This window comes from Kitasatospora sp. cg17-2, assembly GCF_054031055.1.
Map to the genome: position 1 here is coordinate 5359642 of NZ_CM132923.1, position 115343 is coordinate 5474984.

General features: G+C 73.4%; 67 protein-coding genes and 1 tRNA gene (2 of these 68 only partly in view). 40 read left to right on the top strand and 28 right to left on the bottom strand.

Features of this window, described 5'->3' with window-relative positions; translation table 11 throughout:
• The 4 genes from ACW14Y_RS22750 to ACW14Y_RS22765 all read left to right on the top strand — a co-directional run.
• A protein-coding gene (locus tag ACW14Y_RS22750) for an isocitrate lyase/PEP mutase family protein (RefSeq protein WP_380299623.1) crosses the window boundary here: on the top strand, positions 1-313 show its 3' portion. It extends 527 nt beyond the left edge of the window; the window shows 313 of its 840 coding nt (coding positions 528-840); its start codon lies off the left edge, out of view; its stop codon occupies positions 311-313.
• 116 nt (positions 314-429) lie between these two features.
• The gene (gene nth, locus ACW14Y_RS22755; RefSeq protein WP_456983214.1) at positions 430-1320 is read left to right on the top strand and encodes an endonuclease III; all 891 of its coding nucleotides are present in this window, start codon (positions 430-432) and stop codon (positions 1318-1320) included.
• A gap of 11 nt (positions 1321-1331) precedes the next feature.
• A complete protein-coding gene (locus tag ACW14Y_RS22760; RefSeq protein ID WP_456983216.1) occupies positions 1332-2063 on the top strand; it encodes an NUDIX hydrolase in 732 nt (243 codons plus the stop codon).
• A 67-nt stretch (positions 2064-2130) separates the two neighbouring features.
• Entirely contained in the window at positions 2131-3315 is a 1185-nt protein-coding gene (locus tag ACW14Y_RS22765; protein WP_380299620.1) for a MarP family serine protease, read from the top strand.
• Between the two features lie 150 nt (positions 3316-3465).
• Here the strand turns inward: ACW14Y_RS22765 and ACW14Y_RS22770 are convergent, their stop codons facing one another.
• From ACW14Y_RS22770 to nhaA, 4 genes are all read right to left on the bottom strand, one after another.
• Entirely contained in the window at positions 3466-3723 is a 258-nt protein-coding gene (locus ACW14Y_RS22770) for a hypothetical protein (RefSeq protein WP_380299619.1), read from the bottom strand.
• Between the two features lie 166 nt (positions 3724-3889).
• Positions 3890-4966: an alpha/beta fold hydrolase gene (locus ACW14Y_RS22775; RefSeq protein WP_380299618.1), complete on the bottom strand. Its 1077-nt coding sequence runs from the start codon at positions 4964-4966 to the stop codon at positions 3890-3892.
• A gap of 107 nt (positions 4967-5073) precedes the next feature.
• A complete protein-coding gene (locus ACW14Y_RS22780) occupies positions 5074-5550 on the bottom strand; it encodes a phage holin family protein (protein ID WP_030392654.1) in 477 nt (158 codons plus the stop codon).
• Between the two features lie 266 nt (positions 5551-5816).
• On the bottom strand, positions 5817-7217 hold the full coding sequence (nhaA, locus tag ACW14Y_RS22785; RefSeq protein WP_456983219.1) for a Na+/H+ antiporter NhaA: 1401 nt from the start codon (positions 7215-7217) through the stop codon (positions 5817-5819).
• 513 nt (positions 7218-7730) lie between these two features.
• Between nhaA and ACW14Y_RS22790 the strand changes: the two genes are divergently transcribed.
• Complete coding sequence (locus ACW14Y_RS22790; protein WP_456983221.1) at positions 7731-8945, top strand: serine hydrolase domain-containing protein; 1215 nt, start codon at positions 7731-7733, stop codon at positions 8943-8945.
• 128 nt (positions 8946-9073) lie between these two features.
• On the opposite strand, the gene acs is transcribed toward ACW14Y_RS22790, so the two are convergent.
• From acs to ACW14Y_RS22805, 3 genes are all read right to left on the bottom strand, one after another.
• Positions 9074-11050: an acetate--CoA ligase gene (gene acs, locus ACW14Y_RS22795; protein WP_380299614.1), complete on the bottom strand. Its 1977-nt coding sequence runs from the start codon at positions 11048-11050 to the stop codon at positions 9074-9076.
• Positions 11051-11261: 211 nt separating this feature from the next.
• Positions 11262-13715 (bottom strand): SulP family inorganic anion transporter, encoded by a 2454-nt coding sequence (locus ACW14Y_RS22800; protein WP_380299613.1) that lies wholly within the window; start codon positions 13713-13715, stop codon positions 11262-11264.
• A 522-nt stretch (positions 13716-14237) separates the two neighbouring features.
• A complete protein-coding gene (locus tag ACW14Y_RS22805) occupies positions 14238-15227 on the bottom strand; it encodes an ATP-binding protein (RefSeq protein ID WP_380299612.1) in 990 nt (329 codons plus the stop codon).
• Positions 15228-15442: 215 nt separating this feature from the next.
• Here ACW14Y_RS22805 and ACW14Y_RS22810 point away from each other — a divergent pair, with 215 nt between their 5' ends.
• On the top strand, positions 15443-16357 hold the full coding sequence (locus ACW14Y_RS22810) for an oxidoreductase (RefSeq protein WP_456983224.1): 915 nt from the start codon (positions 15443-15445) through the stop codon (positions 16355-16357).
• Between the two features lie 469 nt (positions 16358-16826).
• Here ACW14Y_RS22810 and ACW14Y_RS22815 read toward each other — a convergent pair whose 3' ends face one another.
• A complete protein-coding gene (locus tag ACW14Y_RS22815) occupies positions 16827-17603 on the bottom strand; it encodes an HAD family hydrolase (RefSeq protein ID WP_380299631.1) in 777 nt (258 codons plus the stop codon).
• A 905-nt stretch (positions 17604-18508) separates the two neighbouring features.
• Between ACW14Y_RS22815 and ssd the strand changes: the two genes are divergently transcribed.
• The 7 genes from ssd to ACW14Y_RS22850 all read left to right on the top strand — a co-directional run bounded on the left by ssd (position 18509) and on the right by ACW14Y_RS22850 (position 24693).
• The gene (gene ssd, locus ACW14Y_RS22820; RefSeq protein WP_456983226.1) at positions 18509-19630 is read left to right on the top strand and encodes a septum site-determining protein Ssd; all 1122 of its coding nucleotides are present in this window, start codon (positions 18509-18511) and stop codon (positions 19628-19630) included.
• Positions 19630-21036, top strand: coding sequence for a TadA family conjugal transfer-associated ATPase (locus ACW14Y_RS22825; RefSeq protein ID WP_456983228.1), 1407 nt, complete (start codon positions 19630-19632; stop codon positions 21034-21036). The genes ssd and ACW14Y_RS22825 overlap by 1 nt, the downstream gene beginning before the upstream one ends.
• 219 nt (positions 21037-21255) lie before the next feature.
• On the top strand, positions 21256-22404 hold the full coding sequence (locus ACW14Y_RS22830) for a type II secretion system F family protein (RefSeq protein WP_456983230.1): 1149 nt from the start codon (positions 21256-21258) through the stop codon (positions 22402-22404).
• Between the two features lie 398 nt (positions 22405-22802).
• Positions 22803-23339 carry a type II secretion system F family protein gene (locus tag ACW14Y_RS22835; RefSeq protein ID WP_456983232.1) on the top strand — a complete coding sequence of 179 codons (537 nt, stop codon included), beginning with the start codon at positions 22803-22805 and terminating at the stop codon, positions 23337-23339.
• 124 nt (positions 23340-23463) lie between these two features.
• Positions 23464-23811, top strand: coding sequence for a DUF4244 domain-containing protein (locus tag ACW14Y_RS22840; RefSeq protein ID WP_456983234.1), 348 nt, complete (start codon positions 23464-23466; stop codon positions 23809-23811).
• Positions 23801-24247 (top strand): TadE family type IV pilus minor pilin, encoded by a 447-nt coding sequence (locus ACW14Y_RS22845; RefSeq protein WP_380385457.1) that lies wholly within the window; start codon positions 23801-23803, stop codon positions 24245-24247. The genes ACW14Y_RS22840 and ACW14Y_RS22845 overlap by 11 nt, the downstream gene beginning before the upstream one ends.
• The gene (locus tag ACW14Y_RS22850; RefSeq protein ID WP_456983236.1) at positions 24235-24693 is read left to right on the top strand and encodes an Rv3654c family TadE-like protein; all 459 of its coding nucleotides are present in this window, start codon (positions 24235-24237) and stop codon (positions 24691-24693) included. The genes ACW14Y_RS22845 and ACW14Y_RS22850 overlap by 13 nt, the downstream gene beginning before the upstream one ends.
• A gap of 24 nt (positions 24694-24717) precedes the next feature.
• On the opposite strand, the gene ACW14Y_RS22855 is transcribed toward ACW14Y_RS22850, so the two are convergent.
• Complete coding sequence (locus ACW14Y_RS22855; RefSeq protein ID WP_456983238.1) at positions 24718-27192, bottom strand: DEAD/DEAH box helicase; 2475 nt, start codon at positions 27190-27192, stop codon at positions 24718-24720.
• 222 nt (positions 27193-27414) lie between these two features.
• On the opposite strand from ACW14Y_RS22855, the gene bldG reads away from it, so the two are divergent.
• The 12 genes from bldG to ACW14Y_RS22915 all read left to right on the top strand — a co-directional run bounded on the left by bldG (position 27415) and on the right by ACW14Y_RS22915 (position 44346).
• Positions 27415-27756: an anti-sigma factor antagonist BldG gene (gene bldG / locus ACW14Y_RS22860; RefSeq protein ID WP_030392670.1), complete on the top strand. Its 342-nt coding sequence runs from the start codon at positions 27415-27417 to the stop codon at positions 27754-27756.
• 184 nt (positions 27757-27940) lie between these two features.
• The gene (locus tag ACW14Y_RS22865; protein ID WP_380299602.1) at positions 27941-28354 is read left to right on the top strand and encodes an ATP-binding protein; all 414 of its coding nucleotides are present in this window, start codon (positions 27941-27943) and stop codon (positions 28352-28354) included.
• A gap of 159 nt (positions 28355-28513) precedes the next feature.
• The gene (locus tag ACW14Y_RS22870) at positions 28514-29212 is read left to right on the top strand and encodes a hypothetical protein (protein ID WP_380299601.1); all 699 of its coding nucleotides are present in this window, start codon (positions 28514-28516) and stop codon (positions 29210-29212) included.
• A 220-nt stretch (positions 29213-29432) separates the two neighbouring features.
• On the top strand, positions 29433-30965 hold the full coding sequence (locus ACW14Y_RS22875; protein ID WP_380299600.1) for a DUF7059 domain-containing protein: 1533 nt from the start codon (positions 29433-29435) through the stop codon (positions 30963-30965).
• Positions 30966-31243: 278 nt separating this feature from the next.
• Positions 31244-31708 (top strand): DUF3592 domain-containing protein, encoded by a 465-nt coding sequence (locus ACW14Y_RS22880; RefSeq protein WP_380299599.1) that lies wholly within the window; start codon positions 31244-31246, stop codon positions 31706-31708.
• Positions 31709-32080: 372 nt separating this feature from the next.
• Entirely contained in the window at positions 32081-34996 is a 2916-nt protein-coding gene (topA, locus tag ACW14Y_RS22885) for a type I DNA topoisomerase (RefSeq protein WP_402722899.1), read from the top strand.
• Positions 34997-35166: 170 nt separating this feature from the next.
• Positions 35167-38661 carry a dTMP kinase gene (gene tmk, locus ACW14Y_RS22890; protein WP_456983242.1) on the top strand — a complete coding sequence of 1165 codons (3495 nt, stop codon included), beginning with the start codon at positions 35167-35169 and terminating at the stop codon, positions 38659-38661.
• A 286-nt stretch (positions 38662-38947) separates the two neighbouring features.
• A complete protein-coding gene (locus tag ACW14Y_RS22895) occupies positions 38948-40159 on the top strand; it encodes a DNA polymerase III subunit delta' (RefSeq protein ID WP_380299630.1) in 1212 nt (403 codons plus the stop codon).
• Positions 40160-40451: 292 nt separating this feature from the next.
• The gene (locus tag ACW14Y_RS22900) at positions 40452-41633 is read left to right on the top strand and encodes a hypothetical protein (RefSeq protein WP_456983244.1); all 1182 of its coding nucleotides are present in this window, start codon (positions 40452-40454) and stop codon (positions 41631-41633) included.
• A 113-nt stretch (positions 41634-41746) separates the two neighbouring features.
• Positions 41747-43462, top strand: a complete 1716-nt coding sequence (locus ACW14Y_RS22905) for an alpha/beta hydrolase (protein WP_456983246.1) — start codon at positions 41747-41749, stop codon at positions 43460-43462.
• A 57-nt stretch (positions 43463-43519) separates the two neighbouring features.
• On the top strand, positions 43520-44179 hold the full coding sequence (gene leuE, locus ACW14Y_RS22910; RefSeq protein WP_340631264.1) for a leucine efflux protein LeuE: 660 nt from the start codon (positions 43520-43522) through the stop codon (positions 44177-44179).
• 93 nt (positions 44180-44272) lie between these two features.
• Positions 44273-44346: transfer RNA gene (locus ACW14Y_RS22915), tRNA-Thr, on the top strand.
• Positions 44347-44528: 182 nt separating this feature from the next.
• On the opposite strand, the gene ACW14Y_RS22920 is transcribed toward ACW14Y_RS22915, so the two are convergent.
• On the bottom strand, positions 44529-46538 hold the full coding sequence (locus ACW14Y_RS22920; RefSeq protein ID WP_456983248.1) for a hypothetical protein: 2010 nt from the start codon (positions 46536-46538) through the stop codon (positions 44529-44531).
• A 908-nt stretch (positions 46539-47446) separates the two neighbouring features.
• On the opposite strand from ACW14Y_RS22920, the gene ACW14Y_RS22925 reads away from it, so the two are divergent.
• From ACW14Y_RS22925 to ACW14Y_RS22955, 7 genes are all read left to right on the top strand, one after another.
• On the top strand, positions 47447-48973 hold the full coding sequence (locus ACW14Y_RS22925) for an acyltransferase domain-containing protein (RefSeq protein WP_456983250.1): 1527 nt from the start codon (positions 47447-47449) through the stop codon (positions 48971-48973).
• Entirely contained in the window at positions 48970-56919 is a 7950-nt protein-coding gene (locus tag ACW14Y_RS22930) for a cytochrome P450 (RefSeq protein ID WP_456983252.1), read from the top strand. The genes ACW14Y_RS22925 and ACW14Y_RS22930 overlap by 4 nt, the downstream gene beginning before the upstream one ends.
• Positions 56920-56926: 7 nt before the next feature.
• Complete coding sequence (locus ACW14Y_RS22935) at positions 56927-59449, top strand: KR domain-containing protein (protein WP_456983254.1); 2523 nt, start codon at positions 56927-56929, stop codon at positions 59447-59449.
• A gap of 113 nt (positions 59450-59562) precedes the next feature.
• Positions 59563-60996 (top strand): flavin-containing monooxygenase, encoded by a 1434-nt coding sequence (locus ACW14Y_RS22940; RefSeq protein WP_380299590.1) that lies wholly within the window; start codon positions 59563-59565, stop codon positions 60994-60996.
• Positions 60993-63155: an MMPL family transporter gene (locus ACW14Y_RS22945; protein ID WP_456983257.1), complete on the top strand. Its 2163-nt coding sequence runs from the start codon at positions 60993-60995 to the stop codon at positions 63153-63155. Before ACW14Y_RS22940 ends, ACW14Y_RS22945 begins: the two co-directional genes overlap by 4 nt.
• A gap of 57 nt (positions 63156-63212) precedes the next feature.
• A complete protein-coding gene (locus ACW14Y_RS22950) occupies positions 63213-63698 on the top strand; it encodes a nuclear transport factor 2 family protein (RefSeq protein ID WP_045941200.1) in 486 nt (161 codons plus the stop codon).
• A 95-nt stretch (positions 63699-63793) separates the two neighbouring features.
• Positions 63794-64510 (top strand): 4'-phosphopantetheinyl transferase family protein, encoded by a 717-nt coding sequence (locus ACW14Y_RS22955; protein WP_456983259.1) that lies wholly within the window; start codon positions 63794-63796, stop codon positions 64508-64510.
• Positions 64511-64531: 21 nt separating this feature from the next.
• On the opposite strand, the gene ACW14Y_RS22960 is transcribed toward ACW14Y_RS22955, so the two are convergent.
• The 6 genes from ACW14Y_RS22960 to ACW14Y_RS22985 form a co-directional block, all read right to left on the bottom strand.
• Positions 64532-64852, bottom strand: coding sequence for a hypothetical protein (locus ACW14Y_RS22960; protein WP_402722929.1), 321 nt, complete (start codon positions 64850-64852; stop codon positions 64532-64534).
• 87 nt (positions 64853-64939) lie between these two features.
• Positions 64940-65923 (bottom strand): TauD/TfdA family dioxygenase, encoded by a 984-nt coding sequence (locus ACW14Y_RS22965; RefSeq protein ID WP_380299586.1) that lies wholly within the window; start codon positions 65921-65923, stop codon positions 64940-64942.
• Positions 65924-65938: 15 nt separating this feature from the next.
• Positions 65939-66823 (bottom strand): thioesterase II family protein, encoded by an 885-nt coding sequence (locus tag ACW14Y_RS22970; protein ID WP_456983262.1) that lies wholly within the window; start codon positions 66821-66823, stop codon positions 65939-65941.
• Positions 66820-74136 carry an amino acid adenylation domain-containing protein gene (locus tag ACW14Y_RS22975; protein WP_456983264.1) on the bottom strand — a complete coding sequence of 2439 codons (7317 nt, stop codon included), beginning with the start codon at positions 74134-74136 and terminating at the stop codon, positions 66820-66822. The genes ACW14Y_RS22970 and ACW14Y_RS22975 overlap by 4 nt, the downstream gene beginning before the upstream one ends.
• Before the next feature lie 47 nt (positions 74137-74183).
• Positions 74184-74417: an MbtH family protein gene (locus ACW14Y_RS22980; protein WP_380299582.1), complete on the bottom strand. Its 234-nt coding sequence runs from the start codon at positions 74415-74417 to the stop codon at positions 74184-74186.
• A 336-nt stretch (positions 74418-74753) separates the two neighbouring features.
• A complete protein-coding gene (locus ACW14Y_RS22985; RefSeq protein WP_456983266.1) occupies positions 74754-75560 on the bottom strand; it encodes a S1 RNA-binding domain-containing protein in 807 nt (268 codons plus the stop codon).
• 120 nt (positions 75561-75680) lie between these two features.
• On the opposite strand from ACW14Y_RS22985, the gene ACW14Y_RS22990 reads away from it, so the two are divergent.
• Complete coding sequence (locus ACW14Y_RS22990; RefSeq protein WP_456983268.1) at positions 75681-76886, top strand: glycosyltransferase; 1206 nt, start codon at positions 75681-75683, stop codon at positions 76884-76886.
• A gap of 127 nt (positions 76887-77013) precedes the next feature.
• Here ACW14Y_RS22990 and ACW14Y_RS22995 read toward each other — a convergent pair whose 3' ends face one another.
• The 10 genes from ACW14Y_RS22995 to ACW14Y_RS23040 all read right to left on the bottom strand — a co-directional run bounded on the left by ACW14Y_RS22995 (position 77014) and on the right by ACW14Y_RS23040 (position 86596).
• Positions 77014-78279: a hypothetical protein gene (locus ACW14Y_RS22995; RefSeq protein ID WP_456983270.1), complete on the bottom strand. Its 1266-nt coding sequence runs from the start codon at positions 78277-78279 to the stop codon at positions 77014-77016.
• Between the two features lie 129 nt (positions 78280-78408).
• Positions 78409-78978, bottom strand: coding sequence for a hypothetical protein (locus ACW14Y_RS23000; protein WP_456983272.1), 570 nt, complete (start codon positions 78976-78978; stop codon positions 78409-78411).
• 82 nt (positions 78979-79060) lie between these two features.
• Positions 79061-80335 carry a chymotrypsin family serine protease gene (locus ACW14Y_RS23005; protein WP_380299575.1) on the bottom strand — a complete coding sequence of 425 codons (1275 nt, stop codon included), beginning with the start codon at positions 80333-80335 and terminating at the stop codon, positions 79061-79063.
• Between the two features lie 505 nt (positions 80336-80840).
• Entirely contained in the window at positions 80841-81560 is a 720-nt protein-coding gene (locus tag ACW14Y_RS23010; protein ID WP_380385539.1) for a hypothetical protein, read from the bottom strand.
• Positions 81561-81708: 148 nt separating this feature from the next.
• Positions 81709-82182 carry a hypothetical protein gene (locus ACW14Y_RS23015; protein WP_380299573.1) on the bottom strand — a complete coding sequence of 158 codons (474 nt, stop codon included), beginning with the start codon at positions 82180-82182 and terminating at the stop codon, positions 81709-81711.
• A gap of 206 nt (positions 82183-82388) precedes the next feature.
• Positions 82389-82868, bottom strand: coding sequence for a hypothetical protein (locus ACW14Y_RS23020; protein ID WP_456983275.1), 480 nt, complete (start codon positions 82866-82868; stop codon positions 82389-82391).
• A gap of 517 nt (positions 82869-83385) precedes the next feature.
• Positions 83386-83985: a hypothetical protein gene (locus tag ACW14Y_RS23025; protein ID WP_402722936.1), complete on the bottom strand. Its 600-nt coding sequence runs from the start codon at positions 83983-83985 to the stop codon at positions 83386-83388.
• 518 nt (positions 83986-84503) lie between these two features.
• Entirely contained in the window at positions 84504-85313 is an 810-nt protein-coding gene (locus ACW14Y_RS23030; protein WP_456983277.1) for a hypothetical protein, read from the bottom strand.
• 232 nt (positions 85314-85545) lie between these two features.
• Positions 85546-85737, bottom strand: a complete 192-nt coding sequence (locus ACW14Y_RS23035) for a DUF397 domain-containing protein (RefSeq protein ID WP_456983279.1) — start codon at positions 85735-85737, stop codon at positions 85546-85548.
• Complete coding sequence (locus tag ACW14Y_RS23040; RefSeq protein WP_380385551.1) at positions 85730-86596, bottom strand: helix-turn-helix domain-containing protein; 867 nt, start codon at positions 86594-86596, stop codon at positions 85730-85732. The genes ACW14Y_RS23035 and ACW14Y_RS23040 overlap by 8 nt, the downstream gene beginning before the upstream one ends.
• Positions 86597-86892: 296 nt before the next feature.
• Between ACW14Y_RS23040 and ACW14Y_RS23045 the strand changes: the two genes are divergently transcribed.
• From ACW14Y_RS23045 to ACW14Y_RS23060, 4 genes are all read left to right on the top strand, one after another.
• Entirely contained in the window at positions 86893-87258 is a 366-nt protein-coding gene (locus ACW14Y_RS23045; RefSeq protein WP_406091609.1) for an ATP-binding protein, read from the top strand.
• Positions 87255-87488, top strand: a complete 234-nt coding sequence (locus ACW14Y_RS23050; protein ID WP_456983282.1) for a hypothetical protein — start codon at positions 87255-87257, stop codon at positions 87486-87488. Before ACW14Y_RS23045 ends, ACW14Y_RS23050 begins: the two co-directional genes overlap by 4 nt.
• Complete coding sequence (locus tag ACW14Y_RS23055) at positions 87485-87694, top strand: hypothetical protein (protein ID WP_380299565.1); 210 nt, start codon at positions 87485-87487, stop codon at positions 87692-87694. The genes ACW14Y_RS23050 and ACW14Y_RS23055 overlap by 4 nt, the downstream gene beginning before the upstream one ends.
• A 1283-nt stretch (positions 87695-88977) precedes the next feature.
• Positions 88978-89457: a nuclear transport factor 2 family protein gene (locus ACW14Y_RS23060; RefSeq protein ID WP_456983284.1), complete on the top strand. Its 480-nt coding sequence runs from the start codon at positions 88978-88980 to the stop codon at positions 89455-89457.
• A gap of 729 nt (positions 89458-90186) precedes the next feature.
• On the opposite strand, the gene ACW14Y_RS23065 is transcribed toward ACW14Y_RS23060, so the two are convergent.
• The gene (locus tag ACW14Y_RS23065) at positions 90187-92736 is read right to left on the bottom strand and encodes an FtsX-like permease family protein (RefSeq protein WP_456983286.1); all 2550 of its coding nucleotides are present in this window, start codon (positions 92734-92736) and stop codon (positions 90187-90189) included.
• The gene (locus ACW14Y_RS23070) at positions 92730-93485 is read right to left on the bottom strand and encodes an ABC transporter ATP-binding protein (RefSeq protein WP_266312402.1); all 756 of its coding nucleotides are present in this window, start codon (positions 93483-93485) and stop codon (positions 92730-92732) included. The genes ACW14Y_RS23065 and ACW14Y_RS23070 overlap by 7 nt, the downstream gene beginning before the upstream one ends.
• A 326-nt stretch (positions 93486-93811) precedes the next feature.
• Here ACW14Y_RS23070 and ACW14Y_RS23075 point away from each other — a divergent pair, with 326 nt between their 5' ends.
• The 3 genes from ACW14Y_RS23075 to ACW14Y_RS23085 form a co-directional block, all read left to right on the top strand.
• On the top strand, positions 93812-94066 hold the full coding sequence (locus ACW14Y_RS23075; protein ID WP_456988228.1) for an MbtH family protein: 255 nt from the start codon (positions 93812-93814) through the stop codon (positions 94064-94066).
• A 92-nt stretch (positions 94067-94158) separates the two neighbouring features.
• Positions 94159-98778, top strand: coding sequence for an amino acid adenylation domain-containing protein (locus ACW14Y_RS23080; protein WP_456983289.1), 4620 nt, complete (start codon positions 94159-94161; stop codon positions 98776-98778).
• A 145-nt stretch (positions 98779-98923) separates the two neighbouring features.
• On the top strand, positions 98924-115343 hold the 5' portion of the coding sequence (locus ACW14Y_RS23085; RefSeq protein ID WP_456983291.1) for a non-ribosomal peptide synthase/polyketide synthase. It continues 11282 nt past the right edge of the window; the window shows 16420 of its 27702 coding nt (coding positions 1-16420); the start codon lies at positions 98924-98926; the stop codon falls past the right edge of the window.

Below are 115343 nucleotides of genomic sequence, written 5' to 3' on the forward strand. Positions count from 1 at the left end.
CGTCCGCGCCGAGGCGTACGCGGCGGCGGGCGCCGACGGCCTCTTCGTCCCCGGTCTGCTGGACCTCGACGCGCTGGCCGCGCTCTGCGCCCGCTCGCCGCTCCCGGTCAACGCGATGGCCGTGGCCGGCGGGCCGGGCGTCGCCGAACTCGCGGCCGCCGGGGTGCGCCGGATCAGCGTGGGCACCGCGCTGACCCAGTTCGCCTACACCGCCGCCCGCCGGGCGGCCGCCGAGCTGCTCGGCCCCGGCACCCTGACGGAGCCGGCCGGCGCGCTCGGCTACGGCGACGTCGACGCGCTGTTCCGGGGCTGACCGGCCCGTCAGCCCCCTGCCCCTCCGCCGTCCATCCCCTGCCCCTCCCCGTCCGTCCCGGTCCGGTCCTGGCCGATCCGCCGCAGGAGCGCGGCCGTCCGGCGTAGCCTTCACGCATGGCAGAGAGCAAGGTCCGGACGACCGCGTCTGCGGGGAAGCCGGTGGGGAAGGCAAGCGGGGCGCCCAAGCCCGAATCGCGGCTGGCGATGGTGCGGCGGGCACGGAGGATCAACCGGGAGCTGGCGGAGCTGTACCCGTACGCGCACCCGGAGCTGGACTTCGACAACCCGTTCCAACTGCTGGTGGCCACCGTGCTGTCGGCGCAGACCACCGACCTGCGGGTGAACCAGACGACCCCGGCGCTGTTCGCCGAGTACCCCTCGCCGGAGGACATGGCGGCGGCGAACCCGGCGGAGCTGGAGGAGATCATCCGGCCGACCGGGTTCTTCCGGAACAAGGCGAAGTCCCTGATCGGCCTCTCGATCGCGCTGCGCGACGAGTTCGACGGCGAGGTGCCCGGCCGGCTGGCGGACCTGGTCACCCTCCCCGGGGTCGGCCGCAAGACCGCCAACGTCGTGCTCGGCAATGCCTTCGGCGTCCCCGGGATCACCGTGGACACCCACTTCGGCCGCCTCGCCCGCCGGTTCGGCTGGACCACCGACGAGGACCCGGTGAAGGTCGAGGCGGCGGTCGCGGAGATCTTCCCGAAGTCCGAGTGGACGATGCTGTCGCACCGCGTGGTCTTCCACGGCCGACGGATCTGCCACTCCCGGAAGCCGGCCTGCGGAGCCTGCCCGATCGCACCGCTCTGCCCCTCCTACGGCGAGGGCGAGACCGATCCCGAGAAGGCGAAGAAGCTGCTCAAGTACGAGATGGGCGGACAGCCGGGCCAGCGGCTGCGCCCGCCCGCGGACTTCCCCGGCGAGGCCGCCGCCCGCGCCGACGCCGCCCGCGCCGACGCCGCCGCCCACCACGGCGAGGTCGCCGACCTGGCGGTGGCCGAGTGAGCGACCGGGGGATGGCGCGGGGGGTCGAACGGGACGGACTGCCGGCCTGGCTGGAGCCGGTCAGGGACGCCGCGGAGCGGGTGCTGCCCGAGCAGCTGAGCCGCTTCCTGCCGCCGGACGACGGCGGCCGCGCGGCCGCCGTGCTGATGCTCTTCGGCGAGGGCACGACCGGCCCGGACCTGCTGCTGATCGAACGGGCCCGTTCGCTGCGCTCGCACGCCGGCCAGCCCTCCTTCCCCGGTGGTGCGCTGGATCCGGAGGACGGCGACCCGGCCGGGCCCGGCCCGGTGGCGGCGGCGCTGCGCGAGGCCTGGGAGGAGACCGGCCTGGACCCGGACGGGGTGCAGGTGTTCGCGACGCTGCCCGCGCTCTACATCCCGGTCAGCCGGTTCGTGGTGACACCGGTGCTCGGCTGGTGGCGCGAGGAGTCGCCGGTCCGGCCGGTGGACCTGGGGGAGACCGGCGCGGTGTTCCGGGTGCCGATCGACGAGCTGACCGATCCGGTGAACCGGGCCCGGCTGCGGCACCCGTCCGGCCACATGGGGCCGGCCTTCGCGGTCGGCGGCCGACTGGTCTGGGGCTTCACCGCCGGGGTGATCGACCGGGTGCTGCACCACAGCGGGCTGGAGCGGCCGTGGGACGCGGGCCGGATCGTCGAGCTCTCGGACGAGGCGCTGGACCTGGTGCAGGGCGACCGCGAGCGTTCCCGGGCGGTGCTCGGCCGCGAGGCCGGGTCGCAGTGAACCGGACGGCGGGCGGATTCGACCATCGCCCGCCCGGCGGGGTGGTCCGTCGTGGGAGGGTGTCCGGGTGAATGTCCTGGATGTGCTGTTGATCGCCGCCGCGATCGGATTCGCCGTGTCGGGCTACCGGCAGGGTTTCGTGGTCGGTGTGCTGTCGGTCCTCGGCTTCCTGGGCGGCGGACTGCTCGCCGTCCAGTTGCTGCCGCTGCTGCTGGACCACCTCAGCCCCGGGACGACCGCCTCGGTGATCGCGGTGGTGGTGGTGATCGTGCTGGCGGCGATCGGCCAGGCGATCACCACCCACTTCGGCTGGAAGCTGCGCGGCCACATCGACCGCCGCCCGGCCCGGGCGCTGGACGCCGCCGGCGGCGCCGTGGTCAATGTGATCTCGATGCTGCTGGTGGCCTGGCTGATCGGCTCCGCGCTGGCCGGGACGTCCCTGCCGACCGTCTCCAAGCAGGTCCGCACCTCGGCGATCCTGGGCGGGGTCCAGGACACCCTGCCCTCCGACGCGCCGAACTGGTTCTCGGACTTCTCCAAGGTGCTCGCCCGCAACGGCTTCCCGCAGGTGTTCAACCCCTTCGAGCACGAGCCGATCACCCAGGTCGACATCCCCGATCCGACGCTGGCCGGCAGCCCCGCGGTGGCGAAGGCCCGGCAGAGCCTGGTCAAGGTCGTCGGCACCGCCACCTCCTGCGGCAAGACCCTGGAGGGCAGCGGCTTCGTCTACGCCCCGCACCGGGTGATGACCAACGCCCACGTGGTCGGCGGGGTCAACGAGCCGACCGTGCAGATCGGCGGGGTCGGCCAGCTGTACGACGCGACGGTGGTCCGCTACGACTGGCAGCGCGACATCGCGATCCTCGACGTGCCGAAGCTGAACGCGCCGGCCCTGACCTTCGCCGGCGAGGCGAAGACCAATGACAACGCGATCGTGGCGGGCTTCCCGGAGAACGGCGCCTTCAACGTCCAGCCGGCCCGTATCCGCGGCCGGATCCAGGCGAACGGACCGGACATCTACCACCGCGGCCAGGTGGTCCGCGACGTCTACTCGGTCCGCTCGCTGGTGCGCCAGGGCAACAGCGGCGGGCCGCTGCTCACCCCGGACGGCCAGGTGTACGGGATGGTGTTCGCCAAGTCGCTGGACAGCGCGGACACCGGGTACGTGCTGACCGCGGCCGAGGTGCGCGAGGACGCCGAGCTGGGCAGTGTGGCCTCGGGCCGGGCGGACACCCAGGGCTGCGCGCTCTGACCCGCCGGCCCGCCGCCGGTGCGACCTGTCGGTGCGACCTGTAGGAGTGACCTGTCGGGGTGACCTGTCGGGTCGGGTCAGGTCGGGGACGGCGGGCGGGGCATGGTGCCGGGACGGGAGCCGGGACGGGTGCCGGGGTGCGCGGGCCGATCAGGTGTCGCGGCGGAGCCGGGCACCCACCCAGCGGGCGCGCCGGCCGAGGATGCGCGGAATACCGAGCCGGTCCTCCCCGCGGGGGTGGCCGTCCGTACCGTCGAAGCCGCCGTCGTACCCACGGTCGTAGCCGTTGTCGTGACCGCGGTCGTAACCGCGGATCTCCGCCCACTCGGAACGGTGGGCGGAACGCTGCGAGCTGTCGCTGTGCTGTCGGCCGCGCGGGGCGCTGCCGCGATCGGGCATCCAGGTCATACCGCAATGGATGCCCCTGGGCCGACAGGGGTAACCGCCCGTCCGGCCACCAACGTGTCCTATGCGCTTGTCATATGTGCGTCACCTGAAGGGAGTTGGGCCCTCGGGCCCGGTTCCCCCGATCGGGTTCCGGGACCTTCGGCCCCGGTCCGGGCCCCGCGCCGCCTCAGTCCTTGTGCCGGCCGATCCAGTCCAGCAGCTCGGCCGTGAACTGCTCCGGCGCCTCCTCGTGCGGGAAGTGCCCGATCCCCGGCATCAGGCGCCAGCGGTACGGCGCGGCCACGTACTCGCCGCCGCCCAGTGCGGTGTGCGACAGCAGCACCGGGTCCGCCGCCCCCTGGATGTGCAGGGTGGGTGCGGTGATCGGCTTCTTCATCCGGCGGGCGAACTGGATGCCGTCCGGCCGGGCCATCGAGCGCAGCAGCCAGCGGTACGGCTCGATCGAGCAGTGCGCGGTGCTGGGGATCCGGATCGCCTCCCGGTACGCGGCCACCGCGGCGCGGTCCAGCTGGTTGCGCCCGGTCCAGGCGTCCAGGTAGCGGCCGATCAGCGCGGCGTCGTCGGCGACCAGGCGGCGCTCCGGTATCCACGGCCGCTGGAAGCCCAGGATGTGCTCGAAGGCGGCCATCTGCCGCCGGTCGGTCAGCAGCGCCCGGCGGAGGTCCCGGGGGTGCGCGGCGGAGACCACGGTGAGGCTCTGGATCACCGAGGGCCGCATCACGGCCGCGACCCAGGACAGCGTGCCGCCGGAGGCGTGGCCGACCAGGTGGGCCCGGTTCTCGCCGAGGGAGCGGATCACCCCGGTGATGTCCAGCGCGAGGTTGCCCGGGTCGTAGCCGCGGGGGGTGCGGTCGCTGCCGCCGATGCCGCGCAGGTCCAGGGCGACGGCCCGGTAGCCGGCCTCGGCGAGTGCGGTCAGCTGGTGGCGCCAGGCCCACCAGTACTGCGGCCAGCCGTGGACCAGCAGGACCAGCGGGCCCTCGCCGAGTTCGGCGATGTGGAAGCGGGCGCCGTTGGCGGCGAGGTCGCGGTGGGTCCACGGTCCGGGCTGCCGGACGTCCCAGGCGGCCGGAGGCGTGCCCTGGGCGTCGTCGCCACCACCGGGGGCGGTGCCGCTGTCGGCGGGGGTGGTGCCGCCCTCGCCGGTGACGGTGCCGTCGTCATCGGTGACAGTGCCGTCGGAGGCGGTGTCGCCGGAACCGGCGGACGGCTGTGCGGGCACGGGCTTCTGGTCGAGCGACATACCGAGAGCGTGTCACATCCGCGCGCCGGACACGCGCCCGGCACTCGTACTCGGGCCGTTCGGGCCCGCCGAGCACCGGTCGCGTCTCCACGACCCCGGGGTCGGGCCTACGGGATGCGGCCCAGGGCGCGGTCGATCTCCTCCTTGGTGGCGGGACGCGGCCGCGCGTTCTTCAGGACGTCGGCGGTCTTCTGAGCACCCTCGATGGTGCGGACCGGCTTCTCGATCTTCTTGAACGAACGCAGCGCCAGCAGGCCCAGCAGCACGGCCAGCAGCAGGTACGCGCCGGCCACGACCAGGAACGACCAGCCGAGCGAGAGGCCCAGCGCGTGGATGCCGAACGCCGCGGCGGCACTGAGCATCGGGACGGCGGCCAGGGCCACCACACCGGCGACAGCCAGCGAGACGCCGCCGGAGACACCGCGCTTGACGTCGGCGCGGATCTCGGCCTTGGCGAGCGCGATCTCGTCGTGGACCAGGGCGGACAGGTCGGCGGTGGCCGCGGCGAACAGCTGCCCCACCGAACGCTCGCCCTCATAGGGCGCCCGGCCGTTGCTGGACGGGTCTGCGGCTCCTGCGGGCATCAGCGGTTCTCCTCTTCGGCCGTGCGGCGAGTGACGCCGCCGCACGGTGCGGCTCCCCGGTGGTTCCGGGTACCGGGACGGGCCCGGTGGCGTCGGTGGACTGTCGACAGTTCAGAATCATGCCCCTACCGGAGGAGCGGACACCACTCCGGGGGGCCCGGCGAGGGACGTGTTCCGGGCTGGTCCGGCTCCGGCCGGGCTCGAACCCGGCTTCGACCCGGCTCTGGGAGGGCACGGGTCGGGCCCGGACCGGGCTCGGACCGGGCTCACTGCGGGTGCTGCGGGCCCTCGTCGGCCGGGTGGGCGTCCTGTTGCGGCCGGTCCGGCCTGCCCGCCTGTCCGGCCGTGCGGGCCTGCCAGGCCGGGTCGTCCAGCTGGTACACGTCGGGGATGCCGTCGCCGTCGACGTCGCGGTCCTCCTCGCACAGCTCGCGGTAGTGCCGGTTGCGCAGCTTCAGCAGCACGGTGGCGATCAGCGCGCAGAGCAGCGAGCCCACCAGCACGGCCGCCTTGGCCCGGTCGGCGAGGGCCGGGTCGTCGGGGAAGGCGAGTTCGCTGATCAGGAGCGAGACCGTGAAGCCGATGCCGGCCAGCACCGAGACGGCGAACATGTCCGCCCACTTGAGCTGCGGATTCAGTTCGGCACGGGTGAAGCGGGCGGCCAGGCGGGTGCCGCCGAAGATGCCCACGGTCTTGCCGACCAGCAGGCCGAGCACGATGCCGAGCGGGGCCGCCTGGGTGAACACCTCGCGCAGGGCGGGCCCGGAGATCGTCACCCCGGCGGCGAACAGCGCGAAGACCGGTACGGCGAACCCGGCCGAGATCGGGCGGACCAGGTGCTCGATGTGCTCGCCGGGGGAGGACTTCTCGTCGCCCTCCCGGTGGCAGCGGAGCAGCAGGCCCATCGCGACGCCCGCCACCGTGGCGTGCACGCCGCTCTCGTGCATCAGCGCCCAGATCACGAAGGCGAGCGGCACGAACAGGTACCAGCCGTGGACGCCGCGCCGGTGCAGGAACCAGAACAGCACCAGCCCGGCGAAGGCCAGCCCGAGCGCCCAGAACTTGATGCCGGAGCTGTAGAAGACCGCGATGATCAGGATCGCGATCAGGTCGTCCACCACCGCGAGGGTGAGCAGGAAGGCACGCAGCGCCGAGGGCAGGTGGCTGCCGACCACGGCGAGCACGCCGAGCGCGAAGGCGATGTCGGTGGCGGTCGGAATGGCCCAGCCGTTCGGATGCCCGCCGGGGCCGGCGTTGGCCACCGCGAACACGATCGCGGGCAGCGCGACGCCGCAGACGGCGGCTATGACGGGGAGGATCGCGGCGCTGGGGCTGCGCAGTTCGCCCGCCACGAACTCGCGCTTGAGCTCGATCCCGGCCACGAAGAAGAAGATCGTCAGCAGTCCGTCCTTCGCCCACGCGTCCAGACTGAGGTCCAGGTGGAGCGGGGTGGACGGGCCGACGGTGTAGTCCAGGACGGACTGGTAGGCGGCCGGCCAGACATTGGCCCAGATCAGTGCGACGACCGAGGCGAGGAGCAGCAGGACGCCGCCGACGGTCTCGGTGCGCAGCGCGTCCGTGATGTAGGTGCGCTCGGGAAGGGACAGCCTGCCGAGGAACTGGCGGCGTCGGGTCGTCGGCTCTTGGACGGGCGGCTGGCTGGCCACGCGCGGCCTCCTGGGGGCGGGGACGGTGTACGGAGATGCACCGGTGGTGCATTGCCGACCAGACTTCCCGGCTCGCCCTGTGACGCGGATCTTGATGCGTCGTTGACAGTATAACGGGAACCGACAAGGCGACGTCCGGATTGTCATACTTCAGGACTTAAGCCTGGGTGGCCTGTTGTGCACCCGTCCGTACGGCCGACCGGCACCCGAACGGAGTCGGCGGCGTGCAGACGGGTGAACGGCTCTCTATCGTCGATCGCAGGGCCCGGCCGAGGTCGGAGCCCCGGACCGGGGGCTTTCCCCGGGTCCCCCACCTTCGCGCTGTGGAGGCGCCGCCGTGCCCAGACCGCCGCTCTTATCCTTCCGTTCGTATACGTCTCGCGAGTGTCGTCCGTCCTGCTCGCACCGTTTGTTCTGTTCGCACTGTCCGTTCTGTTCGCACCGCACGTCCTGTTCGCACCGCACGTCCTGTTCGCACCGCACGTCCCGGTCCGGCCGCCGGAGCGCCGTCCGATGAATGCCCCGCTGTACGGCCCGCCCGACCCCGAACTCGACCGCCTGCTCCGCCCGCTGTTCCGTGCCGCCGCACCGGCCGGTGGCGCCGCCGTCGTGGTGATCCGCGGCGACGAGCGGACCGTCGCCTGCCGCGGCCACGCCGTCCGCTCCACCGAACGCCCGGTGCGCGCCGACACCCGCTTCGAACTCGGCTCCGTCACCAAGACCTTCACCGGCCTGCTGCTGGCCGAGATGGCCGCCCGAGGAGAGGTCGGCTACGACGATCCGATCGACCGTTACCTGCCCGCCGACGCGGCCCCCGGCTACCCGCAGGAGCGTCCGATCACCCTGCTCCACCTGGCCACCCACACCTCCGGGCTGCCCCGGTTGCCGGACGGGGTGCTGCCCGGGCAGGTCCCGCGCTGGTTCACCCGTCCCTACGCCACCTTCGGACCGGCCCATCTGCTGCGGGCGCTGCCCCGGACGGCGGTGCGCGGCACGCCGGGCACCCAGGTCCGGTACTCCAACCTCGGCTGCGGACTGCTCGGCCTGCTGCTGGCCAACGCGGCCGGGCAGCGGTACGACGATCTGCTCGCCGCCAGGGTCTGCGGGCCGCTCGGCCTGATGGACACCTCCTGCGGCCCCGGCCGGGAGGAGGACGCCGGATACCGGCGCGGGCGCAGGGTGCCGTCCTTCCGGTTGCCCGCCCTGCCGGCCGCCGCCGCGCTCCGCTCCACGGCGGACGACATGCTCCGCTACCTCCAGGCGCACCTCGCCCTGGACGCCGTTCCGCTCCCCGAGCGGGCCGACGCGGCGGCGCTGCGGACGGCGCTGAACGAGGTGCGGCGCCCACGCACCGACGGGCGACGCGGCGGGCCGCGGATCTGTCTGGGGTGGAACCAGCGCGCCCTTCGGGCCGGGGCGGCGGAACCGAGGGCGGGAGGGGGGCCGGTGGTGCCGGTGCCCCTGCCTGTTCCCGCACCTGTTCCCGTGCCGGTGCCGGAGGCTGAGGCTGGGCGTGCGGCGGCCGACGGGGTGGGGCCGGTCGACGCGGGCGAGGTGGTCTACCACGTGGGTGCCGCCCGGCGGTCCACCGCCTTCGTCGGGTTCAGTCCCCGGGCCCAGGTGGGCCTGGCGGTGCTGGCCGGCGGGCAGCCGCTGCGCAGTCGTGCCCTGGCGCAGAGCGCGCACGACACCCTGCGGGTCCTGATCGCCGAATTCGGCGAGGGCTGACCCCCGCAGTTGCTCGGACACAGCGGTGCCCCGGGCGGTAGCAACCGCCCGGGGCACCGTCGTGCCCGCTGCTCCGCGCCACGTTCAGGGTGTGGCACGGAGCAGCGGTGCGAGGTCGGACCTCCCGGTCAGCCCTCGGAGCCGGCCGGCGGGAGCTGGGCCTGGATGAGGTTCATCACGGTGGAGTCGGCGAGGGTGGTGGTGTCACCGATCTCGCGGCCCTCGGCGATGTCGCGCAGCAGGCGGCGCATGATCTTGCCGGAGCGGGTCTTCGGCAGCTCGCCGACGACCTTGATCTGCTTCGGCTTGGCGATCGGGCCGAGGGTGCGGCCGACGTGCGCGCGCAGCTCCTCGACCAGCTCCGGGCTGTCGGTGGCGGTGCCGCGCAGGATGACGAAGGCGACGATCGCCTGGCCGGTGGTGGCGTCGGTGGCGCCGACGACCGCCGACTCGGCCACCGAGGGGTGGCCGACCAGGGCGGACTCGACCTCGGTGGTCGAGATGTTGTGGCCGGAGACGAGCATGACGTCGTCGACCCGGCCGAGCAGCCAGATGTCGCCGTCCTCGTCCTTCTTGGCGCCGTCGCCGGCGAAGTAGCGGCCCTCGAAGCGCGACCAGTAGGTGTCGATGTAGCGCTGGTCGTCGCCCCAGATGGTGCGCAGCATGGAGGGCCACGGCTCGGTGAGGACGAGGTAGCCGCCGGAGCCGTTGGCGACCTCGGTGCCGTTGTCGTCGACGACGGTGGCGGCGATGCCGGGCAGGGCGCGCTGGGCGGAGCCGGGCTTGGTCTCGGTGACGCCGGGCAGCGGGCTGATCATGATGGCGCCGGTCTCGGTCTGCCACCAGGTGTCCACGATCGGGGCGGTGGAGGCGCCGATGTGCTCGCGGTACCAGATCCAGGCCTCGGGGTTGATCGGCTCGCCGACGCTGCCCAGCACCCGCAGGGAGGACAGGTCGAACTTGGCGGGGATGTCGTCGCCCCACTTCATGAAGGTGCGGATCGCGGTGGGCGCCGTGTAGAGGATCGAGACGCCGTACTTCTGCACGATCTCCCAGAACCGGCCCTGGTGGGGGGTGTCGGGGGTGCCTTCGTAGATGACCTGGGTGGCGCCGTTGGAGAGCGGGCCGTAGACGATGTACGAGTGCCCGGTGACCCAGCCGATGTCGGCGGTGCACCAGTAGACGTCGGTCTCCGGCTTGAGGTCGAAGACGGCGTGGTGGGTGTAGCTGGCCTGGGTGAGGTAGCCGCCGGTGGTGTGCAGGATGCCCTTGGGCTTCCCGGTGGTGCCGGAGGTGTAGAGGATGAACAGCGGGTGCTCGGCCTCGTGCGCCTCGGGGGTGTGCTCGGTGGACTGGCGGGCGGTGAGCTCGTGCCACCAGACGTCCCGGCCCTCGGTCCAGGCGGTGTCCTGGCCGGTGCGGCGGACGACGAGGACGTGCTCGACGCCCTCGGCCTTGGTGAGGGCCTCGTCGATGGCGGGCTTGAGGGCGGAGGGCTTGCCGCGCCGGTAGCCGCCGTCGGCGGTGATGACGAGCTTGGCCCGGGCGTCCTGGATGCGGGAGGCGACGGCGTCGGCGGAGAAGCCGCCGAAGACGACGGAGTGCGTGGCGCCGATGCGGGCGCAGGCGAGCATCGAGACGACGGCCTCGGGGATCATCGGCAGGTAGATGGCGACGCGGTCGCCCTTGGTGACGCCGAGTTCGAGCAGGGCGTTGGCGGCCTGGGAGACCTCGTCCTTGAGCTGGGCGTAGGTGATGGCGCGGCCGTCGCCGGGCTCGCCCTCGAAGTGGATGGCGACGCGGTCGCCGTGGCCGGCCTCGACGTGGCGGTCCACGCAGTTGTAGGCGATGTTGAGCTTGCCGTCGGCGAACCACTTCGCGAAGGGCGGGTTGGACCAGTCGAGCGTCTGCGTGGGCTCGACGGCCCAGGTGAGGCGGCGGGCCTGCTCGGCCCAGAAGCCGAGGCGGTCCTCGGATGCCTGGGCGTACGCGGCCGCGGTGACGTTGGCGGCTGCGGCGAGCTCTGCCGGCGGGGCGAAACGCCGCTCCTCCTTGAGCAGGTTGGCCAGGCTCTCGTTGCTCAACGCGCACTCCTCATGAGTCATGATCGGGGTCGTTTCCCGTGCGTGGGGATTGTCCCGTGTGTCCCAGCGCACAGCTCACCAGGCGAAGAGGTCAGTTGACAAGAGGCTCTGGCTAATTGGTGTAGACCTTTGATCGCTCGTCGAACGGCCGCCCGAGGTCGGAGGCGTCTCGGGCGGCCCGAGGAGGTGGGCCCGCGTCCTTGGCCCGCCCGGCCGGACGCGGGCCCGGCTCTCAGGCGGCCAGGCCGGGGCCGCCGCCGTCCCTGGCCGGATCCGCGGTGACGGTACCGGTGGTCGGAACCTGTTCGAATTCATTCACTCGTTCGGGCGTGTCGTGCTCCCCGTGCGGGGTGGACGCGGCTGCGACTGCGGCGGCCGCGGGCGTGTCCGCGGCCGCGGAGGTCGGTGCCACCGCCTCGACCGGACCGAACCGGCCGCTCTCCGGGTCGAGCACATAGGCCTGTGCGGTGGCGAAGTCGAAGTACATGCCGACCAGCCGCAGGGTGCCCTCGGCGACCCGCCGCTCGACGGCCGGGTTGGCCAGCAGCTGGTCCAGCTGCTGGACGACATTGGTGACGCAGAGCTGCTCGGTCACATCGACCACCGGGCGGTCGGTGAACTCCGCCGGGATCCGGCGCAGCCGGTCCAGCGAGCCCCGGCCGTTGCGCAGCCAGCGGGCCAGCGGCGTGGGCCGGCCGGGCTGCTCGTGCACCCCGTCCAGCAGGGCCTTCATCGCCCCGCAGCCCGAGTGCCCGCAGACGGTGATCGACCGCACCTCCAGCACCTCGACCGCGTACTGCACCGCCGCCGCCACCGAGTCGTCGGCCGCGCCCGGCTCGTGCGGCGCCGGCACCAGATTGCCGACATTGCGGACGGTGAAGAGATCGCCCGGGCCGCTGTTGGTGATCATGCTGGTGACCATCCGGGAGTCGGCGCAGGTCAGGAACAGCTGGGAGGGCGTCTGTCCCTCCCGGGCGAGCCGGGCCAGCTCGGGCCGGACCAGCGGGGCGGTGTGCAGTTGGAACACCCGCACCCCGTCGAGCAGCCGGACGTGCGGGTCCTCCTGCTGTTCGATGCAGTGGTGGCCGACCCAGGGCGTCCACGCGCGGCAGCGGTGCGGGCCGGGGGAGCTGCCGGTGCGGACGGTGCCGTCCGGATCGAGCACCTCGTCGTCCTGGCGGCGGGTCACCATCGACACCCGCCCGCCGCCCGCCTGATGGCCGGTGCGCCAGCTGTGCAGTGTCTCGTAGGCGGCGTGGTCCAGGAAGGAGCCGTCGTGCACGACGGTGACCTCGGCGCCGGCCGGCACACCGGCGAGCGCCCGGCTCAGCCGGGGCACGGCGGCGAAGGTCAGCGGGCCGTGCGTCTCCACGGTGAGCGTGCCGTCGGGGCCGGCCAGTACGTCCACGTGTGCGCGGGTCAGCCGGTAGAGCGCGAGCAGCACGGCCGTCGCGGCGCCCAGCGCCACGCCCGGCAGCACGCCGAACAGCACCACGGAGACCACGGTGACCAGGTAGACCGGGAACTCCCGGTGCCGGTGGACCTTCCGGATGTGCGCGAAGCTCACCATCTGCAGGCCGACGACCAGCACCAGCGCGGCGAGCGCGGCGAGCGGGATCCGGCGCAGCCCGCCGGTGAGGGCCAGCGCGGCCGCCAGCACCCACACCCCGTGCAGTACCGAGGACCAACGGCTTCGGGCACCGGCCCGGACGTTGGCGGTACTGCGCACCGCGCCGCCGGCGATCGGCAGTCCGCCGACCAGCCCGCTGATCATGTTGGCCAGCCCCTGGCCGCGCAGCTCGCGGTCGAGGTCCCCGGTGCGGTGCGACATCCGGTCGACCGCGACGGCGGAGAGCAGTGATTCGACGCTCGCCACGGCGGTGACGGTCAGCACGGCGGCGAGGACGGCGAGGGGCGGGCCGTGCGGCAGGTCGGGGACGAGGTCGTGCGGCTGCCAGGCGGGCAGGTCGACCCGGGCGAGCCGCAGGTCCAGCGCGACCGCGAGCGTGGTGGCGGCGGCGACGGCGGCCAGCGGTCCGGGGACCTTGGTCAGCCGGGTGCCGAACTCGCCGTAGCGGCCGGGGAGTCGGCCCAGCCGGGGCCAGCCGAGCAGCACCGCGGCGGTGACCGTGCCGACAATCAGGGCGGACGGGTGCGGGGCCGCCAACTGGCTCGGCAGGGCGAGCAGATTGGCCAGGGCCGAGCTCTGCGGGGAGCCGCCGAGGACGACGTGCAACTGCGCGATCGCGATGGCGAGGCCGACGCCGGCCAGCATGCCGTGCACGATGGCGGGCGAGACGGCCAGTGCCGTCCGGGCCACCCGCCTTACCCCCAGCAGGAGTTGGAGCAGGCCGGCGGCGAGGGTGATGGCGCAGGTGGCCTGCCAGCCGTACTGGGTGATGAGCCCGGCCGTGATCACGGTGAGGGCGGCCGAGGGGCCGCTGACCTGCAGCGGGGTGCCGCCGAACAGTCCGACCACGATGCCGCCGACGGCCGCGGCGGCGAGGCCCGCGGTGAGCGGGGCGCCGGTGGCCAGGGCGATGCCGAGGGAGAACGGTACGGCGATGAGGAAGACCACCAGGGAGGCCGAGAGGTCCTGCGCCCAGGAGGCGCGGGGGCGTCGACCCGGCGGGGCGTGGTCGGTGGTGTCGGAGGCGATGGGTGCGCTGGAGATGTCGAGGGTCATGGGTCTTCCCGTCTGTCCGGGGGAACGAACGCAGTCAGGTCCGGCGGTGAGTCCGGTCATGGGCTCGGTGGAGCGGATCGGCTGTCGTGGGTCGCGACGGTGTGGCGGGATGGTGCGGACGGGCCGGGAGTGCGGGTGTCACCGGCCGGGCCTTGGACCATCGGGGGCCCCGGCGGTCACTCGGCGGGGCGCTGGGAGGAGCCAGGCCACGGCGAGGAGCGCCGGAACGGATGCGGAACATCAAGACTCGGTAAACCGAGGGTAATGAGAGCTTTGCACAGCGTCATCCGGAGCGACAGGCAATATCCGCCTGATTCACCCCATTGGGTGGTGGTCGAACAGACGGGAATCTGCTGGTGGCGGCGCTGCGGCGGGGGCTGCGGCGGTTCCGCGGGCCGGAGCAGGGGCGGGGCGGGGCGGATGTGCGAGGGCCGCGGCCCCGTCTCCGGGACCGCGGCCGTGGTCGCTGCGGTGGTGCGGTGCGAGGGTGCTCCGCGTCGGCGCCGGACGGCGCGGCTCCGGTCAGACGGTCGCGCCGGCCGCCGCGGGCTCGTCGCCGAGCACGAAGTCCGGGTCGACCTGGGTGGCGAGATCGATGCCGACCTTGGCGTTCGCCCAGCTCTCGGCGTTGCGCACGTGGAAGAGGACGGCCTGCTCGGTGTAGCGGCGCGGATCCCGCAGGTCGTACGCGGCGTCCGCAGCCGTCCTCAGCTCGTCCAGCACCGCGCGATTGGCGGCTTCGAGGGCGCGCAGCGGCGGCTGCGCGCCCTGCTCCAGCCGGCGCACCCAGTCGGAGTGCCCGAAGGAGGTCAGCAGGTCCTCGCCGACCTCCCGGCGGAGGAAGTCCAGGTCGTCCTGGCTCTGCACCTTGTTGCCGACCACCCGCAGCCGGACGCCGAAGTCCTGCGCGTAGTCCCGGTACTGGCGGTACACCGAGATGCCCTTGCGGGTGGGCTCGGCCACCAGGAAGGTGAGGTCGAAGCGGGTGAACAGGCCGGAGGCGAAGGAGTCGGAGCCGGCGGTCATGTCGGTCACCACGTACTCGTCCCGGCCGTCGACCAGGTGGTTCAGCAGCAGCTCGACCGCGCCGACCTTGGAGTGGTAGCAGGCGACGCCGAGGTCCTCCTCGGTGAACGCGCCGGTCGCCAGCAGCCGGACCGAGCCCTCGTCGAGCGCGATCGGGCGGGCGCAGGCGGCGTAGACCGGGTTCTCCTCGACGATCCGGAGCAGCCGCGAGCCGCGCCCCGGCGGGGTGGTCTTGATCATCTCCTCGGCGGAGCGGATCAGCGGATTGCCGCCGCGCAGGTACTCCTTGATGCCGGGCAGGTGGGCCCCGAGCGAGGGCAGGGCGGCGGACTGGTCGTCCGTCAGCCCCAGGGCCGGGCCGAGGTGCTGGTTGATGTCGGCGTCGACGGCGAGGACCGGGCGGCCCGCGGCGGCCAGGTGGCGGATGAACAGTGCGGACAGCGTGGTCTTGCCGCTGCCGCCCTTGCCGACGAAGGCGATCTTCATCTTGGGACTCCGGCTCTCGCTCCAGGACCCGCCGCGCCCGCGGTCCGCGCCGCGACGAGGTCGACGATCTTCCGAGTTGGAAATCGTTATCGTCTTCGACAGTCATGCTATCCGGGGTTTCGGGCCGTTTACGGGAGGGAAGTGAGGATTGCCTCGAACGGGTGATGCGTGGTTGCTGTTCCGGCAGGGGCGTCCGGGTCATTACTCTCGGGTAGGTGAGCACTGGAACAGATCCCCTCGCCCCGCTGGCCCAGCTCCCCGGGGTGCCCGACGCGGTGGCCGAGGTGCGCAAGGCCGTCGACCGCCTCTACGGCCACCGGGTGATGCGCCGCCGCGCGGCCGAGGTCACCTCCGAGTCGGCCCTGCGCGGCGCCCGCGCCTCCGCCGCGCTGGCGGGCTCGGACTGGCCGCTGGAGGAGGTCCGCCGCCGCAGCGACTTCGGCGCCGACCCCGAGGCCCGGACGGTGGGCGCCGCCCTGCGGATCTCCGCCGAGGCGGGGCAGCTGCTGAGCATCTGGCGGCACTCGCCGCTCCAGGTGCTGGCCCGGCTGCACCTGCTGGCGGTCGGCGACACCGACCCGGTGGCGGGCCGGCCGAGGCAGGCCGGGGAGGGCGTCGAGCACCTCTTCCCGCTGGAACTGAAGCCCGCCGAAGGGGTCGCGGCGGACGCGGCCCCGTCCGCCGGGCCGGCCGCTCCGGAGGGGCCCGTGCCGGCCCTGCCGGCGCCGCCCGGCCCGGAGGAGGTCGCCGCCCGGCTGGACCAGCTGTCCCGGCTGCTGGTGGCCCGCGCCGAGGGCCAGGGGGTCGGGACGCCGGCCCTGGTGGTCTCCTCGATCGTGCAGGGCGAACTGCTGGCGCTGCGGCCGTTCGGCTCCTACAACGGCCTGATCGCCCGCGCCGCCGCGCGGATCGTGCTGATCGCGGAGGGTCTCGACCCGAAGTCGATCTGCCCGGCCGAGGTGGGGCTCGTGGAGCTGGGGACGGACGCCTACCGGCGCGCGCTGGCCGGCTACCTGGCGGGGACGCCGGAGGGGCTGGCGGCCTGGATCGGCCACTGTGGGCGGGCGCTGCGGCTCGGGGTCCGGGAGAGCACGGCGGTCTGCGAGGCGATGCAGCGCGGCATGGTCTGAGCGGGCCGAGCGCGGGCGGGCCCCGGTCCGGTGCGTGAACGGGCCGCGGACCGCTCCTGGGCGGGCCCCGCGAGCCGCGGACGGCTTCGGGCGGGCTCCGGCCGCGCTCCGGACACAAGGATGCGGCGGCACCTGATCCTGCCGGGTGCCGCCGCTGGCACAGATGCCGGGTGACCATGCATGCACCGGAAAGTGCCGATCAGACGGGGATCCTGCCCGTTCGTCTGGTGCGGCGGCCCGACAGCGGGTCGGCTGCATGTGGGTGCTCGGTTATCTGTGCACACGGTCCGTGGGGCCTGAACTGCGTTGTCGGTTTGACCTCTTAGGTCCTGACCGGGTCTCGCGGGCCGTGATTCCTTTGTATCGCGTTTCGGGCGAAAGGGGAACCCGAAATGGGAAGTCTTCGACTTTTGCCCGGTTTGTCCAAGGGGTGTCGGACCGGCGTCGCCCCGGTCGGGGGCTCCGTGGGTCAGGCCGAGGGGTGGCGGCGCCGACGGGTCGCGTACCAGACGGCGCCTGCGGTCAGGAGCGCCGCGCCGACCGCCACCGCCGTCAGCACCGAGCGGCTCGGCGCCGAGAACTCCGGGAGCCGCCGCCGGAGTTCCACCGGCCGGTCGAAGACCAGGACCGGCCACTCCCGCGCCAGTGCCTCCTTGCGCAGCGCCCGGTCGGGGTTGACCGCCGACGGGTGGCCGACGGCCTCCAGCAGGGGCAGGTCCGTCGACGAGTCGCTGTAGGCGTAGCACTCGGCCAGGTCGTAGCCCTCGACCTCGGCCAACTCCCGGATGGCGGCGGCCTTGTTCTCGGCGTAGGCGTAGTACTCGATCTCGCCGGTGTAGCAGCCGTCCTCGATCTGCAGCCGGGTGGCGATCACGTGGTCCGCGCCCAGCAGTGCGCCGATCGGCTCGACCACCTCGGAGCCGGAGCTGCTGACGATGACCACGTCCCGGCCGGCCGCGTGGTGCTGCTCGATGAGCGAGGCGGCCTCGTCGTAGATGATCGGATCGATCAGGTTGTGCAGGGTCTCGGCGACGATCTCGCGGACCTGCTGCACGTTCCAGCCCCGGGTCAGCGCGGAGAGGTACTGCCGCATCTTCTCCATCTGGTCGTGGTCCGCGCCGCCCACCAGAAAGACGAACTGGGCGTACGCACTTCGCAGGACGGCCCGACGGTTGATCAGGCCGCCCTGGTAGAACGGACGGCTGAACGCCAGGGCGCTCGACTTGGCGATGATCGTCTTGTCCAGGTCGAAGAAGGCCGCGGTCCGCGGGCCGGCCGGGCGCGGTCGCGCGGCCGCCGGGCGGGTCGCGGACGGGCCGGAGCCGGCCGCTCCGGGCCGCGGGGCGGTCACGGCCGTCCCCTCGGACCCGTCGGACCCCGGGGCCCCTCCGGTTCCGGCAGCGGCTGCGGCGGTGGAGTCCGGGGACTCGTCGGCGTACTCGTCGGCGTTCTCGGTGGTGTCCACGGGAACCGAGGATAGAGGGCTCCGCAAAACTGCCCGCCATTCGGCGTACTCGCGGGCGTGCGGGTTTGTGTTTCTGGCCGCTCGGGTACACCATGGAAGTCACGGATCGTTCGCGACCGTGCTAACCCGGTCCGGCTCCTCCCCCCCGAGTCGGGCCGTGGATAGACGACCCCCGCTCTCCCCCCCGGCGGGGGTCGTCGCACGTCCGGAGCCGTTTTCGGGGCTCGGACGGCAGGCCCGGCGGATCCGCCGGTTGATCCGGGCGATCTCTACGGGGGGTGTCGGCCCGCCCGGCTGTCCTGACAATTTCGTCACTCTCCGTAGAGCTTTGGTCATGTCCAGCTCCGGAGCCACCTCCCCTGGAATGAGGATCGGACCTGCTCCGGGGAGTACGTGGCGCGTGCGTCCCTATCCCGCTCCGCCAGGTATGGCGGTTTCATCTCCGTGAGCCCGATTAGTCAATTCTTTGTCCAATAGCCCCCCGTCCGGGTGAACGTTTTCCTCCACAGCCCCCGAGTTGTCCACAGGGAATCGGAACCCGGAGGACGGAATCGGGATCACCGTCCAACGTGATGCCCGGCAGCGGCTGCCGGGCCCGGTCCCCTGGGCCCTCGGCCGACTGCCGGACCTTTCACAGGTGTGCCCGGCCGCCGTGCGCGGCCGGGCACCGGGACAGGGGAGCCGCCATGTCGAAGCCCATCACCGACCACGCCGCCACCGGCGGGCCCGAGCCCGCCCGGCCGCTCGTTCTCACCGGGAACGACGCGCTGGCCGAGCACCTGCTGCGGATCTGCGCGGCGGCCGGCACCGATCCCAGGCTGATCCGGGGTGCGCCGCCGCGCGAGCTCTGGGAGGAGGCCTCGCTGGTCCTGGTCGGCGACGACCGGGCCGGGCACTGCGCCGCGATGCCCCGCAGACCGGGGGTGCTCCTGCTCGGGCTGGACCTCGACGACGCCGGCGTCTGGGTCAGGGCCGTCCAACTCGGCGCGGAGCACGTGCTGTTCCTGCCGGACGCGGAGACCTGGCTGCTCGACCGGATCGCCGACGCGGTCGAGGGCGTCGGCCCGCCCGCCCGCACCGTCGCCGTCATGGGCGGCCGGGGCGGCGCGGGTGCCTCGACCCTGGCCTGCGCGCTCGCGGTGACCGCCGCGCGCCGGGGCCTGCGTACCGTCCTCGTCGACGGCGACCCGCTCGGTGGCGGGCTCGACATCCTGCTCGGCGGCGAGACGGCGGCGGGCCTGCGCTGGCCGGACCTCGCAGGCTCCCGGGGCCGGGTCAGCGGCGCCGAGCTGGCCCGGGCGCTGCCCGCGCTCAAGCGGCTCGGCACGCTGGCCTGCCTGTCCTGGGACCGCGGCGACACCCCGGCGGTGCCGTCCGAGGCCATGCGCAGCGTCCTCGCCGCCGCGCGCCGGGGCGGCGGTCTGGTGGTGGTCGACGTGCCCCGGAGGTTGGACGCGGCGGCCGGTCAGGCGCTGGAGCAGTCCGACACGGCGCTGCTGGTGGTGCCCGCCGAGCTGAGGGCGGTGGCGGCCGCCGACCGGGTGGCCGCGTCGGTGCGGATGCGGCTCGACGACGTGCGGGTGGTGGTGCGTCCGCCTGGGCCGTTCGGGCTCCCAGCGCACCGGATCGCCCGGGGGCTGCGGATGCAGCTCGCCGGGGTGCTGGATCCGGAGCCGGGCCTGACCGTCGACCTCGAACAGGGGGTGCCGCCCGGCATCCGCGAGGGCGGGCCGCTCGCCAGGTTCTGCGGGGCCTTCCTCGACGAGGTGCTGCCGACGGTGCCGGCGGTCGAGGGGGGTGTGTACTGATGGTGCGACTGCGGAGGGCGGGCGGTGCCGGGGATCCCGGCGCGGGTCGGCCGGGCGTCGGCGGGGCCGGTGGAGCGGCTCCGGCGGGCGGTTACCGGTCGGGGCACGGGGGTGACGGGCCGGGCGAGCGGCGGGTGCTGCGGGGCCTGCCCGGCCCCGGGAGCGGTCCGGCGGCCCGGCCGGGGCCGGAACCGAACCCCTACGGGCGGACGGCGCGGGAGGAGCGCGCCGCCGCGCTGGTGGACGCCGTCCGCCTGCGGCTGGCCGAGTCCGGGGCCGTGCCGACCGCCGGTTCGGTGGCGAGCGCCCTGCGGGCCGCCCGGCCGCCGCTCGGCGGTGACGACGTCCTCGACACCGTGCGCTCGTTGTGCGCCGAACTGGTGGGCGCGGGCCCGCTGGAGCGGCTGCTGGCGGCGCCCGATGTCACGGACGTCCTGGTCAACGGGCCGGACGAGATCTGGTTCGACCGGGGCGGCGGCCTGCGCCGGGCCACCGGCGTCCGCTTCGCCGACGCCGAGGCGGTGCGGCGGCTGGCCCACCGCCTCGCCACGGCGGCCGGGCGGCGGCTCGACGACGCGCGGCCCTGGGTGGACGCCCGACTGCCGGACGGCACGCGACTGCACGCCGTCCTGCCGCCGATCGCCGCCGGATGCACCCACATCTCACTGCGGGTGTGCCGCTCCCGGCCCTTCACCGTCGACGAGTTGGTGGCGGGCGGGGCACTCCCGCCGCGCGGCGGCGAGCTGCTGGCGGCCGTTGTGCGGGCCCGGCTCTCGCTGCTGGTGAGCGGGGGCACCGGCACCGGGAAGACCACACTCCTCGCGGCGTTGCTCGGCCTGGTCGGTCCGGAGGAGCGGATCGTCGTCGCCGAGGACTCCGCCGAGCTCCTGCCCGACCACCCGCACGTGGTGCGGCTCCAGGCCAGGCCGCCCAATCAGGAGGGGCTGGGCGAGCTGACCCTGCGGGACCTCGTCCGCCAGGCGCTGCGGATGCGCCCCGACCGGCTGGTGATCGGCGAGGTGCGCGGCGCCGAGGTCGCCGACCTGCTGGCGGCCCTCAACACCGGCCACGAGGGCGGCACGGGGACGGTCCACGCCAACACGGCGGCGGACGTCCCGGTCCGGCTGGAGGCGCTCGGCTCGCTGGCCGGGATGGACCGGCCGGCGCTGCACAGCCAGCTCCGGGCGGCCCTCGACCTGGTGGTGCACCTGGTGCGGGAGCCGGGTACCGGGAGACGCCGGGTCGCCGAGATCCACACCCTGGGCGGCGACCGGCACGGGCTGGCCGTCACCACGCCCGCCGTGGCGTTCACGGCGGACGGCGGCACGGTGCCGGGGCCCGGCTGGACCAGGCTCGGCCGGCTGCTCGCCGCCCGTGGGGTCGTCCTCGCGGACGGGCCGCCGTGACTGCGGGACGGGTGGAGGGGGCGTTCCTGCTGATGCTGTGCGGCTGCGCGGTGGGTGCGGTGCTGCTCCTCGGGCCGGGGAGCGGGTGGAGGGACCGACGGAGGACGGTCGCTGGTCGCGGCCGTGGCTGGTGTCGGTGCCGCGGTCGGCCTGTCGGTCGGCTCGGTGGTCAGTGCGGTGATCGGTGCGGTGATCGGGACGAGGAGGGAGGCAAGGGCCTTGGAGCTGTACGGGATTGTGCTGGGGTGCTGGCTGGTGCTGGCCGTTGTCGCGGTGGCGGGGTGGTGCCGGCTGCAGCGGCAGTTGGCGGGTGGTCGTCGGGCCGGTGCGTTGCTGACCGGGGTCGCGGGCGACTACGGCGGGGCCGGGCACGGGAGCGGCGGCGTGGGCCGCGTGGGAGCGCGACCGGTGGCAGCGGTCGCGCGGTGGTCGGTGGGTCCCCGGCGGACTGTTCGGCGGGCCCCGGAACTGCTGCTCCTGCCCGGGGGGTTGGCGGTGGGGTGGGCGACGGCGTCGCCCGTCCCGGTGCTGGCGGCGCTCCTGGCGGTCCTGCCGGCCCGCAGGTGGCGGTCGCGGCGTGCCGCGGCGGCCGAGGCGCGGTACCGGTCGGCCGCCGTGGTGGAGCTGTGCGCCGGACTGGCGGGCGAGTTGCGCGGCGGGGCGACACCCGAGCAGGCGCTCCACCTGGTGACCACGAGGATCGCGGCCGACCGGGCGGTGCTGGAGCGGATCGGTGCCGAGGCGGTCGCCCGGCTCGCGGCCGGCCGGTACGGCGCGGACGTCCCTGCGGCGTTCCGGTTGCTCGCCGAACGGCCGGGCGGGAGCGGGGCGGCGGCGGTGGCCGCCTGCTGGGAGGTCGCCTCTGCCAGTGGTTCGGGTCTGGCGGTCGGGCTGGACGGAGTGGCGGAGGCGCTGCGCGTCGAGCGGGCGCTGGTGGAGGAGATCGCCGCCGAACTCGCGGCGCCGCGCACCACGATCGCGGTCCTGGCGGCCCTGCCGCTGGCGGGGTTGCTGCTCGGTGCGGCACTCGGCGCCCGGCCGCTGGAGGTGCTGCTCCACACACCCGCCGGGCTGGCCTCCCTGGCGGTGGGCGCGGCCCTGGAGGGGCTGGGCCTGGTCTGGACGGCCCGCATCGTCCGCGCGGCCGCCGACGGTGCGCCGGTGACCGACCCGGGCCACGAGTCGGGCTACGACTCGGGCCAGGGGCCCGGCAGTGAGCCGGGTGCCGGGCGGGGCCGGGCGTCGGACAGGAGCGGCGTCGACGGGCCCGAGGAGTGGCGTTGCGGGATCACCCGCACCAGGGCACGGAGCCGGTCCGGCCCCGCGCGGCCGAGCGGGGCGTTCCGGCGGGAGGTGCTGCCGTGGTGACCAGGGTGCCGGGCCGGGCCCGCGTGGTGGCGCCGGAGCCCGCGACGGTCCGCGAGGGCGGCCGCAGGGACGGGCGCGCACGAGGGAGTCGGGCAGGAGGAGGGACACGGATGGAGTGGGTGGCCGAGCGTGCGGCGCCGTTGGTGTGCGCTGCGGCGGTGTTGGCGGGAGCGACGGCCGGAGGCCGGGCCCGGCGCCGGTGGCGGGCGCGTCGCAGGGCGGCCGCCCTGCTGGGTGAGGAGGAGCGGTCGCGTCGAGGGCGGGTCGGTGGGAGGACGCCGCGGCGCCGGCCGACGGCACGGGGGAGTCCGGCCCTGCCGGGGCGGGTCCGACGGGCGGCGACGGCGCTGGGCGCCGGGCTCGGAGCGGCGGTCTTCCTCGGCGGGACGGCGGGTCTGGTGGCGGGTGGACTGCTGGCGGCCGGGTTGCACCGGTGGCTGCCCCGGGCGAGGTCACCGGCGGAGCGGCGGGCCGAACTGGACGAGGCAAGACTGCTGCGGCAGTTGCCGCTCACCGCCGAACTGCTGGCGGCCTGCCTCGGTTCGGCCGCCTCACCGGCGGAGGCCGTCGCGGCGGTGGGCGGGAGCGTCGGCGCCCCGATGGGGCCCCGGCTGCTGTCCACGGCGGCCGAACTCGCCCTGGGAGCGCCCCCGGAGCTCTGCTGGCACCGGCTCGGGGAGGAGCACCTGCCGTTGGCGCCGCTGGCCCGTTGCCTGGTCCGGACGAGCCTGAGCGGAGCCCCGGCGGCAACGGCGCTCGCCGGGTTGGCGAGCGGCCAACGGGCCGAGGCGGTCCGGGCGGCGCACGCCCGGGTCAGGCGGGCGGGAGTGCTCGCGACGGCCCCGCTCGGGCTGTGCTTCCTCCCGGCGTTCGTCCTGATCGGTGTCGTCCCGGTGGTGGTGGGGCTCACCACGCGTTTCTCGCAGTCGATGTGACGCATCGACCGTGTGCCTCGGCCGTGTGCCGGGCGGTCCGCCGATCGGTCGGCGCGGCCGCCGGTGCGACGGTCTCCTGTCGGATTCGAAGCTCGGAAGCATCCGAGCGGCAAGGAGGAAACTCATGGACCTGGCGATCGGTCCCGTGGTCGTGGCGGGCACGGGGAGAGGAACGGCCGGCGTGGGTGCGGGCCCGGGCGTGGGGCCGGGCTGGGGACGCTCGCCCGGGAGGCCGGTGGTCCGGAGCCGGCACGCGGCCCGGTTGTTGGTCCGGCTCGTGGTTCGGCGGGCGATCCGGCGTCGGGGCCGGATCGGGCTCGGCGGTCCCGACGCGGGAATGACCACGTCGGAGTACGCGGTCGGCACGCTCGGGGCGTGTGCCGTGGCGGCCGCGCTCTACAAGGTGGCGACCAGTGCGGCGGTGATGGAGGCGCTGCACGCCGCCCTGGACCGGGCGCTCCATGCGACCTGACCCGTCGTCGGCTCCGCCCCCGGGGCAGCGGCCGTCGGCGCGGCCGAGCGGCCGACGGCGTGGCGACGCCGGGTTCGTCACCGCCGAGACCGCCGTCGCACTGCCGGCCCTGGTGCTGCTGGCCGCGCTGCTGGTCTGGGCCGTCCTCGCGGCAGCCGCCCAACTCCGCTGTGTCGACGCGGCACGCGTGGGAGCCAGGGCGGCCGCGCGCGGGGAGGCCGATGCCGCCGGGGTGGCGCGGGCGGCCGCGCCACCCGGTGCGGCGGTCCTGGTCGACCTGGCGTCCGACACCGTCCGGGTCACCGTGGACGCGCCGTACGGGGCGCCGGGGCGGTTCGCGGAGGTGCTCGCGGTGCGGGTGGGCGCCACGGCGGTCGCGGCCAGGGAGGACACCCTGAAAGGAGCCGAGGGAGGTGGTGGTCCGTGGCCGGGGTGAGGTCTCGCGGGCGGCGGTCGGACACCGGCTCGGCGACGGTCTGGCTGCTGGCGGGCGTACTGCTCGGCGGCACGGCGTTCACCGCCGCGCTCTCCTTGGGCGTGGTGGTCGGGGCCCGCCACCGCGCGGAGTCCGCCGCGGACCTGGCCGCGCTGGCGGCCGCCGACCGGCTGTTGGTGGACGCGGACGGAGGCTGTGCCCGGGCGAGGGCCGTGGCGGCGGCGCAGGCGGCCGCCGTGGTCTCCTGCGCGGCGGACCTCCCGGCGGACGCCGTGGAGGTGGTGGCCGAGGTGCCGGTCACGGGACTCCCGGTGCGGTTGCCGCTCGGTCCGGCGCGGGCCCGGGCCCGCGCCGGACCGCTCCGGGCCGCGGTTCCGCCGACGGACGAGGAGGCGCGGGTCGCCCTGGGCCTGGGCGGGGCCGGTCCGCCCGGAGGCGGCCCGTGAGCCCCAGGGCGGGCAGTCGTCCGGTCAGTCCGTGGAACCGCCGGCTTCGTCGGCCTCCTCGGCCGTCTCGCCCGTCCCAGCGGCTCCCGGGCCCACCTCCGCGTCCTCCGCCGCCCCGGCGTCCCCTGCCGCGTTTCCCGCCCCCGCCTCCCCCGCCGCCCCGGCGGCCTCGGGAGCCCCGGCGGCCTCGGGAGCACCGGCGAGCAGGACGTCCAGCAGCCGGACGGCGGCCGCCTTGTCGAGCGGGTCGTTCCCGTTGCCGCACTTGGGCGACTGGACGCAGGACGGGCAGCCGCGCTCGCACTCGCAGGCGGCGATCGCCTCCCGGGTGGCGGTCAGCCACTGCACGGCCCGCCGGAAGCCGCGTTCGGCGAAGCCGGCCCCGCCGGGGTGTCCGTCGTAGACGAACACGGTGGGCAGTCCGGTGTCGGGGTGCAGCGGCACCGAGACACCACCGATGTCCCAGCGGTCGCAGGTGGCGAACAGCGGGAGCAGGCCGATCGAGGCGTGCTCGGCGGCATGCGCGGCGCCGGGCAGTTGGTCGGGCGGAATGTCCGCGTCGATCAGCTGGTCCTCGGTGACGGACCACCAGACGGCCCGGGTGCGCAGGGTGCGGGGCGGCAGGTCGAGCTTGCTCTCGCCCATGATCTCCCCGGTGGAGATCCGCTTGCGGAGGTAGCCGACCACCTGGTTGACCACCTCCACCGAACCGAAGCAGAGCCGGCCCTCGCCCCAGTCGACGGTGGTGTCGGTGGAGAGGACGGAGATGGAGGTGATGTCCCTGGCGGAGGTCGTGTAGGGCGGGTCGGCGGGCTCGACCAGGGCGACGGAGTTCTCCAGGTCGAAGTCCCGGACGAGGTAGGTCCGGCCCCGGTGAAGGTGGACGGCCCCGGTGTGCACGGTGGTGTGGGCGGCGGAGGCGTCCACGGTGCCGAGCAGTCGGCCGGTCGGCGCCTCGACGATCTGCACCGGACTGCCGCCGCTGCCCCGCAGGTCGACGGCGTCGGCGGCCCGCTCGCGGCGGGTCCAGTACCAGGCCTCGCCACGTCGGCGGAGCAGTCCGCGACGCTCCAGCACCGGCAGCAGCGGAGCGGCCGAGGGGCCGAACAGCTCCAGGTCGGCGTCGGTGAGCGGCAGCTCGGCGGCGGCGGCGCACAGGTGCGGGGCGAGTACGTGCGGGTTGTCCGGGTCGAGCACGGTGGCCTCCACCGGGGTGGCGAACAGCGCCTCCGGGTGGTGCACCAGGTAGGTGTCCAGCGGGTCGTCCCGGGCGATCAGGACGGCGAGCGCGCCCTGGGCCTCCCGTCCGGCCCGGCCGGCCTGCTGCCAGAGCGAGGCCCGGGTACCGGGGTACCCGGCCATCAGGACGGCGTCCAGACCGGAGATGTCGACCCCGAGTTCGAGGGCGGAGGTGGAGGCGAGGCCGAGCAGCCGGCCGGAGTGGAGTTCGCGCTCCAGGGCCCGGCGCTCGTCGGCGAGGTAGCCGCCGCGGTAAGCGGCGACCCGGTCGGCGAGCGGGCGGCCCAACTGGTCCTGGGTCTGGAGCGCGACGAGTTCGGCGGCCCGCCGGGAGCGGACGAAGACGACGGTGCGGGTCTCCCGCTCGACCAGGTCGGTCAGCAGGTGGGCGGCCTCGGCGGTGGCGGTCCGGCGGACCGGCGCACCCTGTTCGCCGACGTTCTCGGTGAGGGGCGGCTCCCACAGTCCGAAGACCATCGGGCCGCGCGGGGAGGCGTCCTCGGTGACCGCGGCGGCGGGCAGACCGGTCAGCCGGCGGGCGGTGACGGCCGGGTCGGCGGTGGTGGCGGAGGCGAGCAGGAAGACGGGGGAGGAGCCGTAGCGGGCACAGATCCGCCGCAGTCGGCGCAGCACCTGAGCCACGTGCGAGCCGAACACGCCGCGGTAGCTGTGGCACTCGTCCACCACGACGTAGCGGAGCGTCTTGAGGAAGGAGGACCAGCGGGCGTGCGCGGGCAGGATGCCCCGGTGCAGCATGTCCGGATTGGTGAGGACGTAGGAGGCGTACTGGCGGACCCACTCGCGTTCCTCGGGCGGGGTGTCGCCGTCGTAGAGGGCGGCCCGGACGCGGGGCGGGGCGAGTTCCGCGGCCCGGCGGCGCTGGTCGGCGGCGAGTGCCTTGGTGGGGGCGAGGTAGAGCGCGGTCGCGCCCCGGCCGTTGCGGGCCTCGGTGCCGTCCAGCAGGTCGGACAGCACCGGTGCCAGGTATCCGAGCGACTTGCCCGAGGCGGTTCCTGTGGCGATCACCACAGATTGACCGGATTTGGCCAGATTCATCGCCTCCGCCTGGTGGGCCCAGGGCTGCTGGACGCCCGTGTCCCGGGCGGCCGCGGCGATCTCCGGCCGGATCCAGTCGGGCCACGGCGCATAACGGGCGGGCCGGGCGGGAAGGTGCTCCGTATGGGTGAGCCGGTCCGACCGCCCCCGGGCGGTGGACAGGGTCATGAGCAGTGCCTCGGGCAGGCTGTGACGCGGCGGCATGAGGACCCAGTGTGTCACCGGCGTGACGGAGAATCGTCCTAAGCCATCGTGCGGTCATGGTCGCAGGTGGTTGAATGTGGCCGTGACGGCCGTACGGCCGGGGGTCGCAGCGCCGAGGCTTGCCACGCATTCGCTGGGTGTGCCCGGGGTTCGCGACCATGCGGTGACGGCCGTCCGGCCGAGGATCGCAATGACGTAGCAAGGCAAGGTGCTGGAGGTTCCGTGGACCTGTCCCTGTCGACCCGTACAGTCGGCGACCGCACGGTCGTCGAGGTTGGCGGCGAGATCGATGTGTACACCGCCCCCAAGCTGCGCGAGCAGCTGGTCGAGCTCGTCAACGACGGCAGCTACCACCTCGTCGTCGACATGGAGGGCGTGGACTTCCTGGACTCCACCGGCCTCGGTGTGCTGGTGGGCGGGCTGAAGCGGGTGCGTGCCCACGAGGGCTCGCTGCGACTGGTGTGCAACCAGGAGCGCATTCTGAAGATCTTCCGGATCACCGGTCTGACCAAGGTGTTCCCGATCCACACCTCGGTCGAGGACGCGGTCCAGGCGACCGACTGATCAGTCGACCCGATCGACCGGACCGGGCCGGTCCTCCGTGACCGGCCCGTCCGTTCCTCATGCGTCCGGGCGCCGGGGCCCTGTGGCCCCGGCCCGTCCGGTCGTCCCCGGGTCGGCCGTCGCCGGCCCGTAGCGACCGGGGCCGTAGGTCCGGCCTCGGTCGGAACACCCCGAGGGGGAAGAGATGGCAACCGTCGAACTTCGATTCAGCGCGCTCCCCGAGCACGTGCGGACGGCCCGGCTGGTGGCCGCGGCAGTGGCCAGACGGGCGGGGGTCGACGAGTCGGTGCTCGACGAGGTGCGCCTCGCCGTCGGCGAGGCGTGCTCGCGCGCGGTCGGCCTGCACCGGCGCGGTGGCGTGACCGGCGCGGTGCGCGTCGCGCTGACCGACCAGGAGAAGCGTTTCCTCATCGAGGTCGAGGACGAAGCGGGCCTCGACACCGTCCCGTCCACCGCGGCGGACGGCGACCAGGACGAGGACACCCTGGGCCTCGCCGTGCTCACCGGTCTGGTCGAGGACCTGGAGGTCACCAGCGGCGCCGGCGGCGGTCTGATCCGGATGAGCTGGCCGGTCTCGGCGGACGCGCTCGCCGTCTGACACGTCCGGAGGGCGGGTCGCGACGGGCGGGTGTGCCGACCAGCGGGTGCGAGCACGCCCGGGGGTCGTGCGGAAGAGCGGGTCCGAACGGGAATCGGGGGTCGAGCGGCGGCCGTGTAGGTTCGCAGTTCGACGACCGAAACCGAAAGGGCTCTCCCGGTGAACAAGCGACTGCTGGCCGTACCCGCGCTCGGGGCGCTGCTCGCGTTCGGCGCCGTCGGCTGCGGCGACGACAACAGCAAGCAGCTGGACTCCTGGGCGGCGAACGTCTGCGGCGCTGCCAAGGACCCGATCGCCCAGGCGCAGACCGCGCTGGCGGACACCGGCCAGGTGAAGACCGGCGAGGCCCCGGCCGACCTCCAGAAGCGTCTCTCGGCGGACATCGGCCGACTGGCGAAGACCAACCAGGACATCGCCGCCGCCATCGACGGTGCCGGTGCGCCCAAGGTCGACGACGGTACGAACCTGCAGAAGGACACCGTCACCGAGCTCACCAAGGCGGCCGACGGCTACCTGGAGGTCCAGAAGAAGCTGGACGCGCTTCCCAACGCCGACCAGGCGAAGTTCGCCGACGGGCTGCGCAGTGTGGCGGACCAGGTGCAGCAGCTGGCCTCGCTCTCCACGCAGGCGCAGGGCAAGCTCCAGCGCGGTGACCTGGGCTCGGCGATGGCCAAGCAGGAGGGCTGCAAGCCGGGTTCGGCCGCGGCCGCTCCGACGTCCCCGGCGACCGGCGCTCCGTCCGACGGGGCCACTGGCGCGCCCGCGGACGGGACGGCGGGCGGTGCGAGCCCGGCGGCGACCGATGCCTCCGGTACCCAGGCGCCGTCCGCTCCGGCCCCCACCGCCTCGGCGAGCTGATCCCCGCTTCGGCCCACCGGCCCCCGCAGGACCACCCGCCGGGCTGAGCGTCACCCACCGGCGCACGCCCACCTGCCCGACGTACGCCTGCCCGACGTACATCCGCCTGACGCCCACCCGCCTGACGCCCACCCGCCCGGCGCACACCCCCTCGGTCATCGGCCGAGGGGGCGGCGGTGTTGGGGACGGGACAGCCGGGCGGGCGGGGGACAATGGCGGGGTGATCAGTAGCCCCGTTCTCGACCCGACCCGCCTCGCCAAACTGCGCGAGGCGCTGCTCGCCGCCTCGTACACCGCCGACGGCTGCCTGGACCTGCTCGGGCCCACCGGGTACGCGGCGCTGGCCCGCAGCGAGGCGGTGCCCGCGCTGCGGGCGACCCGTGGCGGCAGCCCGCTGGAGACGCTGGTGCGGCTCTTCCTCCTGCAGCAGCCCGTGCCCTACCGGGCGGCCGCCGCCGCGCTGCCGGTGGAGGACTGCCTGGCCGACGGCTGGCTGCGCCCGGACGGCGACTCGGTGCGCGCCACCGTGGACGTCCGGCCCTATGCGAACGAGGTGTCCGGGCTGCCGAGTTCGGACGCCTGGGTGGTCTCCGACCTGGGCTGCGCGGTCGGCGGCGCGGGCGGGATCGGCTCCGGGGAGACCGCGCACGGCGTGGCCCGCAAGGACCTCGTGCTCGGGGTGGGCGGCGCGTCCACCACGCTGGCCAACATCACGGTGCGCCGGCCGGTCCGCTCGGTGCTGGACCTCGGTTCCGGCTCGGGCGTGCAGGCGCTGCACGCCGCCCGGCACGCCCAGCGGGTGACCGCCACCGACCTCAACGAGCGGGCGCTGCGCTTCACCGAGCTGACCCTGGCGCTGTCCGGTTTCGACAGCACCGAGACCGTCGCCGGCAGCCTCTTCGAGCCGGTGGGGGAGCGGCGGTTCGACCTGATCGTCTCCAACCCGCCGTTCGTCATCTCGCCGGGTGGGCGGTTCACCTACCGGGACGGCGGGATGGCCGGGGACGACCTGTGCCGCAGCCTGGTCCGCTCGGCCGCCGACCACCTGGAGCCGGGCGGGCACTGCCAACTGCTGGCCAACTGGCAGCACGTCAAGGGCGAGGACTGGCAGGACCGGCTGGCCGGCTGGGTCGCCGGGACCGGGCTGGACGCCTGGGTCGTCCAGCGCGAGGTGCAGGACGTGGCCCAGTACGCGGAGCTGTGGCTGCGCGACGGCGGCGACCACCGCGGCGCCGGCGGCGACTACCAGGCCCGGTACGGGGAGTGGCTGGACGCCTTCGAGGCCGGCCGGGTCGAGGGCATCGGATTTGGCTGGATCACCCTGCGTGCGGGCGGCGCCGAGCGTCCGACCGTCCGGGTGGAGGAGTGGCCGCACCCGGTCGAGCAGCCGCTCGGTCCGCACATCGAGGAGTGGTTCGACCGGCAGGACTTCCTGCGTACCCACGACGACGCGGCCCTGCTGGCGACGCGCTACGTGCTGGCCGACGAGGTGGTCCAGGAGCAGGTGGGCGCCCCGGGGGCGGAGGACCCGGAGCACGTGGTCCTGCGCCACAACCGGGGGATGCGGCGGGCCACCAAGGTGGACACGGTGGGCGCGGGCTTCGTCGGCGTCTGCGACGGGACGCTGTCGGCGGGCGAGATCGTCGACGCGATCGCGCAACTGCTGGGCGAGGACCGGGTGGTGCTGCGCGACCGGGTGCCGGAGTCGCTGCGGCTGCTCACCGAGCAGGGGTTCATCCAGCCCGCGTCCTGACCGCGTCCAGCCTGCGTCCTGATCGCGTCCTGATTACGGCCTGACCGCGGCACCCGGGACGGACGCGTCCCGGGTGCGCCGGCATGCCCCGGTGCTCCGGTGCTCCGACGCGGGCGTTCGCCGGCGGCGCCCGGTTCACCCCACTGTTTCCCCTGGTTCGCCGGGCGGTCGCCGAACATCTCCCCCTCGTTGGTCCGGGACTGTGAGGCTCTGTCCACAGGCTGTGGACAGAACTGGGGGCGGCCGGGGTGGAAACGACGACGGCGACGGCGGGTGGCGTGATACTCGCCCTCTTCGGCGGCGCACTCCTGCTCTGGTGCGCCGCCGAAGCGCTCCTGCGCCACCGGATCCGGCGCCGGGGGCTGCCGGCCGTCGCCACCGTGGTCCCCGAGTCCGACGTGCACGGGGCGCTCGACAGCGCGCCCCTGCTCTCCTTCGCCACCCGCCCGGCGCCCGGCGGACGGCCGGCAGGTCAATCAGCGGGCCGGACCGGGGGCGCGCCCGGCGGCGAGGCCGGTGAGCTGGTGCTGACCCGGCCCCGGGGCCACACCCCGCTGCGCCGCCCGGCCCATCTCGTACCGGGCGGTTCGGTACGTATCGCCTACGATCCGCGCCGCCCCGACCACGCGGTGCTGGCGGCGGAGGAGGCCGGTCCCCGGCCGCTGGTCGCCGACCTGCTGTGGACGGCGCTCGGCCTCGGCTGCCTGGCCGCCGGAGCCGTCCTGCTCCTCGCCGCGGCCTAGCCGCAGAGCCCCTGTCTCCTCGCGGCGCGCCCGGCGGCGCCGCCCGCCGTCTACCATCCGCGGCGCCCGGGCGCACCCATAATCCGTTGACAGATTTTGAAATCCGTCATTCCATCCTTCGAAACCCGCCGAAGCCCCCTCCGCAGGGCGCGATCCGTCGTCGTCGGGTTACCGTTCGAGTGGCGTCGGTCGGCCTTGCCGGTGAAATCGCGGGAACCGTCCGTTTGACAAGGGTGGCCGGGGTACGGTCACACTCCGCTGGTGGGGTCGTCGTACAGCGGCGGCCCCGGGTCGGTGGAGGGGTCGGGCGGAGCGCAGCCCGTGCTGCCAGCGCCGACCAGCTCACATAACGACCGGGAGAGAAGAGCGAAGGTGTCCCCGAGCAGCGAGACCGCGCACGGACAGCGACTCGTCATTGTCGAGTCGCCGGCCAAGGCGAAGACGATCAAGGGCTACCTTGGCCCCGGCTACATCGTCGAGGCGAGCGTCGGGCACATTCGCGACCTCCCGAGCACGGCCGCCGAGGTCCCGGACAAGTACACCGGTGAGGTGCGCCGCCTCGGGGTGGACGTGGATCACGACTTCGCCCCGATCTACGTGGTGAACGCGGACAAGAAGTCCCAGGTCAGCAAGCTGAAGTCGCTCCTCGCGGAGTCCGACGAACTCTTCCTGGCCACCGATGAGGACCGCGAGGGCGAGGCCATCGCGTGGCACCTCCAGCAGGTGCTCAAGCCCAAGGTGCCGGTGCACCGGATGGTGTTCCACGAGATCACCAAGGCCGCCATCCAGGAGGCCGTGGCCAACCCGCGCGAGCTGAACCAGCGCCTGGTCGACGCCCAGGAGACCCGCCGCATCCTCGACCGCCTGTACGGCTTCGAGGTCTCGCCGGTGCTCTGGAAGAAGGTCATGCCGAAGCTGTCGGCGGGCCGCGTGCAGTCCGTGGCGACCCGGCTGGTCGTCGAGCGCGAGCGGGAGCGGATGGCGTTCCGCTCGGCCTCGTACTGGGACCTGGTCGGCACCTTCGGCACCGGCCGCACCGCCGCCGACGCCGCCAACCCGGAGAACTTCGGCGCCCGGCTGTCCTCCGTCGACGGCAAGCGGATCGCCAGCGGCCGCGACTTCGGCCAGGACGGCCGGCTCAAGGCGGGCAGCTCCGGCACCCTGCACCTGGACGAGCAGGCCGCCCGCGCGCTGGCCGCCGCCCTGGAGCAGACCGCGTTCTCGGTGCGCGGCGTCGAGTCCAAGCCGTACCGGCGCTCGCCGTACGCGCCGTTCCGCACCACCACGCTCCAGCAGGAGGCCAGCCGCAAGCTGGGCTTCGGTGCCAAGCGGACCATGCAGGTGGCCCAGAAGCTGTACGAGAACGGCTTCATCACCTACATGCGTACCGACTCCACCACGCTGTCGGAGACCGCGATCAACGCCGCCCGGGCGCAGGTCACCCAGCTGTACGGCGCCGACTACCTGCCGGACGCGCCCCGCACCTACGCCTCCAAGGTGAAGAACGCCCAGGAGGCACACGAGGCCGTCCGCCCCTCCGGCGACCGCTTCCGCACCCCGGCCGAGACCGGCCTGTCCGGCGACGACTTCCGGCTGTACGAGCTGATCTGGATGCGCACCGTCGCCTCCCAGATGAAGGACGCGGTCGGCCAGTCGGTCACCGTGAAGGTGGGCGGCCGGGCCGCCGACGGCCGGGACGTCGAGTTCTCCGCCTCCGGCAAGATCATCACCTTCCACGGCTTCCTCAAGGCCTACGTCGAGGGCGCCGACGACCCGAACGCCGAGCTGGACGACCGCGAGCGCCGGCTGCCGCAGGTCACCGAGGGCGACCCGCTGGCCGCCGAGCAGCTCACCCCGGAGGGCCACGCGACCAAGCCCCCGGCCCGCTACACCGAGGCCTCGCTGGTCAAGGAGCTGGAGGACCGGGAGATCGGCCGCCCCTCCACCTACGCCTCGATCATCGACACCATCATCGGCCGCCGGTACGTCTTCAAGAAGGGGACGGCGCTGGTGCCGTCGTTCCTCTCCTTCGCCGTGGTCAACCTGCTGGAGAAGCACTTCGGCCGGCTGGTCGACTACGACTTCACCGCGCGGATGGAGGACGACCTCGACCGGATCGCCGCCGGTGAGGCGAAGTCCGTGCCGTGGCTGAAGCGCTTCTACTTCGGCGAGGGCGCCGGCGAGGGCCTGGTCGCGGGCGGCGCCGCCGAGGCCGGCAACGGCGACGGCGACCACCTCGGCGGTCTGAAGGAGCTCGTCACCGACCTCGGCGCGATCGACGCCCGGGAGATCAGCTCGTTCCGGATCAGCGACGACATCACCCTGCGGGTCGGCCGCTACGGCCCCTACGTGGAGCGTGCCTCCGAGGTCGAGGGCGAGCCCGGCCAGCGCGCCGACATCCCGGACGAGATGCCGCCGGACGAGCTGACCGTCGAGCTCGCCGAGGAGCTGCTGGCCCGGCCCAGCGGTGACTTCGAGCTCGGCCCGGACCCGGTCTCCGGCAACATGCTGGTCGCCAAGGACGGCCGCTACGGCCCGTACGTCACCGAGATCCTGCCCGAGGGCACCCCCAAGACCGGCAAGAACGCGGTCAAGCCCCGGACCGCCTCGCTGTTCAAGACGATGTCGCCGGACACCGTCACCCTGGACGAGGCGCTGAAGCTGCTCTCGCTGCCGCGCGTGGTCGGCGTCGACCAGGACGGCGTGGAGATCACCGCGCAGAACGGCCGCTACGGCCCGTACCTCAAGCGCGGCACCGACTCCCGCTCGCTCACCGACGAGGAGCAGCTGTTCACGGTCACGCTGGAGGAGGCGCTGGCGATCTACGCCCAGCCCAAGCAGCGCGGCCGGGCCGCCGCCGCGCCGCCGCTCAAGGAGCTGGGCACCGACCCGGTCAGCGAGCGTCCGGTGGTGGTCAAGGACGGCCGGTTCGGCCCGTACGTGACCGACGGCGAGACCAACGCCACGCTCCGCAAGGACGACGAGGTCGAGACCATCACGCCCGAGCGCGGCTACGAGCTGCTCGCCGAGAAGCGGGCGCGCGGGCCGGTGAAGAAGACGGCGAAGAAGGCCCCGGCGAAGAAGGCGGCGGCCAAGAAGACCGCCACCAAGACCGCGGCCAAGAAGACCACGGCGGCGGCCAAGACGGCGGCGAAGAAGACCACCACCGTGAAGAAGGCCGCCACCAAGACGGCGGCGGCCAAGACCGCGGCCGGCAAGACGGCGGCCGCGAAGACCGCGGCGAGCAGCACCGCCGCGAGCAAGTCCACCGCCACCGACGAGGGCTGATCCCCGGTCGGTGGCACCCGGGCCCGCGTCCGCTCCGGCGGCGCGGGCCCGTCCCGTTCGCGGCGGGGGCGTGACAGGGGCGTACGCGGTCTGTCACAACCCGGTGGCGGCGCCCGCCCGGAGCCGTGCTCCCCTCTTTTGCGCCATGCTCCGACCGCTACGCTGACCGTATGACGAGCGAGGAGCAGCCCACCCCCAGCGCCGCGGCGGCCGGACCGGGCGGCAGGCCCGACCTGCCCGAGGTCGCGCCCGCCGGGACCGCCGGCGAGCGGATCCGGGCGCTGCTGCGGCTGCGCCCCTACCGGCGCCTGTGGACCACCCAGCTGATCGGCGGCACCGCGGACCGGCTCGGCCTGCTGGTGCTGCTGATGCTCACCGTGGTCGCCGCCGTCCTCGGACGGCAGTTCGGCGACCTGCCGCGCAGCCTCGCCTTCGCGGTCGCCGCCGTCCTCGCCACCCGGTTGGCCGCCACCGGACTGGTCGGCGCCGCCCTGCTCGGCCCGGTGCACGGGCTGCTCACCGGCAGGCTCGACCGGCGCTGGACGCTGTTCGGCGCCGACGTGCTGCGCGTCGTCCTGGTCGGCGTCGCCCCGTGGTGGATCGTCTGGCTGGGCTCCGGCCCGAAGCCCTCCGGCGCCGCGACCTGGGTGCTGCTCGCCACCGTGTTCCTGACCGGTGCCGCCGAGCGGGTCTGGGCGATCGCCAAGGCCGCGGCGGTCCCGGCCCTGCTGCCGCCCGTCGACCCCTACGCGCCGGCCGGCGAGCGGCGTCCGTCCGCCGCCAACCTGGCCACCGTCCGGACCCTGGACCACCGCACCGGTTGGGCCGCGCTGCCGCTCGGCGCCGGCGCGCTCGTCGTGCTCACCCTGCTGAACAACGTCTTCGCGGCGCTCGGCTCGGACTGGCTGCGCGCCCACCAGACCACCTTCGCCGCCCTCGGCGCGGCCGCCCTGTTCGCCGTCTCGGCCGCCCGGGTGTACGTCCAGGAACTGCCCGGCGGTCCCGTCCGGGTGCCGCCGTCCTCGCCGCTGCGGGGGCTGCGCGCACCGACCGACGCCACCCCCGGCCCCGCCCTGGCCAAGGGCCGCACCGGTGCCGCCCCGTACTTCACCTTCGCCGTCTCCGCCGGGTACGCGACGATGGCCGGCGTCGCCGCGCTGGCCTTGCTGACCGCCGTCGAGCACCGCGCCGGGCCGATCGGCTACGGCCTGCTGGTGCTGGCCGCGACCGGCGTCCCCGCGCTGGGGATCCGGATCACCCGGGCCGTGCTGCCCACGCTCTCCCGCCGCCGACTGCTCGCCCTGGCGCTGCTCACCGAGGGACTCGCGCTGGTCCTGGCCGGCCTGGTGCTGGACTTCGTGCTCCTGCTGCTGCTCACCGTGCTGGCCGCGCTGGCCGCCGGCGTGGTGATCTCCACCGGCCGCAGCCTGCTCGCCCTGGAGGTCGAGGAGGCCCGGCTGCCCAAGGTCACCGAGCACCTCTACGCCGTGCTGCGGGTCGTCGTCGGCACCGCACTGGTCGGCCTGCCGCTGATCGCCGCCGCCTACGGGGACGTCCAGTACGGCGCCGTCGAGCCCGGCTCGTTCACCTTCATCCACGGCGGCGCGGCCCTCGCCGTCGGCACCGCCGGACTGCTCACCCTCGTCCTGGCCGTCGTCGTGCTGCTGCGCACCGACGACCGGCGCGGCACCGTGCCGTTCGGCCGGGACCTGGTCGACTCGGTGCGCGGCGCCACCGGTCCGGCCCCGCACCGGGCGGGCACCGGCTTCTTCATCGCCCTGGAGGGCGGCGACGGCGCCGGCAAGTCCACCCAGGCCCAGGCGCTCGCCGAGTGGATCCGGGGCAAGGGCCACGAGGTCGTGCTCACCCGTGAGCCCGGCGGCAGCCCGATCGGGCAGCGGCTGCGCAGCCTCGTCCTGGACGTCGGCAACACCGGCCTCTCGCACCGCGCCGAGGCGCTGATCTACGCGGCCGACCGGGCCGAGCACGTCGAGAACGTGATCCGCCCGGCCCTGGCCCGCGGCGCCGTGGTCATCACCGACCGGTACATGGACTCCTCGATCGCCTACCAGGGCGCCGGCCGCGACCTGGCCGCCACCGAGGTGGCCCGGATCTCCCGCTGGGCGACCGGCGGGCTGCTGCCCGACCTGACCGTCGTCCTGGACGTCGACCCGACCCGGGCCCGGGAGCGCTTCACCGAGGCGCTGGACCGGCTGGAGTCCGAGCCGACCGAGTTCCACCAACGGGTGCGCTCCGGCTTCCTGGCGCTCGCCGCCGCCGACCCGGCGCGCTACCTGGTCGTCGACGGCAGCCAGGCCCCCGGCCTCGTCACCACCTCCGTCCGGCACCGGCTCGACCGGGAGCTGCCGCTCTCCGAGCAGGAGAAGGCCGCCCGCGCCGAGCAGGAGCGCAAGGCCGCCGAGGAGGCCCGGCGCCGGGCCGAGGAGGAGGCCCGCAAGCGCGCCGAGGAGGAGACCGCCGAGCGCAAGCGCCAGGAGGTGCTGGCGCAGCTCCGGGCCGAGCAGGCGGAGAAGGAGCGGCTGGCCGAGGAGGAGGCCGCGCGGGTCGCCGCCGAGGCCGCGCGCAAGGCCGCCGAGGAGGCGCGCCTGCGGGCGGAGGAGGAGGCCCGCAAGCGGGCCGAGGAAGAGGCGAAGCGGCGGGCCGAGGAAGAGGCGCGCCGGGCCGTCGAGGAGGCCGAGCGCAAGCGGCTCGCCGAGGAGGCGGCCGCCCGGGCGGAGCTCCAGCGTCAGCGCGAGCTGGCCCGGGAGGAGCAGCGGCGCCGGGCGGAGGAGGCGCTGCAGCGGGCCGAGGAGGCCCGGCTGGCGCAGGCCGCCGCGCTGGCCGCTGCCGCTGCGGCGGCCGCCGAGGCGGCGGAGCGCGCGGAGCGCACGGGCCGGGGCGGGGACGTCCCGGGTGCCGCCGGGGCGGGTCCGGACGACGCGGTGACCACCGAGCTGCGGGTCGTGAAGGACTCCGGGCCGTCGGACCGGCGGGACGGCAACGACTCGACCAGGGAGCTTCCGGTCCTGGGCGGCGGCGCCGCCGGGCGGCCCGGCGAGGCGGCGGATGTCGCGGAGACGGCGGTGCTGCCGGTCGTTCCGGCGGACGAGACGACGGTGCTGCCGCGGATCCCGGCGGACGAGACCGCGGTGCTGCCGCGGATTCCGGCCGACGAGGCGGACCGGACCGCGGTGCTGCCGAGGATCGAGCCGGGGCGTCCCGGGGGCCACACGCCGTCCGGCCACGCGCCGTCGGGTCAGGCACCGTCGGGACAGGTGCCGTCGGGCCAGGTTTCTCCGGGTGACGTGCCGCCGGGCCTCTGGCGGGACGCGCGACCGGGCAGCGGGCCTCGTCCGGCGCCGGCGGACCGTCCGGTGGACAGCACCCGCGAGCTGCCGGTGGTCGACCCGCAGCAGCCGCCGGTCGCCGAGGCCAGGCCCCGGCCGGACTGGGCGGAGGAGACCCCGCTCGACGATCTGCCGAGCCTCACCGACACCCTGCTCGGTACCCGCGAGGAGTGGGCCGGCTGGGGGCAGGGCGGTCAGGGCGGCCAGTCCGGACCGACGGGCCAGGTGGGTCCGGGCGCCGGCGCCGGTGACGGGCGGCGTGACGGGGGCCAGGACGACGGCAAGGGCAAGGGCCGGCGCTGGGGCCGTCGGAGCTGACCGCCCGGAACGGAGCGGGAACAACCGGAACGGAGCGGGAACGGTCGGGACGTCCGGAACAGCCGGAACGTCCTGAACAGCGGGTGGGTCGGGACGGGCCTGCGGCAGCCCGGCCCGGTGCCGGTGGGCCCGGTCCGGAGCCACCCGGCGACGTCGTACCGGGCACGTATGCTCGACGGCGGGAAGCGGGAGACCAAGGCCGGACGGGTCCGTCCGGCGGCCTCCGGCTCCCGCCGTCGCCGCTTCGGGCGCCGGCGGCAGGTCCGTACCGAGCGTGGGAGCAGCAGTGGCCGTCTGGGACGACCTGGTGGGCCAGGAGCGGGTGGTCGAGCAGCTGACCGGCGCCGCCCGGGCAGCCGGGGCGATCGTCGGCGCCGGGCGGGGCACCGGGCCGGTGTCCGGCGCGAACGCCTCGCTGATGACGCACGCCTGGCTGTTCACCGGACCTCCCGGGGCCGGCCAGATCACCGCCGCGCGGGCCTTCGCCGCCGCGCTCCAGTGCACCAGCCCCGACCTCGCGCTCGGCGGCACCCCCGGCTGCGGCTTCTGCGACGGCTGCCACACCGTTCTCGCGGGCAGCCACGCCGACGTGAAGTACGTCCGCACCGACGGCCTGTCCATCGGCGTCGGCGACATGCGCGACCTCGTGCTGCGTGCCTCCAGCTACCCCACCGGCGGCCGCTGGTCGGTGATCCTGGTCGACGCCGCCCACCGGCTCACCGAGGCCGCCGCCAACGCGCTGCTCAAGGGCGTGGAGGAGCCCTCCCCGCGCACCGTCTGGCTGCTCTGCGCCCCCTCCGTGCAGGACGTGCTGCCGACCATCCGCTCCCGCTGCCGGCTGCTGGTGCTGCGCACCCCGGCCGCCGAGGCGGTCGCCGACATGCTGGTGCGGCGCGACGGCGTCGATCCGCACACCGCCCGGCTGGCCGCGCTGGCCGGTCAGGGCGACATCGAGCGTTCGCGCCGGCTGGCCGTCGACGACCAGGCCCGGTCGCGGCGCACCGAGGTGCTGCGGATCCCGCTGGAGGTCGGCGACATCGGCGGCTGCCTGGCCGCCGCCCAGCGCCTGGTCGACACCGCCAAGGCCGACGCCGAGGCGCTCGCCGACACCCAGGACAGCAAGGAGACCGACGACCTCAAGGCCGTGTACGGCGCGTCCGAGGGCGGCAAGGCGCCGCGCGGTATGGCCGGCGCCGTCAAGGAGCTGGAGAAGCGGCAGAAGAGCCGGGCCACCCGTACCCGCCGCGAGACCCTCGGTGTCGCCCTGCTGGACCTGCTCGGTTTCTACCGGGACGTGCTGGCGATCCAGCTCGGCTCGACCGGCGCGCTCGCCAACGAGGACCAGCGGCAGGCGCTCGACCGGGTCGCCCAGGCCGGTCCGCCGGAGTCCACCCTGCGCCGGATCGAGGCGATCCTCGCCTGCCGGGTGGCGCTGGACCGCAACGTCGATCCGCTGCTGGCCGTCGAGGCGATGACGGTGGCCCTGCGGGCGGGCTGACCGCCGGGCAGGGCCGGGCGGCGCCGGGCCGGGCCGGAGTCGGGCCGGAGCCGGTGGGGCGGCTCGTGCCGGGGTCGTTCACGGCGTCCGCGCCGGGGCCGGTACGGCTTCCCGCCCCAGTGCCGCGTCCCACCTTCGAGTGAACGAGCGATACGCGCCGGGCGCACCGTCGTACGACGTCCCGCTCGCCCTGCACGCTGGGGGCCGACTGCGCCCCGCCGCCGGGGCCGTCGCGTCCCGTACGGTGCCGGGCCCGACCGCCCGTCCGGCCCTCCCCGAGGTGGTGCGTCCCATGGTCCGTTCGCTTCTGCTCGTTCCCCTGCTCGCCGTCGCCGGGGGAGGGGTCTGGTTGGCCCGCGGCGCGCTGGTGCGCTGGCGGGACCTACGGGTCGCCGAGACGTACGAACTGAGCGGGGACCAGTGGCCGATGCTGGTGCGCGCGGCCGGGGCGATGGTCTGCGGGATCTGCGTCACCGTGCTGACGCTGCTGACGGCGGTGGGCGCGTTCGGGAGCCTCGACGGCGGGGCCTCCGGGCGGACCGGTTCGGCCGCCGAGCGGTTCGAGGGGAGCGGGGCAGGGGCCGGAAACGGCTTCGGGGGCGGGGCCGACGGCCCGGCCGCCGGCCGCCCGGCCGCACCGCCGGTCGAGGCCGTCGACGCTGCCGCCTCCACCACCTCCGCGAGTACGCCGACACCCACCCCGCTGCCGGTGGCCAGCCGGTTCGACAGCGTCGGCCACCCGGGCGGCGGCGAACTGCTCCAGTCCGCCGTCCCCGGCCCCGACGGTCACCCGCGCAATGTCCGGGTCTGGCTGCCCGCCCAGTACGCGAAGGACCCGAACGCCCGCTTCCCGGTCGTCGTGATGCACGCCGCCACTCCCCGGAAGACCGCGGACACCGAGGTCCCGGACGTCTTCGAGGGCCTCTCCTCCGCCGTGCAGAGCGCCAGGTCCAAGCCGTTCATCCTGGTCGCCCCCGAGGCGCCGAACGGCACCGCGCACCCCTGCGAACTGGTCGCCGCCGCCCCGATGGCCGTCGCCGACGACGCGGCGCTGCGCACCACCATCGCGGCCACCTTCCGCACCCTGCCGCCCGGCCCGGCAGGCTGGGGCACGCTCGGCGTCGGCGACGGCGCCCCCTGCGCGGCCGCGGCCGGTCTCGCCCGCCCCGACCTGTACGGCGCGGCGGCCGCCGTCTCCGGCCGGTACGACCCCGCCGCGCTCGCCCGGACCGGCGCCGAGGCGCCCGCCGTCGGGACCCCGAGGCTGCTGCTCGCCGCCGGCAAGGCCGACACCGCCGGACTGGACGCCGCCCGCAAGCTCCAGTCGGCACTGCGCGGCGGCACCGGCGCCGCCGCCCGCGCCGAGGTGCGGATCTCCGACAACGCGACCGACTACTCGGCGGACCGGATCCGGCTGCGGCTGGTTCGGCAGGCGGCCCAGTACCTGGGCGAGACGCTCGGCAAGGCGTCCTGAGCAGGCCCGGCGCGGGCACTACGCTTCCGGTACTCCCAGGTGGCGGCGCGGCTGCCGCCGGCGGGCGTGGACGGCTGAGGGGATCCCACATGCGGGCCGACGGGCGGCAGGACGTGTCATCGCGGGCTCGGGCGCGCGAGCGTCGTACCGGCATCGCCGTCGCGGTGGCACTGGTGACGGCGGCCGGTCTGGTGGCGGGCGGCTGCTCGGCCGGTGACGCCCCGTCCGGCGCTGTTCCGTCCGGTGCTGTTCCCTCCGCCGGTGTTTCTCCCGGGGCTGTTTCCCCCGGGACTGTTTCTCCCGGGGGTGCTTCTCCCGGCGCCGGCCCGGCGGGCCTCGCCGGGCCGGCCGGGGGCGCGGCGGCCGCCACGCCGCTGGAGCCGCTGCCCGCCGCGGTGCCGCCCGCGCTCGCCCCCTACTACGCGCAGCGGCTCGGCTGGACACCCTGCGACGACGGCTACGAGTGCACCACCTTCCGGGTGCCGCTGGACTACGACCGCCCCGCGGACGGCGACCTCACCCTGGCCGCCGTCCGCGCCCCCGCCGTTCCGGCCGCCCCCGGTGACACGGTCGCCCCCGGCGAGCGGATCGGCTCCCTGCTGCTCAACCCGGGCGGCCCCGGCGGCTCGGCCGTCGAGTACGTCGAGGGCGTGGCCCGCACCTACGACGCCGGGGTCCGCGCCCGCTACGACCTGGTCGGCCTCGACCCGCGCGGGGTCGGCCGCAGCGCGCCCGTCACCTGCCTCGGCGGGGAGCGGATGGACGCCTACACCGCCGTCGACATCACCCCCGACGACCAGGCCGAGGTCGACGCCCTGGTGGCCGCCGCCAAGGAGTTCGCCGAGGGCTGCCGACAGCGGTCCGGCGACCGGCTCGGCCACCTGAGCACCGTCGAGGCCGCACGCGACCTGGACGTGCTGCGCGCGCTGCTCGGCGACGAGCGGCTGCACTACGTCGGCAAGTCCTACGGCACCTTCCTCGGCGCCACCTACGCGGGCCTGTTCCCCGGCCGCACCGGGCGGATGGTGCTCGACGGCGCGATGGACCCCTCGCTCGACTCCCTCACCGGCAACCGCACCCAGGCGGGCGGCTTCGAGACCGCCTGGACGGCCTTCGCCCGGGACTGCGCCGCCCGCGAGGACTGCCCGCTCGGCCGGACCGAGCAGCAGGCCGGCGAGCGGCTCGCCGCCCTGTTCGCCGCGGTCGACGCCGGCCCGCTGGCGACCGACGACGGCGCCCGGCGGCTCAGCGAGGCGCAGGCGACCACCGGCGTCATCCAGGCCATGTACGCGGACTTCCTCTGGCCCCGGCTGCGCACCGCGCTCGCCGACGCGGAGGCGGGCAACGGCACCGGCCTGCTCAAGCTCTCCGACGCCTACTACGGGCGGGAGGCGGACGGCTCGTACCCCAACCTGATGTTCGCCAACATGGCGGTGAACTGCCTCGACCTGCCCGCGCCGTTCGCCGGCCCGGACGACGCCGCCCGCGCGGTCCCCGACTTCGAGCGGACCTCGCCGAGGTTCGGCCGCGACATGGCCTGGATGGCGCTGACCTGCACCTACTGGCCGGTCCGGCCGACCGGCACACCGCACACCGTCCGGGCCGCCGGCGCCGCCCCGATCGTGGTCGTCGGCACCACCCGGGACCCGGCCACCCCCTACGCGTGGGCGCAGGCGCTGGCCGGGCAGCTGGAGTCCGGACGGCTGCTGACCTACGACGGCGACGGCCACACCGCGTACGGCCGCCACGACAGCTGCCTCGACGGCGCGGTCAACCGCTTCCTGCTGGGCGGCGAGCCGCCGGAGAACGGCAAGACCTGTGGACGGTGAGGGAGCGCCCGTTACGATGGGCGCCCCCTCCCCTCCTCGCCCCTCCCGGAGCCCACCGTGCTCGGAGTCAACGACCTGACGACGTACGTCCTCGGCGCCCTCGTCATCGTCCTCCTCCCCGGCCCCAACTCCCTCTACGTGCTCTCGGTCGCCGCCCGCAAGGGCGTCCGCACCGGGTACAAGGCCGCCGCCGGCGTCTTCGTCGGCGACTTCACCCTCATCAGCCTGACCTCGCTCGGCGCCGCCTCCCTGCTGAAGGCCAACCCGGCCGTCTTCGCCGTGGTGAAGTTCGGCGGCGCCGCCTACCTGCTCTGGATAGGCATCGGCATGCTGCGCGCCGCCCGCGGCCTGTGGCGCGAGCACCGGGCCCTCGACGAGGCCGCCGACGGCGCCGCCGCCGAGGCACCCGGGCCCACCGAGCGCCCGTTCCGCCGCGCCCTGGTGATCAGCCTGCTGAACCCCAAGGCGATCCTCTTCCTGCTCTCCTTCTTCACCCAGTTCGTCGACCCGTCCTACGGCAGCCCCGTGCTCTCCTTCACCCTCCTCGGTGGGATCCTGCAGGGCTTCAGCGTGCTCTACCTCTCCGTGCTGATCTTCGCGGGCACCTCGCTCGCCTCCGCCTTCCGCCGCCGCAAGCGCCTCTCCGCCACCCTCACCGGCAGCGTCGCCGCCCTCTTCGCCGGCTTCGCCGCCAAGCTCGCCGTCTCCTCCGCCTGACCTCCCGGCCCTCCCCACCGCCTCCCCACCGCGTTACGGATCACCCGCGAACCTGTGTAGACTGGCCCGCGTTGCCGACGCTTCGGCAGCGGTGCCGCCTTAGCTCAGTTGGCCAGAGCAACGCACTCGTAATGCGTAGGTCGCGGGTTCGAATCCCGCAGGCGGCTCTGTAGAAGCCCCAGGACTCACTCGCCGTGACCTGGGGCTTTTGCGTTTTCTGCATTCGTTGCCGTCGTCGCGCGCGGCAACGGCGTCCTGACATCGGTCGCCCTCGGTCCGTGGGGTGCGGGTCGGTGGGGGAGAGCCCGGTCGGGTTTCTGGCCGGACCCTTTTTCGGGGGTCTGCGGGCTCAGTTCCGGGGCGGGGTGGGGACGGGGGCGGCGGCGCCGACGAGGAGGACCAGTTCGTGGCCGCCGGGGTTGGTCTGGAGGGGGACGGTGCGCCAGTTGTTGGCGAGCCAGACGTTGCCGGAGGGGTCGATCCGGAGGCCGGTGTTGCGGTCCAGGCCGTCGCTCGGGTAGCCGGTGTCGGGCGGGGAGATCGGCTGGCCGGTGCGGAAGCCGGGTGGGCAGGCGGTGAGGTCGGTGCCGCAGAGGCGGGCGACCCGGTGGCCGCCGAAGTTGGCGACCCAGACCGTGTCGTCGCCGTCGACGGCGATGCCCCAGGGGAGGAACAGGCCGCCGTTGGTGAAGGGGACGGGGGCGGGGGTGCCGTCGGGGCGGATCAGGGTGACCGAGGCGCCGGGGCGGGTGGCGGGGTCGTCGGTGGCGGCGGTGGCCGCGGCGGCGAGGTCGGCCGGAGTGGTGTCGGCGCAGGGGACGGGGAGTACGCCGCTGTTGCTGACCCAGGCATTGCCGCGGCTGTCGGTGGCGACGGCGAGCGGTCGGCGCAGGCCGCCGCCGGTGACGGTCTGCCGCAGGGTCCCGTCGGGGGCGAGGAGCTGGACGGTGTCATTGCCGTTGCCGGTGACCCAGAGGCGGCCGGCGGGGTCGACGGCCGTGTCGAAGGGCTTCCGCAGGGCAGGGGTGGGGACCTCCCGGGCACGGCCGGCGTCGCCGTCGGGGATCCGGGTGACGCTGCCCCCTCCGCAGTTGGCCACCCAGACGGTGCCGGCCCGGTCGGTGGCCATGCCCTGGGGCTGGGCGATGCCGCCTTGGCGCCAGCCCTCGGGCGGGGACAGCGGGGTGCCGTCGGGGGCGAACTGGGAGAGGCTGCGTTCGAGTGGGGCCGGGTCGATCGGGCAGCCGGTGCCCTGGAAGCCGAAGTTGCCCGCCCAGGCGGTGCCCCGGGCGTCGAGGGTGATGCCGAAGCCGGCGCCGTAGAGGCCGCCGCCGCGATAGGGCGCGCCGGGGGCGTCGTGGCCGGTCGGGGTGAGCTTGAGCACGGTGCGGCCCCCGCAGACCGGGACGGTGGGGTCGGCGCCGTAGCGGTAGTTGTTGGTGACCCAGGCGTTGCCGTCGGCGTCGAAGGCGATGTTGCCGGGGCCGTCGATCTCGTGGCCGTTGCCGTCGTAGCGCAGGGCGACGGTCCAGGCGGCCGGCGCGGCGGGCAGGGCGGGGAGGTAGCTCCGGCTGGTCTGCGCGAGGGCGAAGAGGGCGGCGGCGTTGTGGTCGGGGGTACGGGCGATGTCGACGGCGGCGCGCAGGGTGTCGCGCGGCCGTTCACGACCGGGCGGCCGGGCCAGGTCGAGCAGTCGGTCGCAGGCGTCACCGGTGACGCAGGAGGCGAGCAGGTTGGCGAGGGTGTTGAACTCGGCCATGGTCGAGGTGAGGGGGCCGTTGGGCGGCGAGGCGAGGATGGCGGCGATCCCGCCGGTACCGGTGTCGGCGAGGTTGTGCGCGATCGCGGCGGCGTTCTGCAGTCCGGGGTGGGGGCCGGAGATGCCGTCCGGGTCGGTGAAGCGGGCCAGCGCGTAGGCGACGGCGACGGTGGTGCGCTCGTTGACGACGAGTTCGGTCGGGGCGTCGGCGCCGCTGAGGACGGCGGCCAGGGTCACCGGGCCGTGCGGTGCGGTCCGGTCGCCGTCGGCGGGGGCGCCGCCGGGCCGCGGCAGCTCGGCGAGGACGTAGAGAACGGCTCGGGGGTCGTCCGGGCGGTGGTGGTCGAGGGTGAAGTGCCCGTCGGCGGTGCTGCGGGTGCGGGCCAGTACCCGCGGTCGGCCGGACCCGTTCGCACCGGCCTGGTAGAGCGTCACCTCGGCGTCTCCGAGCGGGGTTTCGCCGCTGCGGACCACCCCGCACTGGGAGGTCGGCAACGGAGCGCCGGGGCCGGTGGGGGCGGTGGCCGAAGCGGGGGATGGGCCGGCGGCGAGTTGGGCCAGGAGAGCGGCGTACAGCAGGACGCCGCGGTGTCGGCGCATGGGGGCTCCGTCGGGTTGTGGGAAAGGGGGTGTCGCGGGAGGGCGGCCTCCGCGAGTGTCACCTTCCTGCCTGCCACATCGCGGGGCCGCTCGCGCGCGACGGGCCGCCGGAGGCGGGGGAAATTACCCGGGACGGCGGAGGCGGGTCGGTCGGCGGGGTCGGGGGCGTGGGAGGTGGGCGCACGAACCGGCGTGGGGGCGCATGGGGGTGGGCGGGGTGTGCGTCGGTCGGGCGGGGGGTCGGGGGAGGTTGTCGGGGGCTTCGGGAACCGCTTTCGGAAGTACCGGCAGAAGCGTTTCTGTTTCGCGCTGTTTCGTGGCGCACAACTTGACATGGCCTGGAGAAAATGGGGTTGTGACGAAGTCGGCACACTGCTTCGGTGCAGGTCAGGAATGTTACCGACCGGTCGCCCAAGAAAGTGCTTGACTTGTCGTCAGACACATTCTTAGGGTGAAACGAGTATGAGCCGGTGTGCTTCGGCACGCAGCGGTACGGGGGAAGATGAACGTGAATGTGGCAGTGGCTGACAATTGCGGAACCGAAGTCTGCCATTCCACTTGTTCGACTGGTGGGCAGCAGCTGGGGCGGTGACGACCGCCTGACGTCGTACGGGGTCGACGGACTCCAACGGCGTTCTGCTGCAAGCCAGTTGCTCGGCTGTTTCGCGCGCCGTCGGGGTGCGCCGCCGAGCCGGACCTCCTGATGCATTTCCGGACAATGGCGTCGCCAATGCCGTGTCCGCAGGCATCGAATTCGGCTGCGACCGCGTTCTCGAGTTAACCGAAGATTAACCGGAATCGCCTCTCTCGAGTGTTGGGGCATGAATACGGTCTCATCGGTCAAGAAAATGCGGCGCGATCCGCCGGTGCAGCTGATCACGCAAATGAGTATGGGGGAAGTGTGCGTCATGCCTGAAACTTCGATTGCCGTCCTCTTTCCGGGCCAGGGTGCGTTCTACGGCCGTGCCCTCGCCGACCTGCGGGACGAGTTCCCCGAGGTCGGACCGGTCCTCGCCGAGATCGGTGACGCCGCCCGTCCGCTGCTCGGCGACCGCGCGGTGGACCAGCTGTTCGCGACGCGGACGCCGGACACCGAGCAGCTGCTCCGGGAGGCCCCGGAGGCGCTCCAGCTGGCCATCTACGCGGTGTCCACCGCGACCTACGCCGTGCTGCGGGCCCGTGGTCTGCGCCCGAACGTTCTGATCGGGCACAGCCTCGGCGAGATCGCCGCGCTGGTCGCCGCGGGGGCGTTCACGCCCGCCGAGGGCGCCGAGATCGTCTGCCACCGGAGCATCGCGCTGCGCGAGGCCGGCCTGGGCGACGCCTACATGGCCGCCATCGGCACCGACGCCTCCCGGGCGCAGCGCCTCGTCGACCTGGTCGGCGACCCGCTGACCGGTATCGCGGTGGAGAACCACGCGGGCCAGACCGTGCTGTCCGGTCGGGCCGAGACGCTGGACACGATCGGTCGGCTGGCCGCCGTGCTGAAGATCGACTTCGCGCGGCTCAAGTCGCCGTACGCGTTCCACAGCCCGCTGCTCGGCCCGGCGGCGGAGAAGTTCGCCGCGCGGATCGCGGACATCCGCCAGCGTCCGCTGGAGACCACCGTCCACTCGCCGATCATCGGCCGCGCCTACGAGGACGCGGACCGGCTGACCGAGCTGCTGGCCGGGCACTTCACCGCCCGGGTGCGCTTCGGCGACACCGTCCGCGAGCTGGCGGGCACCGGTGTGTCGGTGTTCGTCGAGAGCGGTGCGCTGGACGCGCTGAGCCGGATCACCGGTCGGATCGTGGAGTCGCCGGTCACCACCGTGCCGACCCTGCTGCCGGAGGCCGGGGGCGCCGCCGTGCTGCGGCAGGCGCTCGACCGGTTGGCCTCGGTGGGTGCGGTCGCGGCGGGTTCCGGTGGCGGCTCCTCGGCGGACCAGCTGCGGGCGGCGCTGCTGTCCGACGTGCCGGCCGAGGACTTCGAGGCGTTCTGGAACGGCCGGGGCGTGGAGGTCCGGGCGTTCGCCCGCGAGGCCTACCTGACGTACCTGGGCGCGAAGGAGGAGGAGCCGAGCGTCGGCGCGAGCCTCAACGGGAGCGCGAACGGCAGCGTGAACGGGAGCGCGAACGGCAGTGTGAACGGGAGCGCGAACGGGAGCCTCAACGGCAGCGCGAACGGGAGTGTCGCGGTCGTGGACCGGGACACCCTGGTCCGCCAGCTCGCCGACATCTACGCCGAGGCGCTGGAGTACCCGGCGGAGGTCTTCGAGGAGGCCACCGACCTGGAGGCCGAGCTGGGCGTCGACTCGGTGAAGCAGACGGAGCTGCTGGTGCGCGTCGGCAACCGCTACGAGCTGCCGCCCCGGCCGTCCGACGTGCGTCCGGCCGCCTACAACACCCTGGGCAAGATCGCCGACCTCATCATCGCCTCGGGCGGATCGGCGTGAGCGGGTCCCAGGAGCTGCGGGGCAAGATCGCCCTGGTCACCGGCGGGGCGCGCAACGTCGGCAAGGTCATCGCCAAGCGGCTCGCCGCCGACGGCGCGCTCGTCGTCATCAACCACCTGCACTCGCCCGGGCCCGCCCGGGAGACCGCCGAGGAGATCGAGCGGGCCGGTGGCCGGGCGCACGTCATCCGGGCGTCGGTCGCCGTCCGGGGCCAGGTCGACCGGATGTTCGACGAGATCGAGGAGCGCTTCGGCGGCCTCGACATCCTGGTCAACAACGCCGCCAACGGCGCCCTGGTGCCGGGCGGCGAGGTCACCGACCAGCTGATCGACCGGGCCCTCAACACCAACCTCAAGGGCGGCCTCGCGTGCGCCCAGCGCGCCGCCGCGCTGATGGCGCGGCGGGGCGGGGGCAGCATCGTCAACCTCTCCACGCTGGGCGGCGGCCAGTTCGTCATGGCCAACTACCTGGCCTGCGGTCCGGCCAAGGCCGCGGTGGAGGCGATGACCCGCTACCTGGCCGTCGACTACGCCCGGGACGGGATCAGGGTCAACACGGCCGCCGCCGGCATGCTGTACAGCGAGGTCGTGGACCTCTTCCCGGACGCCGAGCGGATGCAGCGGGCGACGATCGAGGCCACCCCGATGGGGCGGCTCGGCCACCCGGAGGAGCTGGCCGAGGTGGTGGCCTTCCTGGCCTCGCCGCGGTCGAGCTGGATCACCGGCCAGGTGATCCTGGCGGACGGCGGACTGTCCACGGGGCAGGCGCTGCTGTCGCCGCCGCGTGCGCTGGTGGAGCCGGTGCCGCCGACCGTCCCGGTCGGCGAGTCGGTGGAGTCGGTGGAGTCGGTCGAGGGGGCGGCGAGGGCGGAGGAGGCGCAGGACACGTCTGTGCCCGCCGCCGCCGTGACCGCCCCGGTTGCCGCGCCGGTGACCGCGCCCGTGACGGCCGCCGTGCAGGCCGCGGTGACCCCGCGTCAGGCACCGGCGGTGTCGGTCACGACGGTCGCCGAGGCCGCCCCGGTCGCCCCGGTCGCCGAGGCCGCCCCGGTGGCCGCGAAGGCGGTCGAGGAGGAGGCGTTCGACGAGGACGACGAGATCGCCATCGTCGGCATGGGCATCGTGGTGCCCGGCGCCAACGACCTCGACGAGTACTGGCACGAGCTCATGAACGGCGCCGACCGTTTCGTCGAGATCCCCGCCGACCGGTGGGACAACGACAAGTTCCACTCCTCCGACAAGCGCGACGAGGACAAGACCTACTCCAAGCGCTCGGCCTTCATCACCGACTTCGTGCCGCACCCGCAGCTGGCCCGCGAGCTGGCCGAGGCGGGGACCGACCCGAACGCGGTGGAGTCCACCACGCTCTGGCTGCGCCACTCGCTGCTCCAGGCGATGGAGGGCGTCCGGCACAACCCCGAGGACCGCTGCTCCTTCCTGGTCGGCTACACCGCCGACGGCAGCCAGCACCTGGAGGAGGCGACCGTCCGGGCCGGTGTGCTCGGCCGGATCGCCCCCATCCTGGACGGCCTCGGCCTGTCCGGGGCGGACCGCGCCGCCGCGCTGGCCACCGTCGAGCGGCGGCTGGCCGGGCACTACCCGCGCAGCGGTCCCGAGCCGCTGCACTTCTTCCCGCACCGGGTCGGGCTCAACGCGATGCGCGACGTGCTGCCGGACTCCGCCGAGCTGCTGCTCGTGGACACCGCCTGCTCCTCCTCGCTCTACGCGGTGGACCTGGGCCTCAAGGGGCTGCTGGAGGGCCGGCACGACATCGCGGTCTGCAGCGGCTCGTTCGCGGTGGGCCCGCGCGGGTCGATCCTGTTCGCGAAGCTCAACGGCCTGTCGGTGAGCGGCGAGGTCCGCTCGCTCGACAAGGACAGCGACGGGGTGCTGTTCTCGGACGGCGCCGCGACCGTCGTGCTCAAGCGGCTCAGCCGGGCGCGCCGGGACGGTGACCGGGTGCTGGCCACCCTGCGCAGCTTCGGCTCGTCCTCGGACGGCAAGGGCAAGGCGATCTACGCGCCGAGCGCGGCCGGCCAGAAGCTGGCGATCCGCCGCGCGCTGGACCGGCCGGGCATGGACGACGTGCGGCCGGACTGGATCGTCGCCCACGCCACCGGTACCCCGGCGGGCGACCTGGCGGAGTTCACCACCCTGCGCGAGACGCTGGGCGGTCACGAGCCGGGCCGGGCCCCGGTGGTGGTCACCTCCAACAAGTCGGTGATCGGGCACACCGGTTGGGCCGCGGGCGTGGCCTCGCTGATCGAGGTCGTGCTGGGCTTCCGGCACGATGTGATCCCGCCGCAGCACCGGTTCACCGAGACCCCGGCGGACTTCGCGATCGGCGGCTCCAACCTGGTCGTGCCGACCGAGGCGGTGCCCTGGCCGCGCGGCGCCCGCCGCCGCACGGCCGCCGTCTCCGGCTTCGGCTTCGGCGGCACCAACGCCCACCTGGTCGTGCAGGAGCCGCCCGCGGCACCGAAGGCGCCGTCCGGCCTCCCGTTGCCGGCGCGGACCGAGCAGGTGAAGCCGCAGCGGATCGCGATCGTGGCCCGGACGGCGCACGTGCCGGGCACCGAGACCGCCGACGAGCTGGCCACCTGGCTGGGCCGGTCCGGCCCGGAGGACGTGTCCTTCGGCGACACCTACCCGCTGCCGTCGTTCAAGCAGGTGCGGATGCCCCCCGGCATGATGCGGGGCATCGACCGCTGCCAGCTGATGATCCTCAAGTGCGCCCACCGGCTGCGCGACAGCCTGGGCGCGTTCTGGGAGGACAACAGCGAGACGACCGGTGTGGTGCTCGGCCACCTCGGGGCGACCCGCAACGCGACCCTGTACGCGCTGCGCTGCTACCTGGACGACCTGACCATCGCCCTGAAGGCCGACGCCGCGCTGGCCTCGGCGCCGTGGCTGCCGGAGGCGCTGGAGCTGCTCAGGACCGAGGTGCGGCGGCTGGTCCCGCCGTCCAACGAGGACTCCTTCCCCGGCATGATGCCGAACGTGATCCCGGCCCGGGTCGCCAACTATTTCGACCTCAAGGGCCTCAACATGACGGTCGACACGGGGTTCACCTCGACCCTGAGCGCGATCGACGTCGCCATCCGCTACCTGCGGCAGGGCGAGCTGACGATGGCGCTGGTCGGCGGCATCAACGGCAACAGCACCGACGAGGTGCGCCAGCTGCTGGACGAGGCCCTCGACGGCGGCAGCGTCCTGGCCGAGGGTGCCTTCCTGTTCGCCCTGGTGACGGAGGAGACCGCCGCCGCGGCCGGGCTGGAGGTGCTGGGTTACCTGGACACCCCGCTCGCCGAGGCGGAGCGGGACGGAGCGGTGGCCGGAGAGCCGGCCGCGGAGCCGGTGCCGACCGTCGAGTGCGGCGCCGTCCGCCCCGGCCGGGAGGTCTGCTACCTGGGCGCCGAGGGTGCGATCGGCATCCTGCAGGTGCTGGCCGAGGAGCCGGCCGGGCGCGACGCGCTGGTGGTCTGCCGCGGCGAGAACGGCGCGCCCGACCTCAGCGTCCGGGTCTCGGCCCCGCTGTCGGCGGCCGTGCCGGCGCCGGAGGCCGAGCTCCACGTGCCGTCCGCGTTCTACGACGAGCGGCTGTACGACGACCGGCACCCGCTGGTGGTGAGCCGGCACGTGCCCGGGCTGACCGAGACGCCCGGCGAGCCGGTCCGCGCCGAGCTGCCGTTCTGGCCCGCGGAGCCCACCGTCGTCCTGACCGACCGGCCGGAGACGGTGTCGGCGGCCGGGGCGCCGGCCGGCACCCTGGTGCTGTCCACCGTGCCCGGCGGTCCCGGGGTCCGGCACGTGCCGGACGCCGAGGCGCTGGCGGGGCTGCTGGACGAGGCGGACCCGCGGCGGCTGATCCGGCACATCCGGGTGGTCACCGACCTGTCCGGCGCGGACACGGCGGGTCCGGCGGAGGCGGAGGCGCTGAGCGCCCTGCACGAGCTGGTCTTCCTGACGGTGCAGCAGCGGCACGAGGCGCTGGCCGACGAGGCCGGCGGCGCGAGCTGCGTCGGGCTGTTCCTCGGGGCGATGACCGACCGGACCCCGCACCCGTTCACGGGCATGTTCACGGGCCTGTTCAAGGTGATCCACCTGGAGTACGCGCCGCACTGCCTGACCTACGCGCTGATCACCGGGACGCGGGAGGCCGCCACCGGGGTCGCGCAGGCGGAGCGGGAGTCGGCGTTCCGGCGCGGCGTCCCCTCGGCCTTCCACGACGGCGGGCGGCGGCTGACCGTCACCCTCGCCGAGGAGCCCGGCGAGCTGCTGCCGCCGGGTGAGGCGACGCTCGGTCCGGACAGTGTCGTGGTCGCGGTCGGCGGCGGGCGGGGCATCACCGCCGAGCTGCTGGCCGAGGTCGCCCGGCACTTCCGCCCCCGGGTGTACGTGCTCGGCAGCAACCCGGTGGACTCCCACCCGGCCGAGTACCTGGAGCTGGACGACGAGGCCTTCGCCAAGGGCCGCGCCGACTACATCCGCAAGCAGCTGGCGCTGCGGACCGGCCGCAACCCCGCGCAGCTCAACCGCGCGTACGAGCGGATCGGCCAGGCCCGGGTGATCCGGGCCAACCTGCGCCGGATCGCCGAGCACAGCGGCGCGGGCGCGGTGCACTACGTGCCCTGCGACGTGACCGACCGCGACCAGGTGACGGCCGCGATGGACCGGATCCACGCCGAGGCCGGCCGGATCGACCTGCTGGTCAACGCGGCCGGGCTGAACCGTTCGGCGCCGATCGCGACCAAGAGCCTGGCGGAGTTCCGGCAGGTCCGCGACCTGAAGGTGCTGGGCTACTTCAACCTCAAGCACGCCCTGCGCGGCCGGCCGCCGCGCGCCTGGTGCAACTTCGGTTCGCTGCTGGGCATGACGGGCCAGGTCGGCGAGGCCGACTACGCCTCGGGCAACGACTTCCTCGGTGCCGCCGCGACCTACCACCAGCAGGTGCTGGGCCTCCACGAGTTCACCGTGGGCTGGACCCTGTGGGGCGAGGTCGGCCTGGGCGCCAACGAGTTGACCAAGGCGTACTTCGAGAAGAGCGGCCTGTACTCCGCGATGAGCACCGCGGAGGGCGTGCACCACTTCGTCCGCGAGCTCAACCTGGCCAAGCCGTCGCCGTACACCGTGCACCTCGGTGACGCGGAGCGGCGGGCGGTCGACCGGCTGCTGCCCGGCTTCCTCAACCCGGGGGCGCCGCGCGGTGGTTCGGACTCCGCGGAACCGCAGGAACCGGTGCGCCCGGAGCGGCCGGCCGCGGCGGGACCGGTGGAGCCGGAGGTGCTGCCGTTCTACCTCGGCGAGGTGGTCGAGCGCGGCCCGGACACGGTCACCTTCGAGCGGGTCTTCGACCTGGAGCGGGACGACTACCTGCGCCACCACAAGGTCGGCGACGCGCCCACCCTGCCGGGGACGTTCGTCACCGAGATCGCCTTCGAGGCGGCCTCGTGGCTGGTGCCGGACCTCAAGGTCTACGCCTTCGAGGACCTGCGGTTCCACCACTTCCTCAAGGTCCGCGAGTCGGACCGGGCCGGGCTCCGCAAGCGGATCCGGGCCGAGCTGGTGGAGCGCCGGGCCGACCTCGGCCAGGCCGTGGTGGCGGTGCGGATCACCCACGACGTGGTGGCGCCCAACGGCACCGTGCTGGTCAAGGACCGGCTGCACTTCGAGGTGCGGGTGCTGCTGGCGGGCGACCTGCCGGACGCGCCGCACTGGAAGGCCTGGCACCCGGCCGCCGAGACGCCGGTGCCGGACCCGTACCACAGCCCGGGCTCCCCGGTGCTGCTGACCGACCTGTTCGTGTCGACCACCGACACCCGGCTGCACCCGGACGGCAAGCGCGCCACCTACAACCTCGAACTGCCCCTGGACCACCGGGTCTTCGGGAGCTTCGGGATCCCGGTGGTGCTGCTCGACGGGCTCGCCAGGACCGGGGTGCTGGCCCTGGTCGACGGTGACCTGGTCCCGCTCGCGGCCCCGCTGGGCATCGGCCGGATCGACGTCTACGAGCACGGCGGCGACAGCCAGGTCGCGGCCCGCTACGGCCGGGTCGACCTGTACGCGGTGCTGCCCGGGGCGGAGGCCGACGGGCGGAACGCGGGCAGTGGCAACCGGTTCGTCGCCGTCCGTCCGGACGGCCGGATCCTGATCCAGATGAAGGACCTGGACTGGACGCTGATGGGCTATCTCGACCGCGGCACCGGGAAGTTCGTGACCCCCGAGGAGATGGCCGAGGCGGCCGCCGCCCGGGCGGTCGGAGCCGGTACCGGTACGGCCGAGCCCGAGGCGGCCGAACCCGGGGCGGTCGAGCCCCGGGTGGCGGATCCCGATCCGGTCGATCCCGGAGCGGCCCCCGCCGAGACCGGTGAGGTGGTGACGGCGATGGGAAAAGCTGAGGCCGGCGCGGCTGGTGGGCCGACGCCGGCGGCCACGGACCCCCAGTACGCCACGAGCAGGAAGGCGAGCACCGACGTGACCGCGAGCAAGGAGAACGGCGGGGAGCCGGCCCCGGAGCCGGGTACGGCGGTGGCCACGGTCGTCGCCGCGCCCGAGCGCCGCCCGGCGCGCCGCCCCGCGCCCGCCGTCGCGCGGCTCGCCCGCCCCGCCCCGGGGCCGCGCGGACTGAAGACCGTCCCCGGCAACCTGCGCAAGTTCCAGCGCAACGCGCCCGCCCTGTTCACCGAACTGAGCCGGGCCTACGGGGACATGGTCCGGCTGCCGCTGGGCTACTTCACCGTCCACCTGAACTACCACCCGGACAACATCAAGTACGTCCTCCAGGACAACAACCAGAACTACATCCGCGGCAAGGGCTACGACGCCTTCAAGATCTTCATGGGGATGGGCCTGCTCACCCTCGACGGGGAGGAGTGGAAGCAGCACCGCCGGGTGGTGAACCCGCTGTTCCACAAGACCGCGATCGACAACATGGCGACCACCATGACCGACTCCACCGCCCTGGTGCTGGACCGGTGGGAGCACGCGGGGTCCGACAAGGCCGGCCTCGACGTGGTGCCGGAGATGATGGACCTCACCCTGGGGGCCCTCGGCAAGGTCATGTTCGACACCGACCTGCACCCGCTCAGTGACCGGGTGGGGCCGGCGATGGTCACCTCCATCGAGGCGATGGTCTTCCGCGGCACCCTCAACCAGCTGACCCCCGAGTTCGTCCCGATCCCGTACAACCGGCGCATCCGCCAGGCGCGCAAGGTGATGTACGACGTGGTGGACGGCATCGTCGAGGCGCACCGGGACGGGCGGCACGAGGGGCTGACCGACCTGGTCAGCCTGCTGCTCCAGGCCCGCGACGAGAGCGGCGGCGAGTGGACCAGGCAGCAGGTCCGGGACGAGATCATGACGGTCTTCATGGCCGGCCACGAGACCACCGGCACCGGCCTGGCCTGGGCGCTCTACGAGCTGGCCAAGGACCCCGAGGCGCAGGAGCGGCTGCACGAGGAGGTCGAGCAGGTGCTCGGCGGGCGCACGCCCACCATCGAGGACCTGCCGAACCTCCCCTACGCCAAGATGGTCACCGACGAGACGCTGCGGCTGCACCCGCCGATCTGGGTGTACCCGCGCGACGCCGTCGCGGAGGACGACGTCAACGGCTGGCACGTCCCGGCCGGCGGCAGCGTCTTCATGGTCCCGTACGTCACCCACCGGCACCCGGACTACTGGGTCGACCCGGAGCGCTTCGACCCGGAGCGCTTCAGCGAGCAGAACCGCGCCCAGCAGCCCCGGTACGCCTACTTCCCGTTCGGCGGGGGGCAGCGCAAGTGCATCGGCAACCAGATGGCGCTGGTGCAGACGCACCTGACGCTGGCCATGGTGGCCCAGCGCTTCCGGCTGCGGCTGGTCCCGGACCACCCGCTGACGCTGGGCACGCTGGTGTCCTTCCGCCCGGTGGACGGCATCCGCCTCGTCGTGGAGCCCAGGAAGCGATGACACGCCGATGACACTCAAGGAACCGATCACCCTCGCGGAGGCCCTCGCCCCGCCGGTGGTGGACTACCCGCAGGACGGATCGGTGCGCCCCGTGCGGCGCCACGTGTGGGAGCCGGTGGAGACCGCCGCGCTCCCGCCGGGCGCCGCCCCCGGGCTGCGCGGTCGCTCGATCGCGGTGGTCGGTGGCCGGGAGGCCACCGCCGCCGCGGTCGCCGCGGCGCTCACCGCGGCCGGGGCGGCGGTGCACCGGCTCGCCCCGCCCGCCGAGGGGCAGCTCGGCGGCTTCGCCGAGGCCGCGGCGGCCCTGTTCGCTGCGGCCGGGCGGATCGACGGGATCGTCGACCTCAACCTGGAGGAGCCCTTCGACCGCAGCGGTCCGGACGGCTGGGAGGCACCGTTCCGGCAGACGGTCGCGATGCTCCAGGCCTGTTTCGCGGACTGGATCACCGAGACCGACGCGGTGCGGCTGTTCTACCTGCCGGTCACCTGGCTGGGCGGCCGGATGGGCTTCGGCGCGGACCGGGTCGAGCAGCCGCTCGGCGGCCTGTGGGCGGGGCTCGCCAAGGGCCTGCCCCGGGAGGTCCCGAACTGCAACATCAGGATCCTCGACCTCACCGCCGAGCACTCGGCGGAGGAGATCGGCGAGCTGGTGAGCCGGGAGCTGTACCGCTGGGGCGCGTTCGAGATCGGCCACCACGGCGGCCGCCGCTACAGCCTGCGGGCCCGGCACGCCCAGCCCGCCCCGCCGGTCCGCGCGCTGCGGCCCGGCGACACGGTGGTGATGTCCGGCGGCGGGCGCGGCATCGGCTACGCGCTGGCCCGTTCGCTCGCCGAGGAGTTCGGCGCGCGGGTGGTGGTCAGCGGCCGCGGCGCGGTGCCCGACCCGAACGCCGTCCCGGCGCTGGAGTTCGACGAGCGGGAGTTCCGGCGCTACCGGGACGAGCGGCTGCGGGAGGCCGTGGCCGCGCGCCGGGTGCCGCAGGTCCGCGGCGAGCTGGAGAAGCTGGCCCAGGACCGCGAGCTGTGGGCGAACCTCGCCTCGGCCCGCGAGGACGGTCTGCGGATCGACTACGTGCAGTGCGACATCACCGACCCCGGGCAGGTCGCCCGGCTGGTCGACGAGGCCGGCGACCGGCTGGCCGGTGTCGTCCACAACGCGGGCGTGGACGTGCCGGTGCGGCTGCCGGGCAAGACCGAGCAGATCGTCTCGCTGGTCGTCCGGGTCAAGGTCGGGGGCTTCCTCAACCTGCTGCGGGCGGTGGCGGACCGGCCGCCGCTGGCGTTCTTCTGCAGCGTCGGCTCGCTGACCGGCCGCTGGGGCGGCATGGTCGGCCAGCTCGACTACGGGGCGGCCAACGAGGCGCTGAGCCGGCTCGGCCTGTGGGCCTCGCAGGACGGCGAGCAGTCGGGCCGGGTCCGGCGGACGCCGGTGTCCACGGTCTGCTGGCCGACCTGGGAACGCCTCGGGATGATCACCAACTACGAGGCCACGCTGCGCTACATGTCGGCGGTGGACGTCCGCGAGGGCCTGTACCACTGGAAGCGGGAGCTGTTCTCGGGCGGCAGCGGCGAGTCGACGTTCATCGGCGACGTCGGTCCGGCGATGCTGCCGTCCGTGCTGCGCGGCTACCAGCAGGACACCGGCCTGCCCGGGATCGAGCGGCTCGCCGCGAGCCGCTACTACCTGGGCGAGCCGCTGGACTTCCGGCCGTACGCCGCGCTGACCACGGAGCACCGGCTGTCGGCCGGCGAGCTGCCGTGCTGCGACGACTTCCGGGTCGGCGGCGAGCCCGCGCTGCCGGTCTCGCTCTGCCTGGAGTACCTGCGGGCGGCCGGTGACTGGGTGCTGCCGGAGAACGGGGACCAGCTGCGGTTCGCCGAACTCCGGGACCTGGACGTGGACCTGGCGGAGCTGCGGGTCGGCCCCGGCCGGCGGACGGCGGTGCTGACCCGGCACGCCGAGGGCCGCTGGGCGCCGGACGGCGGCTGGCTGGTCGCGGTCACCCTGGAGCGGGACGGCCGACGGCTGGCCGCCGCCGAACTGGTCTACCGGGCCGGGGAGGTGCCGCCGGAGCAGGCGGTGCTGCCGCCGACCGGCGCGCTGGGCGCGGAGGACGTGGCGCCGCCCGCGCCGGGCGGCGCGCTCGGCTGGAGCGGGCACGCCTTCCGGTTGGCCGCCTGGCAGCGGGACGCCGTGGGCGGCCGGCTGTACGGGCGCGCGGAGCCGGGGCGGACGGCCGATCTGCTGCTCGCCTCACCGGCGCCGGGCTCGGCCCTTCCGCTGCACCAGCTGGAGAACCTGCTGCGGGCCGCCTGGCTGGCCCAGGCGCCGGGCGCGGCCGCGCCCGGCGCGGCCGGGTCGGTGCGGCGGCTCACGGTGGAGCGGCTGACCGTCGCGCCGTCGGCCGGGGAGGGCACCGTCCTGCTGGTCGGCACCCCGGACGGCCGCGACTGGACCGGCTACCACCCGGTCGAGCTCTTCGAACCGTGCCCGGTGGTGCTCCGGGTGACCGGCCTGCGCCACCACTGACACCGGACGGCCCAAGACCCACCACCGACACCGGACGGTCGGGAGCCCGGCCGTCCGGTACCGACCGAATCACCGTGCCCCGGGGCACGGCACGACACCACCAGGGGGATCCGTTGACCACGATCGTTGACCGGTCGAAGGCCTATTGCGTCGTGGGCGCCGGGGCAGGTGGTCTGTCCGCCGGCAAGAACCTGCGGGAGTTCGGCATCGAGTTCGACGTGATCGAGCGCGCCGACGACGTGGGCGGCAACTGGTACGGCGGCAACACCTACAGCGCCGCCTACGACTCGGTGCACCTGATCACGTCCAAGCCCTACATCCAGTACGACGACTTCCCGATTCCGGAGCACTTCCCGACCTACCTCGGCCGGGAGCACGCGCACGCCTATCTGCGCTCCTACGCCGAGCACTTCGGGGTGTACGAACACGTCGAGTTCAGCCGCACGGTGGAGTCGATCGAGCGCCGGGACGGTTCGCCGGACTGGTTCGTCACCCTCGACGGGGGCGAAGTCCGCCGCTACGCCGGGGTGGTGATCGCCAACGGCCACAACTGGAGCCCCCGGTACCCGGAATACCCGGGCACCTTCGACGGGGAGATCATGCACTCCTGCGAGTACCGCGACCCGGAGCCGCTGCGCGGCAAGCGGGTGCTGGTGGTCGGCGGCGGCACCTCCGGCTGCGACATCGCGGTGGAGTCCTCGCAGAACGCCGCGTCGACCTCGCTGAGCATCCGCCGCGGCTGCTACTACTGGCCGAAGTACCTGTTCGGGATGCCGACCGACGTGCTCTACGAGAACGTCCTGAAATGGCGCATGCCCCGGCCGGTGGTGCGCTTCTTCGGTAGTCTCTTCCTGCGGCTCAACAGTGCCGGACGGCCGGAGCAGTACGGACTGCCCAAGCCGTCGCACAAGTTGCTGGAGGAGCATTTCGTCATCAATTCGACGCTCCTCTACCACTTGGGGCACGGTGATATCGGGGCGAAGCCGGACATCGCCGAACTCCGGGGGGACCGGGTGAAGTTCAGCGACGGGAGCGAGGAGGCGTACGACGTGATCGTCTACGCCACCGGTTACCGGATGACCGAGTTCCCGTTCATCGACCGCAAGTACTTGAACTGGAACGGGCGCACTCCGCAATTGCACCTCAGCGCCTTCCACCCCGAGTACGACAACCTTTTTGTCATCGGTTACTTCCAGACTTCCACCGGCAACTGGCCGATCATGGATTACCAGTCCCAGCTCATGGCCCGCTACCTGCACCTGCTGCGCACCGACCCGCGGCGGGCGTCCTGGTTCAAGCAGGCCAAGGCCACGCCGATGGCGGGGTCCGAGCTGAACGGCGGCATCCAGTACTACGACTCCGAGCGGCACTGGCTCCAGGTCGAGCACTTCTCCTACCGGGCCATGCTGCGCAAGCTGGTCCGCCGGATGAACGCCGACCCGTCGCCCGCCGCGCGCAACCGGGGCACCGCACCCGGAGCCGGCGGCACCGGCCCCGCGGAGCAGGCCAACGCGCCGGCGGCGACCCGGCTGAGGAGCCACGCATGATGGACCTGATCGCACGGCTGGCGAACCGGCACGGCCGGGTGATGGTGCTGTGCGCCGTGGTGGTGGCCGCGGTGGCGGCCTTCATCGGCGCGCCCGTCGTCACATCGCTGACCGGCGGCAACCCGGACTTCGTCACCCCGGGTTCGGGCAGCGTCCGGGCGGACGACCGGATCGGCGCGGCCACCGGCATCCAGAGCGACGGCGGCATCATCGCCCTCGTCGACACCGGTGCCCCGGTGGACGACCCCCGCACCCGGGAGGAGGTCGACAAGGTCGCCGGGCTGATGGCCGGGGACCCGACCTTCGCCGACGTCCTGACGTACTACCGGACCCAGGACAAGAACCTGGTCTCCAACGACGGGCGTCGGACGATCGTGGTCGGCCGGCTCAAGGACAGCGCGGAGGACCACTACCAGGACGCCGTCGACCGGCTGTCCGACCGGCTGGACGGCGACACCGCGGTCAAGCTCGGCGGCAGCGAGGTGGTCGGCAACCAGGTCGTCAGCACCGTCCAGCACGACCTGGAGCGGGCCGAACTCCTGGCCTTCCCGGTGCTGTTCCTGCTCTCGCTGTGGATCTTCCGCAGTCTGGTGGCCTCCGCGCTGCCGCTGGTCATCGGCGGCCTGAACGTCGTGCTGACCCTGTTCGGGCTGCGGGTGGTCGACCAGTTCACCCCGATGTCGATCTTCTCGCTCAACCTGGTCACCGCGCTCGGCCTCGGCCTCGCCATCGACTACAGCCTGCTGATCGTCTCCCGCTTCCGCAGTGAGATGACGGTCGAGCCCGACATCGACCGGGCGATCCGGGTCACCCTGCACACCGCGGGCCGCACCATCCTGTTCAGCTCGCTCACCGTGAGCGCCGCGATGGCCTCGCTGTTCGTCTTCCGCCAGCGCTTCCTGTACTCGATGGCGGTCGGCGGGCTGCTGGTCTCCGCCTCGGCGCTGCTGGTCGCGCTGCTGGTGCTGCCCGCGATGCTGCGGCTGCTCGGCCGGCACATCGACTTCCTGGCCCCGGCCCGGTTCCGCCGCTCGCTGGAGGCGCCGGAGAACACCGACGGCGGCTGGTTCGCGCTGGCCCGGGGCGTGATGCGACGGGCCCCGCTGGTCGCGATCGGCGCCGGCGCGCTGCTGGTGCTGCTCGGACTGCCGTTCCTGAAGGTCGCCTTCACGACCGTCGGCCCCGCCTCGCTGCCCACCAGCACGAGCAGCCGCTCGGTCGCCGACACCCTGCGCGCCGACTTCCCGGCCGACCCGCTGGAGTCCGTGCAGGTCGTGGTCGCGGCCGGCGGCGACACGGCGGGCGCGCAGCCCCGGATGGACGCGCTGCGCGACCGGATCGCGGCCCTGCCCGGCGCGGCCGCCGTCACCCCGGCGGTGGCGCTGAACGCGGACACCTGGCTGCTCCAGGTCACCCCCCGCGAGCCCGGCCTCAGCGGGGAGAGTCAGACCCTGGTCAAGGACGTCCGGGCGCTCTCCGGCCCGGACGAGGTCCTGGTCGGCGGGCAGACCGCCACCTTCGTCGACCTGGAGGACAGCCTCACCGGCCGGCTCCCGGCCGCCGCGCTGATCGTCTTCCTCACCAGCATGCTGGTGCTGCTGCTGATGACCGGCTCGCTGGTGCTGCCGCTCAAGGCCGTGCTGATGAACCTGCTCACCCTCGCCGCGACCTTCGGCATCCTGGTCTTCGTCTTCCAATGGGGCCACGGGGCCGGGCTGTTCGGCACCGAGGCGCAGAACGCGCTGGACGCCACCCAGCCGGTGCTGCTGTTCGCGATGGTCTTCGGACTCTCCACCGACTACGGCGTGTTCCTGCTCGCCCGGATCAAGGAGGCCAGGGACGCCGGCGTCGGCGAGGCCGAGTCCGTCGCCCAGGGCCTGGGCCGCACCGGCCGGGTCGTGACCGCGGCGGCGGTGCTGTTCTGCGTCGCGCTGGGTGCGCTCGCCACCTCCGAGATCGTGTTCATCAAGGAGCTCGGACTCGGCACCGCGCTGGGCGTGCTGCTGGACGCCACCATCGTCCGGGCGCTGCTGGTGCCCTCGTTGATGCGTCTGCTGGGCGAGTGGAACTGGTGGGCCCCGGCTCCGCTCCGGTGGCTGTACGAACGATTCGGGCTCCGTGAGGGCGGGGCGCCGCCGCTGGCCGTCGAGAAGTCGTAAGGTTTTGACGCACCGTCACCACTATCGACCGGCCTGTCTACGACCAGAGGTGGAAACGTGTACCACGCCATTGTCCGGCGCAATCTTCGCAATTCCTTCGCCGACGTCAACCGAGGCAACTACGCGGCCATCGTGCGGCAGTTCACCCCCGACGCGGAGCACTGGTTCTCCGGTGCGCACGCGTTGTCGGGCGGGCGCGACACCGCCGAGCAGATCCAGCGGTGGTACGACCGGCTGGCGGAGGTCATGCCCGACCTGCGCTTCGAGCTGAAGAAGGTCGTCGCCAAGGGCTGGCCCTGGGACACCGTGGCCTTCGCCGAGTGGGTCGACCACCTGACCGACCGCGAGGGCAACCGCTACTCGAACCAGGGCGTGCACGTGGTCCGGATCAAGTGGGGCAAGATCACCGAGCTCCACATCTACTGCGACACCGAGCTGCTGGAGTCGGTGCTGGACAAGCTGGGCGAGCAGGGCGTCGGCGAGGCCGTCGCCACGCCTGTCGGCAGCCCCGGCCCGTTCCGCGAGGCGCGCGTCGGCAGGTGACGCGCGCGGGTACGCCGACGCGGGCGGTCCGGTGACACCGGGCCGCCCGTCGTCGTTCTCCGCCGTTGGGGGTCGGTGCGGGTGAAGGGGGACGGATGAACGCGCAGGATCCGGGGACGGTCGAGCTGTGGCTGCTCGAAGCCGCCGCCGTACCGGTGGGACCGGCCGAGCTGGCCGGCCTCGACGAGGAGGAGCACCGGCGGGCCGGGCGCTTCGTCCGGGACGCCGACCGGGCGGTCTACCTGGCCGCGCACGTCGCGCTGCGGCACGTGCTCGGCCGGCGCCTGGGGCTGGCCCCGGCGGAGCTGGTCTTCGGCCGGGAGCCGTGCCCCGGCTGCGCCGAGCCGCACGGGCGGCCGAGGCTGGCGGGTGATCCGGCGGGTGATCCGGCGGGGGCCACCGCGGGGGCCCCGCAGTTCTCGCTCTCGCACGGTGGCGGCCGGGTGCTGATCGGCCTGGCCGACGCCCCCGTCGGCGTGGACGTGGAGCCGCTGCCCGCGGCCGACAGCGTGGAGGTGCTCGCCACGACGCTGCACCCGGTCGAGCGGGTCGAACTCGCGGACGTCCGCCCGGCGGACCGCCCCGGCGCGTTCGCCCGGCTGTGGACCCGCAAGGAGGCGTACCTCAAGGGCCTCGGCATCGGCCTCGCCCGCCCGCCCGCCGCCGACTACCTCGGCACCGCCGAGCCCGCGCGCCGTCCGGCCGGCTGGGCCGTCACCGATGTGCCGGCCGGGTCCCGGCACGCCGCCGCCGTGGCGCTGGCCGGGGGCGGTGCGGCGGTGGGGTACCGGCTGCGGCACAGCCTGGGCTGAGGCCCGCCGGTGGCGCCGTGCTCAAGGGGCGGTGCCGGGGCCGGGTTCGTGGGTGTCCGGGCCGAGGAGCAGGTCCTCGGTGCCGGGGGCGAGCGACCCGCCGAGGCCGACCAGGCGGGCGGTGGGGTGGTGGACGCGCAGGTACGCGTTGCAGACGGCGCGGGCGGTCGACTCGGACTCGGCGAGGGTCGGGAGCGCGAGGAAGAGCACGACATCGGCCGAGGTGCTGCGGCCGTCGACGTGCACGTGCTCCACGCCGGTCGGTCGGGGGAGGGCGCGTCGGAGTTCGGCGGCGTCGGGTGCGCCGTCCGGGAAGTCGAGCCGGGCGAGGACGAAGTGCATCGGGATTCCGGCCGGAGGGTCGGTCGTGGTGTCGACCGACCCCCGGCGATAGAGGTCAACAGGTATGAGGATAAACGGAACTGACGCTCAGTCGAGCACGAAGCCGTTGCCCGCGCGGTCGGCCCGGCTACGGCGGTTGTCCAGGTGCACGAAGGTGCGGTGCAGCCAGCGGTCCAGGCCGTCGTAACGCGGCTCGAACGACGTCCGGCCGTGGACGGAGAGCCGGTTGTCGACGAAGGCCATCTCGCCCGGCTGGAGCACCAGCATCGCGCCGACGTCCAGCAGCGCGTCGCGCAGCACCTCCAGGGCGGCGCGGCCGTCCTCGTCGAGTGCCGTGGTGGCGCTGAAGTCGACCCGGATGTCCGGGTCGTCGGGGTCGCCCTCCAGCACGGCGTGCTGCGGGGTGGCGTCACCGGCGGAGAACGACGGCGGCGGCTCGGTGACGAAACGCGAGGCGCGGAGTACCGCGGCGACCTCGTCCGGGACGAGCAGCAGGGCCCGCCGGATCGAGGAGACCAGCGTCCCGGCCGTGCCGGTGTGGTCGTTGCGCAGGCACAGCAGGCTGACGTAGTCCGGGCGGCGGGGGTGGAAGGCGTTCTCGACGTGCAGTTCGAGCAGGGTCGAGCCGGCGTTGCTCTGCGACTGCTCGCGGCCCGGCACCGGGACGACGTTCTGCACCAGGGCGCCGGACTTCTCCTCCCGGTAGGCGATGACCTCGCCGAGCGCCAGGCTGATCAGTGCCGAGACGGCGGCCTGCGGCGTCGCGGCGCGCTCGACCGACTCCGGGACGGTCGGCGTCAGCCGCATGACGTCCTCGAAGACCGGCAGGTTGCGCAGGATCAACAGCCCGTCCGGGCCCGGGTCGTGGCGGTAGTCGCGGATCTCCTCCAGGACGCGGGCGGGCAGTCGGCAGGCGAGCTTGCGGGCGGCGTCCATCCAGGCGCGCTGGTCGATCAGACGCGGCGGCACCTGGGCGAGGGCCTCGGCGAGCTCGGCGACCTCCCGGCGCTCCTGGTCGGTCAGGGTCAGGCCGGTCGTCGCCTGGATCGGCGCCGGAAGGGCTGTGGTCATGGTGCGGTGTCCCTCTCAGTGAGTCTGTGCGGACTGGGCGGCGGGCTGGGGCACGGGCCGGGGCGCGGGATGGTTCGCGGACCGGGGCGCCCCGTGCCGCGGGGTCGTTCGGAACCGGAGGTCGGACCGCAGGTGGCCGGTGATGCGGTCCAGCAGTTCGGCCTCCAGGGGTTCGAGGTAGAAGTGGCCGCCGGGGAAGACGTTCAGTTCGAAGGCGGACACGGTGGTCGTGGACCAGGCCCGGGCCGCCTCGACGGCGCAGACCGGGTCGTCGTCGCCGGTGCAGGCCACCACCGGGATGCCAGTGGTGGTGGTCGTGGTGGCCCGGTAGTCGGCGAGCAGGCGGAAGTCGGCGCGGATGCCCGGCATCAGCAGCTCGCGCAGGGCCGGGATCCGCAGCGCGTCGGTGGAGTCGCTGCCCAGCGCGTCGACCAGGGCGAGCAGGTCCTCGTCCGTCGCCGAACGCAGGGCGGAGTGGTCGACGAGACGCGGCGCGGGCGACCCCGAGACGAACAGCCGGACCGGCGGCGGCGCACCCGGATCGGCGGCCAGCCGGACCGCGACCTCGTACGCCAACAAGGCGCCCATGCTGTGGCCGAACAGCGCCACCGGCACCTCCCGGAGCGGCCCGAGCGCGGCCGCGACCTCCGCCGCCAGCTCGGCGGCACCGGCCGGGAACGGGTCCCCGATCCGGTCCTGCCGCCCCGGGTAGCAGACCGCCAGCACCTCGACGTCCGCCGGCAGGTGGCGGTGCCAGGTCCGGTAGGCGGCCGGGCTGCCGCCCGCGTGCGGGAAGCAGACCAGGCGGAGCCGGGGCGCCTCGACCCGGTGCTGGCGGCGGAACCAGCGGGCGGCGGCCGGGGGGAGCGGGGCCGGTGCGAGCGGGGCCGGCGGCGTCATGCGCCCTGCTCGCGGGCGGTCGCCTCGTCGATGGCCTGCTGCCAGAGCCGGCCGAGGGTGCGCTGCCCGGACCAGACGGTCGCCAGCAGGTACCGGACCAGCTCGCGCCCGCCGGCACCGTTGCTGAGCAGCACCGCGCCGGTGCCCGAGCGGGTCCGCAGGCCGGTCATCGCCTGGTAGCCCAACGCCTGTCCGCCGTGGCCGAATTCGAGGTCCGCGCCGGTGCCGTCCAGGATGGTGCTCCAGCCGTAGTTGCGGCCGCCCAGCGGCGTCAGCATCCGGTGGACCAGCTCCTGGCCCACCAGCCCGCCCGGCCGTCCGAGGTAGCAGCGGCGGATCTCGGCCGCGAGCCGCGCCAGGTCGGCGGCCGTCGTCCACAGCCCGCCGGCCGCCGCCTCCGGGTGGACGACGAACCCGTCCGGGACGGGCGTGCCGTCCGCGGCGTGACCTCGGGCGAAGGACCGGCCGGTGGTGTCCGGGAACACCGGGTCGAAGCCGCTCGCCGTCATGCCCAGCGGTTCGAGCAGCCAGTGCCGGGCGAGCTCCGGGAAGGCGGTGCCGGTGGCGTCCTCCATCGCCTGCTGGAGCACGGAGAAGTTCAGCGGGTTGAGCCGGAACACCTCGCCCGGCGCGTCCGCCCGGCGCACCGGCGGGGTCTTGGCGGGCGCCCGCCCGTTCAGGACGTCGAGCAGGGTGGGGAAGGGCTCGTGGCGGGGGTAGTTGTCGTCGAGCGGCGGGTGCGGGGCGAGGCCGGACTGGTTGGACAGCAGGAGCCGTGCGGTGACCGGGCCGGCGCTGTTGCCGGTGCCGGTCGTGCCGGTGGGTGTCCGCCAGGAGGTGAGGTACTCGTCGATGTCCCGGTCGAGGTCGAGGACGCCCTCGGAGGCCAGGCGCAGGACGAGGAAGGTGGTGACGTGCTTGCTGATCGACCCGGCCGGGAAGAGCGTGTCGGCGGTCACCGGGGTGGGGTCCTCGGTGCCGAGCACGCCGTAGCTGCGGACGGAGGTCACCTCGCCGTTCTCCAGCAGCGCGATGCTCGCTCCGGGGACGGCGTGGCGGGCCATCAGCTCGGGGACGGGGTCGGTGGGGGTGGTGGCGGAAGGGCGGGAGATCGGGCGGGTGGTGGGGGTGGCGGTCGTGCGGAGGTGGGTGCTCAGCTCGGCCAGCTGCTCGTCCGCGAGCCGGTGGACGGTCGCGGCCGTGTGGACGGCGGGCCGGTACGTCCAGCGGAGGTAGAGGCGGTCGTCCTGGACGTGGGCGTCGACGTGGAGGAGGTGGGCGGGGGAGGTCTCCGGGGCGAGGTGGCCGGGGGTGAGGACCAGCTCGTTTCCGGTGGTGGGGGACGGGGTGTTCGGGGTGCTCGGGGTCCAGCTGAAGCGGACCTGGGCCGGGGGGAGGGCGGCCAGTTCGGCGGCGAGGTCGGCGTCCGGCGCGAGGTGCCGCAGCAGGCCGTAGCCGTGGACGGGCGTGGGAAGCGCGCGCAGCTGGCGGGACACCGCCGCGACCGTGGCCGCCGTGTCGCGGTCCGCCGGCAGGCGCAGCGACACCGGGTGGGTGTCGGCGAGCGGGCCGACCGTCCGCGACAGCGCCGGGCCGAGGTCCGGGTCGTGGCGCGGGTCGGTGAGGACGTCGATCTCGATCCGGTCGCCGCCCGCCCAACGCGCCAGTGTGCGGCCGAGGGTGGCGAGCACGGGGTGCGCGGGGCGTGGGTCGGCGAGGAGGGCGGCGGTGAGGTCGGCGGGCAGGACGGTGACGGTGGTGGCGGTCCCGGTGCTCGGGTGGTCGCTGCCGTCGGTCGGGAGAGCGGTGGCCGGTGGACGGGCGAGCCAGCGTTCGCCCTGGTCGAGCAGTTCGGGGGAGAGTGCCTGCTCGGCCAGTTGTCCCGCCCATAGCTGCCACGGCGTGGCGGGTGTCGGCAGGACCGGCTCCTCTCCGGAAGCAAGCTGCCGGTAGGCGGAGTCGAGGTCCTCGGCGAGCGTCTCGAAGGAGCCGGGGTCGGCGGCGAGCGCGTGGACGGTCAGCCACAGCTCGTCGGGCTTGCGGTCGTCGACGCGAACGAGAGTCGCCCGGACCGTGCTCGCCCGGCTCGGGTCGAGCGCCGCCCGCGCCTCGTCCAGCGCGGCGGTGATCGCGGCCGCATGGCCGTCGGCGGCGGTGGCGCGCAGGTCGAGGAAGCGGAACAGGTCGGTGGGTGCCTCGGTCGTCGGCCGGAGGACGGGCGGCTGCGGGCCGACTGCGGGCACCAGGGAGGTGTGCAGGGCCCGGTGGCGCCGGACGACGGAGTCCAATGCGCGTGCGAGCAGGTCCGGTTCGGCCTGGGCGCTCAGCGGGAGGCGGACGGTGCGGCTGGCGGTGGCGTTGAGCTGACTCGGGGTCAGCGGGATGTCACCGGTGTCCGGCTCGACGGTGACCATGGTGGCCAACTCGGCCAGGGAGGTGGCCTGGAGGATCATCCAGACGGCGAGTGACAGGCCGGCCTCGCGGCAGGCCGCGAGTACCTGGACGGCGCGGATGGAGTCGCCGCCGAGGGCGAAGAAGTTGTCGGTGCTGCCGACGCGCGGCACCCCGAGCACCTCGGACCAGATGGCGGCGAGGCGTTCCTCCACCGGCCCGGCAGGGGCGACGTACTCCTCGGTGGCGAAGGCGTCCAACTCGGGGGAAGGCAGGGCGCGGTGGTCGACCTTGCCGTTGGCGGTGAGGGGGACGCGGTCGATCGGCTGGTGGACGGTGGGGACCATGTACTCGGGCAGCGCGGCGCCGAGGTGCTCGCGCACGGCGGCCGCGTCCAGCACGGCGCCGTCCGCGAGGACGAGGTAGGCGACGAGGGACTTCTCGCCGGAGCCGAGGGTGCGGACGGCCACGACGGCGTCGCGGACGTGGGGGTGTTCGCGCAGGCGGGCCTCGATCTCGCCGAGTTCGATGCGGTAGCCGCGGATCTTGACCTGGTTGTCGATGCGGCCGAGGGTCTCCAGGGTGCCGTCGGGGAGGAAGCGGGCGAGGTCGCCGGTGCGGTAGAGGCGGGAGCCGGCGGGGCCGTGGGGGTTGGGGAGGAACTTCTCGGCGGTGAGGTCGGGGCGGCCGAGGTAGCCGCGGGCCAGGCCCGCGCCGTCGATGTAGACCTCGCCGGGGACGCCGATCGGGGTGGGCCGCAGGTCCTCGGTGAGGACGTACATACCGGTGTTCGGGATGGGGGCGCCCAGCGGGATCGCCTCGGTGGTGGGGAGGGTGTCGATGATCAGACCGGAGTTGCCGATCGTGATCTCGGTGGGCCCGTACTCCGTCGCCACCTTGGTGCCCTCGGCGCCGGCGAGCTGCTGCCAGCGCTCCGCGAGCGAGACCGGGAAGTTGTCACCGGCGGCGATGACAACACCCGCGAGGGTGCGGGCCTGCTCGGCGGAGAGCTGGTGGGTGAGGAGGTCGAGGTGGCCGGGGGTGAGCTTCACGAAGCTGAACGGGCCGGCCTCGGCGAGCGCCGCACCGAGAGAGGCGGTGTCGATGCCGTCGGGGAGAAGCGTGACCGCCTGGCCGCAGATGAGCGGCGTGAACAGGTCGGGGATGCCGAGGTCGAAGGAGATGGAGGAGAACAGCGGGGCGCCGCCGGTGCCGTGGGAGGCGTAGGTGTCGACGGTCCAGGCCAGGTAGTTGGCGAGACCGGCGTGGTGGATCATCACGCCCTTGGGGCGGCCGGTGGAGCCGGAGGTGTAGATGACGTAGGCGAGCTGCGCGGGGTCGGTCTCGCGGGCGGGGGTGGTTGTTGGTCCTTCGACCAACTCGTTGACCAACAAGGTGGTGCCGTCGAAGGATCCGGCGGTGTCCGTGACGAGGATCTGCGCCCGGGTGTCCTCCAGGATGTATGCCCGGCGCTCGCTGGGAAGGGTCGGGTCGAGCGGCAGGTAGGCCGCCCCCGCCTTCCAGATGCCGAGCAGGACGGGCACCAGCTCGGGGCCGCGCTCCAGGCACACACCGACGAGGGAGTCCGTGACCGCACCGGCCGCGAGCAGGTGGTGCGCCACCTGGTTCGCCCGCTCCTCCACCTCACGGTACGAGAGGCGAACACCCCCGGTGACGACCGCGACGGCGTCCGGCGTCGAGGCGGCCTGCGCCTCGAACAGCTCCAGCACCGTCCCCGCCGGCCGCTCCACGCGACCGCCCGAAGCCCAACCGTCGAGCAGCGACAGCTCCGCGTCCGACAGGAACACCGCACCCGCGTCCCCGTCCGGGTCCCCGGCCATCGCCTCCAGCACCGAGCGGTACATCCCGCCCAGCCGCTCCAGGTTCTCCCGCCCGACCACATCGGTGGACGAGAGGAGGCTGAACGCCCCGCCACTCGCGATGGCGGTGAGAGCGAACTCGTTGCTGCCGTCGCCCATGGTGGCCGAGGTGTCGACGGTGTCGGTGTCGACCTGGTGGAAGTCCAGGTACTCGAACAGGATGGTCAGCAGCTCACGGGAGTTCCCGGCCGCACGCTGAATGGCGGGCAGCGGGTAACGGCGGTGGGCCCAGATCTCGGTCTCCTGCCGGTACACCCCCTCCACCAGCTCACGCCAGGTACGGGCGCCCCGACTCGCCGGGAAGGGCAGGGTGTTGAGGTGCATGCCCAGCACCCGGTCCGCACCGGGAGCCTCCAGACGACCGTGGTAGACGACACCCGTGTGGAAGGACTCCTCCACCGTCAGCATCCCCAGCACCTTCAGATGCGCCGCGAGCAGCACACTTTTCAGCGAGGTCTTCGCCGAGGCGGCGAGCGCCCGCAGGCCCTCCTCCAGATCGCCGTACGGCACCTGCAGGCCGTGGTTCCGCACCTCGGTCGACGGATCGGCCCAGGAGGCGGGGACGGCGGCGGGCGTGTGCCGGTCCAGGACGTCCTGCCAGAAGGACTGGTCGGACTCGCTGCTCAGCGACACCTGCTCGGCGGCGATGAAGTCGGCGAAGCGGACGGACGGTTGGGCGTGCGGTGCGGGGTCGCCGCCGTCGCGGAGAGTGCGGTAGCAGTCGAGCAGTTCCATCAGCAGCGAGTTGAGCGACCAGCCGTCGGCGATGGCGTGCTGGTAGCCGACGGTGAGGCGCCAGGCGTCGTCGGTCTCGACGTGCACGGCGATCCGCAGCAGTGGCGCGTTCGTCATGTCGAAGCCCGCGGCGTGCTCGTCCGCGACGAACGCCGTGGTCAGCGCGGCCTGCTGTTGCTTCGTCAGGTCACGTATGTCATGGACGGAGAGCGGGATCGCGGCGCGGGCGTGCACCAGCTGGAGCGGCTGGGCGTAGCCGGTGAGCGCGACCGAGGTGCGCAGGATGTCGTGGCGGTCCGCGACGGTGGCGAGGGCCTCGCGCAGGGCCGCGGCGGAGAACGGCTGCGTGTCCGGGATCCGGAAGGAGTTGATGTTCTGGTAGACGTGCTCGTCGGCCGAGGCCAGCATCTCGACCAGCATGCCGGTCTGCACCTGCGACAGCGGGTAGGCGTCCACCACGTCGGCCGGGAGCCGTTCGCGGTCGCGGTCGCCGATGAGGGCGAACGGTGCCACGGCCGCGATCAGCGAGTGGCCGGAGGCGCGGCCGTCGAGGTGGGTGGCGAGGGTGCTGATGGTGCGGTGTTCGAAGACGTCGGGGATCGACACGTCGTACCCGGCCTCGCGCAGCGCGCCGACCAGGCGGACGGCGCGGATCGAGTCGCCGCCGAGCTCGAAGAAGCTGTCCTCGGCGCTGACCTGCGGGAGTTCGAGGACCTCGGACCAGACGGCCGCGAGGCGTTCCTCCACCGGCGTACGCGGGGCGACGTACCGCTCGGCGGCGAAGGAGGCCAGGTCGGGGGCGGGGAGGGCACGGTGGTCGACCTTGCCGCTGTTGGTGAGCGGGATGCGTTCGACGGTGACGAAGGCGGCCGGGACCATGTACTCGGGCAGGTCGGTGGCCAGGTGGGCGCGGAGTTCCGACGGTTCGGGGGCGGCGCCGCCGTCCGCCGGGACGAGGTAGCCGACCAGGGACTTCTCGCCGGCGTCGGTCTCGCGCACCGTCACCACGGCCTCGCGGACGCCGGGGTGGGCGGCCAGTACGGCCTCGATCTCGCCGAGTTCGATGCGGTAGCCGCGGATCTTGACCTGGCTGTCGATGCGGCCGAGGCATTCGAGGGTGCCGTCGGGCAGCACGCGGGCGAGGTCACCGGTGCGGTAGAGGCGGGAGCCGGCCGGGCCGTACGGGTTGGGGACGAACTTGTCGGCGGTGAGGCCGGGGCGGCCGAGGTAGCCGTGGGCCAGGCCGTGGCCGTCGAGGTGGAGCTGGCCGGTGACGCCGTCGGGCACCCGGCGGAGGTCCTCGGTGAGCACGTAGGTGCCGGTGTTGGCGAGGGGGCGGCCGATGGAGACGGCGGCGGCGTTCGCCGGGATCTCCCAGTAGGTGGACCAGATGGTGGTCTCGGTGGGGCCGTAGACGTTGACCAGGCGCTGGACCTTGTCCTGGAGGTCCGCGGCGAGCTGGACGGTCACGGGTTCGCCGCCGGCGAGGGCGGTGACGGCGTAGTTGTCGAAGCCCGCGGCCAGGAGCAGGCGCCAGCCGGACGGGGTGGCCTGGACGTGGGTGACGCGGTGGGCGTCGACCAGCTTGACCAGCGCGGCGGCGTCCTTGGCCTCGGCGTCGGAGGCGAGGACGACGCGGCCGCCGGTGGTGAGCGGCAGGTGGAGTTCGAGGCCGGAGATGTCGAAGGAGACCGAGGTGGAGGCGAGCCAGGTGGCGCGGCGGGCCGGGGCGATGGACTCGTGGACGGAGCTCAGCAGGTTGTGCAGGGCGCCGTGGCTGATCATCACGCCCTTGGGGCGGCCGGTGGAGCCGGAGGTGTAGAGGACGTAGGCGAGCTGGTCGGGGTGGGTGGCGGTCGGCTCGTCGGTGTCCGCTTCGGTCGGCTCGTCCGGGGTCTCGTCGGCGTCCAGGAGCAGGCGGGTGCCGGTGAAGCCCTCGGCGCGGGCGAGGTGTGCGGACTGGGTGACCAGGAGCGGGGCCCCGGCGTCGGTGAGCATGTAGCCGATGCGGTCGGCGGGCAGGGCCGGGTCGAGCGGCAGGTAGGCGGCGCCCGCCCGCCAGATGCCGTACAGGGCGGGGAGCAGGTCGGGGCCCCGGTCGAGGCAGACACCCACGATGTCGCCGCGCCGGACGCCGGCGGCGCGCAGCCGGGCGGCGACCAGGCGGGCCCGGTCGTGGACGTCCTGGTACGACAGCTGCACGTCTCCGGTGACCACGGCGACCGCCTGCGGCCGGGCCGCGGTCCGGGCCGCGAACAGCTCGGCGGTGAGTGCGTGGGTGCTCGCTTCGAGCCGCGATCCTGACACGGGGACTTGCTCCACTTCGGAGGTGGTGGGGGGCGGTGGGGTACGCGTCAGTTCGCGGCAGTGGAAGTGTTGGTGTCCATGCGCCGGCGCAGGCTCAGCGGGCGCATGTCGGTCCACACCTCGCCGATCCGGGCGAGGCACTGCTCCTGCGTGCCGGCCGTACCCTCCTGGCGCCAGCCCGCGGGCAGGGGGCGGTCGGCCCACCAGATCGAGTACTGCTCCTCGTCGTTGAGGACGACCAGGTGGGTCTGCGACTGCGTGTCGACGTTCAGCTCGGCCATGGCCGGTTCCCCGATCACTTGAGGCTGGTGGGCGTGGGTGCGGGCACGGACGCGGCCCGGCCGCGTCCCCGCACGAGCAGCGGGGGAAGGGACGGCCCCGGGTGCGCGAAGGCGAGGCGGGTGGCCCGCACGCTCGCACGTGAGGTGTGCAAGGAGTCTCCGGAGGCCCGCTATAGGCGCTCTATACGGAGGGGGGGAGGCTGTGGGCGCGGGAAGTCGACCCGGTCGACTTCCCGCGCGGGGGGTCACCGGGTGATCGGAGTTCGGGGGAGTGGGGACGGCGGGGTTGGTGGCCGGAGTGGGAAGTCGGCGGGTCCGACTTCCCACTCCGGGTGCTCAGCGATCGGGGCCGGCGGGGCTGGGCGAGGCCTGCCGAAGGGACAGTCGGAGGAGCCGCCGCTGCTGGTCGAGTCCGGTGATGAGGACCAGGACGTCCGCACCGACCCGGAGGACGTCCTCGGGCTTCTCGACGGACGTCCATGAGAGCTCTTCGAGGGGGACCAGCCCTTCGATTCCCTCGGCCACTCGCACGAACGCGCCGAAGGGGACCAGCCGAGTGACCTTGCCGGGCAGGGTCCGGCCCACCTCGTTGTCGGCGGCGAAGTCCTGGAAGGGGTCCGGTTGCGTCGCCCGGAGGGACAGCCGGGCCTCGCCGTTCCAGGTGTCGAACTGGAGGAAGGCGCAGGAGACGCGCTGCCCGAGGCGTACGACCTCCTCCACCGCCTCGAAGTGCTGCCAGGCCAGCTCGGGGTACGTGATGAAGCCGACGCCGGGGAAGACCGGGTGGGCGGGGCCGTCGTCCAGGGCGACGAACACGCCGAACGACTCGATCGCCGCGATGGTGCCGGAGAGGATCTCGTCCCGCTCCAGCCCCGTCAGGAACGCCCACAGCTCGGGGTGTGCGGCGGCCGCCATGGAGAGGCGGACGACGCGCTCGTTCAGGTCGACGGCGGTCACCTCGGCAGTGATCCGTCGGCCGACCTCCAAGGAGCCGAGTCGGGCGCCCCCCCAGGGCAGGTCCAGGGGGCCGACCGACCCCAGCGCCTTCGTGGGGAACCCGTCCAGGGTCACCGCCGCTCCGCGGGAACGGGTGATTTCGGTGACCACGCCACCGCAGAGGTCACCGATGTCGATCGATGCCAAGAAGCTCCGTACGTCCCGATCGTCCGACATCCCGTCCATGCCGGTCAGCCTTCCACGAACTCCGTTCGGCGACGGGGATCTTGGTGGCGGGGGTCTTGGCCGCGGGGGAGAATCGGGCGCATGCGTGCTCTGATCATCACGGCCGGTTCACGAGGAGACGTCGCGCCCTACACGGGGCTGGGGCAGAGGTTGCAGGAGGCGGGGCACGAGGTCGCGGTGGCCGCGCATGCGGCGTTCGAGGGGCTCATCGGGGGGTGCGGGCTCGGGTTCCGGGCGGTGCCCGGGGATCCGCAGGGGCTGATCCGGGACTGGGCGCGGGCGGGGTCGCGGGAGGAGGTCCAGGCGCTGACGCGGGCGTACGCGGACGGGCTCGCCGACGGAGTGGCCCAGGCCGTGGAGGGTGGCGTCGATGTGCTGCTCACGGCCTTCGGCCCGGCGCCGCTGGCCCGGGTGGCTGGGGAAGCGCTCGGAATTCCGGTGATCGGTACCTACCTCGTACCGTCCGTCCCCACCGGGGAGTTCGCGTTGCCGAACGCGCGCGGCGAGGTCGGAGCGGGGCCGGAGGAGAACCTCGCCGTCGGCCGGGAGGTGGTGCGGCGGGCGGAAGGGGTCTTCTCGGGTGCCGCGACCCGGTTGCGGTCGCACTTCGGGCTCCCCGCCGAGGCAGCGGCGGACGTCCGGCCGGTCTTCCACGGCTTCAGCCCGTCGGTGCTGCCGCGCCCTGCGGACTGGCCGTCCTGGGTCGACGCCTCCGGCTACTGGTGGTCCGCCCGGCCGGAGGGCTGGCAGCCCCCGGCCGAGCTGGTCGACTTCCTCCGGGCCGGGCCGCCCCCGGTGTTCATCGGCTTCGGCAGCATGGCGGTGGGGGAGGGCGAGCGGCTCGGCGAGCTGGTGGCCGGGGCCGTGAAGCGGGCCGGTGTGCGGGCGGTGGTGCAGGCCGGGTGGGCCGAGCTGGGCGGCTTCGGCGACGACGTGCTGGCCGTCGGCGACGTCCCGCACGACTGGCTGTTCCCGCGCACCGCCGTCGTCGTCCACCACGCCGGTGCGGGTACCACGGCCGCCGCCCTGCGGGCCGGTGTGCCCGCCGTGCCCGTTCCGGTCATGGCCGACCAGCCGTTCTGGGCGGCCCGGCTCTGCGAACTGGGAGTCGCGCCCCGCTCCCTGCCTTTCGCGGACCTCACCGCCGAATCCCTCGCCGCCGCGATCACGGACGCCCTCACCGAGCCGTCCCACCGCCGCCGCGCCACCGAACTCGCCCACGCCATCGCGGCGGAGGACGGCGCGGCGGCGGTCATCGCTCACCTTGGGGGAGGGAGCGCGGGCTGATTCGGAACTTCGGAGGCTCGGCGCAGTCCCATCGCGTACGACTTCCAGGGGAGAGCCGAAGCCGGCCGAGCACAATGCGGCGTGGCACTCGAGGGTGGGCGCATCCCGGCGGCCGTTGCGGTACGACTCAGAAGAGGTCGGCGAGGCGTTGCCACCACGGGGTGGGGGCGGCGGGGGTCGGTCGTGCCGTGACGACGGGGACGAAGGTGGTCTCGATGGGGGTGTCCCAGGTGAGCAGGGTGGCGGGGAACCAGGTGACCGGCGTGGTGTCGTCGCGGGCGTTGGCCCAGGTGGCGAGGCGGTCGGCGGTGGTGCGGTCGGGGAGCAGGCCGTGGTGGTCGGTGGTGATGCCGAGCTCGCGGACGGCGTCGTCGTGGAGGTCGTTGCAGAGCCAGGTGTGCAGGAGGCCCTGGTCGTAGCCGAGCACCTCCCAGCCGAGGGCGCGGCCGCCCGCGGCCGGCGCGGGGGTGGGGCCGGGGCCGTCGAGGTGGGCGAGGAGGACCGGTTCGTGGGTCTCCGCCTCGCGGATGTCGGTGACGAGGGCATCGACGTGGTCGCCGGGGACGAGCAGGGCGAAGAGCCGGGCGTCGGCGGGGACGTCGATCATGCCGGCGGCGGCCAGGGCCTCCGCCGGGGTGGAGAACCAGCAGCCGTCCTGCCAGAGCTGGTCGGTCAGGCAGTCGGAGGCGGTGGTCAGCAGCTCGGCGTGGGGCATCCCGGGGCCGTTCAGGGGTTCCGGCGTGGCGACGAAGTAGCCCGCGAGGACGGGGTCCGCGGTGCGGGGAGGGCCGGGTCTGCGGGACCGGAGCAGTTCGGGGCGGGCTTCGTCGGGGAGTGGCGAACGGCCCTCCGCGAGGTGGAAGAGGTAGCCGCGGAGGTACTCGTTCAGGCCGCCGTCGAGGTGAACGAGGTAGTCGCGCAGCCCCTGCGCGGCGTCCCGGTAGTGCTCCCGGTACTGGCCGCGGACCCGTGACCAGCGGTCGGAGGTGGTGATCGCCCACTCGCGCACCCGCCCGCGCTCCTGCCACCACTCGCGCACGGAGGCCTCGGTCCAGTGCTCGTCGCCGTCCATGGCGAAGCCGCCGTGGCCGAAGAAGCAGCCGTTGATCAGGTCGCGGGTCTGTGCGGCGTCGGTCGGCTGGCGGTAGACGAACTCCTGCCCGTTCAGCGGCCCGAACTCGTCGTCGTACGCGATGTGGAACGGTGCGTCGAGCCGCCCCATCTGCATGGTGTCGGTGTCCGCCCCGTAGAACGGCCCGGGGACGTTGCGCCAGTTGCGCCCTTCCCAGACCCCGCCGAAGTGGTCGAGCGACGGGTTCTTGACGAGTAGCCGTCGGGCGGTGGGCAGCGGGTCCCAGTAGCCGCCGGGTATGGGGGTGGTCCCGTCGTCCATGGGGCCGGTCCGTTCTGTGGTGCTGTGCTGCTGTGCCTGGCTCCCAGTGATATCAGAGGTGGCGAGCATGACGCCGGAGTGGGAAGTCGGCGGGTTCGACTTCCCACTCCGGCTGCAGCAGTGGCCCGGTCACTTCATCGGGGCGCCCATCGTGGCGGTGGCGTCGAGGTTGTGGATCGGGGGGCTCTCCTCGTAGGAGACGCGGATGTCGCCGACCAGCTCGGCGACGGCGTCCTTCAGCTCCTTCGAGGTGGTGCCCGCCTTGGTGGTAGCGATCTTGATGCCGGAGCCGTCCGGGAACATAGCGGCGGAGTGGACGGGGGCTGGGAGTTTGTTTGACTCCGCCGCTTCTCCGATCAGCTTGATCGCGGGGTCGACGATGCCTCGGGAGTACCGGCACTTCCGGATGACGGCGTAGGAGGTCTCGATGCCTGGGTGCGCCTTCGAGGCCGCTTCGATGAGGGAACGCGCCCGGCCGTCGTCGGTCGCGAACAGGAGCACGTGTCGTCCGGCCGGGTCGAGCTGGAGCGCGCCGAAGGTGTCCTTGAAGTCCGCCCGCCCCTGTTCACCGAGTGCCGACTCCAGGTTTTGCAGGGCGGAGTACGTAATGGGATCGATCGGTGCCTGGGGAGATTCTGGAACCCCGTCGCTGGTACTCGACAGTGATCCACTACCGCATGAGGTGAGCAGGAGGCTCATGAGTAGCCCTGCCCACCAAGCGGCCGCCGAGCGTCGCCATTTCACGTCAACTCATCCGTTCTGCCGACTGATTCGGGATCATTCAAGCATGGTAGGGGGAAAGGCTCAGCCCGACTTCCCTGAAGTAGTCCTTGATTTCGGTCCAGCAAACGTTCTTGGTGTCCGAGCCGGCCGAGACACTTCCTCGGGCCTGGCGAGTACCACCACTGAAGGAGAACACCAGAGCGCCACTGTCTCCGTGATCAGCGGCCCAGTTGTCGGCGTGTCCACAGACTCCGCGGGAGGTGTGCTGCAAACCGTCCCACCAGTAGGGGTTGCTTGTCCTCCAGCTGGTGTCATCGTTGGTGACCTTGATTCCGCACGGCACACCATGGCCGGAGTAGTAGGACGTAATGCCGTCCTGGCACACCCAATCGCCGTTGTAGCTGTAGGCAACACCTTCCACCCGGTACCACTGGCCCGGAACGTTGTCCGCTTCGTCAGATGTTGCCCCGATTCCTCCGCTGGTCCCTGTGTAGATCGCTTCCATGTCCCATTGGGGAGAGACGTTGGTGACGGTTCCGATGCGATTACCCGTCCATTGATGCTCCAGGTCGTGATACGGATAGGCGTTTCCGTAGACCTCCCAGCCATCGGGGAAGCAGTGAGCAGCGGTGAGGATGAAGTCGCCGGTTCCTATGCCTGCGACGGCTCCCGTCGTGCATTGATGGCCGTTGACTCCCACGTAGTCTCCAGCGATGAATGGCTGCTCATCGTTCCAGCGCCATTCAAGGCTCTCCAGCGCTTCGCCCGCTTCAAAGGAGATGGGGATACGATCCCCTGCGGCGGTCCGGTATTGCATGGCATCGGACTTTGTGACGGCAGTGGCAGCGTTGACCTTGTCCGTGACAACCTTGAGGCCGCTGGAGTCGGGATTCAATGATACGGAGTGGACCGAGTACAGAAGTTTCTGTGACTCGGAGTCCGCCATGACCTGGTCCCGAGCTGCGGTGAGGTCCTTTCGGGAGTAGTTCGCTTTCGCGAGCCTGATCACCGACGTGTCGATTGAGGGTGAGGACTTCTTGGCATCGGCGATGAGGCGGTTGGCTTTTGAGATATCCGTCACGTACAGCACGACGTGCCCCTTGGGGGCATCGATGGTGAGTGACCCATAGATGCCGGAGTGGGTCGACCTGCCCTGGTCCCCCAGCGCGTTGGCCACTGCTCGAAGCGGTTCGAGGATCTTTGTCTGCCGGGCGGGATCCAGCTGTGCGAACTGCTGGTCCGTGAGATCAGGTTCAGCGCCCGGTGAAACCCCTGTGGTCACTGCGGCCGTCAGCGCCGTTGCTGCAATAGCAATTATTGCGCGTCGAATCATGGAGCCCCCCTTGATCAAATTTGCGCCGCACGCTGTGGAGCGAGTTGGCACCAGCAGCGCGACAGTCCCCGAGAGCATTCTGGCAGATCGTTTACTCTGGGGCCACTGAGACGCGGATTTCTGGCCTTTGACTTGCCCCTTTTGGGCTGATTCGCCGGTTAATTATGCAGCCCTGGCGTGTCCTAGTGATCGCAGGGAGTCGGCATGGTTCTTTTATCGGCTTAATATCGACTTCGTGACAATGGGGGCTAAGGCGAGGTTCGCGAGATATTGCTGGGCAAATGTAAATTTGGGCGTATCGGCCTCCTTGAAGGTTGTGCGGGTAGGTGCGGAATCCGCCGGAAAATTCCTGATTGGTAATAGAGGACCTTTTGGGGTGCAGTGAACCAGGCGGGCGTGTGCTGGCATGAGCGTGCCCCTCGCTCGGGTCGAGCGAGGGGCACTGAGCAGGAGGTTGCCGCGGCCACGGTCGGGGTGAGTCCCGACATGTGGCAGAGGGCGGTGGTCAGGCCTTGCGGATGTAGTAGCCGGTGCCGCTGCCGTAGCAGGCGTTGGTGCTGTAGGAGCTCGTGACGATCCAGCCCGCCGGGAGGGGGGAGAAGGAGCACACGGAGGCGGTGGTCTGGGTGGTGATCTTGGCGATGCTGTAGCCGACGCCGGTGCCGACGCACGCGTTGGTGCTGTACGACCAGGTGACGACCCAGTTCGGCGGCATCGGGGTGAAGGAGCACACCGAGGCGGTGGTGGAGTTGGTGACGTTGGCGATGCTGTAGCCGACGCCCGTGCCGGCGCAGGCGTTGGTGCTGTACGACCAGGTGACGACCCAGTTCGGCGGGATGGGCGTCATCGAACAGACGCTGGCGCTGGTGGAGTTGGTGACGTTGGCGATGTTGTAGCCGACGCCGGTGCCGATGCAGTTGTTGGTGCTGTAGGACCAGGTGATGACCCAGTTCGGCGGGATCGGCGACATCGAGCACACACTGAGGCCCGTCATACCGTTCGAATCGGTGATGCTGTAGCCGACGCCGGTGCCCGGACAGGCGTTGGTGCTGTACGAGGAGGTGATGACCCACCCGGCCGGGATAGTGCCGTTGGAGCAGATGCTCGCGCCGGCCGTGACCCGCTGCGTGGCGGCCTGGGCCGGCGCGGTCGCGGCGGTCATCAGGCCGAGGAGCATCAGGACGGCGGTTATCAGGTGCGGGACGTGCTTCCGCGCGGTCTTCATGGGGGCCTGGGATCCTCTCGACGTTCCACGGCTGCGCTGATGCAACCGAGACGAACCATTCGCTCACTGCCTGTTCGTCGCGGCTGAGATGGTGTCAGAGATGCCGAAGTGACACCAGGGTGCAGTGGGAACACCCTCCGAGGTTCCGTCAGAGCTTCCGGATGGTGTAGGCGATGTTGCTGCCCGCGCAGGTGCCGGTGTTGAAGGAGCCCGTCACGACCCAGCCGGCGGGGAGGGGCGAGAAGGAGCAGACCGTGGTGGTGGTCTGGGTGGTGATCTTGGCGAGGGTGTAGGCGTAGCCGAACCCCTCGCAGGTGCTGGTGGTGTAGGAGCCCGTGATCACCCAGTTGGTGGGAATGGGGGAGTTGGAGCAGACCGTGACCTTGGTCAGGTTGCTGGTGTCGAGGATCGTGTAGATGTACCCGGCGCCCGCGCAACCGTTGTTGCGGTAGGAGCCCGTGACGACCCACCCCGCCGGAATGGGCGAGTTGGAACAGATGGTCGTGCCGGCGGTGAGCCGCTGCGGGGTGGCCTGCGCCTGGGTGGTTGCGGCGGTCATCAGCCCCAGGAGCAGCAGCACGGCCGTGATCAGGTGCGGGAAGCGGGTCCGGAAGGTCGTCATGGTCGGCCTCAGATTCTCTTGGTGGCCCCCGGCTGCGCGGATGCAGCCGCGGCGAACCATTCGCTCACTGCCTGTTGTCGCGGCTGAGATGGTGTCAGAAGTGTGAAGACGGCACCAGAGTGCGGTGGGAGCGCTCTCCTTCCCGCAAGTGCAAAGGGTTGCCCCCGCGCTCGGGTCGAGCGCGGGGGCACGCGGGGCGAGGGGTGTCAGGCCCTGCGGATGTTGTACGCGAACCCGTAGCCTGCGCAGTAGCTGGTGCTGAAGGTGCTGCTGATGACCCAGCCGGTGGGGATGTCGGAGAAGGGGCAGGCCGTCGCGTAGCTGAGGCCGGCGGTATTGGTGAGGCTGTACATGTAGGCGGCGCCTGAGCAGTAGCTGGTGGTGGAGGCGCTTGCGATAACCCAGCCGGTCGGGACGGTGGAGAACGAGCACGCCGAGATGGAGTTCAGCCCGGCGGTGTCGGAGATGTTGTACGCGTAGCCGCTGCCCGTGCAGCTGCTGCTGGTGACGACGCGGGTGACGACCCAGCCGGTCGGGACCGGCGAGTAGGAACACACGGTCGCGCTGCCGCCCAGCGGCTGCGGTGCGGCCTGGGCCTGGGTGGTTGCGGCCGTCATCAGCCCCAGGAGCAGGAGCACGGCTGTCAGTAGGTGCGGGATGCGGTTCCGTAGGGTCTTGATTGCCATGGCGGGATCCCCTCGGTGCACTGCGGCCACATTGGTGTGGTCGCAGTGAACGATTCGCGCACTTCCTGTGCGCGCCGAGGGCGATGCTGGCAGGGCTGTCGCGGGGTGCGCCAGGGTGTGGCGATCGACTGCCAAGGGGGAGTGGGCAGTTCAGGCCGCCCTGCAAAGTGTTCGGCCGATGGTTCACATTCCGGCTACGGCGGCGGCATGGGCAGGCCGGAGGGCTTCGGGCCGGATGTCGTGGTCGTGCGGGCGATGGCGATGTGGCCGACCGAGGGCTGCGTAGGTGTCTCCGCTGCCGGTCTCGCAGGGGCGACAAGGGCTGCCCAAGGTGGTCTCTACCTCTCCTTGGGCTCCAGGCGGGGAGGTGTTCGGTGGGGCGCTGGATCTGGGTGGCCGGACCGGTTCGGATTTGGCCGAGGAATTCCTCTCGCGGCCGGCCGTCGCTGAAGAGTGCGCCTGTGCGGATGGTGCCCCCGCGCTCGGGGCGAGCGCGGGGGCGCTGGGGGTGGGGGTGTCAGGCCCTGCGGATGTTGTACCCGAAGCCGTTGCCGCCGCAGTCGCTGGTGTTGAACCTGCTGGTGATGACCCAGCCGGTGGGGATGGTGGAGAAGGGGCAGGCGGTGGTGTAGCTGAGACCGGCAGTGTTGACGATGTTGTGCAGGTAGGCGTTGCCCGCGCAGTTGGTGGTGTTGGAGGTGCTGGTGGTGACCCAGCCGGTGGGGACGGGCGAGAACGAGCACACCGTGGTGTAGCTGAGGCCGGCGGTGTTGCTGATGTTGTGGGCGTAGGTGTTGCCGCCGCAGTTGCTGGTGGTGAAGGCGCTGTTGATGACCCAGCCGGTGGGCATGGGGGAGAACGAGCACACCGTGGTGTAGCTCAGGCCGCTGGTGTCACTGATGGTGAAGGAGCGGCCGGATCCGCAACTGCTGCTGGTGGATACGCTGTTGACCACCCAGCCGGTCGGTATCGGAGAGTTGGAACACACAACCGCGCTGCCGCCCAGCGGCTGCGGTGCGGCCTGGGCCTGGGTGGTTGCGGCGGTCATCAGGCCCAGGAGCAGGAGTACGGCTGTCAGTAGGTGCGGGATGCGGTTCCGTAAGGTCTTGATTGCCATGGCGGGATCCCCTCGGTGCACTGCGGCCGCGTTGGTGTGGTCGCAGTGAACGATTCGCGCACTTCCTGTGCGCGCCGAGGGCGATGCTGGCAGGGCTGTCGCGGGGTGCGCCAGGGTGTGGCGATCGACTGCCAAGGGGGAGTGGGCAGTTCAGGCCGCCCTGCAAGGTGTTCGGCCGATGGTTCACATTCCGGCAACGGCGGCGGCACGGGCAGGCTGAAGGGCTTCGGGCCGGACGTCGTGGTCGTGCGGGCGATGGCGATGTGGCGGAGCGAGGGCTGTGCCGGTACCTCGTCCACCGGCCTCGCCGAGGCGGCCGGGGCTGCCCAAGGTGGTCTCTACCTCTTCTTCGACTCCAGGTGGGGAGTTGTTCGCCAGGGCGCAGGATCTGGGTGGCCGGACCGGTTCGGAATTGGCCGAGGAATTCCTCTCGCGGCCGGCCGCCGCCGAAGAGTGCGCCCGTACGGGTCGTGCCCCCGCGCTCCGGGTCGAGCGCGGGGGCACGCGGAGCGGGTGGGTCAGACCTTGCGGATGTAGTAGCCGAAGCCGCTGTCCGCACAGCTGCCGGTGTTGTAGGAGCCGCTGATCACCCAGCCGGCGGGGATGGGGGAGAACGAGCAGACGGCGGCGTTGGTCTGGGTCGTGAGCTTGGCGAGGGTGTACATGTAGCCGGCGCTCGTGCAGCCGCCTGTGCTGTAGGCGCTGGTGATGACCCAGCCGGTGGGGACCGGGGAGTACGAGCAGACGGTGACGTTGGTCAGGTTGGCGGTGTTGGCGAGGGTGTACACGAAGGTGGTGCCCGTGCAGATGCCGAGGTTGTAGGCGCTGGTGATGACCCAGCCGGTGGGGACCGGGGAGTACGAGCAGACGGTGACGTTGGTCAGGTTGGCGGTGTTGGCGAGGGTGTACACGAAGGTGGTGCCCGTGCAGATGCCGAGGTTGTAGCCGCTGGTGATCACCCACCCCTTGGGGACGGGGGAGTACGAGCAGACGGTGACGTTGGCCTGGGTGGTGAGCTTGGTGATCGTGTACACAAAGGTGGTGTTCGCGCAGATACCACTGTTGTAGCCGCTGGTGATCGCCCAGTTGGTCGGGATGGGGGAGTACGAGCACACCGTGGCATTGCTCAGGGTGCTGGCATCGCTGATCGTGTAGAGGTAGCTGGTGCCCGTGCAGCTGCCGGTGCTGTAGGAGCTGGTGATGACCCAGCCGGCCGGTATCGGCGCGTTGGAACATATGGTCGCGTTACCGGTGAGTCGCTGCGGAGCTGCCTGTGCCTGAGAAGTGGCGGCGGTCATCAGGCCCAGGAGCAGGAGCACGGCCGTCACCAGGTGCGGGATACGGCTCCGTAAATTCTTCATTGACATTCCGGGATCCCCTCGACGCTCTACGGCTGCATTGATGGAGCAGAGGTGAACGATTAGCGCGCCTTTCCCTGCGCGCCAGCTGCGATGGTGGCAGAGCCGGGGCAGGCGCACCAGAGTGCCGGGAGCGGGGCGGAGGCGGCATAATTGCGCCCCCTCGCTCGGGTCGAGCGAGGGGGCGCCGGGGTGCTGGGGGTCAGGCGTAGTGGTCTCGTTCGCCGGCCTTGATGGTGCGGAGCAGGTTGGCGAAGGCACCGGGGGCGGTGCGGAGTATGAGTTCGCCGTCATCGGACTCCCGGAGTTCGACCAGCCCACTTGCAGCACGTACCTCGACACAGTTGTCGTTTGCTGCGGAGTAGCTGGACTTTTGCCAGGTCTGGCTAGCCATGCTTGCGTTCACTTTCCTTCATGATGGACTGGATGAGGTCTCGTGACCTTTCCTCGGACAGCGCTGTGGATCCCATCTGGGCGATGAGCGCACGGAATCGCGCCAGGTGCGCGGGCGCATCGAAGAGCTGGCCGCCATGGCCTGTGTCCATCTGTGCAGCGTCCAAATCGACGACGGGTCCCTCTGCGTAGGTGAAATTCTCGCTCGGGCTCGGGACGGAATCGACTCCGAACGGAACGATTCGGAGCGAGATATTCGGACGCTCTGATTGGGCAAGAAGCGCTTCGAGCTGTTCGGCGAGGTCCTTCGGCCCACTGAACTGCATCCGCAGGGCTGCCTCGTGTATGAAGGCACAGAACGGCGTGGCGGCGGATTGCACCATGAGCTGCCTTCTCATGCGGAAGGACGTTCTGAGTTCGACCTCGTGGGGAGGCAGGGGTGGGTACGTCTGGGAGAACAGGGCCGAGGCATAGGCGGTCGTCTGAAGCAATCCAGGAACGAAGGTGGTCGTGTAGGTGACTAGCCTCCGCGCATCAGATTCCAACTCCGCCACGTCCAGGAAGTCCGTGGCGAGCTCTCCGCGGTACTCCTCCCACCACCCACTCTTCCCTCGCGTTGTGATGATGTCGGCGAGAGCGTCGATCAACGGTTGATTGACACACATGCACAGTGCGGCGATGGTGCGAAGCCGCTCGACACTGATGCCGGTCTTTCCCGCTTCCATCTGTGTCACGTGAGCGGGGTTGATGCCGAGGTCGCGAGCGAGCTGGCTACCTCCAAAGCCGGCCTGCTCCCGCATCCGCCGCAGCTCTGTGCCGAGCCTGCGTTGACGGAGAGTTGGGTTGGAGCGAAGGGCCATGGCGTCCTCTCTGGATAGCGCAGGGCCAGTGTGCCGCGCCCACAGCGAGCGGGTCCATCCGGGCCGGATGCCACGTTAGAGGGAACTTCCCGATTGGCGCCACAAATCTGTGGCGACGTGGGCTATGGTCTGTCTCATAGCGATCCGACGGATCGTCAGTAATGCTTGCTTGTTGGGGTGGTAGGCGCCTGCTGCCCTTTTGCGCCGCAGAGCAGCCAAGGCCGGGCCTGGCTCACGGTGACGTCCCCGCCGACGCCTCTTCTCCCCACTCGCACGACCTCATTCGGAGGTTTCTCATGCGTGCCTGCAACCCGCCCGACTGCTCCGCCGTCCGCGCGGAACTGCGTTCCCTCCTCCTCTCCGCCGGGTGGCGGCCCGATGCCGTCGACGACGCCGAACTCGCGTTCCATGAGCTCTTCGTCAATGCCTGGCGGCACGCCGGTTCCGCCGCCCCTGCCGTCCTGGTCTGCCTCCGGCCGACCACGCTGCGCGTCGCCGTCTGCGACGACTGCCCCGACCTCCCCGAACCCCGCATCTCCGCCGACCCCTACGCCGTCTCCGGACGCGGACTCCACCTCGTGCGCGCCCTCACCCACCGGTTGGGCGTCGACCCCACCAAGACCGGCAAGGTCGTCTGGTTCGAACTGGACTTCGCCGCGTGAACACCCCCGTCGACCCCCACGACCCCTACCTGCGCACCTACACCGAACCCGAGGTCACCGCCCTCCTGCGCGAACTCCACGAACGCGGCAGACCCCTCGGCCTGCGCTGGGGCTCCGCCGCGGTGGCGGAGCCCACCATCGACGGCCGCCTCCTCGTCGACTTCGGCGAAGCCCCGGTCTCCACCCTCCTCAACCTCCTCACCCTGCTGCGCGAGGCGGCCCCGGGGTGAGCGGATTTCTCGTCGGCGCGGCCTTCGCCGTCCTCCTCGCCCTCGCCATCGCCACCGTGATCACCGGCGTCGTCACGGCCCTGAAGATCGGCCCGCCCCCGCCGCCGATCACCCGCCACGGGCACTGGGAAACCCACACCCTCCCTGACGGCAGCACGGAACACACCTGGACCGCCGACCAGACCGACAGCCGCATACCCCAGTAACCACCCGGCGTGGGAAGTCGGACCCACCGACTTCCCACGCCACCAACATCCACCGCTCGGGCCCGGTGGCTCCCTTGCGCACAGCAAGGGAGCCACCGAAGAAGGCCCCAGGAGTGGGAAGTCGGCGGCATCGACTTCCCACCCTCGCTGACCTCCGACCTCGCCGGAAGGAGCGGCGTCGGCGAACGGCTGCCTGCGGACAGCGGTGTTCCGGTGGCCCCCTTGCCCGCAGCAAGGGGGCCACCGGGGCGGAGCAGGAAGTCAGCCCGTTCGACTTTCTACTCCGCCACTGCGCCAGCAGCCCTGGCCGGACCCAACGAGGGTCCGGGCCGTGCTCCGGTGGCTCCTTGCCCAGTGCAAGGAGCCACCGGAAGAAGGACCCAGGAACAGGAAGTCAGCCCCGTCGACTTCTCGCTCTGCCCGGCCGACAGGATGAGCAGTTGCCTCTCGGCCGGGCCGAGCGAGAGGCAGCCGGCGAGGTCGGGTGCGGCGGCGCGGCTCGGTTCCGGTGGCTTCCTTGCGAGCGGCAAGGAGGCCACCGCGGGAGAACCCAGGAGTGGGAAGTCGGCGACATCGACTTCCTACTCCGCCCCCAGGACTTGGGGGACTGCTCAACGGGCCTCGCCGCAACCCGACGCGTGCCCTTGCCGTGAGCCGGTGGCTCCTCGCGCGGCGCGAGGAGCCACCGGAAGAAGGCCCGGCCGTAGGAAGTCAGCCCCGTCGACTTCTCGCTCTGCCCGGCCGACAGGATGAGCAGTTGCCTCTCGGCCGGGCCGAGCGAGAGGCAGCCGGCGAGGTCGGGTGCGGCGGCGCGGCTCGGTTCCGGTGGCTTCCTTGCGAGCGGCAAGGAGGCCACCGCGGGAGAACCCAGGAGTGGGAAGTCGGCGACATCGACTTCCTACTCCGCCCCCAGGACTTGGGGGACTGCTCAACGGGCCTCGCCGCAACCCGACGCGTGCCTTTGCCGTGAGCCGGTGGCTCCTCGCGCGGCGCGAGGGGCCACCGGAAGAAGGCCCGGCCGTAGGAAGTCAGCCGCGCCGACTTGCTGCTCCGCCCGGCCCTCGGCATGAGCAACTGCCCCCCGCTCGGGCCGAGCGAGGGGCAGCCGGCTGAGGTCGGGTGCAGCGGCGGGCTCAGTTTCGGTGGCCCCCTTGCGTGCAGCAAGGGGGCCACCGAAGAAACGTTCAGGCATGCCGGGCCTTCGGCGGGAAGTTCTGCACCGGTGCCGGACGGCGCCGGAAAACCGCTGCTCCGCTACGCGATCGAGCTGCTAGGAAGGGGAGATGGACGACAAGATCATTGCCCCGATCGACCGAATGCTCGCGGAACGTGCTTGCGAGCGGATCATCGTCGACTTCATTCACCGCCTCGACCTTGGTGAGCCGAGTTCGGTGGCCGAACTGTTCACGCCCGACGGCGTCTGGTACTGGCCTCACGACGACCGCCGCATCGAGGGGCGTGAGGCTCTGAGCACCTACTTCGGGTCGCGCCCCTCGGACAGGCTCTCGCGTCGGCTGATGACGAACATCCTGGTGACGATCGAGTCCGCGACGGAGGCCCGCGCAGTCTCGTACCTGACGACGTATCGGGTCGACGGCTACGCCGGCGGCATCATCGAGACCCGCCTCCCAGCGAACGTGGGGCACTACGAGGACACCTTCCGCAACATCGATGGCAGCTGGCTCCTCGCCACTCGAACCGTCTTCATTCCTTTCGGCGCCGACACGGAGCGACTCCCCTCCGCTACCGAGCCTCGCACCTGACGGGAATCGCTTCGCGGCCCGAACAGCGGGAGCGGCCGTGCACCACAGTGCGGCCGGCGTTACGGCGCCGGAAAGTTGCGCTCCCGGATGGGGACGCCGGTACGGACGGCGGTGTTCCGGTGGCCCCTTGCGTGCAGCAAGGGGCCACCGGAAGCGGCTCTCCCCGCGCCCCTCACCTGTGACCTGAGCGGTTGCCCCTCGTTCGGGTCGGGCGAGGGGCAACCGGCCGAGGTCGGCCGCTCCGACTTCCCAGTTCACCGGCGGCGTGGCTCGGTTTCGGTGGCTCCCCTTGCAGACTGCAAGGGGAGCCACCGGAGAAAGACCCGGAAGTAGGAAGTCGGCCTCGTCGACTTGAACGCTGGCCCCTCGCTCGGGTCGAGCGAGGGGCCAGCCGGCTGACGTCGGGTGATGCGGCGTGGCTCGGTGGCTCCCTTGCCTCTCGCAAGGGAGCCACCGCGGGAGAACCCAGGAGTGGGAAGTCGGCGGTCTCGACTTCCCACTCCTGCTGACTTCCGGCCTCCCGGAAAGGAACGGCATCGGCGAGCGGTGGACCCGGGAGGAGCGGTGGGCCATGAGCGAGGGGCAACCGATGTGGCGCGGCTCGGTATCGGTGGCTCCACGCCCACGCCCACAGCAAGGGAGCCACCAGAGAAAAACCGGGAGTGGGAAGTCGACCGCCTCGACTTCCCACTCCCGGCCGTTCCTAGCCGCTCCTAGCCGTTCGCTGCCTCAGCCCGCCTCGCCCGCGACGCCCGCGAGGATGCTGCGGCCGTCACCGCCGCGCAGCGCGAGCGCCGCGGGGACGACGGCCGCCGCCAGACCGATGGCCGCGCAGACGGCGAGGAGTTCACCCAGCGTCGACCACGGGACCACCGCCGGGGTCGGGCCGACCAGTTGGCGCAGCGCCGCCCAGGAGCCGCCGATGCTGATGGCCGAGGCGACCGCGCCCACCAGGGCGCCCGCGCCGACGCACAGCAGGGTCTCCGTCGCGACGGCGCGCAGGACCTGGCCCCGGGTGGCGCCCGCCAGGCGCAGCATCGCCAGCTCGCGGCGGCGGTCGCCCAGCGTCATCACCAGGGTGTTGGCCAGGGCCACCAGCGCGTAGAGCACCGACAGGCCGAGGATCATCAGCATGCCGTTCTTGGAGCTCTCCTGGTTGGCGTCCGTCGCCGCCGCCGAGACCTCGGCCGGCGTGCTGATCCGCCCGCCGAGGGCGGAGACGGCGCTCTGCAGCGCGATCGCCGCGGCCGCCGGATCGGCACCCGGGGCGAGCTTGACGATGATCCGGGACGGGAGCACGGCGCCGGCACCCGCGTCGGAGGCGTCCAGGTAGGCCTGGGTGCTGTCGGCGCCCGCCTGGAGCACGGCCGCGACCTTGAAGGTCTTCCGCGAACCGTCGGCGAGCCAGGTGCTGACCTCGTCGCCCGCGTGCGGGCTCCCCGGCCAGACGGAGTTGACGATGATCGAGCCCGGCTTCAAGTCGGCCGCCGAGCCGCTGACAACCGGGAGTTCGGCGACCGTGGCCAGCCCGGCCGCGTCGACCGCCGCCGCCTGGAGGGCGAGGGCGCTCGGCCCCTGCTCCTCCGCGTAGACGGTGGTCGGGGTGGAGACCACGGCCGTGATGCCCGGGACGGCCCGGACCTGGTCGACCAGGGCCCGGGTGAGGCCCGGAGCCCCGGCCGGGGAGACCACCCAGTCCGCCCGGGAGAGCTGCCGCCCGACGGCGCTGACCTGGGCCGCGTTGATCGTCCCGATGCTGCCGAGCAGGCAGCCGGTCAGGCTGACGACGATGACCACCGGGGTGGTCGTCGCGGCCGTGCGGCGGAAGGCGGTGAGGGCGCTCTGACGGGCGGTCGACCAGACGGCGCCGCCCGCGTCCTCCGTGTCGGCGCCGGAGCGGGAGAACCGCGCGGGCAGCCCGGTCACCAGGCGGATCACCGGCCCGGCGAGCACCCCGGCGAGGGTGACGAAGGCGCCGACGATCACCAGCACCAGCGAGGCCGAGGCGGCCGCGTTGGACCCGGCCTCCGGCTGCATGGTCGCGGTGCCGCTGACGGCCACCACACCCGCCGCCAGGGCCAGCCCGCCGACCACCCAGCGGAAGCGGTTCGCCCCCTTGGGGCTGCGCTCGACGGCGGCCTCGCGCAGCGCCTCGCCGGGGCTGATCAGCCCGGCCCGGACCGAGGAGACGATGACACCGACGACCGCCGTGACCAGGCCGATCGTCGCCGCCGTGGCGAGCGCCCAGCCGGTGATCGGCACGGTGAAGTCGGGGCTGACGATGTGGCGGTCGACCAGCCAGTCCCGGCACAGCGGGGCGCCGACCAGGCCGAGCCCGCAGCCCGCCGCCGAGGCGAGCACGCCCACCAGCACGGCCTCGGCGTGGATGAGCCGGCGCAGCTGGCGGCGGGTGGAGCCGATCAGTCGGAGCAGGGCGAGCTCCCGCCGCCGCTGGGCGATGGACAGGGCGAAGGTGCCGGCGACCACGAACACCGCGACGAAGCCGGCGACCCCGGCGGCCAGGCCGAGCGGGGTGTCCACGTTGTCCATCTGGCTGAGCAGGAAGGCGTGGTGCGGGTCGGCGGTGGCGCGCTCCTTGCCGGTGAGGACGGCGGCCCGACCCGGGCCCCGGCCGGCCTCCGCCACGACCCGGCGGACGGCGTCGGCCGGACCGTAGGCGGCCAGCGCGTCGACGGCCGGGGAGATCCGGGCGGCCTCGGCGTCGGTGAAGAACACCGCGTGCTCGAACGGCACCGCGTCGGTGACGCCGGTGACGGTGACCCGGCGCGGGCCGTCGGCGGTCAGCAGCGGCAGGGTGCGGCCGATCAGGCCGGCCTCCCCGCCGCCGACCACGACCTGCCCGTCGGCGGCCGGGGCGCTGCCCGAGGCCAGCCGGTAGCCGCCGGCCTCGGCGGCCGACCAGCCGCGCCCGACCTGGTCGGCCGGGCCGCCGGCCAGCTGGGCGTAGAAGGTGTGGTCCTCGACCACCCGGCCGGTGCGGGCGACGGCGGCCACCAGCTCCGGGCCCAGGCCCGGCTGCTGGGCCACCGCGACGCTCTGGACCTGCCCGTCGCTGTCGGCGAGGTCGATGCCGGTGTCCGGCACCACCACGGCGGGCGCGCCGGACCAGCGCTGCTGCGCGAGGTCGGCGACCCCGGCGGTGGCGCCGATGACCAGCATCGCCGTGGCCATCAGGCCGACGCCGAGGCAGAGCGCGACGAAGGTGCCGACGAAGGACGTCCAGCGCACCCGGAGGGTGGAGAGGGCGACGCTCAGCACGCCAGGGCCTCCAGGCTCGTCATCCGGGCGGCGACGCGCTCGGCCGTCGGCTCCTCCAGGGAGCCCGCGAGCCGGCCGTCGGTCAGGAACACCACGCGGTCCGCGTAGGAGGCGGCGACCGGGTCGTGGGTGACCATGACGACGGCGCGCCCGGCGTCGTCGGCCAGGCCGCGGAGCAGGGCCAGCACCTCGCGCCCGCTCTTGGTGTCCAGGGCGCCGGTCGGCTCGTCGGCCAGGACGACGGCGGGTCGGCTGATGAGGGCGCGGGCGATGGCGACCCGCTGCTGCTGGCCGCCGGACAGCTCGCCGGGGCGGTGGCCGGCCCGCTCGGCCAGGCCGACCGAGCCCAGCGCGGCCAGCACCTCGGCCTTGCCCGGGCGGCGGCCGGCCAGCTTCGGCGGGAGCGCGACGTTCTGCGCGGCGGTGAGGGAGGGGAGCAGGTTGAAGGACTGGAAGACGAAGCCGATCCGCTCCCGGCGGAGCAGCGTCAGCTCCTTGTCCTTGAGGCCGCCCAGCTCGGTGCCGTCGACCAGCACCTGGCCGCCGTCGATGCCCTCCAGGCCGGCCGCGGCGCGCAGCAGGGTGGACTTGCCGGAGCCGGAGGGGCCCATGACGGCGGTGAAGGTGCCGAACGGGAAGCCGAGGCTCACCCCGTCGAGGCCGACGACGGGCTCGGGGCCGGAGCGGTAGGTCTTGGAAACGGAGCGGAGTTCGACGGCGAATTCCGTGCCGCGGGCTGTGGCGGTCATGGCAGCAAGTACACCTTCCGGCCCACTGGGCGGGCAATGAAGTGGAGTTCTGTTTCCGGGGTGTAGTGCGCTACACCCCGGGACTGCGGCAAACGGCAGTCGGAGCGCCCGGAAGAGCCCCGGGGAGCCCCCGCGGGAACTCTCGGAAGAGCCCCCGGAAGAGCCCCGACGGAACGCCGTCCGGCCGGTCCCGAGCCTCCCCCGGGGACGTATAGAGCACCTATAGCGGGCGTCCCCAGACTCGCTCCGTATGAAGGGCACGGGTGCGGGCCGACCGCTCCGTGCGACACCAGCCTCAAGTGATCGGGGACCCGGCCGTGGCCGAGCTGAACGTTGACACGCAGACCTACCTCGTCGTCCTCAACGACGAGGAGCAGTACTCGATCTGGTGGGCCGACCGGGCGCTCCCGGCGGGCTGGCACCAGGAGGGCTTCTCCGGCAGCAAGGAGGAGTGCCTGGCCCGGATCGGCGAGGTGTGGACCGACATGCGCCCGCTGAGCCTGCGCCTGCGGATGGCCGAGGCCGCCGCCGGGACCGCCGCCGCCGGGACCCCCGCCGTCGCCGAGACCGTCGCCGGCTGAGCCCCGCGCAGCAGCTGATCCGCCCCTTAGTGACCGAGCGAGGAGCTCTCGTGGCACGGCAGTCCTTTGTGCATCACCTTTTCGCGAACTCGGTGGAACGGGTTCCCGACTCGGTCGCCGTATTCGACGGCCACCACGAGGTCGGCCGTCGCGAAATCGACGGGCGGGCCGATCGGATCGCCGGATTCCTGGCCGATTCCGGAATCGGTCCGGAATCGGTGGTCGGAATTCGCCTCCCGGCCGGCGCCGACCTGGCCGCTGCCGTGCTCGGGGTGTGGCGGGCCGGTGCCGCGGTGCTGCCGCTGGACGCCGACGGGCGGGCGGACGCGGCCGGGGTCGCGGCCGATCTGGTCCTGACCGACGGCCGGGAGGAGGGCACGACCGCCGGAAGCACCCTCGCCGAGGCCCTGCGCGCGGCCGCGATCGCCGCCCCGGTGGACGTCGAGCCGCAGGCCGCCGCCTGGATCGCCCCCGGCGCGGACGGCGGCCCCGGTGCGTTGCTCGACCACGCCACCGTCGTCAACCAGGTCACCTGGCTGGCCGAGGACCACGGCCTCGACGCCACCGACCGGGTCCTCGTCACCGGCCCCGCCGGCGCGGCCACCTGGGCGCTGTTCGCCGCGCTCACCGCCGACGCCACCGCCGTCCTGCCCGCCCCGGCGCCGCACCCGGCCCGGCTGCTGGACGCCGCCGCCGAGCAGCGGGCCACCGTGCTGGTCGCGCCCGCCGCCGCCCTCGCTGAGGCGGCCGAAACGACCGAGGCGACGGAGGTGGCCGACGCCGCCACCGACCCCGCCACCCCGGACCTCCGGCTGGTGCTCTCCCTCGGCGCCGACCTGCCGCCGGCCGCCGGCCGCGCGCTGGCCGCCCGGATCGAGGAGGCGCGCACCCTGCACGTCCTGGAGCCCGGCGCGCTGATCCTCACCGCCGACGACGTCGACCCCCAGGAGAACGCCGCCCACGAGCGCACCGCCACCGTCCTCGGCCGCCCGATCGACCAGGTCCGGGTGCTGGTCGTCGACGAGTACGGCGACCCCGTCCCGCCCGGCGTCCCCGGCGAGCTGCACGTGGCCGGTCTCGGCCTGCCGCGCGGCTGGGCCGGTGACCCCCGGGCCACCGCCGACCGCCTGCGACCCGCCTTCTTCGGCGCCCCCGGCAGCCGGATGCACAACACCGGCACCCCGGTCCGCTGGCGCAACGACGGCACCCTGGAGCAGCTGGACGAGGCCGCCGCCGCGCCCGCGCCCGCCCCGGCCGCCGCCTACGCCCGCCCCGCCTACGTGGCCCCGGCCACCGCCGCCGAGCGCGCCGTCGCCCAGGTCTGGTCGGAGCTGCTGGAGGTCGCCGAGGTCGGCGCCGAGGACAACTTCTTCCAGCTCGGCGGCTACTCGCTGCTGCTCACCGAGCTGGCCCGCCGTCTGCACACCGCCACCGGCACGACCGTCGTCCTCGCCGATCTGTTCACCGCCGTCACCGTCCGCGAGCAGGCCGCCCTGCTGGCGGTCGAGGAGACGGAGACCCCCAGCACCGACGACGCCGCCGTCCCCGGCGTCGTCCCGGTGCCCCGCGACCGCCCGCTCCCGCTCTCCTCCGGCCAGCGCCGGATCTGGCTGCTGGACACCATGGAGCCCGGCCCCGAGTGGGCCGCCCCGTTCTTCCTCCGGGTGCCCGCCGACCTGGACGCCGGGACCGTCCGGCTGGTGCTCGACACCCTCGCCGACCGCCACGAGGTCCTGCGCACCCGCTACCGCACCGTCGACGGCGAGCCGGTCCAGGAGGTCGGCGAGACCCTGCCGATCGAGCTGCGCACCGTCGAGGGCAGCCGCGAGCAGATCGTGGAGCTGTTCCGCGAGCAGTTCGAGACCCCCTTCGACCTGGCCGCCGGCCGGATCTGGCGGGCCACCCTGGCCGCCACCCCGGAGGCCGGGGACGAGCGGCTGCTGCTGGTGACCATCCACCACATCGCCTGCGACGGCTGGTCGGTCGCCGTCCTGGAGGACGAGTTCCGCACCCTGTGCGCCGCCTACCGGGCCGGCACCGCGCCCCGGCTGCCCGAGCCGCCGGTCCAGTACGCCGACTACGCGTCCTGGGAGCGGCAGTGGCACGCCAAGGACCGGCTGGCCGGCGAACTCGACCACTGGCGCGGCGTCCTGGACGGCCTGGTCCCGCTGGAGCTGCCCACCGACCACCCCCGTCCGGCCCGGCGCGACCCGCGCGGCGGCGTGGTGGGCTTCGGCATCCCGCCCCGGCTCATGGACGCGGTCACCCGCCTGGGGCAGAGCCGCGAGGCCACCCCGTTCATGACCCTGCTCACCGCCTTCGGCACCCTGCTCGCCCGCCACAGCGGCCAGTGGGACGTGGTCGTCGGCACGCCCGTCGCCGGCCGCACCCGGCCCGAGGTCGAGCGGACCGTCGGCTTCTTCCTCAACTCGCTGGTGCTGCGCTGCCGCCTCGACGGCGGCCTGCCGTTCACCGAGGCGCTGGACCGGCTGCGGGCCACCTGCCTGGACGCCTTCGCGCACCAGGAGCTGTCGTTCGAGCACATCGTCGACGAGCTCAACCCGGAGCGCGACCTCTCCCGCACCCCGCTCTACCAGGTCGCCTTCAACCTGCACGACGGCCGGCTGATCGGCGGCATGCCCGACAAGGCGGACCTCGACTACCTGCACCCGGCCCGCCGGGTCGCCAAGACCGACCTCACCCTGTACGTGCGCAGCGAGGCCGACGGCACCTGGAGCGGCGCCTTCGAGTACGCCGCCGCGCTGTTCGAGCACGGCACCGTCGAGCGGCTGGCCGAGCAGTTCCTGCGCCTGCTGGAGACCTTCACCGCCGACCCGGCGACCGCCCTCGGTGCCGCCGAACTGCTCTCCGCCCCCGAGCGGGCGCGGCTGCTCGGCGACTGGGGCACCGGCGAGCGGACCGACTGGCCGGCCGGCACCACCCTCGACCTGATCGAGGCGCAGGCCGCCGCCACCCCGGACGCCGCGGCCGTGGTCACCGACGGCGCCACCCTGAGCTACCGGGAGCTGGACGAGCGGGCCAACCGCCTCGCCCACCACCTGGCCGCCGCCGGGGCCGGACCGGAGACCGTCGTCGGCGTCTGCCTGGAGCGCGGACCCGACCTGGTGCCCGCCCTGCTCGCGATCTGGAAGGCCGGCGCCGCCTACCTGCCGCTCGACCCGGCGCTGCCCGCCGAACGGCTGCGGCACGTGCTCGCCGACTGCCACGCGCCGCTGCTGGTCACCGAGTCCGCGCTGACCGCCACCACCGGCGGCTTCCCAGGCACCCGGATCCTGCTGGACGCCGACCGGGAGGCCGTCGCGGCCCGCCCGGCCACCGCGCCCGCCCGCGCCACCGACCCCGAGCACCCGGCCTACCTCATCTACACCTCGGGCTCCACCGGCCGCCCCAAGGGCGTCACGGTGCACCACCGCGGCCTCGCCAACCACCTGCGCTGGGCGGCCCGCGACCTGGTCCGCGGCCCCGGCGGCGCGCCGCTGTTCTCCTCGCTGGCCTTCGACCTGCCCGCCACCAACCTCTACGTGCCGCTGATCACCGGCCGCCCGGTGCACGTGCTGCCCGCCGACCTCGACCTCGGCCGCCTCGGCGAGACGCTGGCCGCCGGCGCGCCGTACAGCTTCGTCAAGCTCACCCCCGGCCATCTGGAGCTGCTCACCGACCAGCTGACCGGCGAGCGGGCGGCCGGGCTGGCGGACCTCGTGCTGGTGGCCGGCGAGGCGCTGCCCGCGCGGACCGCCAACCACTGGCTGGCGGCGCTGGGCCCCGGCCGGCTGATCAACGAGTACGGGCCCACCGAGGCCTCGATCGGCTCCACGGTCCACCCGGTCGACCGGGCGCAGGAGGGCACCGTCCCGCTCGGCGGCCCGCTGCCCAACACCACGGCGTACGTCCTGGACGGGGCCGGCCGGCCCGCCCCGGTCGGCGTCGCCGGGGAACTGCACGTCGGCGGCGCGGGGCTGGCCCGCGGCTACCACGGCCGCCCGGACCTCACCGCCGAGCGCTTCGTCCCGGACCCGTACGGACCGGCCGGCTCCCGGCTCTACCGCACCGGCGACCTGGCCCGGGTGCTCGACGGCGGCGCGATCGAGTTCCTCGGCCGCATCGACACCCAGGTCAAGCTGCGCGGCTACCGGATCGAACTCGGCGAGATCGAGGCCGTGCTGACCGCGAACCCGGCCGTGCGCGACGCCGTCGTGCTGGTCCGGGAGAGCGCGACCGGCGAGAAGTCGCTGGCCGCGTACGTGGTCCCGGAGGGCGGGGCGTTCGCCGCCGACGCGCTGCGCGCCGACCTCGCCGCGGTGCTGCCCGAGTACATGGTGCCCTCGGCCGTCGCCGCGGTGGACCGGATCCCGCTCACCGCCAACGGCAAGGTCGACCGCCGGGCGCTGCCCGCGATCGAGCAGGCCACGGGCGACCGGGACGCGCCGGGCACGCCCACCGAGGAGCGGATCGCCGAGGTCTGGGCCGAGCTGCTCGGCCTGCCCTCGGTCGGCGTCCACGACAGCTTCTTCGAGCTCGGCGGGCACTCGATCCTCGCGATCCGGATGACCTCCCGGCTCCAGGACGAGTTCGACGTCGACCTCTCGATCGCCACCGTGTTCGGCCACCCGACGGTGAGCCGGCTGGCGGAGGCGGTCGAGGACCTGATCAGGGCCGAGATCGAGCAGCTGGACGACTCCGAACTCGTCTAGGCCCGGAGCCGGGCCCGCCGCCAGGGCCCGGCACCCCGGACCCGGCAGCACCACCTCGCACCACCTCGCACCGACACGACCGACAGCGAACGACACGCGGCAAGCGCCGACCGACAACCGGCAAGTACACGAGGGAGCAGTAGCAATGAGCACCGGCGACAAGCGGTCGACCGAGCAGGACGTGGCACAGCGGCGCGAGGAGCTGCTGCGGCGCCGGCTGGCCGGCAAGCGAGGGGGTCGCCGGTCCGTCATCACCCGGGCCGACCGGGAGCAGCCGCTGCCGCTGTCCTTCGGGCAGCAGCAGATGTGGTTCCTCAACCGCCTGGAGCCGGACAGCGCCGAGTACCTGGTGCCGCTGGTGCTGCGCCTGACCGGCGCCCTCGACCGCGAGGCTCTCGGCGCCGCCTGGACCGGGATCGTCGCCCGGCACGAGATCCTGCGCACCCGCTACGCGCTGGTGGGCGAGGAGCCGGTCCAGGTGGTCGAGGAGCCCCGCCCGGCGCCGCTGCCGGTCACCGACCTGACCGCCGTCCCGGCCGCCGAGCGCGAGCAGCGTGCCCGCGCGGCGGCCGAGACCGAGATCGCCACCCCGTTCGACCTGGAGCGGGAGCTCTCCGCCCGGGCCCGGCTGATCGCCCTCGCCGAGGACGAGCACCTGCTGGTGGTCACCTTCCACCACATCGCCTGCGACGCCTGGTCGGTCGGCCTGTTCGCCGAGGAGCTCGGCACCCTCTACGCCGCGTTCGCGGCCGGGCAGGCCGACCCGCTGGCGCCGCTGCCGGTCCAGTACGCCGACTTCGCCGCCTGGCAGCGCCGCGAGGTCACCGGCGAGGCGCTGGAGCGCCAGCTCGGCCACTGGCGCGAGCGGCTGGCCGGGGTGCCCGTGCTCGACCTGCCCACCGACCGGCCGCGCCCGGCCCGCCGCGACCCGGCCGGCGACGCCGTCCCCTTCACCGTCCCCGCCGAGACCGCCCGCCGCGCCCTCGCGCTCGCCACCGCCCACGACACCACCCGCTCCACCGTGCTGCTCACCGCCTTCCAGGGCCTGCTGGCCCGCTGGACCGGCGGCAGCGACATCCCGGTCGGCGTCACCGTCTCCGGCCGCGCCCGGCCCGAGCTGCAGCCACTGATCGGCTACGGCATCAACGTCGTCGTCGCCCGCCTCGGCTGGACCGGCGACCCGGCCTTCGGGGACCTCCTCGACGCCGGCCGCGCCACCGTGCTGGACGCCTTCGCCCACCAGTCGGTGCCCTTCGCCCGCCTCGTCGACGAGCTGCAGCCGGAGCGCGACGCCTCCCGCACCCCGCTCTACCAGGCCGACTTCGTCCTCCGCGAGCACCAGGCCCCGGCCTTCGAGCTGCCCGGCCTCAGCGTCCGCGCCGAGACCGCCGACCGCGTCGCCAAGACCGACCTGACCCTCGACATCGAGGACTCCCGGGACGGCGCGCTGCACGCCCGGCTGCGCTACGCCACCTCCCTGTTCGACCGGGAGACCGTCGAGCGGATGGCCGCGCACTACGTCCGGCTGCTGGACGCCGCCACCGCCGACCCGGCCGCCCGGCTCTCCGCCCTGCCGATGCTCGACGAGGCCGAGCAGGCGCAGGCGCTGACCGGCCCCGAGGAGCCGTTCGACGAGAGCGCCGCCGCCACCGTGCCCGCGCTCTTCGCCGAGCAGGCCCGCCGCACCCCCGACGCGCCCGCCGTCCTGTTCCGGGACACCGCGCTCGACTACCGGGAGCTGGACGAGCGCTCCAACCGCCTCGCCCGGCTGCTGATCGGCCGCGGCGTCGGCCCCGAGCAGCTGGTCGCCCTCGCCCTGCCGCGCTCCGCCGAGCTGGTCGTCGCCGTGCTCGCCGTGCTCAAGTCCGGCGCCGCCTACCTGCCGATCGACCCGGCCCACCCCGCCGACCGGATCGCCTTCCAGCTCGCCGACGCCCGCCCGGCCCTCGCCCTGACCACCGCCGACACCGACGGCCTGCTCGCCGACCCGGCCCTCGCCCGGATCGTGCTCGACACCGACGCCACCGCCGGGGCGCTCGCCGCGTTGCCCGCCACCGCCCCCGCCGACGCGGAGCGCACCGCGCCGCTGCTGCCCGCCCACCCCGCCTACGCCATCTACACCTCCGGCTCCACCGGCCGCCCCAAGGGCGTCCTGGTCGGCCACGGCGCCCTCGCCAACCAGATGACCTGGATGGCCGCCGCGTTCCCGCTCGCCGCCGACGACCGGGTGCTGTCCCGCACCGCGCTGACCTTCGACGCCTCGGTGTGGGAGCTGTGGCTGCCCCTGCTGACCGGCGCCGCCGTCCGCGTCGCCCCCGCCGAGGTGCTGCGCGACCCCGAGCTGCTGCTGGCCCACATCGCCGACCACGGCATCACCGTCGCCCAGTTCGTGCCCTCGCTGCTCGCCGTCGCCGCCCGCGCCCACCGCCCGGGCGCGCCGCTGCCGCTGCGCCGGGTGTTCGTGGGCGGCGAGCCGATCGCCCCCGCGCTCGCCGCCGAGGTCGCCGCCGCCTGGGGCGTGCGGATCCACAACCTGTACGGCCCGACCGAGACCACCGTCCAGATCACCACCCACGCCTTCGACCCGGCCGCCGACACCGCGACCGTGCCGCTCGGCGGCCCGGTCCGCAACACCCGGCTGCACGTGCTCGACGCCGCCCTGCGCCCGGTCCCGGCCGGCGCGCCGGGCGAGCTGTACGTCGCCGGACACCAGCTCGCCCGCGGCTACCTGCGCCGCCCGGAGCTGACCGCCGAGCGCTTCCTGCCGAACCCGTTCGGCGCCGCCGGCGAGCGGCTCTACCGCACCGGCGACCTGGTGCGCCGCCGCCGGGACGGCTGGCTGGAGTACGTCGGCCGCACCGACGAGCAGGTCAAGGTGCGCGGCTACCGGATCGAGCCCGGCGAGATCGAGGCCGCCGTCACCGGCTGCCCCGGCGTCCGGCAGGCCGCCGTCCTCGTCCGCGAGGACCGCCCCGGGGACCGCACGATCGTCGCCTACGCGGTGGCCGCGCCCGGCGCCCGGATCGACGCCCGCGAGGTGCGCGAGCTGGTCGCCGCCCGGCTGCCCGAGTACATGGTCCCGTCGGCGGTCGTCGCGCTGGACGCGCTGCCGCTGACCCCCAACGGCAAGCTCGACCGGCGGGCCCTGCCCGCGCCCGGCGCCGAGGACCTCGCGGCCCGCCAGTACGTCGCCCCGCGCACGGAGGCCGAGCAGCGGATCGCCCGGGTGTGGGCCGAGGTGCTCGGCCTGCCGCGGGTCGGCGCCGAGGACGGCTTCTTCGACCTCGGCGGCGACTCCATCCGCGCCGTCCGCCTGGCCGGCGCGCTGCGCGGGGCCGGGTACGAGGTCGCCGTCCGCGACCTCTTCGAGCACCGCACGGTCGCCGCGCTGGCCGCCGCCGTCGCCGACCGGGGCACCCCCGCTCCCGTCGCCGCCGCGGTCGCGCCGTTCGCGCTGATCGACGCCGCGGACCGGGCGCTGCTGCCGGCCGACGCCGTGGACGCCTACCCGCTGTCGCAGGTGCAGACCGGCATGCTGGTCGAGATGCTGACCGGCGAGGGCGGCAACGCCTACCGCAACATCAGCTCCTACCGGATCCCCGACCCGCGGCCGTTCTCCGAGGAGGCGCTGCGCGCGGCCGTCGCGCTGCTCACCGGCCGCCACGAGATCCTGCGCACCTCCGTCCACCTGGAGGGCTTCGGCCGCCCGCTGCAGCTGGTGCGCGCGCGGGCCGAGGTGCCGGTCGCGGTCAGCGACGTGCGCGCCCTGTCGGCCGAGCAGCAGGAGCGGCTCGCCGAGGAGTTCGGCCGCGAGGAGCGCGGCGCCTGGTTCGAGCTGACCGCCGCGCCGCTGCTGCGGATCGCCGTGCACGTCGAGTCCGACGACGCCTGGCGGCTCACCTTCAGCCACTCGCACGCCGTGACCGACGGCTGGACCGTCAACTCGCTGCTGGCCGAACTGCTGGACTGCTACCGCGCGCTGCGCGACGGCCGGGAGCCGGCGGCGGCCGAGGCGCCCGCCGTCCGCCACGCCGACTTCGTCGCCGCCGAGCTGGACGCGCTGGCCGACCCGGCCGAGCAGGCGTACTGGGCCGGGGTCGTGGGCACCCACGCGCCGGTCTCCGTCCCCGCCTCCTGGGCGGCCGAGGCGGCTCCGGGCGACGCGGCCGAGCCGCTGCACGTCCGCGTCCCGTACGGCGACCTGGCGGACGGGCTGCGCGCCCTCGCGGCCGAGTCGGGCGCCTCGCTGAAGACCGTGCTGCTGGCCGCCCACCTCAAGGTGCTGGCCACGCTGTCCACCGAGGAGGCCGTCCACACCGGCGTCGTCCACCACGGCCGCCTGGAGGCGGTCGGCGCGGACCGGGTGCTCGGCATGCACCTCAACACTCTGCCGTTCCCGGCCCGTCCGGGCGCCGCCCGCACCTGGCGCGAGCTGGTCGAGGGCGTGTACGCCCGGGAGACCGAGACCTGGTCGCACCGCCACTACCCGCTGCCCGCGATCCAGCGCGCCGCCGGTGCCGGCGGCGAGCTGCTGCCGGTGCTGTTCGACCACCAGGACTTCCACCAGGTCGACCGCGACACCACCGAGGTCGACGGCGGACTGCGCGACGGCGGCAACGAGTTCGAGCTGACCGCGATCTCCCGCGGCGGCGGCATCGACCTCAGCACCACGACCGCCGTGGTGAGCCGGGAGAACCTGGCGCGCCTCGGCTCGATGTACCGCGCCGTGCTGACCGCGATGGCCGCCGGCGGGGAGGGGAACGCCCGGGGCGCCGTCCTGCCCGAGGGCGAGCGCGAACTGCTGCTGGGCGCCTGGAACGCGCCGGTCGAGCGGCCGGTGACGGAGACCGTGCACGAGCTGTTCGCGGCCGTCGCCGCCGCCACCCCCGAGGCCGTGGCGCTCACCGCGGACGGGCAGGCCGTCACCTACCGGGAGCTGGACGAGCGGGCCAACCGCATCGCCCACCACCTGGTCGCCGCCGGTGCCGGTCCGGACGTGATCGTCGGCATCTGCCTGGAGCGCGGCGCGGACCTGCTGCCGACCCTGCTCGGTGTGCTGAAGTCCGGTGCGGCGTACCTGCCGCTGGACCCGGTGAACCCGGCCGAGCGCCTGGCCTACATGCTGGCCGACGCGCAGGCCCCGATCCTGGTCACCCACTCCGCCGTCGCCGCACCGGAGTTCACGGGGACCCGGATCGTCCTGGACCGCGACGCCGAGGCGATCGCGGCCCGTCCGGCCACCGCGCCCGTGACCGAGGTGCGGCCGGACAACCTGATCTACGTCATCTACACCTCCGGCTCCACCGGCCTGCCCAAGGGCGTCTGCCTCACCCACGCCAACGTCGTCCGCCTCTTCCGCTCCACCCGCGACCGCTTCGCCTTCGCGGCCGACGACGTCTGGACCCTCTTCCACTCCTACGCCTTCGACTGGTCCGTCTGGGAGATGTGGGGCGCGCTGCTGCACGGCGGCCGCCTGGTCGTCGTCCCGCCCTCGGTCGGCCGCTCCCCGCAGGACCTGCTCGACCTGCTGGTCCGCGAGCGGGTCACCGTGCTCGGCCAGACCCCGTCCGCCTTCCGCGCGCTCGCCGCCCTCGCCGCCGACGGCGACCCCCGGACCGACGAACTCGCCCTGCACACCGTCATCTTCGGCGGCGAGCGGCTCGACATGTCCGAACTCCGGCCCTGGACGGACCGCCTCGGCGCCCACCGCCCCGCGCTGGTCAACATGTACGGGATCACCGAGACCACCGTCCACTCCACCTACCACCGGGTGACCGAGGACGACCTCGCCCGCCCCGCGCACAGCCCCATCGGCGTCCCGCTCGCCGACCTCACCGTCCACCTGCTCGACGCCGACGGGCGGTTGGTGCCGGTCGGCGTCCCCGGCGAGATCCACGTCGGCGGCCCGGCCGCCGCCCGCGGCTACCTCGGCCGCCCCGAGCTGACCGCCGAGCGCTTCGTCCCGGACCCGTACGGCCCGGCCGGCTCCCGCCTCTACCGCAGCGGCGACCTCGCCGTCCGTCTGGCCGACGGCACCCTGGAGTCCCTCGGCCGGATCGACAAGCAGGTCAAGATCCGCGGCTACCGCATCGAGCTGGGCGAGATCGAGGCCTGCCTGCGCGAGCACCCGCAGGTCCGCGACGCCGTGGTGGCGGTCCGCGAGGGCGAGGCGGGGGAGAAGACCCTCGCCGCCTACCTGGTCGTCGCCCCCGGCGCCGCCCTGGACGCGGCGGCGCTCCGTGCCCATCTCGGTGCCGCGCTGCCGGAGTACATGGTCCCGGCGGCCTTCGTCGAGCTGGCCGTGATCCCGTTGACCGCCAACGGCAAGGTCGACCTGCGCGCCCTGCCGGCGCCGGACCTGGCCGCGTTCGCGAGTGCGGCGTTCGTCGCCCCGCGCACCCCGGCCGAGGAGCGGCTCGCCGCCGTGTGGGCCGAGGTGCTGGGCCTGGCCGAGGTGGGTGTCGAGGACAGCTTCTTCGACCTCGGCGGCGACTCCATCCGCGCCGTGCGCCTGGTCGGCGCGCTGCGCGCCGCCGGCTTCGACCTCTCGATCCCGGACGTCTTCCAGCTGAAGACGATCGCCGCCCTGGCGGCCCGGGTGGCCGGTCAGGAGACGGGCGAATCGCTGATCCGCGCCGTCGAGCCGTTCGCGCTGATCGGTGACCGTGACCGGGCGCAGTTGCCGGCGGGTGTCGTGGACGCGTACCCGCTGTCGCAGGTGCAGACCGGCATGCTGGTCGAGATGCTGGCCTCCGGTGACGAGCACGTCTACCAGAACATCAACTCCTTCCGGATCCCGGACGGGCGGCCGTTCTCGGTCGAGGCCCTGCGCGAGGCGCTCGCCACCGTCGTCGCCCGCCACGACATCCTGCGCACCTCGATGCACCTGGACGGCTTCAGCCAGCCGCTCCAGCTCGTCCACGCCCGGGTCGACGTGCCGCTCGCCGTGCACGACCTGCGCGGCCTGTCCGCCGAGGAGCAGACCGGGCGCGCGACGGCGTACGTCGCCGCCGAGCGGGCGGCGGGCTTCGAGCTCACCGCCGCGCCGCTGCTGCGCGTCGCCGTGCACGTCGAGGCCGACGACGCCTGGCGGATGACGTTCAGTCACATTCACGCCATCACCGAGGGGTGGAGCTACCACACCCTGCTGATGGAGGTCCTGGCCTGCTACCGCGGCCTGGTCGAGGGCCGCGGCCTGCCCGCGTACGAGGCGCCCGCCGTCCGGTACGCCGACTTCATCGCCGCCGAGCTCGCCTCGCTGGCCGACGCCGACGACCAGGCGTTCTGGCAGGGCGTGGTGACCGGCCACGCCCCGACCGCGCTCCCCGCCTCCTGGGCGGAGCAGGGCGCCACCCGCGAGAAGGTGCACGTCCGGGTGCCGTACGGCGACCTGGAGGAGGGCCTGCGGGCGCTGGCGGCCTCGGCGAAGACGTCACTCAAGAGTGTGCTGCTGGCGGCGCACCTGAAGGTGCTGGGCATGCTGACGGTGGAGGAGTCCTTCCACACGGGTGTGGTCTACCACGGTCGTCTGGAGGCGCCGGGTGCGGACCGGGTGCTGGGCATGCACCTCAACACGCTGCCGTTCCCCGTGAGTCGGGGTGCGGCGCGGACGTGGCGTGAGCTGGTGGAAGGGGTGTACCGGCAGGAGACCGAGATCTGGGCCCACCGCCGTTACCCGCTGCCCGCGATCCAGCGTGCCGCCGGCGCCTCGGGCGACCTGCTCGGCATCCTGTTCGAGTACCTGGACTTCCACCAGGTCGACACCGACGCGATCGACGCCACCGCCACCATGGGCACCGGCGGCAACGAGTTCGGGCTCAACGCCATTGCCCGGGGCGGGAACCTGGGGCTGAGCAGCTCGACCGACGTGGTCGGGCGGGCCAACCTGGAGCGGTTGGGCGGGATGTACCGCTCGGTGCTGGAGGCCATGGCGGCCGACCAGGACGGGGACGCCGGTGCGGTGTTCCTGGCGGACGCCGAGCGTTCGCTGCTGCTGGAGGGCTGGGCGTCCGGTGGTCGCGCGGAGCGGCCGGCGGGGACGGTGCTGGAGCTGTTCGAGGCGCAGGCCGCCGCGACTCCGGACGCTGTCGCGGTCGTCGTGGGTGGCGTCGAGCTGTCCTACCGTGCGGTGGAGGAGCGGGCGAACCAGGTGGCGCACCACCTGCTCGCGGCCGGAACGGTCGCGGACTCGCTGGTCGGCGTGTGCCTGGAGCGCGGGCCCGAGCTGGTGCCGGTGCTGCTCGGTATCTGGAAGGCCGGTGCGGCGTACCTGCCGCTGGACCCGACCTTGCCCGCCGAGCGCCTTGCCTACATCCTCGCCGACACGGCGGCGCCGGTCCTGGTCGCCAGTACCGCCCACACCGCCACGCTCTCGGCCGTCCACCAGGGCACCCTTGTCGTCCTGGACACCGACCGCCGCCTGAACCGCCGTCCCACCACGGCTCCGGCGCGTTCGACGGACCCGGCGCAGCTCGCCTACGTCATCTACACGTCCGGTTCCACGGGTCGTCCGAAGGGCGTGATGATCCAGCACGCCGGTCTGGTGAACTACCTGGCCTGGACGGTGGACACCTACGCCTCGCACGGCACCGGCGGCGCCCCGCTGTTCTCCTCCATCTCCTTCGACCTCGGCATCCCCGACCTGTTCACGCCGCTCATCTGCGGCCAGGCCGTCACCCTGCTCCCCGACGGCATCGACACCGCCTCTCTCGGCTCCGCCCTCGCCGAGGCCGGCCCGTTCAGCTTCGTGAAGCTCACCCCCGGCCACCTCGACCTCCTCACCCACCAGCTCTCCGCCGAGCAGGCCCGCACCCTCGCGGGTGTCGTCATCGCCGCCGGAGACAACTTCCCCGTCTCCCTCGCCGAGCGCTGGCAGCAGCTGGCGGGTGCGGACGGTACCAAGGTGGCGACGGAGTACGGCCCGACGGAGATCACGATCGGCAACTCCGGTCTGATCATCGACTCCCTGCCGGTGACCGAGGCCATTCCGCTGGGTGCGCCGATCCCGAACACGGGCATGTACGTCCTCACCGAGGACCTGCGGCCGACCCCGATCGGCGTCGCCGGAGAGGTCTACATCGACGGCGCGGGTCTCGCCCGCGGCTACCTGGGCCGCCCGGACCTCACCGCCGAGAAGTTCCTGCCCAACCCGCACGGCCCCGCCGGCTCGCGTCTCTACCGCACCGGCGACCTGGCGCGCTTCCTGCCGGACGGCACCCTGGAGACCCTCGGCCGCATCGACAACCAGGTCAAGATCCGCGGCTACCGCATCGAGCTGGGCGAGATCGAGGCCCGCCTGCGCGAACACCCCCACGTCCGCGACGCCGTGGTCAGCGTCCGCGAGCCGCAGCCCGGCAACAAGCGCCTCACCGCCTACCTGGTCCCGGCCGAGGCCGTGACTCCCGACACCGCCGCCCTGCGCGCGTACCTCGGGGCCACGCTGCCCGACTACATGGTCCCCGTGGCCTACCAGGCGATCGACCGCATCCCCCTCACCGGCAACGGCAAGGTCGACCACCGGGCGCTGCCCGCGCCCGACCTGGCCGCCTTCGCCACCGAGGAGTACCTCGCCCCGCGCACGCCGCTGGAGGAGCGCCTCGCCGCCGTCTGGTGCGAGGTCCTGGACCTGCCGCGGGTGGGTGTCGAGGACAGCTTCTTCGACCTCGGCGGCGACTCCATCCGCGCCGTCCGCCTGGTCGGTGCCCTGCGCGCCGCCGGGTACGACGTCTCCATCCCCGACGTCTTCCAGAACCGCACCGTCGCCGCCCTCGCCGAGCTGCTGGGCACCCGCGACCTCGGCCACTCGCTGGTCGCGGCCGTGGAGCAGTTCGCGCTCGTCACCGAGCAGGACCGGGCGTCGCTGCCGGTGGACGCGGTGGACGCGTACCCGCTGTCGCAGGTGCAGACCGGCATGCTGGTCGAGATGCTGGCCGGCGACGGCCGGAACACCTACCGGAACATCACCTCCTTCCGGATCCCGGACCCGCGGCCCTTCGACGCCGAGGCCATGCGCGCGGCCGTGGACACGGTCGTCGCCCGGCACGAGGTGCTGCGGACGACCATGCACCTGGACGGCTTCTCGCAGCCGCTCCAGCTGGTCCGTGCCGCCGTCGCCGTCCCCGTGCAGGTCGCCGACCTGCGGGGGCTGGAGGCGGCCGAGCAGACGCGGCAGACCCTGGCCTGGGTCGAGGAGGACCGCGCGACCGGCGTCGACCTCGCGGAGGGGCCGCTGCTGCGGCTGGCCGTGCACATCGAGGCCGACGACGCGTGGCGGCTCACCTTCAGCCACCTGCACGCGATCACCGACGGCTGGACGGTCAACTCCCTGCTGATGGAGCTGGTCGGCGTCTACCGCGAGCTGCGCGACGGCCGCGAGCCGGCCGCGTTCGTGGCGCCCGCCGTCCGGTACGCCGACTTCGTGGCGGCCGAGCTGGCCGCTCTCGCCGACCCCGCCGAGCAGGCGTTCTGGCAGGGCGTCGTGGACACCCACAGCCCGCTCGTGCTGCCGACCGGCTGGGCCGACGAGTCCGCCGGGGCCACCGAGCGGCACGGCCTGCGGGTGCCGTTCGCGGACCTGGAGGACGGCCTGCGCAAGCTGGCCGTCGAGGCGAAGACCTCGCTGAAGAGTGTGCTGCTGGCCGCGCACCTGAAGGTGCTGGGCGCGCTCACCGCCGAGGAGGCGTTCCACACCGGCGTGGTCTACCACGGCCGGCTGGAGGCCCCGGGCTCCGACCGGGTGCTGGGCATGCACCTCAACACCCTGCCGTTCCCGGCGAGTCGGGGCGCGCGGAGCTGGCACGAGCTGGTCGAGGGCGTGTACGCCCGGGAGACCGAGATCTGGTCGCACCGCCGCTACCCGCTGCCCGCGATCCAGCGCGCCGCCGGCGTCGGTGGAAACCTGCTCTCGGTGCTGTTCGACCACCAGAACTTCCACCAGGTCGACGCCGACTCCGTGGACGTCGGGGCGACCATGGGCGAGGGCGCGAACGAGTTCGACCTCGTGGCCATCGCGAACGGCGGCGCGTTCAGCCTCAGCTGCGCGGGCACCGTCTTCGCGGCGGAGAACCTGGCCCGGCTCGGGGCGATGTACCGCTCGGTGCTGGAGGCGATGGCGGCGGACCCGTTCGGTGACGCGACCGGTCCCGTGCTGCCGGAGGCGGACCGCGCGCTGCTGCTGGGCACGTGGAACGCGCCGGTCGAGCGGCCGGTGACGGCGACCGTGCACGAGCTGTTCGCGACCGTGGCGGCCGCCTCTCCGGAGGCGGTGGCGCTGACCAGCGGCGAGCTGCACCTGACCTATCGGGAGCTGGACGAGCGGGCCAACCGTATCGCCCACCACCTGGTGGCCGCCGGTGCCGGTCCGGACGTGATCGTCGGTGTCTCGCTGGAGCGCGGCCCCGACCTGGTCCCGACGCTGCTGGGCGTGCTGAAGTCCGGTGCGGCGTATCTGCCGCTGGACCCGGTGAACCCGGCCGAGCGCCTGGCCTACATGCTGGCCGACGCGCAGGCGCCGATCCTGGTCACCCACTCGGGCCTGCCGGAGCTGGACTTCGACGGCACCCGGGTCGTGCTGGACCGCGACGCCGAGGCGATCGAGGCCCGTCCCGCCACCGCCCCCGTGACCGAGGTTCGCCCGGACAACCTGATCTACGTCATCTACACCTCCGGCTCCACCGGCCTGCCCAAGGGCGTCTGCCTCACCCACGCCAACGTGGCCCGACTGTTCACCGCGACGCGCGAGCAGATCGAGTTCTCGGCCGACGACGTGTGGGCGCTGTTCCACTCCTACGCCTTCGACGTCTCCGTCTGGGAGATGTGGGGCGCCCTGCTGCACGGCGCCCGGCTGGTGGTCGTCCCGCCGACGGTCGGCCGCTCCCCGCAGGACATGCTGGACCTGCTGGTCCGCGAGCGGGTCAGCGTGCTGTGCCAGACCCCGTCCGCCTTCCGCTCGCTGGCCGCCCTGGCCGGTGACGCCGAGGCGGCGGTGGACGGGCTCGCCCTGCGCGCCGTGATCTTCGCCGGCGAGCGGCTCGACATGTCCGAACTGGAGCCGTGGACCGCCCGGTTCGGCGTCCGGCGCCCGGCCCTGGTCAACATGTACGGCCCGACCGAGATCACCGTCTACGCGACCCACCACCGGATCGGCGACCACGACCTGGCCCACCCCGGCCGCAGTGTCATCGGCCACCGCCTGTCCGACCTCACCATCCACCTCCTCGACGCCGACGGGCAGTCGGTGCCGATCGGCGTCCCCGGCGAGATGCACATCGGCGGCCCCGGCCTCGCCCAGGGCTACCTGCGCCGGGCCGAGCTGACGGCGGAGAAGTTCGTTCCGAACCCCTTCGGGGCGGCGGGCACCCGCCTCTACCGGACCGGCGACCTGGCGCGCTTCCTGCCCGACGGCTCGATCGACTTCCTCGGCCGGATCGACAAGCAGGTCAAGGTGCGCGGTTACCGCATCGAGCTGGGCGAGATCGAGGCCCGTCTGCGCGAGCACACGCTCGTCCGCGACGTCGTCGTGGCGGTGCGCGAGAGCGAGGCGGGCGAGAAGTCCCTGGTCGGGTACGTCGTCCCGGCGGACGGGGCGGCGCTCGACACCGCCGCGCTGCGGACCCACCTGGCGCAGGCGCTGCCGGAGTACATGGTCCCGGCGGCCTTCGTCGAGCTGGCCGTGATCCCGCTGAACGGCAGCGGCAAGGTGGACCACCGCGCGCTGCCGGCGCCGGACCTGGCCGCGTTCGCGGGTGCGGCGTTCGTCGCTCCGCGCACCCCGGTCGAGGAGCGGCTCGCCGCGGTGTGGGCCGAGGTGCTGGGTCTGGCCGAGGTGGGTGTCGAGGACAGCTTCTTCGACCTCGGTGGCGACTCGATCCGGGCCGTCCGTCTGGTCGGTGCCCTGCGTGCCGCCGGTTTCGACGTCTCGATCCCCGATGTCTTCCAGCTGAAGACCATTGCCGCCCTGGCGGTGCGGGTGGCGGGGCAGGAGGTGACCGGTTCCCTGGTGGAGACGGTCGAGCCGTTCGCCCTGATCGGCGAGCGGGACCGGGCCGCCCTCCCGGCCGACGTGGTCGACGCATACCCGCTGTCGCAGGTGCAGACCGGCATGCTGGTCGAGATGCTGGCCTCGGCGGACGAGCACGTCTACCAGAACATCAACTCCTTCCGGATTCCCGACGCCGAGCCCTTCGACGAGGCCGCGATGCGCGCCGCCCTCGCCACCGTCGTGGCCCGCCACGACATCCTGCGCACCTCGATGCACCTGGACGGCTTCAGCCAGCCGCTCCAGCTCGTCCACGCGCAGGTCGAGATCCCGCTCACCGTGCACGACGTGAGCGCGCTCTCGGCGGAGCAGCAGCAGGAACTCGCCTTCGCCTACGTCGACGAGGAGTACGCCGCCGGCTTCGAGCTCACGACGGCCCCGCTGCTGCGGATCGCCGTGCACATCGAGGGCGCCCACGCCTGGCGCATGACGTTCAGCCAGATCCACGCGATCACCGAGGGATGGAGCTACCACACCCTGCTGATGGAGCTCGTCGCCGCCTACCGCAGCCTGCGCGACGGCCAGGAGCCGGCCGCCTACGAGGCGCCCGTCGTCCGGTACGCGGACTTCATCGCCGCCGAGCAGGCCGCCCTGGCCGACACGGGTGTCCAGGCGTTCTGGCAGCAGGTCGTCGACACCCACAGCCCGGCGCGGATTCCCGCGAGCTGGGCGGCGGCGGACGAGGCCGCGTCGCGCGAGACCTTCCACACCCGGGCGCCCTTCGCCGACCTGGAGGAGGGTCTGCAGCGGCTCGCCGCCTCGGCGAAGACCTCGCTCAAGAGCGTGTTCCTCGCCGCGCATCTGAAGGTGCTGGGGATGCTGACGGTGGAGGAGTCCTTCCACACCGGTGTGGTGTACCACGGTCGTCTGGAGGCGCCGGGTGCGGACCGGGTGCTGGGGATGCACCTCAACACGCTGCCGTTCCCGGTGAGTCGGGGCGCCCGTACGTGGCGTGAGCTGGTGGAGGGGGTGTACCGGCAGGAGACCGAGATCTGGTCGCACCGGCGTTACCCGCTGCCCGCGATCCAGCGGGCGGCCGGGAACTCGCGTGAGCTGCTGACGATCCTGTTCGAGTACCTGGACTTCCACCAGGTCGACACCGACACCGTCGACACGTCGGCCAACATGGGCAGTGACGCCAACGAGTTCGGGCTCAATGTCATCGCCCGCAGCGGCCGGATCAACCTGTACAGCACGGGTGCCGTCGTGAGCGGCGAGAACCTGGAGCGGTTGGGCGGGATGTACCGCTCGGTGCTGGAGGCCATGGCGGCGGACCCGGACGGGGACGCGGATGTGGTGTTCCTGTCGGACGCGGAGCGTTCGCTGCTGGGCGGTTGGGCTTCGGGCGGTCGCGTGGAGAGGCCGGCGGGGACGGTGCTGGAGCTGTTCGAGGCGCAGGCCGTTGCGACGCCGGACGCTGTCGCCGTGGTCGCGGGTGGCGTCGAGCTCTCCTACCGGCAGGTGGAGGAGCGGGCGAACCAGGTTGCGCACCACCTGCTCGCGGCCGGTGCGGTCGCGGACTCCCTGGTCGGTGTGTGCCTGGAGCGCGGGCCGGAGCTGGTGCCGGTGCTGCTGGGTATCTGGAAGGCGGGGGCGGCGTACCTGCCGCTGGACCCGACCCTTCCCTCCGAGCGGCGCGCGTTCATCCTGGAGGACACCCGGGCGCGGATCCTCGTCACGGACGCCGCGAGTGCGTTCGACGGGAGGACTCTGCTCGTCGGCGACCTGACCGGTGGCGACGTCACCGCTCCGGCGCGTTCGACGGACCCGGCGCAGCTCGCCTACGTGATCTACACCTCGGGCTCCACGGGTCGTCCGAAGGGTGTGATGATCCAGCACGCCGGTCTGGTGAACTACCTGGCCTGGACGGTGGACACCTACGCCTCGCACGGCACCGGTGGCGCTCCGCTGTTCTCGTCGATCTCGTTCGACCTGGGTATCCCGGACCTGTTCACGCCGCTGATCTGCGGCCAGGCGGTCACCCTGCTGCCGGACGGCATCGACACCGCCTCTCTCGGTGCGGCGCTGGCGGAGGCGGGTCCGTTCAGCTTCGTGAAGCTCACCCCCGGTCACCTGGACCTCCTCACGCACCAGCTGTCCGCCGAGCAGGCCCGTGACCTGGCGGGTGTCGTCATCGCGGCCGGTGACAACTTCCCGGTGAGCCTGGCCGAGCGCTGGCAGCAGTTGGCAGGCGCCAACGGGACGAAGGTGGCGACGGAGTACGGCCCGACGGAGATCACGATCGGCAACTCCGGTCTGATCATCGACTCCCTGCCGGTGACGGAGGCGGTCCCGCTGGGTGCGCCGATCCCGAACACGGGCATGTACGTCCTCACCGAGGACCTGCGGCCGACCCCGATCGGCGTCGCGGGTGAGGTCTACATCGACGGCGCGGGCCTGGCCCGCGGCTACCTCGGCCGTCCGGACCTGACCGCCGAGACGTTCCTGCCCAACCCGCACGGCCCCGCCGGCTCCCGCCTCTACCGCACCGGCGACCTCGCCCGCTTCCTCCCCGACGGCACCCTGGAGACCCTCGGCCGCATCGACAACCAGGTCAAGATCCGCGGCTACCGCATCGAACTCGGCGAGATCGAGGCCCGCCTGCGCGAACACCCCCACGTCCGCGACGCCGTCGTGGCCGTCCGCACCCTCGGCACCGGCGAGAAGTCCCTCGTCGCCTACCTGGTCCTCGCGGACGGCGCCGTGCTGGACGCGGCCGAGCTGCGCACCCACCTCGGCGCCGCACTGCCGGAGTACATGGTCCCCGCGGCCTTCGTCGAGCTGACCGAGATCCCGCTGACCGCCAACGGCAAGGTCGACCACCGCGCGCTGCCGGCGCCGGACCTGGCCGCGTTCGCGGGTGCGGCGTTCGTCGCTCCGCGCACGCCGCTGGAGGAGCGGCTCGCCGCCGTCTGGTGCGAGGTGCTGGGCCTGTCGGAGGTCGGTGTCGAGGACAGCTTCTTCGACCTCGGCGGCGACTCGATCCGGGCCGTCCGCCTGGTCGGTGCCCTGCGTGCTGCCGGTTTCGACGTCTCGATCCCCGATGTCTTCCAGCTGAAGACGATCGCCGCCCTGGCGGGCCGGGTGGCCGGCCAGGAGGTGACCGGTTCCCTGGTGGAGACGGTCGAGCCCTTCGCCCTGATCGGTGAGCGCGACCGGGCGCAGCTGCCGGCGGGTGTCGTGGACGCCTACCCGCTGTCGCAGGTGCAGACCGGCATGCTGGTCGAGATGCTGGCCTCGGGCGACGAGCACGTCTACCAGAACATCAACTCCTTCCGGATCCCGGACGCGCAGCCGTTCTCCGCCGAGGCGATGCGCGAAGCCGTGGACACCGTCGTGGCCCGCCACGACATCCTGCGGACCACCATGCACCTGACCGGCTACGCGCAGCCGCTCCAGCTGGTCCACGGCGAGGTCCGGATCCCGGTCGGCGTTCACGACGTCCGTGGTCTGTCGGCCGAGCAGCAGACCGAGCTCGCCTTCTCCTTCGTGGACCAGGAGCGCGCCGCCGGGTTCGACATCGAGGCCG

What these genes read in the sequence shown, in the direction of transcription:
- acs (WP_380299614.1), bottom strand. Translation starts at nt 11,050, where the DNA reads ATGACTCATGAGGAGTGCGCGTTGAGCAACGAGAGCCTGGCCAACCTG.
- ACW14Y_RS22775 (WP_380299618.1), bottom strand. Translation starts at nt 4,966, where the DNA reads ATGTCGCTCGACCAGAAGCCCGTGCCCGCACAGCCGTCCGCCGGTTCC.
- ACW14Y_RS22935 (WP_456983254.1), top strand. Translation starts at nt 56,927, where the DNA reads ATGACACTCAAGGAACCGATCACCCTCGCGGAGGCCCTCGCCCCGCCG.
- ACW14Y_RS23035 (WP_456983279.1), bottom strand. Translation starts at nt 85,737, where the DNA reads ATGGCTAGCCAGACCTGGCAAAAGTCCAGCTACTCCGCAGCAAACGAC.
- ACW14Y_RS23010 (WP_380385539.1), bottom strand. Translation starts at nt 81,560, where the DNA reads ATGAAGACCGCGCGGAAGCACGTCCCGCACCTGATAACCGCCGTCCTG.
- ACW14Y_RS22855 (WP_456983238.1), bottom strand. Translation starts at nt 27,192, where the DNA reads ATGCCGCCGCGTCACAGCCTGCCCGAGGCACTGCTCATGACCCTGTCC.
- ACW14Y_RS23000 (WP_456983272.1), bottom strand. Translation starts at nt 78,978, where the DNA reads ATGAGCCTCCTGCTCACCTCATGCGGTAGTGGATCACTGTCGAGTACC.
- ACW14Y_RS22865 (WP_380299602.1), top strand. Translation starts at nt 27,941, where the DNA reads ATGGCAACCGTCGAACTTCGATTCAGCGCGCTCCCCGAGCACGTGCGG.
- ACW14Y_RS23040 (WP_380385551.1), bottom strand. Translation starts at nt 86,596, where the DNA reads ATGGCCCTTCGCTCCAACCCAACTCTCCGTCAACGCAGGCTCGGCACA.
- ACW14Y_RS22995 (WP_456983270.1), bottom strand. Translation starts at nt 78,279, where the DNA reads ATGGACGACGGGACCACCCCCATACCCGGCGGCTACTGGGACCCGCTG.
- ACW14Y_RS22900 (WP_456983244.1), top strand. Translation starts at nt 40,452, where the DNA reads ATGGTCCGTTCGCTTCTGCTCGTTCCCCTGCTCGCCGTCGCCGGGGGA.
- tmk (WP_456983242.1), top strand. Translation starts at nt 35,167, where the DNA reads ATGACGAGCGAGGAGCAGCCCACCCCCAGCGCCGCGGCGGCCGGACCG.
- ACW14Y_RS22845 (WP_380385457.1), top strand. Translation starts at nt 23,801, where the DNA reads ATGCGACCTGACCCGTCGTCGGCTCCGCCCCCGGGGCAGCGGCCGTCG.
- ACW14Y_RS23020 (WP_456983275.1), bottom strand. Translation starts at nt 82,868, where the DNA reads ATGGCAATCAAGACCCTACGGAACCGCATCCCGCACCTACTGACAGCC.
- ACW14Y_RS22980 (WP_380299582.1), bottom strand. Translation starts at nt 74,417, where the DNA reads ATGGCCGAGCTGAACGTCGACACGCAGTCGCAGACCCACCTGGTCGTC.
- ACW14Y_RS23045 (WP_406091609.1), top strand. Translation starts at nt 86,893, where the DNA reads ATGCGTGCCTGCAACCCGCCCGACTGCTCCGCCGTCCGCGCGGAACTG.
- ACW14Y_RS22970 (WP_456983262.1), bottom strand. Translation starts at nt 66,823, where the DNA reads ATGACGCCGCCGGCCCCGCTCGCACCGGCCCCGCTCCCCCCGGCCGCC.
- ACW14Y_RS23005 (WP_380299575.1), bottom strand. Translation starts at nt 80,335, where the DNA reads ATGATTCGACGCGCAATAATTGCTATTGCAGCAACGGCGCTGACGGCC.
- ACW14Y_RS22990 (WP_456983268.1), top strand. Translation starts at nt 75,681, where the DNA reads ATGCGTGCTCTGATCATCACGGCCGGTTCACGAGGAGACGTCGCGCCC.
- ssd (WP_456983226.1), top strand. Translation starts at nt 18,509, where the DNA reads ATGTCGAAGCCCATCACCGACCACGCCGCCACCGGCGGGCCCGAGCCC.
- ACW14Y_RS23070 (WP_266312402.1), bottom strand. Translation starts at nt 93,485, where the DNA reads ATGACCGCCACAGCCCGCGGCACGGAATTCGCCGTCGAACTCCGCTCC.
- ACW14Y_RS22920 (WP_456983248.1), bottom strand. Translation starts at nt 46,538, where the DNA reads ATGCGCCGACACCGCGGCGTCCTGCTGTACGCCGCTCTCCTGGCCCAA.
- ACW14Y_RS23015 (WP_380299573.1), bottom strand. Translation starts at nt 82,182, where the DNA reads ATGACGACCTTCCGGACCCGCTTCCCGCACCTGATCACGGCCGTGCTG.
- ACW14Y_RS22805 (WP_380299612.1), bottom strand. Translation starts at nt 15,227, where the DNA reads ATGAAGATCGCCTTCGTCGGCAAGGGCGGCAGCGGCAAGACCACGCTG.
- ACW14Y_RS22770 (WP_380299619.1), bottom strand. Translation starts at nt 3,723, where the DNA reads ATGACCTGGATGCCCGATCGCGGCAGCGCCCCGCGCGGCCGACAGCAC.
- ACW14Y_RS22925 (WP_456983250.1), top strand. Translation starts at nt 47,447, where the DNA reads ATGCCTGAAACTTCGATTGCCGTCCTCTTTCCGGGCCAGGGTGCGTTC.
- ACW14Y_RS23060 (WP_456983284.1), top strand. Translation starts at nt 88,978, where the DNA reads ATGGACGACAAGATCATTGCCCCGATCGACCGAATGCTCGCGGAACGT.
- ACW14Y_RS22800 (WP_380299613.1), bottom strand. Translation starts at nt 13,715, where the DNA reads ATGACCCTCGACATCTCCAGCGCACCCATCGCCTCCGACACCACCGAC.
- ACW14Y_RS22760 (WP_456983216.1), top strand. Translation starts at nt 1,332, where the DNA reads ATGGCGCGGGGGGTCGAACGGGACGGACTGCCGGCCTGGCTGGAGCCG.
- ACW14Y_RS22965 (WP_380299586.1), bottom strand. Translation starts at nt 65,923, where the DNA reads ATGACCACAGCCCTTCCGGCGCCGATCCAGGCGACGACCGGCCTGACC.
- ACW14Y_RS22945 (WP_456983257.1), top strand. Translation starts at nt 60,993, where the DNA reads ATGATGGACCTGATCGCACGGCTGGCGAACCGGCACGGCCGGGTGATG.
- ACW14Y_RS22825 (WP_456983228.1), top strand. Translation starts at nt 19,630, where the DNA reads ATGGTGCGACTGCGGAGGGCGGGCGGTGCCGGGGATCCCGGCGCGGGT.
- ACW14Y_RS22960 (WP_402722929.1), bottom strand. Translation starts at nt 64,852, where the DNA reads ATGCACTTCGTCCTCGCCCGGCTCGACTTCCCGGACGGCGCACCCGAC.
- ACW14Y_RS22790 (WP_456983221.1), top strand. Translation starts at nt 7,731, where the DNA reads ATGAATGCCCCGCTGTACGGCCCGCCCGACCCCGAACTCGACCGCCTG.
- ACW14Y_RS22840 (WP_456983234.1), top strand. Translation starts at nt 23,464, where the DNA reads ATGGACCTGGCGATCGGTCCCGTGGTCGTGGCGGGCACGGGGAGAGGA.
- ACW14Y_RS22780 (WP_030392654.1), bottom strand. Translation starts at nt 5,550, where the DNA reads ATGCCCGCAGGAGCCGCAGACCCGTCCAGCAACGGCCGGGCGCCCTAT.
- ACW14Y_RS22955 (WP_456983259.1), top strand. Translation starts at nt 63,794, where the DNA reads ATGAACGCGCAGGATCCGGGGACGGTCGAGCTGTGGCTGCTCGAAGCC.
- nth (WP_456983214.1), top strand. Translation starts at nt 430, where the DNA reads ATGGCAGAGAGCAAGGTCCGGACGACCGCGTCTGCGGGGAAGCCGGTG.
- ACW14Y_RS23025 (WP_402722936.1), bottom strand. Translation starts at nt 83,985, where the DNA reads ATGGCAATCAAGACCTTACGGAACCGCATCCCGCACCTACTGACAGCC.